The sequence below is a fragment of the Polaribacter sp. WD7 genome, from assembly GCF_003335085.1.
Lineage (GTDB): Bacteria > Bacteroidota > Bacteroidia > Flavobacteriales > Flavobacteriaceae > Polaribacter.
This window is the reverse complement of record NZ_QPEJ01000017.1, coordinates 403,700-519,042: the sequence shown is the minus strand read 5'-3', so window position 1 is coordinate 519,042 and position 115,343 is coordinate 403,700. Positions and strand designations below refer to the sequence as shown.

Here is a 115,343-nt window from a genome sequence, read left to right as displayed (position 1 = left end):
CGAATGGGATGATGTTTTAACCACTTCTTGGAAAAACATAGCCTTTAAAGCCAACCAATTTAGTACTGAAGAAAACATAACTCCTTATCAGTACAAAATGATACGTAGTGCAGATTTTTATAGTAAGATTTGGAAACAAATTGAAAATAAAAAAAACATCACTTTCTTAAAAGAAAAAGTATATAATATAGCTCAAGAACAAGACAGAGCTAAGGTTACCACAACCACTAAAATATTTTTTTCAGATGTTGTTATCAATAGTATCTTGTTTGATGATGGGTATTTAAAGCAAGAAAAATATCCTGTATTGCAGCAACATTTTGTCGGTTTTTTCGTAAAGACAAAAGATGTTTTTTTTGATGATGAAACTGCCACTTTTATGGATTTTACTGTAGATCAAAAACAGCAAACTCGCTTTATGTATGTGTTACCCTATAGTAAAAAAGAGGCACTTTTTGAGTATACACTATTTACTTCTAAATTACTACCATATGAAGAATATAAGGGTGAGATAGAAAAATATCTTATACATAAAGGAATTACGGAATATGAAATTGTAGAACAAGAACAAGGAGCTATACCAATGACATGTTATGAATTTTGGAAAAATAACTCAGAAAACATTATTCACATAGGTACTGCAGGAGGATGGAGTAAGGCAAGTACAGGTTTTACGTTTAAAAATATTAATAAGAATTCAATACGATTAGTTAATTATTTAAAACAAAAGAAAGCCTTACAAAACTTTCATAAAAAAAATAAATTCTGGTTTTATGATTTGCTATTGCTAGATATTTTACATGAAAAAAATCATCTAGGTTCATTTATTTTTAGTGAAATGTTTCAAAAAATACCAGCACATAAAATTTTAAAATTTTTAGATGATGAAACTTCTATTCGAGAAGATTTGCAGATCATTTCAAAAATGTCTCCTTTTCCTTTTGTTAAAGCACTTTTAAAGAGAGTTTTTTTAAACTAGAAGTATATTTGTACCATCTTTCGCCAATAATAGGCTTTGTGAGCTCTTTCATCCCATTCAAAAAGTTGGTGAGATATTCCCTTTTCATTAAAAATATCTGATAAAATATAATTGCTTTTTAAAAAAGGATCTTCTTTTCCAATTGTTAAAATAATATCTATATTATCAATTTGCTGAATCAAATTAGGGTCTTCTAAATTTTTTAAATATTGATTAGGCATATTAAAATACACAAAATCATTATGAAATCCACTTAGTAAATCTTTAAAATAACCTTTAGATTTAGTCAAATCGTAACGCCCACTCATGCCTACAACCTTACAAAATAGGTTTGGATGACGCATAGCTACGTTGACAGCATGATATGCTCCTAAACTGCAACCTGCAGAAATTACATTAGGATTTGTATTAATTTTGTTAGCAAGAGGTAATACTTCTTCTAAAACATATTTTTCATATTGAATGTGTCTGTAAATCCTGTAACCAGGATGACTGAAACTGTTGTAAAAAGATTCTAGATCAACGCTATCTACACAAAAAACTTGCAAATCTCCATTTGTAATTTTTTCTTCAAGAGCCTTAATTACTTTCCAATCTTCATAATCATAAAAACGTCCCATCCTAGGTGGAAAAAATAACACTTTAGCACCAGAATGCCCAAATACTAATAGTTCCATCTCTTTTTCAAGATTAGGACTATACCATTTGTGATATTCTCGTTTCATGATTTTTTAATAGATATAACTTTTATCTTAGATATTTTGAAAAATGTTTTCAGGAAAAATATGTTTGTTTTTTTGAAGCGCTTCAGTTAATATTTCATATCCTTTAGTATTAAAATGTAAACCATCATCTTCAAAATATTGATTGTCAGCATTTCCATTATTATCTAAAAGGTTTTCAAAAATATCAACAAAAAATAAATAATCATCTTTCTCTGTTAATGTTTGAACACATTTATTTGTGTAATGAATACTACCTTGTATATTTTTACGAGCAATACTGGGTTTTATAGCTATAAAACTACATTTTATATTGCCATATTTTTCTCTAATTTTATATACTAAATTTTCAAAAAATAAAACAACTTCTTCAGGATGTCTGCCTTCTCCTAAATCGTTGTCTCCTGCATAGATTACCAAAGATTCAATAGCTGTAATATCTTTAAATATTCTATTAAAAAACCAAGTACATGAGGCTAATGTAGAGCCGCCAAAACCTAAATTTAGTGCGTTTTGATCTTTAAATATTTTCTCAACATCACTCCAAAGTGTAAATGTAGAACTTCCAAAAAACACAGTTTTTGGAGTGAATTTAGTTTCTCTAACTTTCTTTTCTAAGCGTTCTAACTCATCATGGTACCAAAACATATATCACTTTTTAAGACTATAAAAATAGGGGTTAGCCCCGAATTAAAATGTTAATTTTCTGGAAACTTAGCTTTAATTCTATCTAATCCAAGATTATGAATACTTCCTAAATGCGAATGTTGTTTTCCTAAGTCTGGTTTATAAGCACCTGCTTGTACTTGTCCACCAATTTTTTGATAAGCCTCTCTAAAAGACATGCCTTCTACCACTAAATTATTAATACTATCAACAGTAAATAAATATTGATATTTTTCATCATTCAAATCAATATCTTTTACAATAACTTGTTGAATAGCATAATTAAAGATGTCTAAAATATCTTTTACATCTTCAAAAGCAGCAATAATATTCTCTTTTAACAATTGAAAATCTCTATGATACCCTGTGGGTAAGTTGTTTGTTATCAATAACATTTCAGCATGTAAAGCTTGAATTTTATTACATTTTCCACGAATCAATTCAAAAACATCTGGATTTTTCTTATGTGGCATAATGCTACTTCCTGTAGTTAACTCGTCAGGAAAAGTTATAAAACCAAAATTCTGACTCATATACAAACAAACATCCATCGCAAAACGAGCCATAGTATTACACAATCCGCCCAAAGCAGATGCAATAGAACGTTCACTTTTTCCTCTACTTAATTGTGCGGCAACAACGTTATATTTTAAAGTTGAAAACTCCAATTCTTTGGTGGTTAACTCCCTGTCAATAGGAAAAGAGCTACCATAGCCAGCAGCTGAACCCAAAGGATTTTGATCTACAACTTTAGAGACTGCATTTAGCATGTAAACATCATCAACTAACAATTCTGCATAAGCAGAAAACCACAAACCAAATGATGATGGCATTGCTACTTGCAAGTGTGTATAACCGGGTAATAAAGAGTTTTTATGAGTATCAGCTAAATTAAGTAATGTATCAAATAATGTTTTTACTTTGTCATTTACAATAGCTAAATTTTCTTTGTAATACAATTGTAAAGCAACTAATACTTGATCGTTTCTTGAACGTGCTGTATGAATTTTTTTACCAACATCTCCAAGCTTATTGGTCAACTCCCATTCAATTTTAGAGTGTACATCTTCAAAAGATTCTTCAATAATAAAGTCTCCATTTTCGATATCAGTAGCTAATTCTTGTAATCCTTTTTTTAAGTCAGTTAATTCATCAGCAGAAATAATTCCTATAGATGCTAACATTATGGCATGTGCTAAAGAAGCTTGTACATCATATTTAGCAATATGAATATCTATTTCTCTATCATTACCAACAGTAAAATTTTCTATTTGTTTGTCTATTGAAAATCCTTTATCCCAAAGTTTCATGTTTTTTCTTAGTTTTTGGTTTTTGGTTTTTAGTTTTTAGTTGAAGAGATTTTTGCCAACAACCAATAACTATAAACCAGCAACTATTATATAATTACTCTATTTAAGAGGTCAATGTAAATTTGTATCCCTTCCTCAATTTCTGCAATATAAATAAATTCATCTGCAGAATGAGAACGAGTACTATCTCCAGGGCCTAATTTTAGTGATTGACAAGTTAAACAAGCTTGGTCAGATAAAGTTGGTGAGCCATAGGTTTTTCTTCCCATAGCAATTCCTGCTTTTACCAAATCATGATTAGGATTTATAGAAGACGAGTTTAAACGTAAACTTCTTGGTGTTATTTTACTACAAGGTGATTTTTTCTGTAAAATACTTGCAATTTCTTGGTTAGTGTAAGCATCGTTTACACGAACATCAACAACTAAATCTACATGAGCGGGTACGACATTGTGTTGTGAACCAGCATTAATTTGAGTTACGGTTAGTTTTACATCACCCAAAGCATCGGAACCTTTTTCAAATTTAAAATCTTTAAACCATTGTAAGACTTCTATAGCGTTGTAAATTGAATTGTTTTCATTTGGATGCGCTGCATGACTTGGGGTGCCTGCTACCACAGCATCAAAAACAACCAAACCTTTTTCGGCAATTGCTAAATTCATTAAAGTGGGTTCTCCAACAATTGCCACGTCTATGTGCGGAATGATAGGTAACATACTATTTAATCCATTTGGCCCACTACTTTCTTCTTCAGCGGAAGCTACAATTACCAAATTGTATTTTAAATTTTCTTGATCGTAAAAATACGTAAATGTTGCTATTAAAGATACCAAACAACCACCAGCATCATTGCTACCTAAACCATATAATTTACCATCTTTTACGATAGCTTTAAAAGGGTCATTTGTATAAGCTGAATTTGGTTTTACAGTATCATGATGAGAATTTAACAACAACGTTGGTTTGCCTTCTGTAAAATGTTTGTTTGTTGCCCAAATGTTATTTTTTGTTCTTTTAAAAGGGATATTAAACTCAATAAACCAAGCTTCTATTAAAGCTGCAGTTTGTTCTTCTTCGGATGAAAAAGATTGTGTTTCAATTAAACTTTTTAAAAGTGAAATTGCTTTTTGTGTTAGTTTTTCTTGAGTCATTTTATAACGTTAAGGTTGTAAAATTATCATTTTCTTTAGTTAACATAGCTGTATTACCTATGTGAACTTTTTGTACCCCGTTAAGTAATGCATCAAAACAATTGTCTATTTTAGGAATCATACCATCAGCAATAATACCTTTAGCAAGTAATACTTTATAAGTTGTTGTATTGATATTTTTTATAACTGAACTTTTATCATTGATATCTTGCAAAACACCATTTAATTCAAAACAATAATAAATAGATGTTTCATAAAGATTACTCATGCCAACTGCAACTTGAGAAGCAATCGTATCTGCGTTTGTGTTTAATAATTGTCCGTTTTTATCGTGAGTAATGGCGCAAAATACAGGAGTAAATTCGGCTTTAATCAATTTATTTATTCCGTTGTGATTAACCTTTTTAACATCACCAACAAAACCAAAATCGATTGCTGCAACAGGTCTTTTATCAGATTGGATAGCATTAATATCTGCACCAGTTAAACCGATAGCATTAATATGATTTGCCTGCAATTTTGCAACGATATTCTTATTGACTAAACCACCATAAACCATGGTAATTACTTCTAAGGTTTCTGCATCAGTTATTCTTCTACCGTTAATCATTTTAGATGTAATACCCAATTTAGAAGCAATATGAGTGGCACGTTTACCACCACCGTGAACTAGAATTTTATGCCCTTCAATTTTCGAAAACAACGTCAAAAATTCTTGCAAAGCATTTTCATCTTCTATAATGTTTCCGCCAATTTTTACGATGGATAGTTTTTTCATATGCCCCTTTTAATTTCCCCAAAGGGGAAAAATTATACTTGATATTATATTTATGTAGATCTTTCAGGTTTTTAAAACCTGAAAGGTCTTTTTAAAAATCTATTTATGTCATTATAAGAATGAAAATAAAATAATCTGTTTTATATAATAGAATTGTTTTACTTTGTTTGTTTGAAACCTCATAAGTTTTCGAAACCAGAGAGGTTGTAACTGTTTTAAAAATCTTCTAATATCTTTTTTAACACCAATTGCGCAGCATAAGTTCTGTTGTTTGCTTGCTGAATAACAATGGAATTATCACTATCTAAAACAGCATCTTCTACAATAACATTTCTTCTTACAGGCAAACAGTGCATAAATTTAGCATTTCCAATTTTCTCTTTAGTAATCATCCAATTAGGATCTGTATTTATTACTTTTCCATAGTCTTCATAAGAACTCCAATTTTTGGTGTATACAAAATCTGCATTCTTAAAAGCTTCCTCTTGATTGTGATAAATAGGAGTGTCTTTTGTTATTTCTGGATTTAAATTATATCCTTCTGGATTTGTAATGACAAACTCAACATCCATTTTTTGCATCACTTGTGTAAAACTATTGGCAACAGCATGAGGCAATGCCTTAATGTGAGGTGCCCAACTTAAGACTACTTTCGGTTTCTTTTTAGTTGTGTTCTCTACAATTGTAATTGCATCAGTTAACCCTTGTAAAGGGTGGCCAGTAGCACTTTCCATATTTACAATAGGAACAGAAGCAAACTCGATAAAAGAATTTAAAATGTGTTCAGACTCATCTTTTTCTTTGTCAGTTAAACCAGGAAAAGCTCTTACCGCGATTACATCACAATATTGAGAAACTACAGCTGCCGCTTCTTTAATGTGCTCTGCGGTGTTGCCATTCATTATAGTTCCGTCTCCAAATTCTATACCCCACGCATCACCAGAAACATTCATTACAATTGGATTCATGCCTAAATTCAATGCTGCTTTTTGAGTGCTTAAACGCGTACGTAAACTAGAATTGAAAAATAACAATCCTAACGTTTTGTTTTTGCCTAAATCAATATTCGCCAAAGGGTTTTCTTTTAGAGCTTTGGCTTCTTCAATCCAAGTATTGATGTTATTTATGTCGTTTATGGAAGTATAGTGTTTCATATTGTGAAATTCTATTGTGATATTTATGCTTTTGCAAGAATGAAATTCTTAGTTAATTTATTTTTGTAAAATTGATATTGTTTTCAAACGCATCCAAAATAAAATTATCTTGTAAACCATTCACAATCCAAGTTTCTATGTTGGCTTTTTTTGCAACTTTTGCAGCTTCAATTTTAGATTGCATACCACCACTACCATGAGAAGATTTAGAATTAACTACTTCGCTAGTTAAATAGTCAAAATCGGTTACCTCTTTTATGGTTTCTGGAGTACCATTTTTAATAGAAGCTTTGGTGTAAATTCCGTTTGTATTTGTCGCGATTATCAACAAATCTACGTCTAATAAAGAAGCTGTTAAAGCCGCTAATTTATCATTATCTCCAAACTTAATTTCGTCAGTAGCAACGGTATCATTTTCATTAATAATAGGAATGTAGTTGTTGTTAACTAAAACGTTTATGGTGTTGGTAATATTAGTTTTGCTTTCATCTTTTTCAAAATCGGAATAGGAGAGTAGGCACTGTGAACTTAACAAACCATATTCTCTAAAAATTTCTTGATAAATACGAATTAAGTGTGGTTGACCAATAGAAGCCAAAGCTTGTTTTACAAAGACTTCACTTTGCAAACTTTCTAATTTTACAAATTGTTTTGCAACAGCAATAGCACCAGAACTTACAATAATAAATTCGCAAGAGTCTTTCAGTTTTGCAATTTGATTAGCAATGTCTTCAATTTTTCCTCTGGAAATATTATCGGTTTCTTTGGTTAACGTATTGGAACCAATTTTTAATAATATGCGTTTCTTTTTACTCAAAAACTTCGTTTTTTTAGTTGTCAGTTATCGGTTATCAGTTATCAGGAATAAATTTTTAAAATATAAAGTTCAAACCATCAACTAAAAACAAACAACCAAAAACCATTAATTCCTTATCTGTCCACTTCCGTGAATATACCATTTATTTGTTACTAGGTGCTGTAAACCAATTGGTCCGCGTTGGTGTAATTTATCTGTACTAATTGCTAGCTCTCCACCTAAACCTAATTGACCACCATCTGTAAAACGAGTAGACGCATTATGATAAACAGCGGCACAATCTATATTTTGCATAAATAATTGTGCTGTATTTTCATTTTTTGTGATGATAGCTGCTGAATGCCCACCAGAATACTTGTTAATTTTTTCAATAGCAGCTTTGTTAGACGAAATTTGACCAACGACAATCTTGTAATCTAAAAACTCTTCGTACCAAACAGCATCAGATTCAATAGTTTCTAAAGTATGATTTTTAGCTACAATTTCATCACCTAAAATAGTAATATTAGCATCTTTTAATTTACCTATGAGTTGATTTATAAAATGTTCTTTGTTTGCCAAATTTTCATCAACCAAAATTTTATCAATAGCATTACAAGCAGAAATTTTAGATTTTCCGTTTAAGATGATATCTAAAGCTATCTGAATATCTGCTTCCTTTTCTACAAATACAAAATTATTTCCCCTACCACTAATAATTACTGGGCATGTAGCGTGTTGTTTTACAAAAGCAATCAAACGCTCGCCACCTCTAGGTACAATCAAATCTACTTTTTGAGTTGGCTTTTCTAAAAAAGCTTGTGTTTCTGTTCTATTAAATTGTAAATATTCTACCCAATCTGTAGCAGCTCCATGTTGTTGTAACGCTTGGTGCCATAATTCTACAATTTTTAAGTTAGAACGTAACGATTCTTTTCCGCCTTTTAATAATATTTTGTTACCCGATTTAAATGCAATTCCAGCAGCTTCAACAGTAACATCTGGTCTAGATTCGTAAATAATTAGAACAGTACCAAATGATGCTGTTTTGTTGTATACTTTCATCCCATTGTCGTGTAAAAAAGAAAAACGTTCTATACCAACAGGATCTTCTTGAGAAGCCAAATGTTTTGCTGCAGCAATCATTTCATCAACTTTTGCATCGTTAACCTTTAAACGATCAAACATAGATATATCATCACCCGTATAAGCCTCACAATCTTTTGTGTTGATATTAATAATTTCTGCTCTATGTTGTTCTAAAAGTTCTGCCATAGTTAGCAATACTGCATTTCTTGTTTCTATAGATAATAACGTATTCATTTTTCTAGTCTTCTAATACCCTTTTAAAGATAAAGTGTTGTGTTAATTTTCTAAAGCATCCACTAAGGCCTCAAAAAAGTGGTTAATATGATCTTTTCTAATAGTTAGCGGAGGTAAAATTCTCAACACTTTTTTATTAGAAGCTCCTCCTGTAAAAATGTGATAGTCGTATATTAATTTTTTGCGTAATTCTGCAACTTCAAAATCAAATTCTAGTCCAAGCATTAAACCTCTACCTTTTATATTTTTAACTTGAGGGATGGTTTTGGCTATTTTCACAAAATATTCTGAGATTGTCTTAACGTTTTCTATTAAGTTCTCTTGTTCTATTACTTTTAAAACAGACAAACCCGCAGCACATGCCAAATGATTTCCTCCAAAAGTAGTGCCTAACATACCAAATTTTGCTTCAATATCTGGGTGAATTAAAATTCCGCCTATAGGAAAACCATTACCCATTCCTTTTGCTATAGAGATGATATCTGGTGTAACGTTATAGTGTTGAAAAGCAAAAAACTTACCTGACCTACCATAACCAGACTGTACTTCATCTGCAATAAACATGGTATTGTTTTGCTTGCACAAAGCATAAACTTGCTCAAAGAAGTCTTGATTACCTTGATCTAAACCACCTACACCTTGAATAAATTCTACTATAACTGCGCAAACATCTCCTTTTTCTAATTCTGCTTTTACACCTATAACATCATTTAATTCTAAAAAAGTGACTTTTTGTTGTGCGTTAATAGGAGCCACCACATTTGGGTTATCAGTTGCGGCAACAGCAGCAGAGGTTCTTCCATGAAAACCATTTTTAAATGCAATTATTCTGGATTTACCCGTTTTAAAAGAGGCAAGTTTCAAAGCATTTTCATTAGCTTCAGCACCAGAATTACATAAAAATAGTTCGTAATTTTTACAGTCAGATAATGACTCCAATTTATCAGCCAATTCTTTTTGTAATGGATTTTGAATAGCATTAGAGTAAAACCCTAATTTATCAACTTGTTTTGTTATTGCTTTTACGTATTTAGGATGCGCATGACCAATAGAAATAACAGCATGACCTCCATATAAATCTAGGTATTCTGTCTTGTTTTCATCATAAACGTAAACTCCTTTAGCAGAAACAGGTGTTACATCATAAAGTGGATAAACATTAAATAAAGGCATAATTCTTAGTTTTTGAAGGAATTTAAATCCTTAGTATTAATTTTTTTTCAATTGATTTATTTTTTCAAAAGAAGCTACAACTCCTTGAATTAAAGCAGAACTCAAACCTTGATGCTCCATTTCATTCAAACCTTCTATAGTACAACCACTAGGTGTGGTAACTCTGTCTATTTCTTGTTCCGGATGTCTGCCAGATTCTTTTAATAAACTAGCAGAACTAAAACACGTTTGTACCGCCAATTCATGCGCTTGTTCTGCCTCAAAACCAAGTTGTATGGCAGCTTGAGTGGTAGCGCGAATCAAACGCATCCAAAAAGCAATTCCGCTTCCGCAGATTACGGTAGCCGCTTGCATTAAATCTTCAGAAATTACCATGGTAGTTCCTAATTGATTAAAAATTTCTTCTGCCAAAGCAATTTTATCTTTTCCAGTAGTATTCGCCGCAATACAGGTCATCGATTTATTTATAGAAATCGCCGTATTTGGCATTATTCGAATCACGTTTTTATCACTACCAACAATGTTTTCTATTCTGTCAATTCCAACACCAGCAGCAACAGACATTACAATATGATCCGCAGAAATTTTTGATGCTACATTTGTTAAAACCCCATCTATGTGTTTAGGCTGTAACGCAAAAATGATAATATCAGAATTTTCTACCGCCAAAGCATTATCACTAGTAATAAAAACATTGTCTAGCGTTTCAAAACTTTGTACAGCTTTAGTATTTCTATCACTCAAATATAAAGAAGTAAACGATTCGTTTTTAATCAATCCTTTTGCGATTGAACTTCCTAAATTTCCTGTTCCTATAATTGCTATTTTCATTTGTTTAGTTTCAAAAGCCCATCCTAACCTTCCCAAAAGGAAGGAGTGCTGAGCGGATATTCTTATTTTTTTAATTGCATGAATACATTTCGTTGCTGTTTCCCCTCTTTTGGAGGGGTTAGGGGAGGCCTTTAAAAATAATTCGCTTTTAAATTTAAACCTAACGTTTCTTCAAATCCGTACATTAAATTCATATTTTGAATAGCTTGTCCTGAGGCTCCTTTTAATAAATTGTCAATTACACTGGTAATTAATAATTTATTACCATGTTTTTCAACACCAACAATACACTTGTTAGTATTTACTACCTGTTTCATATGAACTGCTTCGTCTGAAACAAATGTAAATTTGGCATCTTTATAAAACTCTTTATACAATGCAATTCCTTCTTCAACAGTTCCTTCAAAAGTAGTGTATGCTGTAGCAAAAATTCCTCTTGAAAAATTCCCACGATTCGGCATAAAAAAGACCTTACTTTCACAACCAGATTGCAATTGCTGAATGGTTTGATTGATTTCTCCTAAATGTTGATGATTAAATGCTTTGTAATGCGAAAAATTATTATCTCTCCACGTAAAATGCGTGGTTTTAGATAATGAAGTTCCTGCGCCAGTAGCTCCAGTAACGGCATTGATATGTATATCATCTTTTAACAAACCGTTAGCAGCTAGAGGCAAAATAGCCAATTGTAATGCTGTTGCAAAACAACCAGGATTTGCAATATAATTAGCCGTTACAATTTTTTCTTTTTGAAGTTCAGGTAAACCATAAACAAAAGTTTTGTTATCTAAAGTTTCATCAGCTTTTAATCTAAAATCGTTACTTAAATCGATGATTTTAGTAGTATTAGAAAATTCGTTTTTTTCTAAAAAAGCTGTTGAATTTCCATGACCTAAACATAAAAATAACACATCAACATTAGGGTTAATAGTATCTGTAAAAGATAACTCTGTTGTTCCTATTAAATCTTGATGAATTTTATAGACTTTATTACCTGCATTAGATGTACTGAATATAAAATTTATGTTTGTATTTGGATGATTTAATAACAATCTAATCAATTCACCAGCTGTGTATCCTGCACCACCTATAATTCCGACTTCTAGTTTCATTTTTTGTTTTAATGTTTTAAAGTTGAAAGTTTGTAAAGTTGAGGATTCTAAAAAAAAGTAATTTAGAGGTAACCTTAAAACTTTTTACTTTTATACTTTATAAACTACTTATTTACTTGCTGGTAAATTTTATTTTGATTCCCTATTATTTTAATAAATCCTTTTGCATCATCTGCAGTCCAAGCTTTGTTTTCTTCACCATAAGTACTGAATTTGCTAGACATTAAATCATGTTTAGAAACAATACCATCTAAAGAAAAATGATACGGTTTTAACGTTACAGTTACATCACCAGAAACCATTTTTTGAGAACTTTGTAAAAAGGCTTCAGTATCTCTCATTACAGGGTCTAAATATTGACCTTCGTGCAAATGCATTCCGTAAAAACTAGATAAATATTCTTTGTGTTGCAGTTGCCATTTTGTTAAGGTATGTTTTTCTAATAAATGGTGTGCTTTTACTGTAATTAAAGCAGCAGCAGCCTCAAAACCAACTCTACCTTTGGTACCTACAATAGTATCTCCTACATGAATATCTCTACCAATTGCATAAGCAGATGCAATATCGTTTAACTTTTCTATGTTCACTTCAGGAGCATTTTCTTCTCCATTTAATGCAATAAACTCACCATTTTTAAAAGTTAACGTTACTTTCTCTTCGCCTTCTTTTTCTAGTTGAGAAGGGTATGCTTCACTAGGTAATGGTTTTTCTGATTTTAGTGTTTCTACACCACCAACACTAGTACCCCAAAGGCCTTTGTTTACAGAGTATTTAGATTTTTCCCAAGGCATATCAATTCCTTCAGATTTTAAATAATCTATTTCTTCTTGTCTCGCTAATTTTTTATCTCTAATAGGAGTAATGATTTTAATGCCAGGAGCAAGGGTTTGAAAAATCATATCAAATCTAACTTGATCATTTCCTGCACCAGTACTACCATGGGCAATATATTCAGCCCCAATGCTTTTAGCATATTCTATAATTTCTATAGCTTGAATAATTCTTTCTGCACTTACAGATAAAGGGTATGTTGCATTTTTTAAAACGTTTCCAAAAATTAAATATTTAACAACTTTGTTGTAAAAAGTAGCTACAGCATCAATATTTTTATATGTAGAAACACCCATTTTGTAGGCATTACTTTCTATATGTTTTATTTCTTCATTTGTAAAACCACCAGTATTTACACTTACTGCATGTACATCATATTCTTTTGATAAACTTACTGCACAGTAAGAAGTATCTAAACCACCACTGTAAGCAATCACTAATTTTTTCATCTTTTTTATTGTTTAAGGAATATATTTTTAACCTCCTTTAATTGTTTTATTTCTTTTTTAAACTTTTCGTTTACAAAGTATTTGTAATTTAATTCGTCTCTTAATTTTCCTAGTTTTTCTAATTCATCTACAAATAAAGCAGACATATTTGCTAGTTTAACGTGTGTCATTTCTAAAAGTTCGTTATAATGATGCACTTTTGGTGTTTGTGCTATAGAAATTAAAAAACTATCGGCATATAATTTGGTCATTTTAGACATTAATAATAACCCTAAATTGTAGTTTCTATACTCTCTATTTACCCATAAAGAAGAACGCTCAAAAACAGAATGTCCTTTTACGTGGTGCTCGTGGGCAAAAATATGACCACAAATTTCATCACCTTTAACTAATATAAAGCACCCGTTTTTTAACCTTCTTTTTATCAATTTTTCATTGACAAAGTATAAACTTGGTAATGCTGCAGAACGATCTGAAATTGTCGAAATCAATTCGTCAGACATATCATAAACCAATTGCAGTTTAATACCTTCTGAAGCACAGTAGTCTTCGGCATTTTTTATAATTTCCTGAATATTTGTATTCAATAGTACGTTCATTTTTTTATGTTTTAAAAACATAAGTATCAATCTAATTTTAATTGATAGTTAAAAAATTGTGTTCTTTGTATTAGAACGAAAAAATAAAAACGAAAATCGAAAGGGAATGACCTTTCTTAAACAGAATAGCCCACTAGGGGCGTGTTTTAGGAAAACGCACAACAGCAGTTTTAGTACTTTTTACTAAAACAAAAGAGATAAAAGATATGTTGTTTTCTGTTTTCACTGAATAACTACGTAAATTATTAACTCTAAATCGTCGGCGTTAGCCCCTTTCGTTAATATTGCGGGCAAATGTAAAATATATTATTAGATAAACAATATATATTTTATCAAAATTATGATTATTTATGAAATTATCAATTATTTATGCCTTCCAGAACTATAAACTACAGTTCATCCTAAAAAAAATACAGTTGGGTATTCTATACTTTTTAAAAATAGACATCAATTGCATATTTGTATCATAATTAATCATTAAAACTAAAAATTATGAAATTTATTACAGCTCTTTTAACCGTATTAGTATTAAGTGTTACAAATTCTTTAACAGCACAAAACAAAACAATTACAGCAACCGTAGTTAATGTAACTTCTAATGATGGTAAAGTAGGTTTTGCTTTGTATAACAAAGCTACTTTTATGAAAAAACCATTGCAAGCTAAAAATGCTAAAATAATTGAAGGAAAAAGTACTGTTACTTTTGAAAACTTATCTGACGGTGAATATGCAATTATCTGTTACCATGACAAAAATGATAATAATAGAATGGATTTTGAATCTAATGGAATGCCAAAAGAAGATTACGGAACTTCTAACAATGTGATGAGTTTTGGTCCACCACAATTTAATGATGCTAAATTTTTATTAACTACTAAAAATATCTCATTAGATATTAGATTTTAGTAAATTGGTCAATCAATACAGAATTTAACGCATCAAATTATGAATAACCAAGAGGTATATACTATTAGAAGCATAAAAAAAGGAGCCTTATTGTGCTTAAAAATAACCATCATATTTGGGATTTTATTTGGGGTTGTTTTTGGGCAACGCACCTTAGAAGGTATCGTATGGTCTTTTATCATCTCTGGTATGTATTCTTTTGGTCTAGGTTTTGGTAACGGAATAATTAATAATTATTTATCTAAAAAATGGAATTGGATTACGCAAACAAATCAGCGTGTTTGGGCAGGAATTATTGGAACCATTCTTTATACCGTACCTGTTGTTTTAGCAATAGATTATATAGTTTTTATTATCATAAATGATAATGATCCTAATATATTTTTTAGAGGCAATTTTATTTGGGTGCATTTGTTTTATACCATTCTTTCTCTGGGAATCTCTACGTTTTTGCATGCTAGAGGTTTTATGATAAACTGGAAATCTGCAATGACCAAAGAAACTACCAAACAAGAAATTGTAGCCAAAACAGAGACCGCAAAATTTGAATCGTTAAAAAACCAATTAGACCCACACTTTTTATTTAATAGTTTAAATGTACTGACTAGTTTAATTGGAGAAAACCCAAATCAGGCAGAAAAATTTACAACTAAATTGTCTAAAGTTTACAGGTATGTTTTAGAACAAAGAAATAAAGATTTAGTACCTATTCAAGAAGAATTAAAATTTGCAAGAACGTATATGCAGCTTTTAGGAATGCGTTTTGAAGATGCTATAGAATTTAACATTCCTGATACAATCAAAGATAATGAACTAAAAATGGTACCACTTTCTTTACAATTATTGCTAGAAAACGCAGTAAAGCACAATGTAGTTTCTTCTTCTAAACCATTAGTTGTATCTATTTACGAAGAAAATAACCATTTAATAGTAGAAAACAATATAAATCCTAAAGAGGCAATAGGTAAAAGTACAAAGGTAGGTTTACAAAATATTGCAGACAGATACGGATTGATAACAGACAAACCTGTTAAAATAGAAAACAATAACACAACATTTAAGGTGAGCTTGCCTCTCTTATATAAAATGAATAATATTATGTACACAGAAGATTTAGAAAATAGCAAATATGTAAAAGCAGTAGAAAAAGTAGAAAAACTAAAAGAATTTTATCAAAACCTAGCTTCTTTTTGTTTGGTAATTCCGTTTTTAATATTTATTAACTTACGATTTTCACCTCAGTTTTACTGGTTTTGGTTTCCAATTTTCGGGTGGGGAATTGGGTTGACATTTCACTTTTTAGAAGTAAACAATTACAACGTGTTTTTGGGTAGAAACTGGGAAGATAGAAAAGTAAAAGAATTGATGGATAAAGAAAATAAACAAAATAGATTATAGTTATGGAAACAAAATTTACTAAAGAACAAAAATATATTTTAGCTCGTAAAAGAGTAGAAAAGATGAGCAAATTTTACAAGCATTTAGCCATTTATATAATTGTAAATATCTTTTTAAGCGCAATTTTTATAGTTGGAGACATTAATGATGGAGATACCTTTAATGAAGCATTTACAGATTATCATAATTATAAAATTTGGTTGTTTTGGGGAATTGGTATTGTTTTTCAAGCCTTAAATACTTTTGGGATAAACATCTTACTGAGTAAAGATTGGGAAGAGCAAAAAGTAAAAGAGTATATGGCAAACCAAGATAAAATTAGATAAAATGGAAGGAATTACAATAGATTATCACTTAAACCTAATTGCTAAAAAACAAATAAAAGATATAAGAGGGTTTTACACACATGTTATAGCCTCTTTTTTAATTCTACCGTTTATAATTTATATAAATTTACAAATTGTACCACAATTTCATTGGTTTTGGTTTGTAATAGGGGCATGGTGTATTGGGTTATTAATTCATTGGATAAGCGTATTTGCTTTTTCAAAAATGAGTTTAAAAAAAATGCAAAAAATAACAAGATCACAAAGAAAGTTGATTAAAAAAGAACCATCATATACTTTAAAGTACAGTAAAGAAGAGCAATATATAAATGCAAAAAAACAAACTGAAACTATAAAGAATTTTTACCTACATCTACTAATAACTATTTTTTCTTTTCCTGTTATTGTATTTGTTAATTTAGAATTTGTACCAAGGTTTCACTTCTTTTGGCTTGCCTTTGGAGGGATGTTTATTGGCCTGTTTTTTCATTGGTTAGAAGTCTTTGGATTTGAGTTTTTAGGATTAGGAAAATACTGGGAAAATAAAAAAATAGAAGAAATTTTAAAAAATTACAGATAAAATGCAACAAGATTTTAGACAAGAACAGCAATATTTAAAAGCAAAAAAAAGAGTAAAAGATATTAAAGGGTTTTACATTCATTTAACAGTTTATGTTATTATCAATGTTTTTATAAGTTGTGTAATTATATATGGTTTAACAGTTAGTGGAGATACATTTACAGAAGCTCTTTCAAACTTTGGTGTTTTTTCTACTTGGATTTTTTGGGGAATAGGAATCTTTTTTCATTGGTTGGGAGTTTTTGGGTTTCGATTTCTTGGATTTGGAAAAGAATGGGAGGAGAGAAAGATTAAAGAAATGATGGAAAAGCAAGATTGATAACAACAAAAAATGTTATACTTTTAAAAGCAATTTTAGTGTGTACTAGCCACAACCACTTTTCAACAGCTTTTACATGACCTGTCTATATTAATAAAAGAGCAAACAGATAATATGAAAGTACTTATTATTGAAGACGAAAAACCAGCAGCAAGAAGACTGTATAGAATGCTAGCAGAATTGAATATTGATGTTGAACAAATGTTACATTCTGTAAAAGAATCTCTTAATTGGTTACAAAATAATACGCATCCAGACTTAATATTTTTAGATATTCAACTCTCAGATGGGTTGTCATTTGAAATTTTTGAAGAAATAGAAGTAAAATCTGCCATTATATTTACAACTGCTTATGATGAGTATGCATTAAAGGCTTTTAAATTAAACAGTATAGATTATTTGTTAAAACCAATTGATGATGACGAGTTAGAAGCTGCTGTAAATCAATTTAAAATGCAACAGCCACAACAGTCTGATGTTCAGGTAAATTTAGAAGATATAAGAAAATTATTGGTAAATCCAGTAGACAGGAAATTTAAAAAGCGTTTGTCTATAAAGGTTGGGCAACATATTAAAATTATTCATATTGATGAGGTTGAGTGTTTTTATAGTGAAAATAAGTCTACTTACATTCATACAAAAGAAAATAGAAATTATTTGCTAGACAACTCTCTAGAAAACTGGCAAGAACAACTAGATCCAGAACACTTTTTTAGAGCAAATAGAACTTTTATAGTGCATATAAATGCTATTAAAGATATTATTGCTTACTCTAATTCTCGGTTAAAACTGATTTTACACTCCTACAAAGAACAAGAAATTATTGTAAGTAGAGAGCGTGTAAAAGATTTTAAAAATTGGATAGATTAAAATACTTTTAACCCGTTGTGCATTTTGGCGCAGAAACTAGATAAATGTCAGTTCGAGTGATTTTGAGGAATGAAAAATTGTATAGAGAACTATTTATAAGCTAAAAATTCTTATTCTCGATACAAATTTTACTCATTTCAATCATAAAATCCACTCGAATTGACAGAGTTTTTCAAAATGGACAACAGATACTTTTATTCTTTAACAAGCTTTAAGTTTTTATAAGGGGTCTTAAGGATATATATACCACTATTTAGTGCAGAAATATCAATATTTTTATCTGTACCTTTTAAAAGTTGTATACCACGTATAGAATATACAGTCCATTCAGTATCATACGTTAGCGTATAAATACCATTTTTATTAGGGTTAGGATAGGCTGTAAATAAAGGCTCTTTAAAAATATTAGTAGTACTTAACGATTTGGTTTTTGCAAACTCAAACCAATCTAGATTAAATCCAGTTTTTTTTATATAAAAACGAATTATATGTTTTCCTTCCGTAAAATAATAGCTTCCTAAATTAGTAGTTTTGTAACTAGACCATCCACCTGTATTTGGCATCCTAAAATCATCAACCAAAATAATACCTTCATCATACAAAGAAACAGACAAAGAAGCTCCAGGAGTAGGTTTGCCAGAAGAGTAATTTACGCTAAGATCATAAAAACCTTCTGCCTCAGCATTAACAGTATATTCTAACCATTCTGTAGTTGCTAAAAAGCCTATTGTAAAACCGGACCCTCCACTCCCAATGTCTACACCATCATTTCTATAATCATTAGTTTGATTTATGTCATCAATATCATAATACGCAATATCTTTACCTCCTAAATCGTAATTTTCTGCTTCAAATTTCCCAGGAATGGTAAAAGAACTTGTGTAGGGTAATTGTGTAGATAAATTTTTACTATTGATGTTAATGACGCTTTTTACTTCTTTATCATCAAAATTGGTAGCCACTAATTTTAAACTGTAATTTCCAGATGATAAATTAGACAAAAATGCTTCATCCAAAGAACCTTCACCCCACGTAAAAGGCGCGTTGGTAATGGTTCTAACTAGTTGGTTATTGATAAATAATGTAACATTTTGGGTAGTATTTCCTGCTTCAGCTTGTACTATCAAGTTGGTGTTTTTATCAATTGTTTCTCCATTGATAGGAGTTGTGAATTTTACATAATTTGTAGATTTTTTTTGACCATTAGCTATAACATGCCAAGTACCTTCATTGAGTTCAAACCAAATATACTTTTCATTTTCACCTTTTTTACCAATATTAGCTATAGATTCTATAAAGTTACCATTTTTCCAAATTAAAGTTTCATTTAGTTTTATTTCTGAAGTAATGATATTTGTTTTTGGGATACCTACCACAGCTATACTATTTTTTGGAGAGGTAAGGTTTAGTTGATATGAGTTTTCTGTTAATTGAATAGCAACAGCTATATTTCCTTTCACCGTAGAAAAAGTTTGTGTTACTCTAGTTAAATCTACTAAATTAGGCAACACATGATATTTACTCCATCCTATTTCTAGTGGAGCAATACCAGCAATGTATTTTGTAAGTATGGTATTTGGAGCATTCCAAGCATGATTATCTGTACCCCTACCAATGGTAAAGTATTCATTTAAAGTAGTGGTGTTTTCATTGTTTGCCTGTTCTAAATATCTAGCTTTCATTCTAAACAATGCTTCTCTACTGTTACCAGCTATACACATGGCTTCTTCTATCATCCATTCATAATGTGGACTACAGTAATAGTTTGGTATCAGTATGTTTTTTACAATTTCTTCATGTTTATCAGAATCTGCAAGCCCAGTAATTATGGCCAAAGCATTAGTTCTATCATCTTTAAAACTATTTGTATTACTAGAGTAAAAACCATCTTTCCAAAAATTAGCATCAAACCCTTTTTTTATTTTTTGAATACGATTGTCATACCAATCTATATCACTTTGAGGTTTTTTAAGAGTTTCTGCCATTAATTTGGTGCTGCGTAATGCGTAATAATAAAGGGCGTTAAAAACAGGAATTCTATCTATGGTATTTCCAGAATCCCAATCAATCCAATTCCAACATAAATCACCAGAACAGGGTCTCATGTTTATTAAATTTGTGTTGTTATTTATATTCCAGAGGGCCAAATAGTTCTTTATATAATCGTAACTAAAGGCTAAGGTTTCAATATCACCTGTATTGAGATAGTATTGCCAAATAGCTTGAGATATAAATTGTAAACTTTGACTAGGTAATTCTTTACCACCTCCAGGAACTTGTCCTCTAATAATATTTCCATCTAAACTAAAAAGCATTGTCATTTTAATAGCTTTTTTTAATAAATCTCTACCATTTTTATCCATAGTATAAAAAAGATAACTGGCTTGGTCTGCCACATCTCCAATCCATAGAGATCTTTCTCTATCTGGGCAATCCATAAAATTATCTCTAGCGTTCACAAACAAAGTATTTTTACCCATCCACCAAAGTCTTTCAAAAAAAGGATCATCAGATGTAAAACTGCCAACTTCTTCACCAACGGTTAACCACCTGTATTTTAAATCATTTACGGTAACTCCTGATGGAATCTGATAACGAACAACATTTCCGCTCATCCAAGAAAAAGCTTCAAATTTTTGATCTCCAGTTTTGGTTTTGTATTTTGCAGTAATGGTATTTAGTAGATTATTTGTAGAAATATTAATTTGTTGATTCGCAACAGAATTGATGCTTAAATATGGTGTTATTTGTTTGTTGAAAGGAATTTTAGCATCTATTGTAAGTGTAGTTCCTGTATTATTTGTATATGGTAAATTAACAATTGTATTGCCTATTTGTAATGTTTCATAATTAGACAATCCATGATTTTTTAAAGTAACGTCACTTTTTTCTAAATTTCCCCATGGTAAACTTGGTGGTATTCCTTTTTCAGTAGCATTTTTCCATAATTTGTCATCATAATTACTAGTGTACCAAGCATTAGAACTCCAGTCTCCGAGACTTTTAGTAGCATCATAATCTACGTTAAAAGGGACAATACGGTTATTACCACCACCACTTTTAGTATTGTAGGCAGAATGTGTTTTTACTTTCCATGTATTATCAGAAATTACACTAAAATCTTCAAAATCTGCTTGAAAAACCAAACCACCTTTACCGCTATCTATGTGCGTACCTTTAAAAGTTTCTCTACCCCAGTACCAAGCTAATATGGCAAAAGTGTTTTTTCCGCTATGTAAATAGGGTGTAATATTTATCTCTTCGTACCATGTGTTTCCAGGAGAAGGTCCTCTAGCAGAACCTCCTTCAAATTTAACCAATTGACCATTAATATATAACCAATATTTACTGTCAACAGCTATGTTTGCTATAACTTTTTGAGGTACAGAAGAGACCACAACTTCTTTTCTAAACGCTACCCATGTATTTTCTAAACCATCACTTTCTTGCCAAATCCATTCTGCAGTCCAATTTTGACTGTAATTTTGTGGTGTTGCCATAAAAGTAACCAATACAATTACGAGTATTCGTTTAGAAAACATGATATTAGAAAATACTTTCATACTTTTATGTTATTAATCTCTTAATATTACGACTTTTAAAGTTACTAAAGCGTTTTTTATTTAAAAACCAGATTTTATTACGGAATCGCTCTGGATTTAGGACTTTTAAAATTGTTGGGTTAAAAGAAAAATTTAATATATTCTTTTAAACTCTTGTTCGTTTTGATGAAATTTTGTCAATTTGAGTGAATTTTATGATTAGAGTGAGTAAAATTGCAGAAAGCATAAAAATTAAAACTTCTTAAGAAGCCTTTAATAAAAAAAATCACTCAAACTAACACTTTAAAACTATTTTACATTATAATGCTCAACAGGTTATTTTTAATAAATAAGTACAGATTTACTATTTAAATACTATGAAAGGTTTTGTTTTAATGTTGTTATGCTTACTCTTTACATCATCTTTGTTTACACAATCTTTGCACGTAAATTTTGGATTTTTAGTAAAAGCTAAAATTCAGCTAGGTAACCAAAATCAAGCACTTAAGGTAAGTGCAAATACATTAATTGTTGGGCAATACAAGAATGTTTCTTTAGAAAGTGGCTTGTCTTTTTTTTCTGGTTATCTTTTTAAAAAGCATAATATAAAAACTAAAGGGTTTCATTATGGTTATGATGTTTTTCTATTGTCTGGAATAGGAAATAACAATAATTTATTAGGATCATCTTTTTTTGAAGATCCAATTTTATTGGGAAAATCTAAAGAAAATCAACGCTTTTACGGATTGGGATTTGGATTTGAAAAAGAGTTTTTACCGCAAGATGTGTCTGATTTTAATCAGCGCTTAGGAAAATTTTTGATACGTTTAAGTCAAAGAAATCAATCTTTTAACGTACAATTTAAAAACGATTTTAGAGCAGGTAAAATTTTTAACGGACAAGGCACAGATTTTGGCGCAACAGGTAGTTTAACAATTAGTTATAGTAACATAGAAAACCTTTTGAATGCGTATTATTTAGGTGTAGGTCTTTCTTTATTTACACCACTACAAGATTATAGTAAAACACCAAATAACCCCATAAATTCTGACGATGGAAGCAAAAATGTATGGCATTTACAAGAACCACATACCAATACCTTTTACGCAAATGCTTTTGTGTTTGGGGGTTTTGTTACTTCTCATTTTTCTAGTGCATTAAAAGTAGGGGTAAACTCTAAAAAAATAGGAGCTTATGTTCAAAATAAACTGCATGATAGTTTTGGTTTAAATCCACGTTTTCCATGGGATGTAGCAGCAAAAGACAAATTGTTTATAGAGTGGAGTGCTTTAACCTTTAGTACATTACAAACAAATGATTAAGCAGTTCTTTTTTCTTGTAATTTTAGTTTTGTTTCAAGGTTGTAAAACCTACAAACGTTCTTTTGGCATTACTCACACTAATGTGTTGCAAAACAATGTTTGTAAAACATATCGTTTAGATCTCTCTAATCAAAATTTGAATGAAGTCCCCAAAGGTTTTTATGAGTTGCAAGCACTAAAAATGTTGAACATTTCAGGAAATAAAAAACTGAATTTAGAAACAGTTTTTCAACAAATACAACGTCCAGAAAAGTTAGAGGTTTTAATTTTAGATAGTTTAGATATAAAAGAACTCCCTAAAAATATTCAACGTTTTGTTAATTTAAAACACTTGTCTTTAAATAACAACCCATTACTAGATTTAGAAAAGACTTTTGAGCTTGTAAAGTTTTTACCTATCAGTTTTTTAAATTTACAACACAATAATTTAACTACAATTACAACACAAATTACAAAACTTTCATCTCTTAAAGCAATAAACTTATCTCATAATCAAATAACATCAGTAGAAACCTATCAAAATTTAGGAAAACTATCGTCTTTAAAATCGTTATGGTTAAATTATAGTCAGCTCCAAAATCTTCCCAATGAAATTGGAGAAATTAGCTCTTTAAAAAACTTATATTTAGAACATAATTTTTTAAAAGATCTTCCTAAAACTATAAAAAAATTACTAAAATTAAATGTTTTTCATGTCGGGCACAATAATTTTGATGCGTTACCCATTCAGCTCATCCACATGCCAAAACTTATTTTATTACACATAAATAATTGTAAAATTAAAACAATTTCTAACGACTTTGCTACTTCAAAAATCTCTATTAAAGGTATTGTTTTAAACAACAACCAATTATCTAGTAGAGAGCAAGAAAAATGGAAAAAAGAGTTCAGCGCATTTTTTATTGCATCATTTTAATATCCTTATTATATAACAAAAGCAATAAATAATTTCTTTAATCTTAAACTTTGATTATTTTTATGCTCATCAATCCAAATCTATTTTTGGGTTTTTTAGAATTAAAAATAATGAGTCAACAAGAAGAGTTTTATAAGTATATTACTGAGGGTTATCAAGCTAAAGGTGATTCAATTAACTTAGGTGCAGCCATGTTGGGAGAACAAACTATTACCAATGCCATTGTAAAAGTTCCTTTAAAAACATTAAATAGACATGGGTTAATAGCAGGTGCAACAGGTACCGGAAAAACAAAAACACTACAGGTATTAGCAGAAAATTTATCAGAAAAAGGAATTCCTGTATTGTTGATGGACATTAAAGGAGATTTATCTGGGTTGGCACAACCAAGTACTGGTCATCCAAAGATAGATGAACGTCATGCCAAAATAGGATTTTCTTTTGAAGCTAAAAAATTTCCTATAGAAGTACTTACAATATCAGAACAAAACGGAACAAGAATGAGAGCTACAGTCTCAGAATTTGGTCCTGTTTTGCTATCAAGAATTTTAGATTTAACCGAAACGCAAAGCGGAATTGTAGCTATTATTTTTAAATATTGTGATGATCATAAATTACCATTATTAGATATAAAAGACTTTAAGAAATTGTTACAATTTGTAACTAATGAAGGTAAAGAAGAGATACAAAATGAATACGGTAGAATATCTACTGCAAGTACAGGAGCAATTTTAAGAAAAATTATAGCTATAGAACAACAAGGTGGCGATTTGTTTTTTGGCGAAAAATCTTTTGATGTAGAAGATTTAGTTAGAATAGATGAAAACGGAAGAGGTATTATTTCTGTCTTACGGTTAACAGATATTCAAGACAAACCTCAATTGTTCTCTACGTTTATGTTGCAATTGTTGGCAGAGGTGTATGAAACTTTTCCAGAACAAGGAGATGCTGGTAGACCAGAACTCATTATCTTTATAGATGAAGCACATTTAGTGTTTGATCAAGCATCTAAAGCCTTATTAAATCAAATAGAAAGTATTGTAAAGTTAATACGATCTAAAGGTATAGGCTTGTATTTTGTAACCCAAAATCCTAAAGATGTTCCAGAAGATATTTTAGCACAATTAGGTTTAAAAGTACAACACGCTTTAAGGGCATTTACGGCAAAAGATAGAAAAGCCATTAAGCTAGCAGCAGAAAATTATCCAGATTCTGCATATTATGACACCAAAGAAGTATTAACTCAATTAGGAATTGGAGAAGCATTTGTTTCTGTCTTAAATGAAAAAGGAATTCCAACACCATTAGCAAGAACCATGTTACGCGCGCCAATGAGCAGAATGGATGTGCTAACAAGCAAAGAGTTACAACAAGTTATAGACAACTCTAGATTATATCATAAGTACAATCAAAATTTAGATAGAGAAAGTGCGTATGAAATGTTAAATCAAAAAATAGAGCAAATCAACAAAGAAGAAGAAAAAGAAATCAAAGATGCAGCTGCAAAAAAAGAAAGAGAGCGTAAAGCTAAAGAAGAAGCAAGACGCACAACTTCAAGATCAAACTCTCGTAGAACAAGCACAAGACAAAACCCAATAGTAAAAGTACTAACTAGCGCTACATTTATAAGAAGCGTGTTTGGTATTTTAAAAAAAGTAATGAAATAACAAAAGGAAAAAGAACGTTAATACAAAGAATACAAAATTAAAATGAACAAAAAAAATATCTTAAGTACCATCATTGTTTTTACATCATTACTTATAATTAGTTGTAGCAATAATGACAAATTTGAAATAGAAAAAGGTAAAGTTGGCAAGCTAACTACAACAACTAAAATAGACCAATTAGATGCTATTTTTAAAAACGATTCTATCGTAAAAAACCTAAGCGAAGGTGCTCAGGGTAATAATTATTTTCAAGAAGATGATGAATATTTGATTTATGAAAAAGGAGGGAAGTTACTGTTAACCATTATGCCAAAAGAGCAGTTAGATTCTACTTCTACCATAAAAAGTATCGAAATTCATGACCCACGTTTTATCACAAATTCTGGTGTTAATTTAAACGCTAGTTTTTCAGAGATCAATTCAAATAATACCATTAATAGAATAGAGCGTACATTTTCTTCTGCAACACTTTTTATAGACGATTTTAATGCAACAATAACTATAGATAATGAAGAGTTAGGCTTAAAAGATTTCAATACTCAAAAGGTAACCTTAGCTCAAATTCCAGATTTAGCTAAAATGAAATCTTTTACAGTTTGGTTTCATTAGGGCGTATTTTGCTATAATGCAAAACCGCGCTTTCGTTACTCGCTTTTTTAAGGTTTTTTCAAACCTCTAAAAAGAGCTCAAACACGCCACTCAATCGCTTACGCAAATAGTTACCCAGTATGAAAAAAAAATATACCCTTCAAAAATCACCTTTTATAGTCCCTACAACAGACGGCAAACTCATAGAAGAACATTTTGGAAACGCAACAGATAAAAATACTCAAGTTAGTATTGCACATATGGTAGCTTCTCCAGGTTGGAGTGAACCTTTTCAAACCCCAGAGTTTGATGAATATACCTACATCATAAAAGGTAAAAAACAGTTTACTATAGAAGAAGAAATTGTAATTTTAGAAGCAGGACAATCTATTAAAATAGAAAAAAATACTAGAATACAATATGCTAACCCATTTGAAGAAGAATGTGAATACCTTGCCATTTGTTTACCCGCTTTTTCTATAGATTTGGTACATAGAGAAACCATGTAGTGCAGATGCTGAAATCTTTTTTCATATGCATTAAACATAATATGCAAAGCGTTCATATAAATATATTTTTAACTTACTTTGCATAAAATTTATAATATGAAAGATATTATTGCCCCCAAAACCATTAGACAAGTATTTGTACTTCTATTAATTCTCTTTATAAGTATTTTAATATTTAGAGAATTATTGCCTTACCTATCAGGTGTTCTAGGAGCAATTACTATTTATGTATTGCTAAGAAAATGGATGGTGTTTCTCGTTAAAAAAAAATGGAACCCAGATTTAGCGGCATTTACCTTAATGTTGTTTTCTTTTGTCTGCATTTTATTACCCGTAACAGGTGTTATTTTAATGCTAGGAAGTAAAATTACAGATGCAGTTACAAATTCAGAACAATTAGTTACCGTTTTAAGAGAAAGGATTTTAAAGATAGAAAACAAGTTTGATTTTGAAATCTCTTCAAAAATAGATACTTCTCAAATTTCATTTTGGATTACAGAAAATTTAGAAGGCTTTGCAGGCGGTACTTTTAATGCGTTTTTAGCAATTGCGCTTATGTATTTTTTATTATACTATATGCTAACAAATAGAGCAGAACTTAGAAATTCTTTGTATGAATACATTCCTATTAGTGAAAAAAACTTAAAAATTATTGGTGCAGAATCTCAAGCTATGGTGCGTTCTAATGCCATAGGAATTCCATTAGTAGCTGTTGCACAGGGTATAGTAGCACTTATTGGTTTTTTAATTTTTGGTATAGACAATCCTTTTTTCTGGTTTGTTATAACAATAGTAGGTTCTATGATTCCGTTTGTAGGTACCTTGGTAGGTATTTTACCTGTTTTTATTTTAACCTTAGCATCAGGAAATAACTTTTCTGCTTGGGGTATTCTAATTTACGGCTTTGTAGTGGTAGGGTCTACAGATAATTTAATACGATTGTTAGTGCTAAAAAAATTAGACAATGTTCACCCATTAATTACACTAATAGGCGTTATTGTAGGTGTACCTTTATTTGGGTTTATAGGGCTTATTTTTGGTCCCTTATTAATTAGTTTATTTTTGGTAATTGTAAGAATTTATAAAAAAGAATTTGGGCAACAAGAAGAAAACAAAACACAATTGTAGTTTTTTTGTAATCTAAGAAGTTGTTGGTAATTTTCTGTTTTTCTTTTTGTCTATATAGTGTCTTAATACACCACCTTTAACTGTATTTACATCAAATTCAACTATAAAAGCATTTTCGTCTATTCCTTCTACAATTTTATACATTTTTTTAATATCAATTCTATTTACTATAGAATGTATAATATCAAAATCTTGTGTTTTGCCCTTATATCCGTAACCAGAAGCACCTTTGTAAATGGTTAAACCAACTCCAAGTTCTTCTAGTATTGCTTTTTTTATTACTGCATTTTTCTGAGATACTATGGTAACTCCAATGAAATCTTCAAAGCCCTCAATTACCGTATCTGTTACTTTTGCAGCAATAATGTAGGTTAAAATGGAATATAACGCAATTTCTATAGATTCTACAAAAGCTGTAACACCAAATAGAATAATATTAAAAAGCATTACAATTTTACCAATACTTAAGCCAAATTTATCGTTTAAATATATACCAAGAATTTCAGACCCGTCTAATACAGATCCGTTTCTAATTGCAATTCCAATTCCAGAGCCTACTAGTAATCCTCCAAAAATAGAAATCAACAATTTATCGTTTGTAATGGTTTGAAAGTTTTCAAAATGAATAAATAGTGCTACTCCCAAAATACTGATAATAGATTTTATGACAATACGCTTTGCTACCGTAAAATACCCGAGAATTAAAAACGGAATACTAAATATAATTAGCAAATAAGACATGTTAATGTCTACTTGAGTTCTAACCAATAAAGCTATACCTGTTACACCTCCATCTAAAAACTTATTGGGTAGTAAAAATGCTTTTAAGCCTAAACTTGTCAATACTATACCTATAAATATTTGAAAATACTCAGAGAAATATGTAATGACTTTATTTTTGCTCATCTAGTTAACGTTATGATTTCTTTGGCGAGCCAATAAGGTGTTTTTTAGCAGCATTGCAATCGTCATAGGACCAACACCACCAGGAACAGGTGTAATATATTCAGATTTTTTGGCTACTTCATCAAAAGCAACATCACCCACCAATCTAAAACCGTTCTTTTTAGAAGAATCTGCAATACGAGTAATACCAACATCAACAACAGTAACATTATCTTTTACCATGTCTGCTTTTAAAAACTCAGGTATTCCAATAGCAGCTACAACAATATCTGCTTGTAATATAATTTCTTTTAAGTTTTTAGTTCTACTATGGCACATGGTAACTGTGGCATTACCTACTTTTCTTTTTTGCGAAAGTAAAATACTCATTGGGCTACCTACAATATGACTTCTACCTAGAACAACAACGTGTTTACCAGATGTTTCAACATTATACCGGTCTAATAATTCTAAAATTCCAAAAGGAGTAGCAGAGATAAAAGTGGGTAAGTTCAAAGCCATTTTTCCAACATTTGTTGGATGAAAACCATCAACATCTTTATCAGGATCAACAGCCATTAAAACTTTTTGTTCATCTATGTGTATAGGTAACGGAAGCTGAACAATAAAACCGTCAATATCTTTATCTACATTTAAAATAGCGATTTCATTTAGCAAATCATCTTCTGTAGTCTCTTCTGGTAGTCTAATTAAAGTAGATTCAAAGCCAACTCGTTCGCAAGCTTTTACTTTTGCATTTACGTATGTTATACTAGCGCCATCATTACCAACAATAATTGCTGCTAAGTGAGGTGTTTTAGCTCCTTTATTTTTTAAATCTCTAACTTCTAAAGCAATTTCTTCTTTTATGTCTGCAGCTGTTTTTTTACCGTCTAATAGTATCATAGTTCTTAGTGTTCTGTTTTTGTTATGTAGAATAATTAAAACAAGATTATCGCATTCCTTTCATCATTTGCATCATTTTTCTGCCACCACCACCTTGCATCATCTTCATCATTTTACTCATTTGATTGAATTGTTTCATCAATTGATTTACTTCTTGAATAGAAGTTCCAGAACCTTTAGCAATACGTTTTTTCCTACTGGCATTTATGCTAGAAGGTGTGCTTCTTTCTGAAGGAGTCATAGAATGAATAATTGCTTCAATTCCTTTAAAAGCATCATCATCTATATCTACATCTTTCATAGCTTTTCCTGCGCCAGGAATCATTCCTACCAAATCTTTCATGCTTCCCATCTTTTTGATTTGTTGAATTTGACTTAAAAAGTCATCGAAACCAAACTGATTTTTAGCAATTTTTTTCTGAAGTTTTCTTGCCTCTTCTTCATCGTATTGATCTTGTGCTCTTTCTACCAAAGAAATCACATCTCCCATACCTAAAATACGATCTGCCATACGATCTGGATGAAAAATATCAATAGCATCCATTTTTTCTCCAGTACCAATAAATTTGATGGGTTTGTCTACAACAGATTTTATAGATAATGCAGCACCACCTCTGGTATCTCCATCTAATTTGGTTAGAACAACTCCGTCAAAGTTTAGAATATCGTTAAAAGCTTTTGCAGTATTTACAGCGTCTTGACCCGTCATAGAATCTACAACAAATAAAGTTTCTTGAGGTTGAATAGCTTTATGAATATTAGAGATTTCTGTCATCATTTCTTCATCAACCGCTAAACGACCTGCTGTATCAATTATCACAACATTTTTACCGTTTGCTTTGGCATGCGCTATTGCATTTTTAGAAATTTCTACAGGATTTTGGTTACCTACTTCTGCATAAACTTCAACCCCAATTTGTTCTCCAACAACTTGTAATTGATTTATTGCTGCAGGTCTATATACATCACAACCAACTAATAGTACTTGTTTGGTTTTTTTAGTCTTTAAAAAGTTAGCTAATTTTCCTGAAAAAGTAGTTTTACCAGAACCTTGTAATCCAGACATTAAAATTATAGTTGGAGATCCTCCTAAATTTACACCAACGGTTTCTCCTCCCATTAATTCAGTTAGTTCATCTTTAACTAACTTTACCATTAACTGCCCAGGATTTAACGTTGTTAGTACATCTTGACCAATAGCTTTAGTTTGAACTTTTTTTGTAAACTCTTTAGCAATTTTAAAGTTAACATCAGCATCTAATAAGGCTCTTCTTACTTCTTTTAAAGTTTCTGCTACATTTACCTCAGTAATTTTTCCATGCCCTTTAAGGGTGTGTAAGGCTTTATCTAATTTATCGCTTAAATTATTAAACATAATTTGTGTTCTTTTTTAGGAAGCACAAATATAAGGATTCAGAAGGATTTCTATAAGTATTGTAGGTAGTTTTTTGCTTATTCAGACTTTAAAAATATGCTAATCAAAAAGTTGATAATGTGAATTATGATAGAAAAAAAGAATATTAAAAATGATAATAGAATAATGAGTTTACTATTTTCATTTGTTAAATCTATCTCTAAGTTAGATGCCCCCAGAATCCAGTTCCAACGGTTGCTGGTAAAAACAAGAATTAAGGAAACGGTTTGTAAAACTAAATGTATTATAGTTAACCACTTTTTTGGTGGTCTGTTAGCCCAATGTAATGCATAATAATTAATACCAATCATACAGAAAAAAATGGCTGAAAGAAGATAAAATTGATTGTTACTAACAACAAAGTAACTATCATGAATATTTAAAACAATATCTCTTTTAGTGTAAGTGAGTGCAATAATTATAAAAATAGGAACCAGCCAAAAGAAAAAAAGAAATGGTTTAGCAATTATTTTTTGAAACATTTACATGTATAAATAGTAGTAATACTTGGTAGAATTCATATAGTGAATTTAATAAAACTAATTAAAACATAGCTATTTTACTTGTATTTAATTCAAATTTAATAATTCTTATTTTGTTTTATCTTTAGGTACAAACTCTAACGCAACTCCATTGATACAATGGCGCTCGCCTGTAGTTTCTCTAGGTCCATCATTAAAGGAATGCCCTAAATGCCCACCACAAGTATTGCATTTTAGTTCTGTTCTAGCATATCCAATTTTATAGTCTATATCTAACTCTACACTACCTTTTATAGCCCTATCAAAAGAAGGCCAACCTGTACCAGAATTAAATTTATGTTCTGATTTATACAAAGGTGTTTTACATGCCGCACAAACATACGTTCCTGTTTTTTTATTAGCATTTAATGGACTTGTAAAAGCTCTTTCAGTCCCAGCTTCTCTTAAAACATAAAATTGTTGAGGTGTCAATTGCTGTTTCCATTCATTCTCAGTTTTTGTAATTTTATATTCTTTTTTATCTTTTTTGTCTTCTTGAGCACTTGTTATACAACTCGTCAAAAAAACAGCAATAAGTATCAAAAATAAGTTTTTCATAATAGTGTTTTATTTAAAGTTTAAGTCCCATTTTAAGTTTATACCTTACATTTATTATCTTAATTAAATACGTTATTTAAAAAATTAATAGAGCACATTTTTAGTTTATAAATTTATAAATTGCCATCGATATAATTATAAAACTTAAATGATGAAAAATTTAGTCATACTCTTTTTAATGATTTTTTTATTTACAGAATGTAGCACTGTACCTATAACGGGTAGAAAAAGAATAAATATTGTAAGTGATTCTCAAGTGTTACCCGCTAGTTTTGCTCAATACAATAGTTTTTTGGCAGAAAATAAAGTGTCAACAAATGCACAAAAAAACAATCAGATAAAAGTTGTTGGTAAAAACATAGCAGGTGCTGTAGATCGTTTTATGCGTGCCAATGGTATGGTAGAAGAAGCAAATTCTTACAAATGGGAGTTTAACTTAATAGAAGATGAAACTGTAAATGCTTGGTGTATGCCTGGAGGTAAAGTTGTTTTTTATACAGGAATACTACCAATCTGTGCAAATGAAGACGGAATAGCTGCGGTTATGGGGCATGAAGTGGCGCATGCTTTTGCAAAACATGGGCAAGAAAGAATGTCTCAAGGACAATTACAACAAATAGGAGGTTTAGCTGTTGCATTAGGAACATCTGGTAAAAGTGCTGAATCACAACAAATATGGAATACTGCTTTTGGTATAGGTTCTGGTTTGGGAATGTTAAAATTTAGTAGAACGCATGAACAAGAAGCAGATAGATTAGGTTTGGTGTTTATGATTATGGCAGGTTACGATGGAAGAGAGGCTGCAGAAGTTTGGGTAAGAATGAGCCAAAGATCAGGTGGAAGTTCACAACCAGAAATTTTAAGTACTCACCCGTCTAACGCATCCAGAATAAATGACTTAAGAACATATTTGCCAACAGCTAAACAATTAGCAGCTAAATATAATCAGTAGATAAATACAAATTATAGATTAACAAAATAGAATTACTATATTGTAACCGTTCAATGTTTATTTGAGCGGTTTTGTTGTAAAATAACCTGTTGTGTATTACAATGAAATATTGTGAATTTGAGTGAAATTTATACCTGCCTTTGTGGACAAACAGGTCAATAATAAAAATTTTATCTTTAAAAATAGTTCTTGGGACGATTTTTTTATCAAAAAGTCACTCGGACTGAGATATATTGAAACTATTTAAATCATGGTACCTAACTGTTTAAACTTTATTTTATGCTAAAAATAGGTGATAAAAAATTAATTAATGCTTGGGCTTTTTATGACTGGGCTAATTCTGTATACTCACTAGTAATTAGCACTGCAGTTTTTCCGCTCTTTTATGATGCTATTACAGAAGATAAAACTGTAAATTTTCTGTGGATAGAATGGAAGCATCCAGATACTTTATATAGTTATGCATTATCTTTTTCTTTTTTGATGGTTGCTTTTATGTCTCCTATTTTATCTGCTATTGCAGATTACACAGGAAACAAGCTAAAATTTATGAAGTTTTTTTGTTGGTTTGGTGGGCTATCTGTCATTTTTATGTACTTTTTTAAAGATATAAATACTGTATGGATTGGTATAATTTGTACCATTTTTGCAAGCATTGGTTTTTGGTCTAGTATTGTTTTTTACAACTCGTATTTACCCGAAGTTGCACATCCAGCACAACAAGATGCAGCAAGTGCAAAAGGGTTTATATATGGTTATATTGGTTCTATCATTTTATTGGCTGTTAGTTTGTATTTAATTATGTCTCAAGAAGACGGAGAAATGAAGTTAACTATGATGCGTTATTCTTTTGTAATGGTTGGTCTATGGTGGATTGGTTTTGCGCAAATAACATTTAAAAAACTACCTAAAAATATCCATCATAAAAAACCAGAAAAAGATTATATATGGAAAGGTTTTAAGGGATTAAAAACAGTATGGTTATCACTAAAAAATTATACTACATTACGTAATTTTTTAATTGCGTTTTTTTTGTTAAGTGTTGGTGTACAAACAATTATTTTATTAGCTACTATATTTGGTTCTTCAGAATTAGGTTTGGGTACTTTAAATTTAATTATAACCGTTTTATTAATTCAAATAGTAGCTATTTTAGGGGCATGGTTTTTTTCGAGGTTATCATCTAAAATAGGTAATGTTAAGGCAATAAAAACTACTATTTTAATATGGGTTCTAGTTTGTTTTAGTGCTTTTATGTTAGAGAAAGATTTACCAAATGTAGATTTATATTTTTATGCTTTAGGTGGTTTGTTAGGGCTGGTTTTAGGAGCTATACAATCTTTAACAAGATCTACCTACTCTAAATTGCTGCCAGATACAACAGACCATGCAACATATTTTAGTTTTTATGACGTTACAGAAAAGATTGCAATTGTTTTAGGAACATTTGTTTTTGGTTTCTTAATTTATCTTACAGAATCTATGCAATATAGTGTTTTGTGTTTGGCATTGTTTTTTGTTGCTTCTTTTGTGGTGCTAAGCACTTTGAAAAAGACAGAACATGTATATTAATTGATGTGAGTTTTAAGTAATAAATTTATATTATTCACATTAATTTTTGTCCGTTTCATTTCTAAAAAATACTCAATTTAACAGTTTTTTAGCATTGTGTTTTAAATTAAGTTCATGTTTGCTAGTAAAAAAGTTTTCGAATAGCAATAAAAACAAAGATTAGACTAGAGTAACCAATAAAAAAAGGAATGATTAGATTCTTTAATCCTAGTATTAAAAACAGGCTTATTATTAATAATTGAAAACCTAAACCAAAAGTAGAAATTAAAGTCATTAACCAATTGGGTAAAGGTTTTCCGGTAGAAGCGCTTTTGTCTAAATTATAGATAATTTTATCAAAAACACCATAAAGTAGCTTGTAAATAAAAAAGAGCACATTTACATTTTTTTGTTTTTCTCCAGGTAATGCAGTAGGGGCAGTGTCTTCAAAAACTCTACTAGTAGTATCTCCATTAAAACGGTTTCTAAGAATTACATAGTAGTAATTATAGAGTGTACCTTGCAGTTGTAGCCCACAAAAAGATAATATTGTTGCCACTACAGTACTATCTGTTAAATACCAAAGTGTTAGAAAAATAAAGAAATTTAAAATGATATCTGAAACAGAATCTAAAAAACGACCTGTATAGGAGGGGGTTTCTTTTATTCGTGCCAACTCTCCATCTGCAGCGTCTAAAATAGATTTAAAAATTAAAAAGAATGCAGCATACCAGTAATAACCTTTTATGATACAATAAACTGCTATACAACCAGAAATTACAAATGCAAGTGTTACATCTATAGGAGTAAAAGAGGTTGATTGTAAGTTCTTTGCAATAATTTTTGCGATAGGTCTTCCATAATCTGAAAGATCTAAAAAGCGATGTTTTTTGGGTAATTTAGACATAAAATGCTTTGGTAATGAGCATTTTTATCACTTTTATGTAAGTTTTAAAACAGCACAATTAATTATCAAAAATATAAAAAGAATTAAACATATTACATAAAAAAAAGCGTTACATTAAATGCAACGCTTTTTTTGTCTAGATTAATATTTTATTGAACTGAAACTTCAAAAGTAACTTCTACATCTGTACTACCTCCTGCATCTGCAGAATTATTATTATTTGGTTTTGTTGGCTCATGTTTAAGTACAATTGTAATAGTTCCTGTACCAGCATCTCCAGTAACTAATGAAGTAGCTATACCTACAGGATTACCATCTTCATCAACATCTGTTTTTTCAATGCTTAGACCAGCAACTGTTGTAGTGTAGAAAAATTCGTGTTCATCGTCTTCTTCAGCTACTTCTTCTGTAATGTCTTCTGCAGGAGTTTCACTTTCATTTAACAACTCTATGCTACCTGTGTAAGTAGTGTTTGCAGCTAGAGGACCAGAAACTTCTATGGTACCTTCTTCACCACCTTCACCATCTAAGTCTTGAAAAACGAATGTTACAACATTATTACCATTGGTTAGCGTATAGGTAACTGTTGTAATTAATTCTTCTTCGTTTTCAAATTCATCTTCTTTATCATTACAAGATGTAAATGTTATAGATACTACAAATAAAATAGCTAATAGTTGAATTGTTTTAAGAGTGTTTAATTTTCTCATTTTTTTTAAATTTTAATAATTAAGTTTAATTTTTATGTTTACATTTCTTCCTAACTCATCAGCAAAGAATCGGAATCTATTTAAATAATTTCTGTAAGACACGTTAAAGAGATTGTTTACATTAGCTTCAATTTTTAAATCATTCTTTTTGAATGCAGAAAAAACTGCAGAGGTTTGCAAACTAAATAATGTAAACCCATTTGGTGGTGTACTTATATCTACAAAAACGTCTTGTCTTGTTACAGGGTTAAAGGTTAAAAAATTATAATCTGGAAATTGATTTTGTCTTAAATGGGTAGTTTGTTTTAAAGCAATAATTAACTCGTTTAAGTCTTTATTTGTGTACGAAATACTATTACTAAAATTAGCCGCAGGTATATTAATCAAAGAAATATTTTCCGTTAAATTGTCTCCTTTTATTAAGCTAAGGCTCCCGTTATAATCCCATTGGGTGTCTATTTTTTTATTGATGTCTACATCAACTCCAAAAATTTGCGCATTTACTTGATTGTATTCCCAAACAGGAAATGCTCCTCTAATAGTAGTTGTTATTCCTGTAGGAATCAACTGAATAAAATTATCTATCTTTTTGTAAAAAGGGTTGATACTAAATCCAAAATTCGCGTTATTTCTCTCTAAAGAAAGGATAAATTTATTGGCAACTTCTTTGTCTATGGTAAGCATTCCTATTTCTATTCTAGCGGCGCTGTGGTGTAAACCATCGCTAAACAATTCAGACGGATTAGGCACTCTGCTTGCTAAACCGTAGTTGAATACTAATGCTACGTCATTTTGAAATTGTTTTGCTAGCCCTAAACTTGCAGATACATTATGAAATGTAAATTCAGGATTTGTGGCAATTTGGGTAGCATTACTAACTCCTGTTTCAAACTGCGGAAATAGTTCGTCGTAATTAAAAGTGGTATTCCAATCTGCTTTTAAATAGTTTTTTTGGGCATTGATATATGAAAAATCATAACGTACACCCGCATTTAACTCTAAATTTTCGTTAAGACTATAATTACCAATGGTATAAAAACCTGCATCATATTTTTCAAAATCAGGAATCAAAGGTCTTACTCCAGTACTTATGGCATCATTTTGTTGATAACGCAATAAAATACCTGTATTCAGTTTTAGATTGTCAAAAGAGTCAACTTGCAAATCAGATTGAATACTTGTGGTTATCAAACTCAAATCTATAACAGGAGTGTTTCTTAAATTTCCACGTCTTATGTCAAATTCTTTTCTTCTATTAGATTGAAAGTCATACTGTAATGATAACTTTCCGAAATCTTTAAAACGTTTGTAGAAATCTACTTTTGCCAAATGATGCGTGATTTCTTGTCTTGGTGCTATAATCTTAAAAGAAAAATCATCTTGAATTAAAGGTTCATCACTTTGTATTGCATTAACTAAATCGCCAACGTTTCCAATATGAGAAGCTCGTAAAATACCAAGTTTGTTATTCACAAAACTGTAATAGGTATTAAACCCTTTTTCAAATCCGTTTTTACCAAAAGCAAAAGATGCATTAAGACTCTCTAAACCAGTATTATTTAAAAAATAATTGGGTGCTTTAAAGTCTCCAGAATGTCTATTGTTTATTTGAAGTTTTGAATAATAACCAGCATCATAAGTTTTTACAATTTCTGAATTTAAACTTCTGCCTAAACCATTAGAGTTTAATGAGATTAATGTACTACCAAAAATACTGTCTTTGGCTGCATATTTTTTAGGCTTAATTAAAATTAACCCGCCAATAGCATCACTACCGTATTTTAAGGTGTTAGAACCTTTAATAACATCAATTTTGCCAGAAGCGTTTAAATCTACATTAGGTGCATGTTCATCTCCCCATTCTTGGTCATACAAACGTACATTGTTGTTTATAATTAACAATCTACTACTATGCAAACCATGAATCATAGGTTTTACAATAGTATTTCCAGTATTTAGAGAAGAAACACCACTAATGGTATTTAAGGCGTCTCCTAAAGAACCATCTGTAAAGTGATCTATCGTGTTTTGTTTGATAGATTGCTCTATACTAGTTACTGCTGTTTTAGTATTAGAGGTTACCACAACTTCATTTAATTCTTCTAAGTGATGTTCTAGATAAAATTCTCTGGTTACATTTTTTTGCAAATTCAAAGAAATTCTTTTGGTTTCACAAGCAAGATGCTTGATTTCTATAACAATTTCACCTGTACACAAATTCTTAAACTCAAAAACTCCATCCCAATCAGATGTGGTGTATTTGTTTGATGTTAAGATGTGCACAGATGCTCCAATAATTGGAGAACTGTCATGAAAATCAGAGACTTTACCTTTAAAAGTAAGGTTACAATCTTGTGCTGCTATAGTGAATTGATTACACAATATAGCAATACACAAAAACACTATTTTTTGCATTTGTTATTATCTACGTTCAATAAAAAAATCTTTTTTTATACTTGAACATATAGAGGCGGCCCTCTTAAAGAAAACGATAATTGCTGATGTTGTTTTAAAAAATGTAAGGTAAGACTAGTTTGATTATCAATGTTACTAGGGTTAGATAGTTGATACGCTAAACTCTCAAAATGAAATGTTTTATGTTGTAATAGGTGTAATTGACAATCTACATCTTTTTGATGAATGTGTTGTTCTGTTTTTGAATGACAAACGGTATGCTCATGATCTGCAAAAGAGTGCAAACCGAGTAATACCATTGGTATCATAAAGATTACCAATAATAATAAACTAAAACTATGTTTGTTATTTTTTATCAATCTTAATTTTCTTTTTTACCTTTAAATTAAGAAGTTCTACCCCTAATGAAAAAGCGATCGCAAAGTACAAATATCCTTTAGGAATAACGCCTACAGATTTGTTAAAAATTTTGGTATTTGATAAATGTGCACCTTCAGCAATAAGCATAAAACCAACTAAAATTAAAAATGAAAGTGCTAACATTTGTATTGTAGGGTTTTTATTGACAAATTTATTGATAGGTTGAGAAAAAATCATCATTATGATAATAGAAACTATTACTGCAATTACCATTATAATTAATGCACCATCAACACCATTTGTCATGCCTACTGCAGTTAAAATACTATCAAAAGAAAAAACAATATCTATTAGAATAATTTGTGTAATAACAGCGCTAAAAGAAATTACTTTTGGTGTTTTAGTAAGATTTTTTTCTTCGGTATTTTCTACTTTATGACGAATCTCTTTTGTGCTTTTATACAATAAAAATAACCCTCCAATAAATAAAATAATGCTTTGACCCGTTATATCTGAAGTAAACCAACTCCATCTAACGTTTACAAACGGATCTTTTAGCGCTATTAAATAAGATACGCTAAATAATAGCAAAATACGTGTTACCATAGCCAAACCCAAACCTAAAAGAGTAGCTTTTTTAACCTTGTTTTCGGGTAATTTATTAGCAGATATAGAAATGAAAATAACATTATCTATCCCTAAAACAATTTCTAAAAATGTTAATGTTATTAGAGCAACCCAAGCATCAGCGTGCGCAAAAATTTCCATTTATTTTACTTTATAGATTGTTCCGTCTGTTTTGTATTTGCTGAAACCAATTTTAGCAGAAAAGTCATAAGAATTTTCTTTTAATTTGGTAATTTGTACAAAAATAGGGTCTTTGTCTAATTTCTTTTTGGGTGATTTCATACGCAAAGTATAAAAGAAATTATTTTTCCATTTGATGTATAAGGTATCTATATGCTTGATTCTTTTTTCAGTAAAAGAACTATCTTTAGAAATACTTACAATTTTTTCATATTCTTCAATTTGAATACTATCTTTTCTTGTGATGATAGTTTTGCTGTATCCATTACCTGCAGGAATTTCAAAAACACCCTGTTTAAAATAATCAGAATTGTCTTTAAGGTCTGATTTACAGGAAAAAAAGAAAAAAGAACAAAGCAAAAAGAGTATAGTAAAAAGATGCAATAAAGAAAATTTATTTCTAACTACACTATTTTTACTTGTTAAGCGGTTTCCTTTACTCTTAAAATCTAATTCTTTCATTTATATTCCCGTATAATTAGCTGGTGTAATAGCTTTTAATTCGTTTTTGATATCTGCAGAAACCTCTAAAGTATCAATAAAATTAGCTATAGAATCTTGATTGATTTTAGCATTGGTTCTCGTAAGCCCCTTAAGCGCTTCATACGGATTTGGATAAGCTTCTCGTCTTAAAATTGTTTGAATAGCTTCTGCAACTACTACCCAGTTGTTTTCTAAATCTTGTTCAAATTTTTCTTTGTTTAGCAATAATTTATTCAATCCTTTTAAAGTAGAGGTAAAGCCTATAATAGTATGTCCAAAAGGAACCCCTACATTACGTAAAACAGTACTATCTGTCAAATCGCGTTGCAAACGAGAAATTGGTAATTTAGCAGATAAGTGCTCAAAAATAGCATTTGCAATTCCTAAGTTTCCTTCAGAATTTTCAAAATCGATAGGGTTTACTTTATGTGGCATTGCAGAAGAGCCAACTTCTCCTTTTTTTATCTTCTGCTTAAAATAATCCATAGAAACGTATGTCCAAAAATCTCTATCTAAATCAATAATGATCGTATTGATTCGCTTAAGCGTATCAAAAAGAGCAGCCATATGGTCATAATGTTCTATTTGAGTGGTAGGAAAAGAATGGTGTAAACCTAACTTTTCTTGTACAAATTCGTTTCCAAAAGCTTTCCAGTCAATAGAAGGATACGCCACTTTATGGGCATTGTAATTACCAGTAGCACCTCCAAATTTTGCAGCGCTTGGTATATCATTTAACAAATTAAATTGTTCTTTTAAACGGGTAACAAACACATCAATTTCTTTACCTAATCTAGTTGGAGAAGCAGGTTGCCCATGAGTTCTTGCTAACATAGAAATATCTTTCCATTCGATAACCAATTCTTGTAGTTTTTCTAAAACTTGAAGATAATTTGGTACAAAAACATCATTCATAGCTTCTTTAATAGAAAGCGGAATAGCAGTATTATTTATATCTTGAGAAGTTAATCCAAAATGGATGAATTCTTTGTCTTTTTGTAGTCCTAAAGCATCAAATTTTTCCTTTATAAAATACTCAACCGCTTTTACATCATGGTTGGTAATTTTCTCTATGTCTTTAATTTTTTGAGCATCAACAGCAGTAAAATTGGTATAAATCTTACGTAAATCGTCAAATAAATTCTTATCAAAATCTACCAATTGAGGCAAAGGAATTTCACAAAGCGCAATAAAATATTCTATTTCTACACGGACTCTATATTTTATAAGAGCTTCTTCTGAAAAATAATTAGACAATTGGTTTATTTTACCTCTATAACGACCATCTATAGGAGAGATGGCATTTAATTGTGTGATGTTCATTTTTTGTTCTGTTATGAACTGCAAAAATAGTGATTTAAAGAGATTTATAAACGGCTTTTTTGATGTTTTTCTATCAACTTTAAAATGTATTTTCCTCGGGCTTTTGTACCTTTACTTTCATTAATGATTTTTGTTTCAATTAAGTGTTTAAGTTCTGGATGAATCCAATCAATAATTAGCCCAAAAAGATATAAGGTATTCATAGAGTAAGCTCTTACCGCTATTTTTTGCGGTGTAATTAACCAATCAAAACCAGTAGCAACTATTTTTTCAACATGAAGGTCTGTGAGTTTTTTTTGAATTAGATTTTCATTTTTAGAGAAATAAGCTTCTGCTAAATGCTCACAAATTTTGGCACAAGGTCTAATTGCACTATCAAAGGTTAATTCTGCAATTTTTTCTGAAAACTCATCCAAATGAGGTGTCATCCAATCCAATCCATGATGCGTGCAGATCCACTCTAAAATCCAAGCTGCTCGTATAGATGTTTTATCTTTTACCTGAAAAGTAATTGTAATTAAATCTTTGAATAATTTAGGACTTTCTAATACAATATTTGCTGCTCTTTGTCTATTTTCTTTTTTGGCATTCTCAATATTTTGGAGCTGTTCAGTTAAAAAAAGTATGCTCATTTTGGTACGATTAATGTATATTTACTCAAAAATTTCTTATCAATGATAAATATAAAAAGACTCTTTTTTGTTTCTTCTTTTTTATATTGTTTTTTTCTAACTGCCAGCGGTTTTTCGCAAAACATAAATAGGCTTGATGAAAATGGTAAACGAACAGGTGTTTGGAAAAAATACTATCCAAATAAGAGAATTCGTTACACAGGTCAATTTCAAAACGGAAAAGAAGTAGGTGTATTTAAGTTTTATGATATTACAGATTCTAGTCGTCCTGTTGTTATAAAAACGTTTTTTCCTGGTTCAGATTCTCTTTTTGTACAGTTTTATAGGTTAAACGGAAGTATACAAACCGAAGGTGTTTTAAATAGGAAGAAAAGAGTTGGTAATTGGAAATATTTTTATCCAGACGGTACATTAATGTCTGAAGAGAATTACAAAGACGGGAAATTAGATGGAGAACAGCTTGTTTACTATCCAGACGGACAAGTTACAGAGTTTGCAGTGTATGCAAATGGTTTGCTAGATGGTGTGGTTAGTAAGTATTCTGACCAAGGAATTTTAATTGAAGAAGTTACTTACAAAAATGGTAGACCCAATGGTTTGGCAAAGTATTTTGAGTTGAATGGAGATTTAAAAGAAACAGGTAATTATAAGGAAGGAAAAAGAATAGGCAAGTGGGAGTATTATTTAGATGGTGAACTTGCTAACGATAAAGATAAAAAGAAAGAAAATTCGTACATTAAACAAGGAAAGAATTAAATTTTCAATAACTTTTTTATTAATTTTTTTCTGTTTTTAAAATATCATTTTAATTAGGCTATACTGGCAAATATCAATTTATAAATCAACAACAAAGTTGTAACTTTGTATTTTGAAAAAAATAAAAATGAAACGAGTAGTTGTTGGTCTTTCTGGAGGTGTAGATAGTAGTGTTACCGCATATTTACTTAAAGAACAAGGGTATGAAGTTATTGGCTTGTTTATGAAAAACTGGCATGATGATTCTGTTACCATTTCTAATGAATGCCCTTGGTTAGAAGATAGCAACGATGCTATGATTGTTGCAGAAAAATTAGGGGTTCCTTTTCAAGTTGTAGATTTAAGTGAACAGTATAAAGAACGTATTGTAGATTATATGTTTGATGAGTATTCTAAAGGAAGAACTCCTAACCCAGATGTATTGTGTAACCGAGAAATAAAGTTTGATGTCTTTATGGATATAGCTTTACAATTAGGTGCAGATTATGTGGCTACAGGTCATTATTGTAGAAAATCTGAAGAGGAAATTGATGGTAAAATGATTTATAAATTATTGGCAGGTAAAGATAATAATAAAGATCAATCTTATTTTCTATGTCAATTATCTCAACAACAATTGGCAAAAGCTTTATTTCCAATTGGAGAATTGACAAAACCAGAAGTAAGAGAAATTGCAAAAAAGGCAGATTTAATTACTGCAGAAAAGAAAGACTCTCAAGGTTTATGTTTTATTGGTAAAGTACGGTTACCAGAGTTTTTGCAACAAAAACTTCAACCTAAAGATGGTGAAATTGTTACAATTCCATCAAACTTTGTGCAATACACAAAACCAGTTCCAAAATTTAAAAATAAAGAAGCAGCACTCAATTATTTTTCTACCAAGTTTACTTATCAAAAAGAAGATGGAAAAATAGTAGGGAAACATCAAGGTGCACATTATTTTACCAAAGGGCAACGTAAAGGTTTAAATGTTGGCGGAACAAAAGAGGCATTGTATGTTATTGAAACAGACGTAAAAGAGAATATTATTTACACCGGAGAAGGTAAAAATCATGCAGGATTATATAGAAATGTATTGTTTGTTACCAATGAAGAAATACATTGGATACGCGAAGATTTGGCTTTAATTTCAGGAGAAATTATGCAAGTTGAAGCAAGAATTAGGTATCGTCAACAACTAGAAAAAGCAATGTTATACAAAGTAGAAAGTGGTTTGTATGTAGAATTTGAAAACAAACAATCAGCAATACAAGAAGGTCAATTTGTGGCTTGGTATAAAAATGAAGAATTAATAGGCTCTGGTGTAATAGCTTAAAAAGTTTTTTTTGAGGATTTTAAATCCTTATTTTTATAGTTTAAAAATATACTATGAAAAAAATAATTTTCCTTTACATCATATTCTTTTCAACACAAATCTCTTCGCAAGAAACTATTGAAGATGCGTGGATTTTTCTCAAAGATAAACCCAATGCTACTACTTTTTTAAACAATCCTTTAACTATGGTTTCTCAAAGAGCAATTTATAGAAGAGAAACTCAAGGAATTGCTTTTGATGAAAAAGATGTTCCTATTCATACTGGTTACTATAATCAAATAAGAAATGAAGAAAATCTTACTATTTTAGGTAAATCTAAGTGGTTGAATGCTATTCATGTTCAGGCAACAGTATCTAAGATTAAGACGCTATCATCTAAATATAATTTTATTAAAGCTATTGAGTATGCTAATAAATCCTTAAATTTTAAAGGAAAAAGAATATCAAAAAATGGAGTTCAAAATCATGTAAATAAATTTTCCAATACGTTGTCTGATTTCAATTACGGCGATGCAGAAAATCAGATAAAAATATTAAAAGGAAATGAGCTACATAAAGCAGGTTTAACAGGGAAAAGGCAAATTATAGCAGTAATAGATGCTGGTTTTCCTAATGTAAATACTTTAGAAGCGTTTAAAAGAATAAGAGATAACAATCAAATTTTAGGAGGGTATAATTTTGCTGATAGAAATGATAATTTTTATACGAGAAATAGTCATGGTACACACGTTTTGTCTACTATGGCAGGATATTTAGAAGGAAAATTTGTGGGTACAGCACCTGATGCTAGTTTTTATCTTTTTATAACTGAAAAAGCGGAATCTGAAACGGTCTTAGAAGAAACTTTATGGGTAGAAGCTGCAGAAAAAGCCGATAGTTTAGGGGTTGATGTAATAAATACTTCCTTAGGGTATACAATTTTTGATAATCCTAATCATAGTTATTCGTATGCTGATATGGATGGTAAAACAACTTTTATTTCTAGAGGAGCAGAAATAGCAAATTCTAGAGGAATACTAGTGGTAAATGCAGTTGGAAATAGCGGTAATAGTGGTTGGAAATACCTAGCAGCCCCTGCAGATGCTGCATCTGTAATTTCGGTAGGAGCTGTTGATGCTGTGGGTGAAATAGCTCCTTTTAGTTCTTTTGGACCTACATCTGATAATAGAATTAAACCAGAAATTTTAGCCCAAGGATTAGGAGTTACGGTTATAAATTTTTCTTCCGGTCAAGTTTCATTGTCTAACGGAACATCATTTTCATCGCCAATTGTGGCAGGTTTAATTGCTTGTTTAAATGATAATGAAGGTTTTATATTAAAATCTGTAAATAAAAGAAATAAAAATCTAAATGATTTTTTAAAAGAAGAACTTTATAAATCGGCTGATAGATATAACAATCCTACAAATCAACACGGTTATGGAATACCTGATTTTGAAAAAGCTTTTAATAATTATATTTCCGTTTTCTCTGTTAATGAAATTCTTTTAAATGATATAAAAGTTATTCCAAACCCAGTTACAACATCTTTTTATATAAAGAATTTACAAAGAGATTTAAAAGATTATCAAATTACATTATTTGATATTTTAGGAAAGAAAGTTTCAAACTATCAATTAAATAATCAATCTATAGATATTTCAGAGCTTCAAAAGGGAGTCTATTTTTTAAAACTAGATAAAGCCAATACATCAGCGACTGTTAAAATTCTTAAGCAGTGACAAACAATAAAATTAAAGATTTATTTTCTATTAAATTCCCAATAATTCAAGGAGGTATGGTTTGGGTTTCTGGTTGGAAACTAGCTTCGGCAGTTTCCAATGCTGGCGGTTTAGGATTAATTGGTGCAGGTTCTATGTACCCTGAAGTTTTACGAGAACATATACAGAAATGTAAAAATGCAACAGACAAACCTTTTGGTGTTAATGTACCTATGTTGTATCCTCAAATTGAGGAAATCATGAAAATTATTGTTGATGAAGGAATTAAAATAGTTTTTACGTCTGCAGGAAATCCTAAAATATGGACTCCTTTTTTAAAAGAAAAAGGAATTACAGTTGTACATGTTGTGAGCTCTGTAAAATTTGCTTTAAAAGCTGAAGCTGCAGGTGTAGACGCTATAGTTTGCGAGGGGGTTGAAGCAGGAGGGCATAATGGAAGAGAAGAAACCACAACATTTACGTTAATACCTATGGTTAAAGAAGCTGTACAAATACCTGTAATTGCTGCAGGAGGTATTGCAACAGGAAGAGGAATGCTTGCGGCTATGGTTTTAGGAGCAGATGGAGTACAAATAGGTAGCAGATTTGCCGCAACTATAGAATCTTCTGCACATCAAAAATTTAAAGAGTCTATTGTAAATGCAAAAGATGGAGATACTCAACTAACGTTGAAAGAATTGGCTCCTGTACGTTTAATAAAAAATAAATTTTATGATGAAGTACAGCTTTTGTATCAGCAAAATCCATCTCTTAAAGAATTACAAAAATTGTTGGGAAGAGCTAGAGCTAAAAAAGGGATTTTTGAAGGAGATTTAGAAAACGGAGAATTAGAAATTGGTCAAATTGCAGGTTTAATTCATCAAATAAAATCAGCAAAAGAAGTTATAGAAGCTATTATGAAAGAGTTTGAAACAGTAAAACAAAACATAAATTCACTGTAATATTATGATTGACGCAAGACAACGTAAAAATATAAAAGAAGATTTGTTTGTAGAGATTGTTCAAAAACATCACCAACAATCAGGAGAATTAACCCGTGGTATTGTTTCTAAAATATTGACAAACTCAACAAGACATCCTCACGGAATAAAAGTACAATTAAAGTCGGGTTTGATAGGAAGAGTAAAAAATATTATCGAATAAATTATTTTATAGGAATTTTAATTTCATACAGTTTACGGCTCTTATTATTTAACTTGTTTTCTCTTAACCAAGGGTTGTATAGTTTTAGTTCTTTGTAATTAGTTCCAAATTTCTTTGCAAAAGAGGCAATATTGGTAATTGCAGTATCTACTTTTACTATTTTTGTTTCTGTAAGTGTATACAAATCTGATTCATCAAATACAAAACCATATTTTTTAGGATTAGAAATAACTTCTTTTAAGGCAATAATTCTAAAAATATATCGCTCTGTTTCGTCAGGTAATAATGCATCATAATAACTGGTAACCTGTTGTGTTTCTAATCTTTTAGAAACTCCATAGTTACCAGCATTGTAAGCTGCAGCAGCTAATGTCCAAGAGCCTAATTTTTCTTTAGATTTTTTTAAGTATTCTGCAGCTACCTTTGTAGCTTTTTCAATATGGTAACGTTCATCAACATTACTATTTATTTCTAAACCAAATTCTTTTCCTGTAGATTTTAAAAAATGCCACATGCCAGCAGCCCCAGCTGTAGATGTTTCATCTATAAAACCACTTTCAGCAAGTGCTAAAAACTTAAAATCGTCTGGCAAACCATATTTTTTTAATAAAGGTTCTAAAACAGGAAAATATTTATTTGCTCTTTTTATAAGTAACAAACCGTTAGACTGCCAATATGTATTTACTAACAACTCCCTATCCATTCTTTCTTTAATATCTGTTTTTTCTAAAGGTACACGTTCTCCAGCTAGATTTAAGTTTTTAGGAAGTTTTAAAGCTTTTATTTTGTAACTCTCATGCGTATTTATGGGGTCATTTTCTTTTTGAAAAGAAATAGTATTTTTTGTATTGATAGCGTTGATAAAAACAACAGTTATTAAAACCACACTTAAAAGTGACAGTAAACGTAAAGGCTTGCTCATAAAAATAATTTAACAGTATAAAAATAATGAAAGGAATGTGTTTTAAAAAGTTAAAACGTCATCAATTAATTTTGATATTTTTTTAGCTTTGGTTAATATCATTACATGAGAACCTCCTTTTATTTCTATACAATCAGAAATATTTTTAATAGGAAAAACATGGTCTTTTGTTCCGTGAATATGTATTAAATTTTCAAGAGCTTTGTCTTGCTGCCAATTGACTACCTGTGCAATAGACCAATTTAAATACGTTTTGCTTCTTACAGAAAGATACTTTTTGTAAATTTTTGCTCTCTTTTTTAAAGATTTTCCTAAAAAATAGCGAGCGTAATCTTCAAAATTAGAGACAACTTTGGTTGGAAAAAACTTATAGACCTTAGTAAATTTAGCAAGTTGAAATTTCTTTGGCAACTCGCTATTTTGTTTAACACTAGAAATTATAATAACTTTTTTAGTTTTTATAAATTTACTCATTTCTTGTACCATAATTCCTCCAAATGAAACACCAACAAGTACAGGGTTTTCACTCTTAACTTCTTCACACAAACGCATCGCATAATTAGCAATAGATTCTTCTGCTGCTAGGGGTTTAATCCATTTTAAATAGTGTAATTCATATTTATCTACATTAAATTCTAAGTTTTCAAAAATCTCAGGACCAGCCGCCAAACCAGGCATAAAATAGATAGGAGTTTTTTTCATATTCTTTTAATTTTAAATTTTTTATTCTATTTGGTTTGGGGGAATAAACGTATTAAAATATAGCAATATGTATACCAAAAAGGTAAGTCTAAATTTTGTTATTTAGACTGTAATCGTTTTTTTAATAAAAGTAAACCTAACGAGACCATCATCATCAATTTCTGTTAATGTAATGGTATGTAATGTATTTACTAATGATGGATTCCAAGGGGTTTTTACTTTTACATAGTTTTCTGTAAAACCATTGATATAGCCTTCTTTGTTTTCATTTTCAAATAATACTGTTACGGTATTTCCTAATTGACTTTCATAAAAAGCTCTTCTTTTTTTTGCAGATAAGCCGCGTAACATTTTACTTCTTTTTGCACGTGTTTTTTTAGGAACAACACCTTCTAAATCTACAGCTTCAGTATTAGCTCTTTCAGAATAGGTAAATACATGTAAGTAAGAAATATCTAAGTTGTTTAGATAATTATAAGTTTCTAAAAAAAGTTCATCTGTTTCTCCTGGAAAACCCACAATAACATCAACGCCTATACAGGCATTGGGCATTACTTCTTTAATCTTAGCAACTCTGTTAGTGTAGGTATTACGCAAATACCTACGTTTCATTTTTTTTAATAATTCATCACTTCCAGATTGGAGCGGAATATGAAAATGAGGAACAAAAGAATTGGATTTAGATACAAAATCAATTGTTTCATCTTTAAGTAAATTAGGTTCTATAGATGATATTCTTAAACGATGAATTCCGTCAACCTTATCTAACTCTTTTACTAAATCAAGAAACGTATGTTCATGCTTCTTATTACCAAACTCACCTTTTCCGTAATCACCAATATTTACACCTGTCAACACAATTTCTTTAATCCCTTTTGCAGAAATTTCTTTTGCATTATTAATAACATTTGTAAGTGTATCACTTCTAGAGATACCTCTGGCTAAAGGTATTGTGCAATAAGTACATTTATAATCGCAACCGTCTTGTACTTTTAAAAAAGCTCTAGTTCTATCTCCAATAGAATAGGAGCCAACATAGAAATCTGCATCAGAAATTTCACAAGAGTGAATTTTTCCAACGTTGTTTTTTGTAAGATCGTTGATATAACTAGTAACATTAAATTTTTCAGTAGCACCCAATACCAAATCTACACCATCTACAGCAGCCAATTCTTCGGGTTTTAATTGTGCATAACAACCTACAGCAATCAAAAAAGCTTCGTCATTTTTTTTTAAGGCATTCTTAACAATAGATTTAAAACGTTTATCTGCATTATCGGTTACAGAACAGGTATTAATTACATAAATATCTGCTTTGTCATCAAACTCAACACGTTTGAAACCTTCATTTACAAAATTTCTTGCAATTGTTGAGGTTTCAGAAAAATTAAGTTTACAACCTAAGGTATAAAAAGCGACTCTTTTGTCTGAAATCATTCCTGTATATTTAAAGAATGCAAATTTACAATAATATTGACGATTTTTTTAAGTAGACAAGTCAATTATTACCATGTTGATTGTTTGTGGTGTAAGTACTTAAAAGAATACGAATAACAAAAAAAGACAAACATAATTTGGTGTAATATTCACAATTTAATTGAGAATAACTTCATGAAATTTTAGAAAAATTTATGAGTTAGGCTAGTTTATAAATGTTACTCTAATCTATTAGTAACATGCAGAATTTTTTTTGGAAAATAACAATAGTTTCTATCTATTTATTCAATGAAGAAGTTCTTACAGTTTAACAAATAGATAGAAATTATGCTTATTATATTCTGCAAAAAAACCACATTTTTCATGTTTGTATTATTCAATGTTTTAGATAAAAACCAATTGTTTGAGTAAATTACTATTATTTAAATTTAATAGAGTAGCTAGATAATTATTAGTAGATTTTATTTTTTAGGTAAGATAAAATCTAACAACCTATAAAACATGTAAAAATATAAGTCTTAATGGATATTATAGAAATAAGAAAAGCAAATAAAAGGATTACTTATATTGTAATTTCGAAATGAGTCATATCGTAGACAAGCAACCTTGTTTACCTAAAGAAAGAATACAACAAAGAAATTTTTTAAAAAATCTTCTCGCTAATTTTCGCTTTTAATTTTTCAGAAATATTTTTTGGAAAAGCTCTGTCACCGTGCAAAACATCTACCATAATATCATTAAAAACTTGACCATATTTGTTTAATAAATAGACTCTTAATGGGTTGTTATGATAAAAGAATTTTGCCAAAAGTGCACCAGACTTAAGTTCATATAATAACTTTATGTCAAGTTTTTCTAAATAAAGTTTTTTTGCAACGTCTTGTTGTAATTTACTTTCTACCAGAGCTTCAGCAACATATTTACCGCTTAAAATAGCGTTGGAAATTCCTTCTGCAGTAATCGGTTCTGCGAAACCAGCAGCATCACCAATTAAAAACACATTATTTTTCACAAAGCCATCGGTTCTTGGTTTTACAGGTATTTGAAATCCGTGAGCATCTTCATTAACAACCTCTTTGATATCAAGTGTTTTTAAATATTTTGTGTAATATTCTTTTAAATTAATTTTTCCTTTTTTGGTAGTTAATACACCTAATGATAAGTGATTTTTCTTTGGAAAACACCAAGCATAACCGTAAGGAACAGCATCGATATCAAAACGAGCGCTTTTAGAAAGGCGTTCAAAATCTTGTTTAGAAACTTCCACCTCATATTCTAAAGCAGGTATTAGTTTTCTAGTATCTTTTTGCCATCCAGCCATTTTTGCTGTTGGACTTAATACACCATCTGCAGCAATTACAAAATCAGCAGAAATTTCTCCTTGAGAAGTTTTTAAAATAGCTTTTTTATCTACAAAAGTTATCTCTAAAAGTTTATGATTTTCTAATAAAGTAACACCAAATTCTTTTGCTTTTTTAACAATTAAATTGTCAAAAGCATCACGCATTATCATAGTAATGATAGGCTTTTTTTTAATAGAATTATAGCATTTATTGTGATTGTTAAAGTACGTATCAACCTTACAAAACTCACGTTCTATAACTTCTGAAATATCAAAGGGCATTTCTTTTTTGCCTCTATTTACAAAACCACCACCACAAGTTTTATACCTCGGTAAAGTTTCTTTTTCTATAATTACTGTTTGAATTCCTTGTTTGCCTAAATAAAAAGCAGTTGAAGCACCAGAAGGCCCACTACCAATAATTGCTACAGTAAAATGTTTCATTGAATAATCTTTTTGCGAATATAAAGGTTTACCAGTTTATTTTAGCCTGAATAGGGAAGTGGTCAGAATATTTTTCAGAAAAGTTTTTAAATTGATTTACAGTTGCAGTAGCATCAGTCAAAATAAAATCTATACGCATAGGAAACCAATAGTTAAATGTTTTACCAAAACCTTTTCCTGCTTCTATAAAGGCATCTTTTTTATTTTTAGAAATTTGATTGTAAACCCAAGAATACGCAGTATTGTTAAAGTCGCCACAAATAACTTTTTTGCCTTTCCATGTTTTTTCATGTTCAAGAAATAATGCTACTTGTTCTGCTTGCTGCGTAAACTTCTCTTTTAAATTTTGTATAAGTTTTTGAGAATTTTCTTCCCCAAAATTTTCTTTTTCCGGTGATATTTTTAAAGATTGTAGATGAAAATTATAAATCCTAATAGTATCTTTTTTTTTCAAGATATCAGCAAAAATTATTTCATTAGACGTATTTTTAAATTCGATATAGCCTTCATTAACAATTGGATATTTAGAATAAATAGCAGCTCCAAATCTGCCTCTTTTGTATTTTTTTTTGATATAATTATATTTAAAATCCAATTCATATTCTTTAACAGAAATATTCTCTTGAATGGCGATAACATCAGCATCATTTTCTGCTATAAATTTTTTTATTTTAGCAGGTATATTTTTTTCTTTTGTCCATTTCCAGTGATTAAACATCCTTACATTATAACTCATCAATTTTAAATCATTGTTAGAAGCATCATTTTTAGACGTTATCTTATAAAAAGGAGATATAAAAAACCAACCAATAATTAAAATAACAAGAGATGTTAAAAACTGTTTTTTTAACTTAACTATCCAGTACACCAAGAATCCAATATTAATAATCAATAAAAAAGGTACAAAAAGACTTAATATGGCAAAAGTAGCAACAACGTTAGGGGAAACATAAGGTAATAAATAAGAAAATAACAATAATACAGCTACAATAGAATTGGCAACATAGAGTATTTTATTAAACAACGTTAGTTTTTTCATGCTATTTTTTACCTTGTTTAAATAAAAATTCTTTTTCAGATTTTGTCAAACTATCGTATCCAGATTTGCTTATTTTATCTAGTATTCCGTCTATTTGCTGCTGTGTTAAATCAGTGTTTTTAGATTTAGGCGCAGTCTTTTTAGAAGATTTATAAACTGTATGTAAAGGTTTTTTACGAGATGTAAATATTCCCGAAAGTTTATCCCAAATATTTAGCTTTGTATTCGCTGCTTGATTTACATACAAAAAACCAAATAATGCTCCGCCTAGATGCGAAAAATGTCCTCCAGCATTACTGCCAACAAGTCCTATTACGTCCAAACCAATCCAAATAGCGGCTAAATGCCATAATTTGACAAATCCTATAAAGCGTATTTGTAATTGATAATTAGGCATATACGTAGTAAGTCCTATAAAAATAGCAGAAATACCAGCAGAAGCTCCAACTAAGTGTGGTCTAGTTCCTTCAAAAAGAGGAAAATAACTATTACTTAACATAAATAAAAGTCCCCCAAAAAAGGTGCCTAATACATAAAATTGAACTAGTTGCTTTTGTGTAAAGTACTGAATAAATAAATTACCTATATAATAAAGCGCTATCATATTGAATAGAATATGAATAAACCCAGCATGTAAGAAGCCATAAGAAATAATGGACCATGGTTTGGTAATTAAAGTAGAGAAATTATGCTCTAAAGCAAACCAATTGAATATGAAATCGCCATTAGTTTTGTAAAGACCAAAGATCACCTTAAATAGAAGAGATGCAATAAATACTCCTATATTTATAAAAATAAATTTTTCAACAATATTACCTGTTTTATACCGCAATTTGATATCTTCTATAAAGCCCATTAGTAATGTGTTTTGAATTGATTTTTTTTCCAATACCAAGCTATTAAAAAGCCAATGAGTGCTCCACCAACATGAGCAAAATGAGCAATATTACCCACAGAATATTTAGTCATTCCAAAAAAGAGGTCTCCTAAAATCATTACAGGAATAAAATATTTGGCGGCTATAGGAACAGGGAAGAATATCAGCGCCAATTTAGCGTCTTTAAAGTACATTCCAAAAGCCACTAAAACTCCATAAACAGCACCTGAAGCACCTACTGCAGGCGTCTCATACAAGCCAATAATTTTATTAAATTGTTCTTGAGATACCGCTTGTACAACTCTTTGGTCATTGGTGGTGCCTGCATCCAATATAGCTATAATTTCAGACTTAGTTAAACCAGCTTGAATAAACAGATCATAAATTCCGTTAAATTGATAATAATTTACCAAAGTATAAATAATCGCAGCTCCTAAACCCGCAGAAAAATAAAAGAAAATAAATTTATTTTTACCCCACATTTGCTCTAAAGGTGTTCCAAAGGCCCATAAACCGTACATATTGAAAAGAATGTGCGCAAAACTACCATGCATAAACATATGAGAAACATATTGCCAAATTCCGAAATTTTCATTCATTGGAAAATGTAGGGCTAATACATTGGTAAAATCTAATTGTAAAAGTTGAGGAGCAACAAAGACAATTACATTTATAATAATTAAGTGTTTTATAGCGTCTGTGAGTCTATTCATTTTTAACTAGTAAATAAATTATCAATTTCGTTTAACGTTAATGTTTTAAAAGTAGCTTTACCAAAAGGCGAAATAGAGGGCTCTTTACAAGAAAATAAATCGTTAACTAATGCTTCTTGTTCTTTTTCAGAGAGTTGCGTTCCTGTTTTAATAGACAAGGTTTTTGCAAATGATTTTGCCATTACATCAAAATGACTAAAACTAGCATCGGGTACTTCTAAATCTATATCGCTAAGTAACTCTTCTAAAATAATTGTAATTTTACTTTCTGTAACCGAAACAGGTATGCCTTTAATGGTAACGCTATCTTTTGTAAACTCATCAAAATAGAATCCTGCATTTTCCAATTCAGTTTTTATCGTGTAAATCATTTCAATTTCTTTTGATGAAAAGGAAATTTTAACAGGAAACAATAATTGTTGGCTATTGGCTTCTTTAACAGTAATACTTTCTAAAAAATCTTCATACAAAATACGTTGGTGTGCTAAAGATTGATGAATTAAAACAACGCCAGATTTTATGGAACTTAATACATATTTCCGTTGAATTTGAAACGTTTTTTTGGTGTCTATTTCTTGCTGATTATCAAATAAAACTTCTTGTTTTTCAAATGTGTCAACAGCTAAAGAAGTATATAAAGATTCCCAGCTTTCAGTTTGTTTCTGAGGTTTATAATTTGATTGGGAAGCAGTATTTTTCTCTTCTTTAAAAGGATTAAAATTAGGGTCTACTATAATTTTAGGTGCTTTTGCGGCACTTGCTGTAGCGTTAAAATGATAAGGGGTATCTAAGTTAGCATCTCTATTAAAATCTAATACGGGTGCCACATTGTATTGTCCTAAACTGTGCTTCACAGTGGCCCTAAGCATTGCGTACAAGGCTTTTTCGTTATCAAATTTGATTTCAGTTTTAGTAGGATGAATATTGATGTCTATAGTATTTGCAGGTACTGTTAAATATAAAAAGTAAGAGGGATGCGCACCTTGCTCTAACAAACCGTCAAAAGCATTTACAACAGCATGATTTAAATACGAACTCTTTATAAATCGATTATTTACAAAAAAGAACTGTTCACCTCTTTTTCTTTTCGCAAATTCTGGTTTGGCAACAAAACCTTCAATATTTAAAATGTCTGTTTGTTCATCAATAGGAACTAATTTTTCATTCATTTTAATTCCGAAAATTGATACAATACGTTTTCTAAGATTACAACTTTTTAAATGATAAACCTCGTTGTCATTATGGTGTAATAAAAAAGCAATATTTGGATGTGCTAGTGCGACCCTTTGAAATTCATCTATAACGTGACGTGTTTCAACTGTATCTGATTTTAAGAAATTTCTTCTAGCAGGAATATTATAAAACAAATTTTTTACGGAAATACTTGTACCTTTTCCGGTAGAAATAAAGTCTTGAGAAATTATGTTACTGCCCTCTATTTTTAGGCATGTGCCCAGTTCTTCTTGTGCTTGTTTAGTCTTTAATTCTACATGAGCAATTGCGGCAATAGAGGCTAAGGCTTCACCACGAAAGCCTTTAGTGCATAAGTTGAATAAATCTTCTGCTTTTTGAATTTTTGATGTAGCATGCCGCTCAAAAGACATTCTAGCATCTGTAACACTCATTCCCTTGCCATCATCAATTACCTGAATTAAAGTTTTACCCGCATCTTTTAACAAAAGTTTAATGTTGGTAGCCCCCGCATCAATAGCATTTTCTAGCAATTCTTTTACTACAGAAGCAGGACGCTGAACGACTTCTCCGGCAGCAATTTGATTGGCTACATGGTCTGGTAAAAGTTGAATAATATCAGGCATTATTTTTTAGTAAAGATTGATAAATCAAAATCAATAATAAATAAAAATAGCAGTACTAATAGAGCTATTATTATTAAAATAGTTTTGTTTACACCGTTTGCTCTCATATCCTTTAATTCATCAAAGGCATCTACAAATTTTGTTTTAATACCTTTTTTTCTACCTACAGTTTTTCTAAATTGATCTAATTTGTGTTCAATCTTATACGGGTTTCCTTCACCCTTATAATACCTAGGTTGATAATCGAATTGTTTGTGTGTACGTTTTAAAAATCCCATAATTTACATTTAATTGGCGTTTGTTTCAAGTGAAGAAATCAATGATTGTACCAATTTAAAGGATTTCAAATTTAAAGAATTAAAAGGAATGCATCAAGAAATGATGTTAAAAGTATTCTTAAATAAACTTAAAAAAGTTTACAAAATATAATGGTTGTAGATGGTAATCTATTTTTTTAAAAACACTAAAAACCAATACTATCAGAAGGTCTGTCGCTATTTTTCAAAGCAGCCATTTTTATGGCCGCTACAGCACATTCTACGCCTTTGTTACCATGTTTGCCTCCAGATCTGTCTAAAGATTGTTGTTTGGTATTATCTGTAAGCACACAGAAAATAACAGGCACATCATATTTTATGTTTAGGTCTACGATACCTTGTGTAACACCTTCACAAACAAAATCAAAGTGTTTGGTTTCTCCTTGTATTACATTACCAATAGCTATAATGGCATCTAATTGTTGGGTTTGAATCATTTTTTTACAGCCGTATACCAATTCAAAACTACCAGGAACTTCCCAAGAAATAATATTTTCTTGCATTGCACCACAGTCAAGCAAGGTATCTATTGCTCCTTGATGCAAGTTTTGTGTAATTTCTGGATTCCACTCAGAAACAACAATCCCAAATCGAAAAGACTTCGCATTTGGGATTGTTGTTCTATTGTATACTGATAAATCTGTTGTTGCCATATTTTGATTTTCTGTTGTCTGTTTTTAGTTGTTGGACTTTAGTTTTAAGAAGAAGCCAACAACAAACAACTAATTAACGTATTTAGCCGCTGCTATAAACTTATCGATATTTCTACCTTGATCAGATTTAGGATAGTTCTCTTTTATTTTAGAAAATAATTCCTCAGCCTTATCATAATCTTTCAACAGCATTGCTGTTTGCCCTGCTTTGTATAAAAACAAAGGAGTAGAAAATTCGTTATTTTGTTTGTTTGCAGCTTTTTCATAATATTCTAAAGCATCTTCTAATTGATTTATATCAGCAAAAGCATCTCCAATAGCACCTAAAGCTACTGGCCCTAGCATTTCATCATCAGAATTAAATTTGCTTAAATATGCTATAGCTTTATCGTATTGTTTTAGCTGTAAGTAAGAAACACCAGCATAATAATTTGCCAAATTTCCAGCATCTGTGCCGTTGTAAGTGTCAGCAATATCTAAAAAGCCATACTTATTATCAGCACCTTCTAATGCTAAATTTAAAAGAGAATCTACTCCTGAACCTGCTGTAGCAGCCTCATCAAAATATTTTCTAGGAAAAGCCAATTCATTAGAAGCCTCAGTTTCATTTGGTTCTACAATGTATTTGTTATACCCTAAATAAGCTAAGAAAATAACAACGATACCTATCAAGGCATAGAATAAGGGCTTGCTATTTTTTTCAATCCACTGCTCAGATTTAGAAGCAGTTTCGTCTAATGTGTTAAAAACTTCAGCAGTTGTGCTATCTATTTGTTCTACTTGTTGCTCTTCTTGTTTATTTTTTGGTTTGTATCCTCTCTTCTTGTATGTTGCCATCTGTCATGTAAAATTAGTGCGGACAAAAATAGTTTTTTTAATTGGATTTTAAAAGGGCTTATTTTGTAAAATTTTCAATAATTTGCGTAGGATTTCCAAGACCCATTTTTGCACATGTATTTAGAAAAAATATCTTTAGTCAACTTTAAAAATATAGCATCTCAAACGTTTGATTTTCAGGAGAAAATAAATTGTTTTGTAGGTAATAATGGTGTGGGTAAAACAAATATTTTAGACGCTATTTATTATTTATCTTTTGCTAAAAGTTACTTTAATTCTGTAGCGGTGCAAAACATTAAGCACGGAGAAGGTTTTTTTATGATAGAGGGTGATTACTTGTTAAATGATAGAAAAGAAAAGATTTTATGCAGTCTTAAAAAAGGGCAAAAAAAAATACTAAAACGAAACGGAAAAAATTACGAAAAATTCTCTGAGCATATAGGACAGATACCATTAGTAATTATTTCTCCAGCAGACAGAGATTTGGTTACAGAAGGCAGTGATACTAGAAGAAAATTTATAGATGGTGTAATTTCTCAACAAAACAAAAGCTATTTAAGACAGTTACTAGCTTATAATAAAGTTTTAAGTCAACGTAATGCTTTATTAAAATATTTTGCTGCAAATAGAACTTTTGATGCTTTAAACTTAAGTGTTTACGATGAACAATTAGCAGATTATGGAAGCAAAATATACGAAATTAGAAAGGAGTTTTTAGAGGAGTTTATCCCTATTTTTAATGAGAAGTATCAAGTCATCTCAGGAGATAAAGAGCATGTAAATCTAGAATATAAAAGTCAGATGCATAATTTCTCTATGGAAGATTTACTTAAAAAATCTTTAGAAAAAGATAAGATTTTACAATATACATCTTCAGGAATTCATAAAGATGATTTAAATTTTCAGATAGGTGATTATCCTATCAAAAAATTTGGTTCTCAAGGGCAACAAAAGTCATATTTAATTGCTTTAAAATTAGCTCAATTTCAATTTATAAAACAGCAGTCTCAACTCACACCCATTTTATTGTTAGATGATATTTTTGATAAATTAGACGAAAATAGGGTGCAGCAAATTATAGATTTGGTAGATAATGAAGAATTTGGTCAAATATTTATAACAGACACACATTCAGAAAGAACTGAAGACATTATAAGACAGAGTAATTCTCCTTATCAAATTTTTAGATTGTAGTATCAAAAAAAACTAATTAGCCATAGTACATAAAAAATAATTTAAACGAAAATGCCCAAAAGAGAAAACGATTCTTTTTCGATTCAAGATTTGATGAAATCCTTTATTGAAGAAAATAATTTGAGTAAAGGAATGCAAAAAATAAAAGTAGAAGAAACCTGGATGCAAATGATGGGGCCAGGGGTTGCTACACATACCACTTCTGTAAAATTACAAAACAAAACATTAATTATTCAACTCTCATCTTCAGTATTAAGAGAAGAATTGAGTTATGGAAAAGACAAGATAATTAAAATGATGAATGAAGAGATGGGAGACGAAGTAATTCAGAAATTGATGTTGGTTTAATAATGTATTTTAGAAATCACAAAAAAAACTTGTAGATTTCTCTACAAGTTTTTAACAAATATAGTTTAGACTAAGAATTTCTATAATTCTTATTAAAATTGCTCTCTTCCAGAGAAGTGAAAATTACCTTCAATTTCTGCATTTTCATCAGAGTCAGAACCGTGTACAGCATTTTCTCCCATAGAAGTAGCATACAATTTTCTTATGGTTCCTTCTGCGGCATCAGCAGGATTTGTAGCTCCAATTAAAGCTCTAAAATCTTCTACAGCATTATCTTTTTCTAAGATAGCAGCAACAATTGGCCCACGAGTCATAAAAGTTACCAATTCACCAAAAAACGGACGCTCATTATGCACAGCATAAAAAGTTTCTGCATCAGTTTTTGTCATTTGAGTTTTTTTTAACGCTACGATTCTAAAACCTGCAGCGTTAATCTTTTCTAAAATAGCACCAGTATGTCCGTTTTCTACAGCATCTGGTTTAATCATTGTAAATGTTCTATTTGTTGCCATTAAATTGACTTTTATAGTTCTTAAATGTTATTGTGAAACTCTTCACAAATTCGGCGCGAAATTACACAATTTTTTTAATTAAATTGTATATTCGCCACTTATGATTTTAAAAGGATTTGAAGCGTTACAGCAGTTTTTAGAAAAACCAAGAAACATAGTGGTTGTTGGTCACAGAAACCCAGATGGAGATGCAATGGGATCTACTTTAGCGTTAAAACACTATTTAGATAAAAAGGGACACAAGGCAACCGTTGTTGTGCCTAATGAGTATCCAGAGTTTTTACATTGGTTACCAGGTTCAGAAACAACTTACAGATTCGATTGGCAAAATACACAATCTCAAAAAGCAATAAAAACGTCTGACATTATTTTCTTGTCAGACTTTAATGCACTGCACAGAGTAGGTTCTGATATGCAAAATACTTTAGAAAACTATCCAAATGATTTTGCAATGATAGACCATCATCAACAGCCAGATGATGTTACCTATATGTATTCTGATGTAAACATCTGCTCTACATGTCAAATGGTATATCAATTCATAGAGATGAATCATGATTTAGATTTAATAAATAAAGAGATTGCAACTTGTTTGTACACTGGTATTATGACAGATACAGGTTCTTTTAGGTTTAGATCTACAACCAGTAAAACACATAGAATTATTGCAGATTTGATTGATAGAGGTGCAGAAAATGATAAAATACACAATAAGGTATACGATACAAACTCATATAATAGATTATTACTCTTAGGACAGGCACTGAGTAATTTACAAATTTTACCATCTTATAAAACAGCCTATATTACCCTTACCGATGCAGAAAAGAAGCGTTTTGATTTTCAGAAAGGAGATACAGAAGGTGTTGTAAATTATGCACTATCTTTAAAAGGAATTATTTTTGCGGCAATTTTTATTGAAGATAAAGAACAAGGAATTATAAAAATATCGTTTCGATCTAAAGGAAGTTTTTCTGTAAATAAATTTGCTAGAACTTATTTTAATGGTGGAGGACATGACAATGCTGCAGGAGGAAAATCTGATTTGGAAATGGCTAAAACCGTAACCAAATTTACTTCACTACTACCAGAATATCAAAAAGACTTAGAAATTTCTTATGAAAATTAGAGTTTTATTTTTTTTGAGTATACTTTGTTTTTCGTGTTCTAAAATAACACCTAGAAGACCAATTCAGCCCAAACCATCAACAACTATTTTAAAAGAAACAATAAAAGAGTCTAAACGTTTGAATGCCCTAGAAAATCAAAAAATAATTGATGTAATTCGTAGAGATTCTACGACCAATTATTTAGTTTCGCCAAACGGATTTTGGTACACATACGCGAACAAAATAACCAAAGATAGTCCCATACCACAACCTGGAGATGTTGTTACTCTTGCCTATAATATTCAAGATTTAGAAGGAAATATTATCTATTCTAAAGAAGAGTTAAAGACAAAAACTTATACGGTAGACAAAGAAGATTTTATTGCTGCATTACAATACGGAATAAAGTTGATGAAAATTGGAGAAACTATTACATTTGTCATTCCGTCTTACAATGCCTATGGAGTTGTTGGTGATGGAAAAAAAATAGGAATAAATAAATCTATAAAAAGTACAGTAACATTAATAAATATTAAACAATAACTTATGAAAATTATCAAAACAATTTTAACGCTAGCTATTGTAGCATCTATGATATCATGTGGAGGAAACCAATTTAAAGAAGTAAAATCTTTAGAAACAGAAATAGACTCAGCAAGTTATGCTTTAGGTTTAGATATGGCTTTTAAGGTTAAAGCTAATTTTGAAAAGGCAGACAGAGATCTTTTTTTACAAGGGTATAAAAATGGAATAGACTCTACTAATCTTTTGATAAATCCAAAAGACTTAAATTTATTTTTAAGTAAATTTTTTCAAAAATTACAAGTAGAAAAAAGAAAAGAAATGGAAGCTAAAGCGGCGAAAGAAGCAGAAGCTAAATTTGGAGATAATAAAAAAGCTGGTGAAGACTTTTTAGCCGAAAATAAAAACAAAGATGGTATTAAAACTACAGAAAGTGGTTTGCAATATATGGTTATTAAAGAAGGTACAGGAGACACACCTAAAGCTACATCTAGAGTAAAAGTACATTACCATGGTACGAATTTAGAAGGAGAAGTTTTTGATAGCTCTGTAGAACGTAAGAAACCATCAGAATTTGGATTAAACCAAGTTATTAAAGGTTGGACAGAAGGAATTCAATTGATGAAAGAAGGCGCTAAATATAAATTCTTTATCCCACAAGAATTGGCATATGGCGTTCAATCTAGGGGAGATAAAATTAAACCTTTTTCTCTTTTAGTTTTTGAAGTAGAATTAATAGAGATTTTAGACAAAAAATAATGCGTAAGATTTCTGTAATCTTAACACTACTATTCATAATTTCTGCATGTAAACCCGTAAAATATTCTGATTTAGATGAGGGTTTATATGCAGAAATTATTACCAATAAAGGGGCAATTTTAGTAGAATTATATGCCAATAAAGTTCCAATGACTGTGGCTAACTTTGTTTCTTTGGCAGAAGGAGAGCATCCCAAGTTGTTAGATTCTTTAAAAGGTAAAAACTTTTACAAAAATATCATTTTTCATAGGGTTGTCAATAATTTTGTAATTCAAGCAGGAGGCTATGATACTCAAGGAAGAAAACCTACAGGATATACTTTTGGAGACGAATTTCCTAAAAATGAAAATGGCCAATTACTATACAAGCATAATGATGCTGGAATTTTATCTATGGCAAATGGAGGTGTGGCAACCAACAATAGTCAATTTTTTATCACACATAGGCCAATTCCGCATTTGGATGACAAACATTCTGTCTTTGGAAAAACAATAGTAAATCCCAATCAATTAAAAGAATTAAAGTTACAATATAAAGATTCTTTAAAATTACAAAATGCGATAGATTCTACAAGAATGGCTGTAGTAAAATCCATAACTCAAAATGATACTATTTTATCTTTAGACATTATAAGAATAGGTCAAGAAGCTACTAATTTTAATGCCGCTAATGTTTTTGAAAAAGAGGATATCGCTTATAACAATTCAATAACAGAACAAAAAAAAGCTAAAGAAGAATTAGAAGAAAAAAGATATACCAATTATTTGATAGAGAAAGAAAAATTTTATACTAAAATGGGCGTCTCTAAAGCTACAAAAACAAGTTCAGGACTTCAGATTCTTAAGTTGAAGAAAACCAAAGGAAAAAAAGTCTCAGCCAATGAACCTGTTACTGCAAATTACATTCTTTATGTAGCAGATGGTAAAAAAATACAATCTTCTTATGATGTAAATGGTAAACCATTAACTTTTAGGTTAGATGATCAACAAAGACCTATGATTGCTGGGTTTGAAGAAGGTGTTTTAACAATGAGGGAAGGAGAGAAATCTCGCCTCTTCATACCTTATTACATTGGTTATGGAGAAGATGCTTTTGGACCCTTTCCTGCAAAAGCGGATTTGGTTTTTGAAGTTGAAATTTTAAAAGTGGGTAAATAACATGTTTAATGACATTATAACAGCAGATAAAAATCTTCTTATTTTTTTAAACAATTTAGGTAGCGAACAATGGGATATATTATGGCTAACCATAACAAATCAATTAAGTTGGATACCTCTTTTTATTTTTATAATTGTTTATGTAATTAAAACTTTTGGATGGAAAAGAGGAGGATTTGCGATACTAGCAATGATAATTTTGGTTGCTTTCTCAGATCAATTTACAAATCTTATTAAAAACTCCGTACAACGTTTACGTCCCAACAATGATCCAGAAATTAATCATTTGCTTAGAATAGTTAAGAAAGTTGGCGGCTATAGTTTTATGTCTGGTCATGCAACAACATCTTCATTCTTTTCAATCTTTGTAATTCATTTGCTCAAAGATCACATAAAATATATTTATCTAATTTTAATCTTCCCAATACTGTTTGCGTACAGCAGATTGTATTTAGGGGTTCATTTTCCAATAGATATTTTAGTAGGCTTAACTATAGGTACCGTTTTTGCAAAACTTTACTATCTACTTTATAAAAAAATAGATTCTAAAATTTTTAAATAATTTTCTATAGCAAATAGTCAAACCAAATTGCAAAACAATATTTTACATTTTTCATACTACTTTTTAAAGACAAAGTAAGGTACAATTTACTTTTGTTTTATAGGATGATTTTAAAAAACAGCGTAAGATGTTTTTTATTGAAGTTGCATTTTTTTAAAATGAAAAAGGCCGATAAAAACTAGATTTTAAGTAAATTTGCCACTAAACAAACCCGAATAATAAGATGAAAATATCATACAGTTGGTTGCAACAATTTTTACAGGTTGATTTAGAGCCAGAGAAAGCAGGAGAGTTGTTGACTGATTTAGGTTTAGAAGTAGAAGGTATAGAAACTAAAGAATCTATAAAAGGAAGTTTAGAAGGTGTAGTTGTTGGTAAAGTCATAACTTGCAGCCAACACCCCAATGCAGATCGTTTAAAAGTAACCACTGTAGATTTAGGTTTAAAAGATACGGTACAAATTGTTTGTGGTGCACCTAATGTTGCAGCAGGTCAAAAAGTACCAGTTGCCACAGTTGGTACTACATTATATGATGATAAAGGTGAAGGCTTCAAAATAAAAAAAGGCAAGATAAGAGGAGAGGTAAGTTTAGGAATGATTTGTGCAGAAGACGAACTAGGCTTAGGCTCTGGACATGATGGTATTATGGTACTAGACGAATCTTTAAAAGTAGGAACTCCGGCTGCAGAAGTCTTCAACATTACCACAGATTATGTTTTTGAAATAGGTCTAACTCCTAATAGATCTGATGCAATGAGTCACTTTGGAGTAGCTAGAGATTTAAGAGCAGGATTGATGCAACAAGATATTAAATTAGAATTGATATCTCCATCAGTTAGTGATTTTCATGTTGATGAAAGAACATTACGCTTTGACGTAGAGGTTGATGATAAAGAATTAGCACCTCGTTACTGCGGAATCACAATTACAGACATTGAAGTTAAAGATTCCCCAGAATGGATTCAGAATAGGTTAAAAGCAATAGGTTTAACACCTAAAAATAACGTTGTAGATATTACAAATTATGTAATGCACGAGTTAGGGCAACCGTTACATGCTTTTGATGCTCAAAAAATAAAAGGCAATAAAATTTTAGTAAAAACTTTAGAAGAAGGAACCAAGTTTACTACGTTAGACGAAGTAGAAAGAGAGTTGTCTTCTGAAGATATTATGATTTGTGATGCAGATGCAAACCCACTTTGCATAGGCGGTGTTTTTGGAGGGGTAAAGTCTGGTGTTACAGAGCATACTACGTCAATTTTTCTAGAAAGCGCCTATTTTAATCCTGTATCTATCCGAAAAACGGCAAAAAGACATGGTTTAAATACAGATGCTTCTTTCCGTTTTGAACGTGGTATAGATATCAATTTAACAAAATATGCTTTAAAAAGAGCAGCTTTATTGATTGAAGAATTTGGAGGAGGAAAAATGGCTTCAGATATTTCTGATTTTTATCCAGAAAAAATAGAAGACTTTCAAGTATTTTTATCTTATGAAAATGCATATAGGCTTATTGGTCAAGAGATTCCTAAGGAAACGATAAAGAATATTTTAGCTTCTTTAGAAATAAAGATTAATAGCGAAACTGCTGGTGGGTTAGGCCTAACAATTCCTTCCTATAGAACAGATGTACAACGTGAAGCAGACATTATTGAAGAGATTTTACGTGTTTATGGGTATAATAATATCAAATTTTCTCACAAGCTAAATACGTCTATTTCTTTTGATTCTAATAAAGAAACGAAAGTAGAAAATATTATAGCCAATCAATTGAGCGCTTTAGGTTTTAATGAAACCATGGCGAATTCTTTAACAAAGCCAGAGTATGCTGCTTTATCAGAAAATATTAATGAAGACGCAAACGTTGAAATGTTAAATCCGTTAAGTAACGATTTAAAAGTAATGCGTCAATCTCTTTTATTTAGTGGCTTAGAATCTATAGGCTATAATATCAATAGAAAAAACAGCGCATTGCAATTTTTTGAGTTTGGAAAAACATATCATAAGTTTGGAGAAAAATACGAGGAGTACAAACATTTAACACTTTTTGTAACAGGAAATAGAACACAAGAAAGCTGGAATGTTGCCACTAAAGTATCTGATTTTTTCTATTTGAAAGGTGTAGTTTCTTCATTATTAGAAAGATTAAATTTGTCTAATGTAAAAACATCACCATCAAAGCAAGATATTTTTTCTGAAGGAATATCTTTTAATTTGGGTAAAACAAAGTTGGTTGATTTTGGAGTTCTAAAGCGTCCAATTTTAAAAGATTTTGGAATTAAACAAGAAGTTTTGTTTGCAGATTTTAATTGGGGTGAGATTTTGAAACTTGCAGGTAACAAAAAAGTTAAAGTATTAGATTTACCTAAATTTCCCTCTGTTAAAAGAGATTTAGCACTGTTATTAGATAACAAAACTGAATTCAAAGAAATTTATAATTTGGCCTTTCAATCAGAACGAAAACTTTTAAAGGATGTAGCTCTTTTTGATGTTTATCAAGGAAATAAGTTACCTGATGGAAAAAAATCTTATGCAGTAAGTTTTTTGTTACAAGATGAAACCAAAACCTTAGCAGATAAACAAATTGACAAAATAATGCAAAAGCTACAGCAAACTTTTGAAAAAAGTTTGAATGCCGTATTAAGATAACTACAAAAAAGCTCCTTTACGGAGCTTTTTTATTTCAACTAAAATGCCATGAAATTAAAATCTTTAGCAATACTATTTGTATTTATATTTTGTTCTTGCCTTAGTGAAAAAGAGAAAAATGATACACTAAAAATAAAAAGGACAGAAGTAGAAAAAATTGCTTCAGAATTACAATATGGTTTTGTAAATGATAATATTATTGCTATTAATAGTATCTATGATGCAGACGCACTTGCCAAACGTTTTATTAGAAGTACTTCAAAAAAAAGAATCTTAGAATTTAATAACAGTTTTTATATTGGCTTTATAAGACAATTTAATTTTGGCGAAATTTTAATTCAAGAAAAAAGTAATGGTGCCAAATATGATTTTCTAAGAATTTACCAAGATACATTAAAAGACTACCATATTATATTTCGTTTTTTTAGTAAAAATGGTATTAATTATCACGATCATTTAGTGAAAAAAATAAAAGATGAACCTAAAATAGCAGATACCTATATATATACCTCAGGCGAGAGTTTAAGTGATACGTACAGAACTATTTATAAAAAAGCACTATACGGTGGTAATTTTTTAACAGGTGATTTTACCAGTAGTCTGTTTATGAGGGATATGAAAAAACTAGAAAAAATTAGAACTTTAAACAAAAATGGCAATTTTGAAAAATCAAATAAAATATACCAAACCATAAGTAGTTCTTTTAAAAATGAAAAAATTTTTAAGTTGACCAACATAGCTACAACAGCTAACTTGTCTAATAAGATGTATGTAAAAGCTGTAAAAGACTACGAATCAAAATACCCCAATGATCCTAGTTTATACTTATTGTCTATTGATAGGTTTATTTTAAAGAAAGATTTTCAAAAGGCAATAGAAGCTATAGACAAATTAGACAAGCACGTAAAAGGAGATTCTTTTTTAAATTTTATGAGAGCCAATATTTATACTTATCAAAATAGATATCAAGATGCGGTGCAAAAACTTAAATTAGTTACTGCTGATTACCCTGAGTTTTTAGAGGCTTATGATGGACTTTTAGCAATTTATATCGAGACAGATCAAAAAGAAGAAGCGATAAAGATTTTAGATACTTTTGTAACGAAATTTAATGTAAATAAGAAAGAATTGAGCTTAAGTATAAAAGAAAGTTTTCCTAAGTTTACAACTACAAAAGAGTTTGCAATCTGGAATAAAAAAAATCCATCTTAATAAAGACGGATTTCTTTTAATCAACTAATTCAAATAATTTACACAATGAAAACAGTTTACAACGTTGTTTTCATTTATTGAAAAATCAAAATCTGTGCCAAAAATTATTTGAAACCATATTTTTTTATTTACAATCGTTATTTTGCATGTTTATGCGCTTTATACGAAGATCTTACCAAAGCACCGCTTTCTACATACATAAATCCCATTTCTAAGCCTAAGGTTTCGTATTTTTTAAATTGATCTGGTGTGATAAACTCTTTTACCGGTAAATGATTTTTTGTGGGCTGTAAATATTGTCCAATAGTAATAATATCACAATTTACTGTTCGTAAATCTTTCATAGTTTGTATTACTTCTTCTTCTGTTTCACCTAAACCAAGCATTAAACCAGTTTTAGTTCGCATTCCATTTTCTTTTAAGTATTTTAAAACACCTAAACTTCTATCATATTTTGCCTGAATACGAACTTCTCTTGTTAATCTTCTCACCGTTTCCATATTATGAGAAACTACCTCAGGAGCTACTTCAATAATTCTATCAATTTGTTTAGTGTTCCCTTGAAAATCAGGAATTAAGGTTTCCAACGTTGTATTAGGATTTGCTCTTCTGATTGCATCTACGGTTTCTGCCCAAATAATAGAGCCACCATCTTTTAAATCATCTCTATCTACAGAAGTAATTACAGCATGTTTAATATCCATAATTTTTATAGAACGTGCTACTTTTTCAGGTTCATCCCATTCTACAGTTTCAGGTCTTCCTGTTTTTACACCACAAAAACCGCAAGAACGTGTACAAATGTTTCCTAAAATCATAAAAGTCGCAGTTCCTTCTCCCCAACATTCCCCCATATTAGGACAACTACCACTAGTACAAATTGTATTTAATTTGTACTTATCTACTAAACCTCTAAGTTCTGTGTATTTTTTACCAACGGGTAATTTTACACGTAACCATTTTGGTTTTTTAGGTTTTTCAGGAATAATAACAGAATCTATTGCCATTTTCTATCAATTTAGTTGTACAAAGATACAAAGGAAAGATTTAAATACTTGTTAAAAACCAAATACTAAATCCTATTAAAAATACAATACCAATGATACTTAAAATTCTTAAAAGTATACCTGGTTGATGTTCTTTAGGAGTGTGTTTTCCTGTAATAAGTTTGTAGTTAAGGATAGCGTAAAAGGGGGCTGTTAAGAAAGATAAAATAGTAGCTATTTTAACCAAAATGCCCATATTATCCATAAAGTAATTTAAAATTAAAAAAGTACCAATAAATAAGAAAAGTATCCAGAACCAATATCCACGTTTAAAATTTTTATTCCATATTAATTTAGAAGTTCTGTGCATAGCTCTAGGAGAAGCATCCATGGTAGTTATGGTTGTGCTAAACATAGTGGTAAACGCAGCAATTGCAATAAAAATATAAGAAAAATCGCCTAAATTTTTAGTGTATAATTTTATGAGTTGAGAGGCAAAAACACCTCCTTTATTAGAAAACGTTTCTCCTGAGTTATACATTACCAAAGCCCCTAAAAGAACAAAGCATAAACCCAAAAAAAGAGTACCCAAGTAACCTACGTTAAAATCAAAAATAGCATCTTTTGGTTTGGTTTTTATAACTGTAGTCTTATCTTTTTCTACAGACCATATAGAGTGCCAAATAGAAACGTCCATAGGTGCAGGCATCCAACCTAAAAATGCGATTAAAAATGTAAGTTCTACGGCACCAGACGGAATTATTTGTGCAACATCAAACGCTTCTTTTGTGCTAAATAAGGCTACAGATACCGCTATTATTGTACTTATTGTTAGAATTAAAATGATGTATTTCATCAAATTATCTAACAAACTGTATTTCCCTATCAATAAGATGATTAAACTGATAAACATTAGTATGCTAGACCATAAAACTAAATTTTCTTCGCCTCCAAAAGAACCAAAAAGCTGAGAAGCTAAACCTGCTGTAACTATGGTTACTGCGGCTTGAATGGTAAACATTGTAGCAAAGTTTAAAACGTAATATGCAATTAAAACTCCTTTACCTAATTTTTGGTAGCCATCTAATAATGTTTCGCCAGTTGCGGCTGCGTAACGTGGCCCAAATTGGAAAAAAGGATATTTAAATAGATGCACTAATAATAGTGCCCAAATTAAACCAAAACCAAATTCTGCACCAGCTCTAGTAGATTGTACCAGATGAGATACTCCAATAGCAGCGCCTGCAAATAATAATCCTGGACCAAGAGATTGCAAGAACGATTTTTTCATGTTTAAGATTTCTTAATTATTGCTGCTAACAATTTCTTAGCTCGTAATAATGTTACCTTTACGTTATTCATTGGTTCATTCATCTTTTCTGAAATCTCTTTGTAACTCAATTCTTGAAAATAACGTAATTGAATTACTGCTTGGTATTTAGGCTTTAATTGCTTTATATCTCTTAATAATTTGGCTAAATTTTGCTCTGTAATAATTCTATCTTCTGGTGTTGGATTTTCGTCAGCAACCAAGTAGGCTTTTTTTTCTTGTTCTTCAGAAGTATCAGCACTAATAGAAATGTTTTTCTTTCTTAATAAATCAATATGCAAGTTTTTTGAAATGGTAATTAACCATGTCTTAAATACATATTTATCATCATAAAATGCAATTTTATCAAAAGCCTTAGAAAATGTTCTAATAGTAATGTCTTCTGCATCATTTTCATTCTGAGTTCGTTTTAATTGATAATTGTAGACGTCTAACCAAAATGTATCTAGCAATAAACTAAATGCAGATTGGTTTCCGCTCTTAGCTTTTACTATGGTTATATCAAGTTGCTTTTTGTCTAATTCCAATGCTTGGGTTTTGACCACAAATTAGTGATAAATATTGAAAATTGAAATACCATTAACCCTATTTCTAAAAAAGGTAGAAAATACACTATTTGTTTTTCTTTTAGTTTTTTTGCAGCTACTGATATTAATACATAATTTATTGTAAAATAAGCTAATAAAGGTAACAATAATAATTTCCAAGAAACAAAAAAGAACAAAGTTATGGCTAATGCGTAAAAGCATATTTTTGAAATATAAAATAAACCTAAAAAGAATTGGTGTTTAAATTTGTAATGATTTGCAGTAGAAATATGCCTTCTTTTTTGACGAAACCAAGCCGTAAAAGATGATGGAGCTATAGATTCTGTGAAACTTTTTGCTGATGTACAAATACAAGTATTATCTTTTAAAGCTGCATCTTGTATAAACAAATCATCATCACCAGATTTTATATGTATATGATTGATAAAGCCTTTAACGTTAAAAAATTCGTCTTTATGATAAGCTAAATTTCTTCCAACAGCCATGTATGGCGAACCTAATTTGGCATAACTAAAATATTGAATAGCAGTTAACAAGGTTTCGTAACGCACAAGTAAATTTACTAAAGATTTTTCTCTTTTATACTTACCATAACCCAAAATAATGGTTTTTTCTTTTGAAAAATGTTGAACCATTTCTGAAATCCAATTTTTAGAAACAGGTTTACAATCTGCATCAGTAAAAAGTAAATGATTGTATTTTGACGCTTTTATACCCAAAGTAAGGGCATATTTTTTATTTCCCCAAAAAGCCTCAATATTTTCTACATCAATAATCTTAATAGTATCATGTTTTGCTTTAAACTCTTCCATAACTGAAGCAGTTTTGTCAGATGAAGCATCATTAATAAGTACTATTTCATAATCATCATAATGTTGGTTAATTATAGTAGGTAAAAATTTCTTTAAGTTTTTAGCTTCATTTTTAGCACATATAATGATAGAAACAGGAGGGAGTTTTTTGTGTTTTTTCTTTTTCTTTTGTTCTAAAAGAAAAGAAAAAAAAGCAAGGTAATATATAGTTTGTATGACTGTAAATGCTACAAATACGTAGAAAAGTACAGATAATATCATCTACAGCAATAAGATTTATTGATGCTGAGGCTCAGCGCAAGTATCAAACTGATCTGGAGTTTTTCCACAGAAACCACAAGCTTCTCCATCTTTATTTAGCATTGGGTTTTGACTAGCGCAAGTTCCTGCAAATTTACCATCTTTTTTAGCCCAAATTTTTATAGCAATACCAGCAACACCAAGAGCTAACAATCCTAAAGTTAAAAATAATAATTTCATAAAATAATTTATATTACAAAGATACATATTCTTGGTGTTAACTTAAAAAAGTTGACTAAATATTAACGATGTGACTTTTTTAAAATAGTGTGTCTAACAACTTGATGTTCATTTCAAAAGTATAATAAACAAAACAAATAGTACACTATAGCAAAGTTTATTACATACAATTTTAGTTAAGGGTAAGATATTTAAGTCCCTATATCAATTAGAGAGACCAGATAAGTTAATTTTATCTGGTTTTTCGTATATTTATTTTTTTACAAACCCAACACTTGAACGATGAAAATTTTTGAAAGAGTTAAAAGTAGGGAATCAAAATGTATTTGATTTACTTCTGTATAATTATCAACAAAAAATTTTCAGAACCTGCATTTCTTTTATTCCTAATAAAGAAGATTTAGAAGATGCACCACAAGAAGTTTTTTTATAGGTATTTAAATTGATTAAAAATTTTGAAAGCAATTCAAAATTATCTACTTGGATTTATCGAACTGCAATAAATAAGTCTTTAGAGTTTATACGAAAAAGTATATAAAAAACGCTTTGCATTTATGTAAAGTATATTAGGTGTAGATATTGATGTAAATAAAACAAAATATTTATAGAATTGAATCACCCAGGAATTTTGTAGATAATAAATAAAAATCAGAATTTTTTTTAAACATATAAGTGTATTACCTGAGAATTAGTGTATAATTTTTACACTGGCTAAAATAGACGGAAAAAAGTTATTAATAAATAGTTGAAATTACTAGAAAAAGTTTGTCGTAATATATAATCGGTAATGTTTAGAGCTAATAAAAATTTAAAACCCGAGATTTTCTATACAATTACATTAACCTCAATTTCAAGTGAAATTCCGAATTTTGCTAAAATGGTATCTTGAATTTTTTGTGCTAGTTGATAAATTTGTTCACCAGTAGCATTCCCATAATTTACTAATACTAAAGCTTGTTTGTTATGAACACCACAATCTCCAAAACGTTTTCCTTTAAAACCAGCTTGTTCTATTAACCATCCAGCAGGTATCTTAATTTCAGTTCTAGAAACAGTATAACTAGGTATTGACGGATATTTTTTTTGAAGTTCTAAAAATGTATGTGTAGAAATAACAGGATTTTTAAAAAAACTACCACTATTACCAATTTTGTTTGGGTCTGGAAGCTTAGATTTTCTAATAGCAATTACTGCGTCAGAAATATTTTTTAAAGTAGCATTAAAAATTCCTTTAGAGTTAAGTTCTTTTTCAATAGCGCCATAAGAGGTATTTAATTTATGATTGTTTTTTGTCAACCGAAAACAGACTGCAGTAATTACATATTTACTTTTTACCTTGTTTTTAAAAATAGAATTTCTGTATCCAAAATTACACTCGGTATTAGAAAATTCTACAAATTTACCTGAGTTAATATCAATAGCTTCAACTTTAGTAATCGTGTCTTTAACTTCTACACCATAAGCACCTATATTTTGTATGGGGCAAGTACCAACGTTTCCAGGGATTAAAGACAGGTTTTCAAGTCCACCATAATTTTGTGATACACACCAGAGTACAAAATCGTTCCAGTTTTCACCAGCATTTACAGTTAAGTAAACAAAATTATCATCTTCTTTGTCTATAGAAATTCCTTTTATATTAATGTGTACGACTAATTTATCAATATCTTTAGTAAGTAGCATATTGCTTCCTCCAGAAATTAAAAAAACATCTTTATTTAGCTTTAAAAGCTGTTGTAATTTATAAACCGAATCTACAGCTACAAATTGTTTTGCAACTACATTTATACCAAAAGTATTGTAGTGTTTTAAAGATTTATTCTCTTGAATGTTCAAAATTTGCGTAGTTACTTAGTAAAAAAAATTAGTATTTATTAAGAATTATAGACTTTTAAAGCTTCTCTTAAAATTTTTACAGCACTAATTAAATCTTCTTTTTTTAATACATAGGCAATTCTAACTTGATTTTTACCTTCTTGTTCGGTAGAATAAAAACCGCTAGCAGGAGCCATCATAATTGTTTCATTATTATAATTAAATTTTTCTAAAATCCACTGTGCAAAATCATCAGTATCTTTTACAGGTAACTCAACTACACAATAAAAAGCACCTTTAGGTTTGGTAACTTTAACGCCTTCAATTTTTTGCAATTCATTAATTAATGTATTTCTACGAGTTACATATTCTGCTTTTACATCATCAAAATAAATTTGAGGTGTATCTAAAGCAGCTTCACTAGCTAACAAAGCATATGTTGGTGGACTAAGTCTCGCTTGCGCAAATTTAATACTAGTTTCTATAAATGATGTATTTTTAGAAACAATACAACCTATTCTTGCACCACACATACTATAGCGTTTAGAGACAGAGTCTATAACAATTGCGTGTTCTTCTAAACCATTTAAAGATAAAATAGAAGTATGCTCTAGGTCGTCATATATAAATTCACGATACACTTCATCTGCAATCAAAAACAAATCATGTTTTATAACTATTTTCTTTAATTTTTCTAATTCTTCTTTAGAATATAGATATCCAGTAGGGTTTCCTGGGTTACAAATTAAGATTGCTTTTGTTTTCTTAGTAATTAGTTTTTCAAAATCTTCAATTTTTGGTAAAGCAAAATTATCTTCAATTTTAGAAATCACGGGTATAACCTTTACGCCAGAAGCGACAGAGAAACCATTGTAGTTAGCATAAAAAGGCTCTGGTATGATAATTTCATCACCCGGATCTGTAATACTACCAATAGTAAATAGCAAAGCCTCAGAACCACCTGTGGTTACTACAATATCTTCTTTAGTAACCTCAATTTGGTGTTTTTTATAGTAGTGTGTAAGTTTTTTTCTATATTCTTCAGAACCTTCAGAGCGTGCATATGACAAAGTTTTAATAGTATTGTTTTTAACTGCATCCAGTGCTATTTGAGGTGTCTTAATATCTGGCTGACCAATATTTAAATGAAAAACGTTAACCCCTCTTTTTTTTGCACTTTCTGCAAAAGGTACCAATTTTCTTATTGGAGAAGAAGGCATCTGTATTCCTTTGTTAGATATTAATGGCATAATAAAATATTAAGTATTTGTAGATGCAAATTTCCGAAATATATTTTATTTAACACGTTTTATTGAGAAAAGTTTAAAGGTTAAATATTTACTAAAAAAGAAAATAAAAGCATCTTAATCTTTATTTTTGATACATAAAAGTATGAAGTTGAGCCTAAAGTTTTTTATTCCAATTGTATTTTTTTCTTATTTTTTTCAAGTTAGTGCGCAAACAGGATTTCATTTTGTAAATTCAGATCAAAAGAAACAAAAAGTAAATTTTCAGCTGATTAACAACCTTATTGTAATTCCGGTTGAAGTTAACGGAAATATACTTTCTTTTATTTTAGATACAGGAGTTAACAAAACAATACTTTTTGATTTGACTAAAAATGATAGTTTATCATTACAAAATACTACTAATATCAAACTAAAGGGCTTAGGAGAAGGTAAAGGAGTAGGGGCAATTTTATCGAAGAGAAATACGCTTTCTATAAAAAACATTAAAAGTTATGATGAAACTATTTATCTTATTTTAAAAGATTATTTTGATTTATCTAGCAGAATGGGGATAACTATACATGGTATTATAGGTTATAATTTATTAAAAGATTTAATTGTAAATATTAATTATAACTCTAAGAAAATCACTTTTTACAACCCGAAAATCTTTAGATACAAAAAGTGTAAAAAATGCCAAACAATACCCTTTAAGTTTTACAGAAAAAAACCTTATATAAATGCAAAGTTAAGTTTAGATACTATTAACAATACATTTACCAATGTTAAGTTGTTGGTTGATTCTGGTGGTAGTGATGCCATTTGGTTATTTGAAAACTCTAAAGAAGAAATCAAAACACCAAAACGTTTTTTCTATGATATTTTAGGAGAGGGCTTAAACGGAACGATATATGGCAACAGAAGTCGTATTCCAAAATTTAAACTAGGTCAATTTGAAATTGATAATCCTACAGTGTCTTTTCTAGACACAACGGCTACACATTCAGCTAGAATTTTTAGAGATAGAAATGGTAGTATAGGTGGTAATATTTTAAAAAGATTTAAGATTTGGATAGATTATCCTAATAAAAAATTCACACTTAAAAAAACAAGCTCATTTAAAAACGGATTTCATTATAATATGAGTGGTTTAGATGTTATATATCATGGTAAACAACTTGTTAAACAGGAGGATAAGAAAAAATTTAATGGTTTTTATAGTAATACTGAAACTGAAGGTACAGATACTTTTTCATTTGTAACTACTTACTCTTTTGTTTTCAAGCCTTCGTTTAAAGTAAAAAGTGTTACTAAAAATAGTCCTGCATATATTGCAGGAGTATTAAAAGATGATATTATCTTAGAAATTAATGGAACTCCCACTCACGAATTAACAATAAATGATATTATTTATAAATTTCGTGAAAAACCAGGAAAAAAAATAAAGATAAAAGTAGATAGAAATGGTGAAAAAATAGATTTTAAATTCAGGTTAGAAAGAAAAATCTAACTATCAGACAGTAAACTTTTTTTCTTGTCTAAAGAAATTGCTTTTTCTACGTACCCTTTTATTTTAATAACTTTTCTTGAATTTTTTGCATTAGAAAAAATAGTAATTGCTTTTGAAAAACCACCTATTCTTGTAGTATCATAAGAAACTTTAATTTCTCCCTTTTCACCAGGCATAATAGGCTGTTCTGGTTTTTTAGGAACCGTACAACCACACGATGATTGTATATTCTTAATAATTAAAGGCTGATTACCAGTATTTGTGAAGATAAATATTCTTTCACCATTATCTCCTTTAGCTATTTTCCCATAATCTATAATTTCTTTTTCAAAATTAAATTCTTGTGCTTGTAAAGAAAACGATAAGAAAAACATAACCACTATGCTTGCAAAAACTTTCATAAAAATAGATTTAGTTAGTAAAATTAAAACTAATATTTTATTCTAAAAAATCAATAGCTAATTTTCTCCTGAAATTAGATAATTGTATTTTTGCCAACTATATTTCAAAAATTATTCCAAAGTATGGCTATTCCATCAAAATATGATGCAACAAAAGTAGAAGGTAAATGGTATGAGTACTGGATTCAACACAATTACTTTCATTCTACACCAGATGAAAGAGAACCTTACACTATTGTAATTCCTCCTCCAAACGTAACTGGAGTTTTACATATGGGGCATATGTTGAATAATACCATTCAAGATGTGCTAATTCGTCGTGCACGATTATTAGGTAAAAATGCATGTTGGGTTCCTGGTACAGATCATGCATCAATTGCTACTGAAGCAAAAGTGGTGGCTAAATTAAAAGAACAAGGAATTCGTAAAAGCGATTTAACTAGAGAAGAGTTTTTACAACATGCGTTTGATTGGAAAAATGAATATGGGGGAATTATTCTAGAGCAATTAAAAAAACTAGGCGCTTCTTGCGATTGGGAGAGAACCGCTTTTACCATGGATCCAGAAATGTCTGAATCTGTAATTAAAGTTTTTGTTGATTTGTATAACAAAGGTTTAATTTATAGAGGATACAGAATGGTAAACTGGGATCCTGAAGCAAAAACAACCCTTTCTGATGAAGAGGTAATTTATGAAGAAAAACAAGGTAATTTATATTACTTACAATATAAAATTGAGGGTTCTAACGATACATTAACGATAGCAACAACAAGACCAGAAACCATTTTTGGAGATACTGCAATTTGTATTAACCCTAATGACGAGCGTTTTACACACTTAAAAGGTAAAAAGGCTATTGTACCTTTATGTAATAGAGTGATACCAATTATTGAAGATGAATACGTAGATGTAGAGTTTGGTACAGGTTGTTTGAAAGTAACACCTGCTCATGACGAAAATGATAAAGTTTTAGGAGATAAGCACAATTTAGAAGTTATTGATATTTTTAATGAAGATGCTTCTTTAAATTCTTTTGGATTGCATTATCAAGGCAAAGACAGGTTTGTTGCTAGAAAAGCAGTTGCTAAAGAATTAGAAGAAAAAGGAATTTTGATTAAAAAGGAAGTGCATACCAATAAAGTTGGTACTTCAGAAAGAACCAAAGCAGTTATAGAACCAAGGTTGTCAGATCAATGGTTTTTAAAAATGACAGATTTAGTAAAGCCAGCTATTGCTGCTGTTTTGGGTGATGATACCGATATTAATTTGGTGCCAAAAAAGTTTGAAAACACCTATCGTCATTGGATGGAGAATATTCGAGATTGGAATATCTCTCGTCAATTATGGTGGGGACAACAAATTCCTGCTTATTATTTTGGTGATGGAAAAGAAGATTTTGTTGTAGCTGAAAATATTGATGAAGCTTTAGCTTTAGCAATACAAAAAACCAATAACCAACAACTAACAACTAAAGATTTACGTCAAGATGAAGATGCATTAGATACATGGTTTTCTTCTTGGTTATGGCCAATGTCTGTTTTTGACGGAATCAGAAATCCCGAAAACAAAGAAATCAACTATTATTACCCTACTAACGATTTAGTTACGGGACCAGATATTTTATTCTTTTGGGTAGCTAGAATGATAATAGCTGGATATGAGTATAAAGATGAAAAACCTTTTAAAAATGTGTATTTAACAGGTTTAGTACGTGATAAACAACGTCGAAAAATGTCCAAGTCTTTAGGGAATTCGCCAGATGCATTAAAATTGATAGAAGAGTTTGGTGCAGATGGTGTACGTGTTGGGTTATTATTGAGTGCGCCAGCAGGAAATGATATTTTATTTGATGAAGATTTATGCCAACAAGGAAAAGGGTTTGCTAATAAAATTTGGAATGCTTTCCGTTTGATAAAAGGTTGGGAAGTAGACGCTAGTTTATCACAGCCAGAAACCGCAAAAATTGGTTTGGCTTGGTACGAAGCAAAATTTCAAAAAGCTTTAGCAGAAATTGAAGATCATTTCTCTAAATACAGATTATCAGACGCTTTAATGTCTATTTACAAACTAATTATGGATGATTTTTCATCTTGGTTATTAGAAATTGTAAAACCTGCATATCAGCAACCTATAGACAAGATTACCTTTGACGCTATTATTAAAGTTTTAGAGAATAACTTAAAGGTATTGCATCCATTTATGCCATTTTTAACAGAAGAAATTTGGCAATTTATAGCAGAAAGAACTCCAGATAAAGCTTTAATTATTGCTAAATACCCAGAACAAAAAACATTTGACACACAAATTATTACTGACTTTGATTTTGCAACAGGAGTAGTCTCAGGAATAAGAACTATCAGAAAAGAAAAAAATATTCCTTTTAAAGAAGCTATTGAGTTGTTTGTAGTAGATAATGAAAATCAATCTAAAAACTTTGACACAATTATTCAAAAGTTAACAAATACATCTTTAGTAAATTATGTTTCTGAAAAAGTAGATGGTGCATCTTTTAGAGTAAAATCTAACGAATACTTTGTACCTATTTCTACAGCAAATATTGATGTAGAGGCAGAGACAAAGAAATTAAATGCAGAATTAAAAAGGGCAGAAGGTTTCTTATTTGGTATTCAAAAGAAATTATCTAATGAACGTTTCGTTTCAAATGCTCCAGAAAAAGTTATTGAATTAGAACGTAAAAAAGAAAGCGATACTTTAGCTAAAATAGAAACGATTAAAAATAGTTTAAAGAATTTAGAATAAATATTTCGCTATTTTTTGTAAAACAAAGCCCAAAATCTGAATTAAGATTTTGGGCTTTGTTAATTTATAACTTTTACTATGACTTATGCAGGTTGTTTACTTGTGCTAACCCTTTTTTTATCGTGATTTTTATAAAACTGCATAATTACAAATGAGCCGATTACAGAAGATGCCATACCTTCTATTAATAATGTAAATGTAATTTCTGCCAAAGATAAATTACCGCCAATTAAAAATGAGCTATTCATAATTGATAAAAATTCTGGATTGATAAGTTCTATATAACCAATAACTCCTAATATAGACACTATAACTGCTAAAGCAGATGTTTGTATACCTATACCCAAGTTAGTGGTGTATTGAGTTTCATTATTCCTAAAAATATTAGTTTTTATAGCTCTTCTTACCCCAAACACAACAAAAAATAAATTCATGAATCGTAGATAAGGACTATCCTCTAAACCAAAGAATTTGCATAAGAAAAAAAAGCCTCCAATTAAAGCTGTAATTAATAGTGCATGTTTAATAATTATTTTTGTCTGATTCATTTTGTTTATTTTTTAATTAATATTGTTAAACAAATTTAAGAATATTTATAAAAAAACTATCTTAAAGAAATTCTAAAACTTATTCATAAAGTTTAAGATTTTCAAAAACTAATAAATTTACTCTAAAATAAAATAACAAGAAAAATTACAGTAAAGCTTCTTTTAAAATTGTAATTGGATGTTTTGCAATACGTTTAGTTCCATCGTAAATTTGATGACGACAACTAGTTCCTGCAGCAGCAATTTCAGTTTTTGTACTACAGTTTCTTATTTTAGGGAACAGTGTATCTTCTCCTACTTGCATACTTACTTTATAATGCTCTTTTTCATAACCAAAAGAACCTGCCATTCCACAACAACCTGTATTCATAATAGTTACTGTATAATTTGCTGGAAGATTTAAAATCTGAAAACTAGCATTTGTGCCAGATAAAGCTTTCTGATGACAGTGTCCATGAATTTTCAAGGTCTTTTTTTCAGAGGTAAACAAGCTTTTATCAATATTGTCTTTTTTAATTTCTTTGGCTAAAAACTCTTCAAAAGTATAGGTGTGTTTTGCTATCTTTTCTGCAGCTGTTTTATTACTAGCTAATCTAATATATTCATCTCTAAAGGTTAAAATTGCAGATGGTTCTATACCTATTAAAGGAGTTTCTTCTGAAATGATATTTTTAAAAATGGCAATATTTTTATTACAAACTATTTTAGCTTCTTTTAAAAAACCTTTAGAAATGTAGCTTCTAGCACTTTCTTCATGATTTATAATAATTACTTTATAACCTAGTTTTTCTAGAAGAAAAACTGCGTCTTTACCGATTTCTACATCATAAAAATTAGTGAATTCATCATTAAAAAGGTAGATTTCCTTTTTAAATTTCTCAGTTTTATTAAAAGGAGTATTACGCTGCTTATACCAATTGTTTAGTGTTTTTTTTGCCAATTTAGGCACGTTTCTCTCTATGGCAACGCCCATCGCTTTCTTTGCAAAAGGTGTATTTAAAACAGCATTGGATAGTGCAGGAGTAAGGCTACCTAATTTATTTAGTTTTGCATTATTAGCAAATAATTTACTTCTAAAAGAATACCCGTTAGTTTCTTGATATTGATATAAAAACTCTGCTTTCATTGTAGCAATATCTACATTACTTGGACATTCTGAGGCACATGCTTTACAGCTTAAACATAAATCTAAAACTTGCTTTAATGCTTTTGAATCAAATTTATTAGCAGCCGTATTGTTTGTTAAAACATCTCTTAAAACATTTGCTCTTGCACGGGTGGTTTCCTTTTCATTTTTGGTAGCTCTATAGCTTGGGCACATGGTTCCGCCAGCTTCAACAGGTTTTCTACAATCTCCAGAGCCATTGCATTTTTCTGCTAATTTTAAAATACCTTCACTATCAGAAAAATCTTGAATAGTTTCAATTTTTGGTTCATCTCTATCTATTTCGTAACGCAAACTTTGATCCATAGGAAAAGCATCAGTAATTTTTCCTTGATTAAAAACATTATGAGGATCAAAAGCTCTTTTTATACGTCTTAATAATTGATAATTATTCTCGCCAATCATTAGTGGGATAAATTCTGCACGTACAATTCCATCTCCATGTTCACCAGAAAAAGAACCTTGATATTTTTTTACCAGTTCAGCTGTTTCGGTAGTTATTTTACGAAACAAAACAACATCCGCTTTTTTCTTTAAGTTTAAAATAGGACGTAAGTGTAATTCTCCTGCTCCAGCATGTGCGTAATAAATGGCATCTTGCTGATATTTGTCCATGATTTTTGTAAACTCTTCAATATAGTCAGGTAGGTCTTCTAAAGCCACAGCGGTATCTTCTATACAAGCCACAGCTTTCATGTCACCCACCATGTTTCCTAATGCACCTAAACCAGCTTTTCTTAAATAATGAACTTTAGCAATGTCTGCTCCATATACCTTTGGATGATGATAACCAAAATTATTTTTTTCTAGGTCAGCAATTAAAGTATCAGCTAAAACTTCTGCTTCAGCAATTGAGTTTGCCGCAACTTCTAACATTAAAACAGCTTCTGGATCTCCTTTTAAAAAGAATCTGTTTTTTACTAATTCTCTATTGTTTTTTGTACAATCTAAAATGGCTTTATCCATCAATTCACAATTGTACAACTTGTGATTCATTGCTGTTAATGTGGCTTTTAAACTCTCATTAATACTTGTAAAATGAGTACAAACCATGATGCTTTCTTTTGGAGGAATAGCATCTAATTGAATGGTAATGGCTGTAGAAAATGCTAAAGTACCTTCGCTACCCGCTAATAGTTTAGCTATGTTTATTGTAGATTCTGTTCCTCCAAACAAATCTGATTTTAAGAATTCATCTACAGCATAACCTGTACATCTTCTATGTATATTTTCTTTAGGAAACTCTGTTTTGATTTCTTGTTGTATCGTTTTAACAGACAATTCATCAAAAATTGATTTATAGATTTTTCCTTCTAACGTATTTTGTTTGGTTTTCTTTACAAATTCCTCTGATGATATTTCTTGAAAAGTAGCCGAAGTTCCATCACTCAAAATAGCATCAATAGCTAAAACCTTATCGCGCGTAACTCCATAACGAATAGAGGTGCTTCCAGACGAATTGTTACCTACCATTCCTCCAATCATACATCTGTTTGAGGTGGATGTATTTGGACCAAAAAATAAACCAAAAGGTTTTAAATACACATTTAACGAATCTCTAACAATACCGGGTTGTAATTTTATAGTTTTAGCTTGCTCATCAAAAGAAATAATATTGGTAAAATGTTTAGCAACGTCTACCACAATACCGTCTCCCACACATTGTCCTGCTAAAGAGGTACCTGCTGTTCTTGGTATTAGCGTAACATTTTCTTTGTTGGCAAAATCTATTAAAATTTTAATATCATTTTCATTTTTAGGAAAAGCAACAGCCAAAGGAATTTTACGATATACAGAAGCATCTGTAGCGTACAAAGTTTTGTGCAATTGGTCATACAACACATCACCAGAAAGAGCTTTGTGTAAATTTTCTAAACTAGAGTTTTTTACCATTATTTACGAATGAGAATACGTGTTTTTTGCAAATATCTGAATAATATTTGCAAAAGTAAATGACTATTGAAAACGAATCTCTATTTTTATTGAATTATTAAAAACTTATAGTTTCTATTGAGTAATTGCAATTTATATTTTGTGTCTTAACCAAAAAAAACCTCAATTTGCTTAAATTGAGGTTTGTAAATTGTATTTATAAAGTTGCTAACGCTCTCTACGTTTTCTTCCAAAACCACTGGGTTTTCTGTCGCTAGAATTTCTAGATTTATTGTCTGATCTTCTATCTGAAGATCTACTTCTGCGGTCATCGTCATTCCTGCGACCTCCACCTTCAGAATTTCTACGTCTACCAAAACCACCCTCTTTTTTACCAAATGGTTTTTTGCCTCTTCTTTTTGAGCCTCCTCCAGAACGATCTTTTTTAGTAATTTCTACATTTACAGAACGACCATCAAAATCGGGTTGATTTGAAGTAAAGGCTTCTAACGTTTTTTCTTCAAAAGCTTTATCAACCTCAAAGAAAGAGAACGTGTCTAAAATATCTATGGCTCCAATTTCAATCTTGTCACCTATGTTTTGATCATTAATTAAGCCAATTAATTTTGCAGGGTTTAACTTATCTTTTCTTCCAATATTGATAAAGAAACGACTCATGTTTTCGCTAGAAGACCTTCCTCTTGAATTGTCTCTTGACGATAAATCATTTAAATCTTTAGCATTTTCATAGTAAGATAAGAAGGTGTTAAACTCTAAAGAAACAAATTTTTGAATTAGTTCTTCTCTAGTTAAACCTTCTAATTTTTCATAAATACTAGGTAAAAATTCTTCTATTTGAGACTTATTAACTTCAATATTTTGCACTTTATCTATTAAGTGCATCAATTGATTTTGACAAATTTCTTTACCAGAAGGTACTTTTGTTTCTACAAATTTTTTCTTTATAATTCGCTCTATAGGGCGTAATTTTCCTTTTTCTTTATTGTTAACCAATACAATAGAAATTCCTTTGTTTCCTGCTCTACCAGTTCTACCGCTTCTATGGTTGTAGTTTTCTATTTGATCTGGTAATTTATGATTGATTACATGTGTTAAATTATCTACATCCAAGCCACGTGCAGCAACATCTGTAGCCACTAACAATTGAACCGTTTTTTTTCTAAATTTACCCATTACAGAATCACGTTGTGCTTGAGATAAATCTCCGTGAAGCGAATCTGCATTATAACCATCTCTAATTAAGTTATCGGCAACTTCTTGTGTTTCTCTACGAGTTCTACAAAAAATGATTCCGTATATATCAGGATTTAAATCTGCAATACGTTTTAAAGCTGGGTAACGTGTTCTTTCTGTGACGCCATAATACTCATGACTAACATTGTCAGAACCTTGATTTTTTTCGCCAGAGGTAACCTCAACAGGTTTTGTCATATAATTTCTAGCAATAGCCTCTACTTCTCTAGGAAAAGTTGCAGAAAATAACAACGTTTGCTTAGTTTCTGGTGTAACTTCTAAAATATTATCAAGTTCTTCTTTAAAGCCCATGTTAAGCATTTCATCAGCTTCATCTAAAACGACCCACTCTATATTTCCTAATTTTAAGGCTCTTCTATTAATTAAATCTACAGTTCTACCAGGAGTACCTACTACAATTTGAGCTCCTCTTTTAAGGGCTCTCATTTGCTCTTCTATGTTTGCACCACCGTAAACGGTAACTACTTTCATATTGGGCAAATATTTAGAAAAATCTTTAATATTATTACCAATTTGAACGGCTAATTCTCTTGTTGGAGATAAAATAATGGCTTGTGTATTTTTATTATCAGCATCTGCCAATTGTAAAATAGGCAAACTAAAAGCTGCAGTTTTTCCTGTTCCTGTTTGTGCAAATGCTTTTAAATCGTCTGTAGATGATATAATTTGCGGAATTGCTTTTTCTTGAATAACAGTTGGTTTTTGATAGCCTAAATCTGTTAATGCTTTGTTTATAGGTTCTTTTAAACCTAAATCTGTAAATGTCGACATTTCTGTGTTTTTTTTGGATTCACAGAACGCCCACCTGCAAACCCGTTTATAATTCGGACTGATTTTTAATGAGTTAAGCTCAAAATAAAAATCGTGCAAATGTACATTAAATTTTACAGAAACTACTTGTTTGTCAATTCTTTTAATTGACTTACTACTTTAGAAGAGCTTATAGAGGCATATCCGTTTTCTACAATACCGTTTTTGTTAATAATTATAGAACGTGGCATTTTGCTAGACAAGAAATTATTAGCTTCACTTTTAGCATCAATGTAGTATTGATTTTTAATATCTAATTTGTGAATTTTTTTAGTGTTTTTCCCGTCAATCCTAACCTGAATAAATTGAATTTCTGGAAATTTATTTGAAAAATAATTCATTCTAGAAGCTATATACATAGGAGATACATATTCAGGATTCCAAAAAAATAAAAAGGTATTCTTTCTTTTTATAATCTCTTGTATATTGTGTTTTGCACTTGTATAATCGTACAAATTAAAATCTAGTAACTTTTTTCCTTTTAAAATAGCGTTGTTGTCTATTAACATTTTTCTGACTAAATCTATATCGTCTTGGTCAGAACTTAAGTCAAAATACGTATCAAAAGCACCTTTATTAATTTCGCAACTAGATTTTCTATAAAAGTGAGTAATTACAGTTTGCTTTAAAAAAGCATTTTTTGATTTTTTAGGTGAAATATTCTTATCTATAATTTTAAGTAAGTCTTCTGTAAATGCAGAAGAATACTCATTATTCATAGGTTCATAACCTAAAGCATATGTTAAATTATAGAGATAATTTCTAATATACTGTGCGTATGCAGGATAGTACATTAAAGAATCTGTATCCATAGAAATACCCTTTCTATGATTGTAAAAATCGCTTCCTAAATTTTGTTCGTGTTTCGTTTCAGAATATTTAGAATGTGCTATTGGATACCTTTCAATTCTAGAATAAATAGGGTATTTTAGAGCTATATTAAGAATATTATGAAATCCACTGGTTTCATTTGGGTGTTCTTTAAGATATCGCTCATAAGTATTTGTTTTAAACTCTAGTATAGAATCTATTTTCTTTTTGAAATCATTAGGTTTTAAACGATTCAATTTATAAAAAGCCTTATGATTCTTTTCATTTTCTAAAAAACAATCAATTAAAATATTATTTCTATCAGCACCTCTACCTGAAAAACCTAAAGATTCATCAAAATCCCATGTATTTAGGCGCAACATTAAACTATCATTAGGTTCTAAATAAATGTACTGATTTTCTACACCATGGTTAAAATAATACAATCCTTCTTTTACGGGAGTAACTTTTCCGATAAACTTATTTTCATCGTCTAAAAAGAAAGTATCAATAGCCTTTTCCATAGCATATAAGATGACATGGTCAGATTTAGGGTTGATAATTTTACCTCCAAAGTAAATTGAATCGTCTTTAGGAGAATTACATCCTAAAACCGCAAACAAAGAAAGAAAAACAGCTAAGTGTTTAAACATATTAATTTATAATTTCCTAACGAACAAATTTATTGATTCATGTAAACCATTGCTGTTAATTAGCTGTTAAAATACTTCTAATAAAAGTGATAAATATTTTATAAAAAACCGTTAAAAATCTAACTGTAAAAGACAAATCAAATTTGTACTTTTGCTGCAAATTTAAAAAATATTATGTTATCAGTTTCTAATCTATCAGTACAGTTCGGAAAGCGAGTGTTGTTTGATGAAGTAAATACCAAATTTCAAAATGGAAATTGTTATGGAATTATTGGCGCAAATGGGGCAGGAAAATCTACATTTTTAAAAATCCTTTCAGGAAAACAAGATCCAACATCTGGTCATGTACATCTAGAACCAGGCAAAAGAATGTCTGTTTTAACGCAAAACCATAATGAGTTTGATGATTTTCCTGTTTTAGAAACTGTTGTTAAAGGAAACAAAGAACTGTTTGCCATTAAAAAGGAAATTGATGCACTGTATGCAGATTATACAGATGAAAATGCAGAAAAAATTGGAGAACTTCAGGTAACATTTGAAGAAATGAATGGTTGGAACGCAGATTCTGAAGCTGCTGCTTTATTATCTAATTTAGGTATTTCTGAAGAGTTACATTATTCATTAATGAAAGATTTGGATGGTAAACAAAAAGTGAGAGTACTATTAGCTCAAGCACTTTTTGGGAATCCAGATGTTTTAATTATGGATGAGCCTACCAATGATTTGGATTTTGAAACTATTGGATGGTTAGAGAATTTCTTAGCTAATTACGATAATTGTGTAATTGTAGTTTCTCATGATAGACACTTTTTAGATGCTGTTTGTACACATATTTCTGATATTGATTTTGGAAAAATTAATCACTATTCAGGAAATTATACATTTTGGTACGAGTCTTCTCAATTAGCTGCAAAACAAAGAGCACAACAAAACAAAAAAGCAGAAGATAAAAAGAAGGAATTAGAAGAGTTTATCCGTCGTTTTTCAGCCAATGTTGCCAAATCTAAACAGGCGACTTCTCGTAAAAAAATGATTGAAAAATTAAATGTAGAAGATATCAAACCTTCTAGTAGACGTTATCCTGCAATTATTTATAAAAGTGATAGAGAGGCAGGAGATCAAATACTAAATGTAGAAGGTCTTACCAAAAATTTTGAAGGTGAAAAATTATTTTCTAAAGTAGATATTAACCTACAAAAAGGAGATAAAGTAGCTGTGATTTCTAAAAACTCTAGAGCCGTTACTGCTTTTTACGAAATTTTAATGGGTAATGAAAAACCAGATGACGGTAAATTTTCTTGGGGGGTTACAACAACTCAGTCTTATTTACCGCTAGATAATTCACGTTTTTTTCAAAATGGAGATTTAAATCTTGTAGATTGGCTAAGACAGTATGCACAAACGGAAGAAGAGCGTGAAGAGGTGTTTCTAAGAGGGTTTTTAGGAAAGATGATTTTTTCTGGAGAAGAAGCTTTAAAGAAAAGCAATGTGCTTTCTGGTGGAGAAAAAGTACGTTGTATGTTGTCTAGAATGATGATGAAAAGAGCTAATATTTTGGTTCTAGATGAGCCTACAAACCACTTAGATTTAGAGTCTATTCAGGCTTTAAATAATTCTTTAATCAACTTTAAAGGTAATGTTTTGTTTACTACTCACGATCATGAATTTGCCCAAACAGTAGCAAATAGAGTTATAGAATTAACACCAAATGGAGCCATAGATAGATTAGGTACTTTTGATGAGTATCTGTCTGATAAGAAAGTTAAGGAGTTACGTGAAAAAATGTATTCTTAATAAAGTATTTTATAAAAAAAAGGAAGCTATTTAGCTTCCTTTTTTTACAGGTAACTTTTAATTTTTTTGCAAAGGACTTATAATTTTTACATCAGAAAAAGAGATAGCTCCTCTTACAACACCATCAATAGTTTTCTTTAAAGCTTCTATTAATTGCATTTTTAATTGAGATTTATGATAAATTAAACTAACCTCTCTTGCGGGTGGCGGACTTTTAAATTCGCGTAAATTTTGCTTGTCATTTTCACTTAAATCTAAAGTATGTAAATAAGGTAAAAGTGTCATACCTAACCCTTCTTTAGATAGTTTTATAAGCGTATCAAAACTTCCGCTTTCTAGCTGAAATCCTTTTTTATTATCAATTTTATGATTTCTACATAAGTTGATAATGCTATCTTTAAAACAATGTCCGTCTTCCAATAACAAAATATCTTCCATCTCTAACTCATCAGCATCAATATTTTTATTGTTAAAAAGTCTATGATTTTCAGGAATTAAGCCTACAAACGGTTCATAATATAAAGGTCTTTCTTTAATGGCTTCATTTTCTAAAGGAGTAGCTGCTATTGCAGCATCTATATGGCCATCAGTTAATTTTCGTATAATTTCTTCAGTAGTTAATTCCTCTATAATCAATTTAACTTTAGGATATGTTTTTGTAAAATTATTTAAAAACATTGGTAATAAGGTAGGCATAATTGTAGGAATAATTCCTAGCTTAAATTCACCTCCAATAAAACCTTTTTGTTGGTGTACAATGTCTAAAATTCTATTACTCTCATCTACAATTACTTTAGCTTGTTCTACTATTTTTTTACCAATATCAGTAAGTTCAATAGGTTTTTTAGATCGGTTAAATATTTGTACATCAAGCTCGTCTTCTAATTTTTGAATTTGCATACTTAACGTAGGTTGAGTAACAAAACTGTGTTCTGCAGCAACGGTAAAATTTTGATATTCTGCAACAGATAAAACATACTTTAATTGTGTGATTGTCATTTTTGATAATAAATTTTGATAAAGATATTAAAACTATCGACAATAGTTATGGTTTATGATTTTTTTTTTTGAATAAATTTGGCTTATATAAAAACAAAGATATAATGAACAAAACAATATTAGGCTTAGACAAACAAGATTCTGCTAATTTAGTTGATAATTTAAATGATTTGTTAGCTAACTTTCAAATTTTTTATCAAAATTTAAGAGGTTTACATTGGAATATTAAAGGGAAAAGTTTTTTTGAACTCCATATTAAATTTGAAGAATTTTATACTGATTCTCAAGTTAAAATTGATGACATTGCAGAACGTATTCTTACCTTACAAGGTACGCCTTTACACACCTTTTCTGACTATATTGCCCAAGCTTCTGTACCCGTAGGTAAAAATATTTCTAACGATGTAGAAGGTGTAGAATTGGTTGTAAATTCTCTTTCTGAATTGTTAAAAATTGAAAGAATAATTTTAGAATTGTCTGATAAAGCAGAAGACGAGGGTACAAACTCAATGATGAGTGATTTTATAGCCGAACAAGAAAAAACAATTTGGATGTTGAATTCTTGGTTAAGTAACTAAAAAATGAAATAACTTTACTTACAACAAACCTCTTTTAGATAAAATAGAGGAGGTTTGTTGTTTATATCTCAAAAGAGTAGCCTATGTCAATGCCTAAAATGTTATAACCATCATTGGGTTTTTGAAAATCTAGGTTAGACACATGACCAAAGTTTGTACCTAAATAAATAAATGATTTTTTAAAGACATTATAAGAAAAACCTAAAGAAAAATTTTCTGTAAAAGTAAATCCTTTGGCAAGTCTTTCTGTTCTTGTATCTATATAGTTAAAACCTAAACTGATACCTCCTTGTATGTCAAGTTTAGAAATGAGTTTCTTTTTTACAACAAAACCAAACTCTACACCATATAAGTTCATCTTTTTAGGTTGTGTAAATTCAGCTATTTTTTCTTGAACATTATCTTGGTCTGGTGTTACAAACCACTTGTTTAATAATTGATGATTTAAAAACTGAATTTGAGGTTGCACAATCAACTCAAAATTTAACTTTTTCCAATTTGCCAATTCATAAAAAGCTTGAGCTTTTATGGTCTTTGTAGTATATGTATAATCAGGATCATCAAAAATAAAATTTTCATTAGCTCCATAATTGTACAAAACACCAATTTTAGCAGGTTTTAGTTTATTTGTTTTACTTTGACAAACTATAGTTGCAGAAATAAATAATAAAATAATAAGTAAAAATCTGTATTTCATCTAAGGTTTTCAGTTTAAAAAACTAACTAAAAAGTGTTGCTACTTTTTCAGCTTTTCTGCTTTCACTATAGTCATAAAAACCTTCGCCAGATTTTACCCCTAATTTTCCTGCCGTAACCATATTTACCAATAATGGGCACGGAGCATATTTAGGGTTTTTAAATCCATCATACATTACATTTAAAATAGACAAACAAACATCCAATCCAATAAAATCTGCAAGTTGTAAGGGCCCCATAGGATGTGCCATACCAAGTTTCATAACAGTATCAATTTCTAAAACTCCGGCCACACCATTATACAACGTTTCTATAGATTCGTTAATCATAGGCATCAAAATTCTATTGGCAACAAAACCAGGATAATCATTTACCGCTACAGGTATTTTATGAATTTTTTTAGAAAGCGCAACAATAGTTTGCATCACAGTATCCGAAGTATTGTAACCTCTAATAATTTCTACTAATTTCATAACGGGTACAGGATTCATAAAATGCATCCCAATCACCTTTTCAGGTCTGCTTGTAGCTGCTGCAATTTGTGTAATAGAAATAGATGAAGTATTTGTTGCTAAAATGGTTTTTTCAGTACAAAAAGTATCTAGCTCTTTAAAAATTTTTATTTTTAAAATCTCATTTTCTGTAGCAGCCTCAATAACAAGATCAACATCAACAACTCCCTTTTTAATAGCAGTAAATGTTGTAATATTTTGTAAAGTTTGTATTTTATCGGCCTCAGAAATTTTCTCTTTAGCAACCATCCTGTCTAGATTTCTAGAAATAGTTTGCATACCTTTTTCTAAAGAGCTTTCAGAAATATCTATTAAATTTACAGTATAATTAAACTGAGCAAAGGTGTGCGCAATTCCGTTTCCCATGGTTCCGGCACCAATAACAGCAATATTTTTCATCAATAGTAAATTATTAGAATTATTATTTTGAGCGTTACCTAAAGGTCGGGCTTTTCGTTTCAATCTTTTGTAGTTGCTCTTAAAAGTTTTGCTCATAACTTCGCAAAAAGTTTTTCAACCAACATAAAAAAGGATTTCCACTGCTATCCCTAACGCCTCTTGTTTATAAACTTTGTTCTTAAAAACAATCAATTATCATTTGTGCAATCCTAAGTGCTTCTGCTCCTTGGCTTAACGTTACAATAGGGGTAGTATTGGTGTTAATTGCATCTGCAAAAGTTTCTAACTCATCTAAGATAGCATTGTTATCTTCAACCTCTGGGTTTTCAAAATAAATTTGTTTTTTTATTCCCTCTGCATTTTGTAAAATCATTGCAAATTCATCAGGATTTTCAGGTACATCTTTCATTCTAACCAATTCAGATTCTTTACTTAAAAAATTTACAGAAATGTAAGCATCTTTTTGAAAGAAACGAGATTTACGCATATTTTTCATAGAAATTCTACTTGCGGTTAAATTAGCAACACAACCGTTTTCAAACGCTATTCTAGCATTGGCAATATCTGGAGTTTCAGAAATTACAGCAACACCACTTGCATGTACATTTTTTACTTTAGACTGTACAACAGAAAGAATAATATCTATATCATGAATCATTAAATCTAAAACCACAGGTACATCTGTACCTCTTGGGTTAAATTCTGCCAACCTATGTGCTTCTATAAACATAGGGTTGTCTATTTTATCTTTAACAGCTAAAAACGCAGGGTTAAAACGCTCTACATGACCAACTTGACCTTTAACGTGGTATTGGCTTGCTAGTGTTTTTATAGCCTCTGCTTCTAAAATAGTATTGGTAATTGGTTTTTCTATAAAAATATGACAACCTTTTTCTATAGCTTGTTTAGCACATTCAAAATGCGAAAGAGTAGGAGTAACAATATCTACAACATCTACAGCATTTATTAACTCTTCTATAGAATTGAATGCTTTATAACCAAACTCATCAGCTACATTTTTAGCATTTTCTTTAGAAGGGTCATAAAAACCAACTAAATCATATTTGGTAGATTGTTGTAATAAACGTAAATGAATTTTACCTAGATGACCCGCACCTAAAACTCCTGCTTTTAGCATAAATAAAAATTTTTATAAGTTTACCGATTTCAAAAAATCGACTGTTAACAAAGATACAATTTTATGCCTATTTATATAGATTTATTACTATTTTTAGAGCTTATAAATTTATAAAATTTGAAAGATACTGCTAAACATCAAGGGCTTAGAAATCAATTAGCTAATGTATTACTAGCAAAAGGAATTACAGATCAAAACGTACTAAATGCTATAAAAAAAATACCGAGGCATTTATTTATAGATAGTAGTTTTGAGTCTCATGCTTACCAAGATAAAGCGTTTCCAATAGCAGCAGAACAAACCATATCTCAACCTTATACTGTGGCTTTTCAATCGCAAACATTGGCTGTTAAAAATGGAGAAAAAGTACTTGAAATAGGTACAGGTTCAGGCTATCAAACAGCAGTTTTGCTAGAGTTAAAGGCAGAAGTATATTCTATAGAAAGACAACATGAATTGTTTAAAAAGACATCTAATTTTTTACCCAAATTAGGGTACAAACCCAAACGATTTGTTTTTGGAGACGGTTACAAAGGCTTACCAGCACAAGCTCCTTTTGATAAAATTATAGTTACTGCAGGAGCTCCTTTTGTACCCAAGCCTTTATTATCTCAATTAAAAGTAGGAGGTATGCTACTAATTCCAGTTGGAGACAAAACACAAATAATGACTTTATTTGTTAGAAAATCTGCAACACAATTTGAGAAACACGAATTGGGTGACTTTGCGTTTGTGCCTATGTTAGAAGAAAAAAACTAACCTAACAGCTATTCATTTCATGGTATCAATTAACTTTTAGCTCTAGTCCAATATTTTGTTTTTCCTAATAAAGAAAAACCAATAAAACCTCTTAATTTTAATTTATTAGGTTTTACTAATTTTATATAACATTTGTAGACGTTACCATTTCTAGGATCTAAAATTTCTCCACCAGACCATTCATCATCATCTTTTTCTAAGCCAGTTAAAATTTCTAAACCTAAAATAGGTTTGTTTTTGTTGGTACCTTCACACTTTTTACAAACAGCGGTTTGCCTGTTTGGGTCTTTTATTTCTATAACTCTGGCATAAGCTTTTCCATCTTTCTCATACATTTCTATTACAGAATCTATTTCTCCAGTCTCATCATTGGTAGACAACCATTTTCCAAAAATAGTTTGTGAGTTAATACTTATAGTTAGTAAAAGAAATACAAAAGTTAAAATTGTTTTATTCATAATTTATTAAAATTTTAAATGTTTGTCAATTTAAAGCAACTCATAAATATAATTATATATATTTTAAATTTATAAAGTGGCATCAAAATAATTGTCCCATTTCCTTTGCACTTTTAAAACTTGCTCTATAACATCTCTAACACATCCTTCTCCGCCTTTGTAGTCAGAAATATATCTTGCTGCTTTTTGAACTTCTGGTACAGCATCGTTGGGGCAAGAGGGTAAACCAACTTTTTGCATCACAGGTACGTCTGGAATATCATCTCCCATATATAAAACGTTATCAGGTTTTAACTTGTATTTTTCAATGATTTCTGTGTACTGAACTATTTTATTATGAGCCCCTAAATAAATATCAGAAATACCCAAAGCGGCTAATCTGCTTTTTACAGCTTGATTGGTGCCGCCAGAAATAATACAGACTCTAAACCCTTTATTTAAAGCAGTTTTCATAGCGTATCCATCTTTTACGTTCATATGTCTTACCAGTTCGCCATCAGGCATTATGGTTAACATACCGTTTGTTAGTACTCCGTCAACATCAAAAATAAATGTTGAAATATTGGCTAATAATTGTTTGTAACTAATCTCCATTTTGGATTGATTTTGTTAAGATTTGATAGATTTCTTGCTGTTTTTTAGTCAATAAATCTAAATGATTTTGTATTGTTTTTTGATCTCCTCTAATAGCAGGTCCTGTTTGTGCTTTTTCTGGTGTTAGGGTTTCTATTTTTAAAGCGGTTTCTTTAATTAAAGGTTTTAAAATATCAAAAGAAAGGTTGTGTTTATGGCAAATATCATTCCCAATTTTGTAAAGGTAATTGCTAAAATTATTTACAAAAACGGCAGCAACATGCAACGCTTTTCGTTGTTCAGAATTTACTTTGTAAACTTTTTTGCCTATAGCTATAGCAAGTTTTTCAAGGACTTTAAAATCTTTATAGTTATGCGCTTCTAAACAGAAAGGAATTTCTGAAAAATCAATTATTTTTTCTTTAGAAAAACTTTGTAACATGTAAAACACACCTTTTCTAGTAGTGTTTTGTAGTTCGTCAATAGCACATCCACCAGAAGTATGAACTACAAAAGAGTTCTTAATTTGAGCAGAAACTTTTGCTATAGCATCATCAGATACGGCAATTATGGTAACGTCTGCATTGGGTATGTTTTGTAACTTTCTAGAATTGATTTGACTAACATCTATTTCGTCAACTTTTAAGAAAGCATTGTATAAATGAAAAGCTACATTTCCTTTACCAACAAGTAGAACAGATATCATACTACGAAGATATCGTTTTTTTAAGAAAAGATAATTTAAGATTTGTTAATTTAGCCCTAAGAAACAAATGAAATGAAAGAATCTAATAAATTAGGATTAAACACAACTTGTGTACATGTTGGAGAGGTAAAGGACGAACAGTTTAAAGGAGCGGTTTCTCCTATTTACACCTCTACTTCTTATGCTTTTGATGGGGTAGATGTTAAACGATATCCACGTTATTTTAATACGCCAAATCAACAAATGTTACATAAAAAAATTGCAGCCTTAGAACATGCTGAAGATGCATTAATTTTTACTTCAGGAATGGCTGCAATTTCTGCTGCGTTAATGACTTTTTTACAAAAAGGAGATCATGTAGTTGTACAACAAGTAATATATGGGGGAACGTATAATTTTATTGTTTCTGAATTTGATAAATACGGTATAGAATATTCGTTTACTGAGTCTGATAATATTGAAGACTTTAAAACATTGATTAAAGAAAATACTAAGATATTGTATATAGAAACACCTTCTAATCCTCTTTTAGGAATTACAGATATGAAAGCAGTAACTACCTTGGCAAAAAAACATGATATTATAACCATGATAGATAATACGTTTGCTTCACCTATCAATCAAAACCCAATAGATTTTGGTATTGATATTATTTTACATTCTGCTACAAAATACATGGGTGGTCATTCAGATATTTCTGCAGGAGCAATTGCGGCATCTAAAAAGCATATAGAAGAAATTTGGAAAACAGCTATAAACTTTGGTGGTAACTTAAGTGATCAAACGGTTTGGTTGCTAGAAAGAAGTTTAAAAACATTAAATCTTAGAGTTTCTGCGCAAACAGAAAATGCCCAGAAAATGGCAGAATATCTAGAAAAAAACACAAACATAGATAAGGTGTATTACCCTGGTTTAAAGAGTCATCCGAAATATGAATTGGCAAAAAAACAAATGAAAGGGTTTGGAGCAATGTTGTCTTTTGAATTGAAAGATGGTATAGATACTATGGCCTTTCAAAATAATTTACAATTGATTAAGCCTTCAATGAGTTTAGCAGGTTTAGAAAGTACAACAGTAAGTCCTACTCAGACTACCCATGCATTATTAAGTGAAGAAGAACGATTAGAAAGAGGTATAAAAGACGGTTTAATTCGTTTTTCTGTTGGTATAGAAGAGCCTGAAGATTTAATAGCAGACATAGAACAAGCTATATGTAAAGTAAAGATGTAACTTTTTTACAAAGTTTAATCAAATTTAGTTTAATAAAAGAGTTATTTAGAAATTAGAAAGTAATGAAATTAGATATATTAGTATTTGGAGCTCATCCTGATGATGTAGAATTGGGTTGTGGAGCAACAATAGCCAAAGAAGTAGCCTCAGGAAAAAAGGTAGGAATTATAGACTTAACAAGAGGTGAGTTAGGTACACGTGGTTCAGCTGAATTGAGAGCTAAAGAAGCGGCAACATCTGCTAAAATTTTAGGTGTTTCTGTGCGCGAAAATTTAGCTTTTGCAGATGGTTTTTTTACCAATGATAAAGAACATCAATTAAAAATAATAGAAAAGATTAGAAAATACCAACCAGAAATAGTTTTGTGTAACGCAGTTGATGATAGACATATAGATCATCCTAAAGGAAGTAAATTGGTTTCTGATGCTTGTTTTTTAAGTGGTTTATTAAAGATTGAAACAAAAATTGAAGGTTTAGTACAAGAAAAATGGAGACCCAAACAAGTGTATCATTATATACAATGGAAAAATATAGAACCACATTTTGTAATTGATGTAACAGGTTTTATAGATAAAAAGGTGGCTTCAGTTTTAGCATACGGTTCTCAATTTTTTGATCCAAATAGTAAAGAACCTCAAACACCAATTTCTAGTAAAAACTTTACTGATAGTGTAACTTACAGAGCTAGAGACTTAGGGAGGTTAATAGGTGTAGAGCATGCAGAAGGTTTTACTTCAGAGCGTTACGTAGCTGTACAAAATTTAAGTAAATTAATTTAATTTTTTCTTTTCACAGAAATGAAAATAAATTATATTTGCATCCGCTAACAGCAAATGGTGATTGTAGCTCAGCTGGTTAGAGCGCCGGATTGTGGTTCCGGAGGTCGCCGGTTCGAAACCGGTCTTTCACCCAAAATAACAAAACCTACTTTTTAAGTAGGTTTTTTTTGTGAATTATGTTTACTAAAAAGTAGTTATAAAAAACTATGTGTTTGATTTACAGGTTTAAAAACAAAGAAAAGGTAATGAGTTTGTGATTTTTACGTATATTTGTAAAGATTGAGAATTAATCATTTAGAAGCATCAATCAAATATTGAGAGTCTTTTGACAAATGATTATCTTAATTAGGGGATGACAATCATTAAGAGTTGTGATATTATTATTCTGTGGGGAATACTAATTAGATTGGTTCACAGACTCTTCAATATTTGATATTCTCTGAAGAATATTGCTAGATAATTCTTCAAACTGCTTCTTGACTATGCTTTTGATCTGAAATTCTATAGGGGATCGAACTTCGCTTAGGGGTGCATAGTTATTATTATATTTTCCTCGTCCAGTTAATAACCACATAGGGTCTATGTCTGGTATGTTATCGATGATAGCAAACAAAATAGTTTCATTAGGTTTTTTAGTATAGTTGACAACTGCGCTAATAAGCTGTTGAGAAACTCCGATTAATTCTGAAAATTGTCTTTGATTCAATCTACTATCTTTAAAAACCTTAATTATTCTATCTGATCGTTGTCTATCCTCACTCTTCATTTTAATTAATTACTCCAAATGTAGTAAAATTTCACTACAAAACAAGTTTTTTTAAATAAATTTTTTTAGAAGGAATCTAAAATACGTAAAACTTCTGCTCTTTTTCTTACAGAAACAGGGATGTTAGATCCATCTTTTAATATCAAATATCCTCCATCAGATTTTACAAATTCTTTGATAAAAAGGGTGTTTATTAAATGACTTTGGTGAACTCTAATAAAATTATACTCTTTTAATATGTCTGCGTAATATTTAAGTGTTTTAGAAACTAATATTTTTGTTTTATCTAAAAAATAAAAAGTTGTGTAATTGTTATCTGATTGACAACGCACAATATTGGTAATATCTACTACTATTATTTTCTCTTGCGTATGTAAGGATAGTTTTTGTAATTTTTTTGTAGGCTCTGTAACTGCTTGTTTTAGAATTGTTAATTGTTCTTTTTGAGGAGATAACTGCTGTTTTACTTTATGAAAAGACTGTATTAAATCTGAAATTGAATATGGTTTTAAAATATAGTCTATTGCTGCAAATTTAAATGCTCTAATGGCATATGCATCACTAGCTGTAATAAAAATGATTTTGGATGTCAAATTTGGAAATATTTCTAGAATGTCAAATCCTGTACCGTCACTTAACATAATATCTAAAAAGAGAATATCAGGTTGTTTTTGCTGCAATAGTTTTGCGGCTTCAACAACACTAGTTGCTGTATTTAATACAGAAACTTCTGTAAGATGCATGTTAATATCATTTACTAACATTTCTAAAGCTAGTAAATTATCTTCTACCACAAATGATGTAAATTCATTCATATTTTGATGTTAATAATCTGTTTTTAGTGGAATTTTAAAAGCTACTTTAGTACCTTTTACTGATTCATTTTTCAAAATAGTACCGATATGAAAACCATGATTAGGTGTTATATTTTGAATTCTTTCTTCAGTGATTTCTAAAGCAGCAGATTTGTGTTTTTTGTCTCTTTTTTCCTTTATTTTTCTAAAACCTATACCGTTATCTAAAATTGTAATATGAAGGTTCTGATGTTTTACTTCAAAAATGACCTCAATTTTAGCCTTTGTGTTAGTGTTACTAAAAGCGTGCCTTACAGAGTTTTCTACAAATGGTTGTATTAACATAGGTGGAATTAAGATTTCTTCTGTATCTATAGCCTTTAAATTTAGTTGTATTGAATAATCAAAATGAAATGTATGCATCTTTTGTTCTAAAGCTAAATAACTTTCTAGGGTCTGTATTTCATCTAATAGAGTAATTTCATCTGTTCTAGAATTATTTAAAATACTGCGTAGTAAAATTGAAAATTGCGTAATGGTTTTGTTAAGTTCTTTTAAATTGCCAGCATTACCCAAAGCTTTAATTCCATTTAGTACATTGAAAATAAAATGAGGATTCATTTGAAGTTGTAGCGCTTTTTGTTCTAAACTCATCAAATAGTTTTGAGTGGTTAACTGTACTACTTTTTGCTGATTTTTCTTTTTTATTTTTTTTATTCTAAGTTCAATAACAGCAGCTAGACCTAAACAGAATAATGAAGTAATCAAAATATAAAACCAAGTTTGTTTGTAAAAAGGATCTGCAATGGTAAAGGAGTAAGATATTTTACCACTTAATTGATTGTTGCTTTTAGATTGAGCTGTAAACACATATGATCCTGATTGTAAACTTGCAAATGTTACCTGACTTTGTATACTCCAAGGAGATGTATTTTTATTAAGTTGGTAACGGTATTGTGTTTTGTGAGGGTTTTTGAAATCTACAGTTTTATAAGAAAATGTGATATTATTCTCTGATGATGGTAAGTTTTGTTTTTTGTTTTCAAGGTGATTAACCTCTTTGTAATTCACCAAAACCTTTTCAAAATGTATTTTTGGTACAACTGATTTTGAGGTGTTACTATCGTACTGGTAAATGTATCCGTTGTTGCTTCCAACCCAAAGGAAATTTGTTGTATCTACAAAAAGTGATGTAAGTGTATTACTAATTTTAGCATTGTATTTGTTAACCTTTCTAATAAAACTGAACGTATGGGCATTGATAACTTCAATTCCGTTTGAAGTTGTAGAAATCCAAATTTCGTCATTTAATTGTTTAAGAGAATGGATGTCTTTTAATTCATACACCTTCTGAATTGTTGCATTTTTATCTATTGTAAAGATTTCGAGATTGTTGGCTACAGTAACCATATAATTTTTTGTCGCCAAAAACTGTTTAAAAGTTAAATTAGAAATTTTTTTTATTTTTTGTGGTGTAATTAAATTATCTGTACTCCATAACCCCTTGTTAGTTGCTATATAAAATTGATTATTTGCATTAACTATATTGTAAACAATAGAAGAATTTATTATAGAATTAAAAAATAAAGGAACTATTTGATTTTTTCTAAAAATGCAAATACCTTTAGCTGTGGCTAAGAAAATACTATTTTTAAAGACCGATATTTTGTAAACTTCATTAGAGTTGAAGTGTTCTTTCTTATTTTGATAACAAGTGGTAAGTCCATTGGTATGTGCTATATATATCGTGTTTTGGTTTTTTAAAACGTAGTTTGAACTTTTAGTGGATACATTTTGAGCCCTAATACCATCAAATTTATAAACGCCATTATCACTAGCAATCCATAAATAACCAATTTTATCTTGAGTAATGTGATTTATGGTAGCTTCTGTAAAATCATCAACTATAGAAAAACGCGATAATTTATTTTCCTGTGCATAGTTACTATAAATAGCAAAGATAAAAATGATGAAAAGTATTTTTTTGTGCATGTGAATAAACGTGGTACTAGTTTTTTAAGTAGTTAAATATAAAAGTATTCTTGTATTATTTACAGGTAAACACCATTACTTTATTTTAAATAAGAGCAATGGTGTTTTAAGCATACAATTTCTATTCCATAATTATTTCATCGCGTATAGGCGTTTGTTGTTGGTGTCTGGTTTTACATGTTGCAAATCTCCGTAAGGTTTTATTAAAGGTTTTAGAATTAAAATACCTGTTGTTCTGCCTCTAATTACAAAAGTGCTGTTTTTTGAACTCCAGTTCCATCTATATTTTTCAATAGCAATATTGTTTTTGTTTAGTTCAACCATCAACTCATCGTGTAGAGAAATCCAATCCATAATTTCTTCTTTAGTGGTAAAGGTTGGCATTTTTTCATCTGTATTATGAAAATCAAACTCCCATTTAATCGGTATAGAAAATGTAGTATAGTATGCGTCACCAATAAATCTTTCGTTATTATTATGCAAAGCGTCAAACCAATCTATATCTTTTTCTTCTGGATATTTTCTTGCCAATTCTTTAGAGAGGTCTATTTTTCCTGGAGAGTTTGCTGTAGGATAAAACACATAGTAAGGTTGTGCTAAAGAATGATCTGAAAACTTACCTCCAAAAATAGTATGGTATGGAGATGCTACAACTTTTGGTAAATTTTTTGCTGAAAAAGCAGTTTTTAAGGTTTTGAGTAGCTCTTTATTTTCCATTAAACCAGATGCGTGAAATACAATTTTAGTATTTTGGTTTACCACATCTTTTAATGAAGGCAAAGTACCTTGATTAATAGTTCTTTGTAATGTTTCTGATGTAATTTTTTCGCCTCTAATAGTGGTTTCTAAATTCATACCCTTGTAAGGATTGCTTTGGTTTACAATATGTACCTCTCCGTATGGGTTTTTGGTAGCATTGGTATTTAACCAGGTAATAATTTCTTCAAGAGAATATTGACCATCAACTACTTTTAAACCTTTTTCTTGAAAATAGGTTCTAGCATTTGTATAAAAGGTTTCATTGCCTTTATCAAAACCTGCAATAAAAACAATAGGCGCTCTAGATGTTGTTGCTTTTACAGTTTCTTTATTTGAAATGCTGTTTTTGGCTACAATAGTTTTTGTGTTTTGTTTTTCAATTTTCTGATTGTTACAGCTAACTAAAAAAATACTTACTACTAATAAGCTTATTACGGACACTGTTTTTTTTAAGATTTTCTTCATGATTTCTATTTTTTATGATTAATACATCTTAAAAATAGGGTAGAAGTAAACCTAAACTTTAGGGAGATGAGAATTCGTTAAAGATGAATTAGAATTCGTAAAAAATTACACGACTAATCATATTCGTGATTATAAATAACCAATTCCGTCAATTCTTTTTTAGAAGGATCATCTGCAAAAGAGCGTAAATAATCATCCATAAATAAGATTATCCTTTCTTCAGGATAAAATAAGACCTTGTTATCGTACTGAGCCCATTCATTCATATTAATATACGTTTTACCGTTTTTAAAACGAAAAAAGTCTTGAATGTGTTCAGGAAGTTTTTCTTCTAGCTCTTCATTAACAAAAACATTGTAGTAATTTAAATCTGCTGTAAAAAAATGAAAAGACAGTAAGCTATCATAAAACCCTGTTTGATTATTAGCAAAAGGTAAGCAAACTGTAAAAATTAACATTGCTACTTTTTGTTTATTAAAGTATTTCAAGAAAAATTCAAGAGGGTTGTAAGTTTTTAAGGTCCAAAATATAATGATGACAGAAAACATGTTTTGAATATTCCAAGGCACAACATTGTATCCATAACCTAAATAAAACAATAAAAAGGTAATAACACAATGCATAGAAAGTATAAAGAGTACACCAATTTTTCTGGTTGTATTAAATAATAATAAAATGCCCATAGATGCTTCTAGCCAAGGTACTGCGTAGGTAAACATTTCTAAAAACCATTGAGGCAAACAAATTAGCGCATTTGCAGAAGTGTCTACACAACTAAAATGTTTATTTAAAGCACTTAACCATTGAATGTAAAAATCATAATTTACTTTTTGAATTCCACTCCAAAAATACGTTGCAAAAAAAACTAAAATAACAGCATAGAGTACCTTTCTTTGATGTGCTCTTTTTCTAAAAATTTCTATAGCAAAAATGGTTAAAAAACTCTGATAAAAATAAGGCTGTAGTCTATTTTGATCTACAAAGGCCAAATACAAATAAAGCAACACTATAAGAATACCTTGCCACCGTTTATTTTGAAAAATATAAATTATTTGAATTACAAAAAAGAAGCCGCCTAAAATATAATCTACAGGAGACGTTGGTGTTGGTAACCAATCAAATAAAGGAACAATTGGAAAAGTTTTGGTAGATATCCATAGTTTTGGAGCGTAAACCATGAGTACTAAAACCGCTAAAATTGCAATAATTCTAACCCAATTGACTTTTTGTTTGTCCGTTAAATCTGTAAGTTTTGCCCAAATTTTTTCCATGTATAAAAGTTTAAAACTTCAACTTATCTTTTAAATATTTAGCAGTATAGGATTTCTTGTTTCTAGCCAAATCTTCTGGGGTACCTTCAAAAATTAGCTGTCCGCCTTTTTTACCCCCTTCAAGACCTAAATCTACTATATAATCTGCACACTTTATCAATTCAATATTATGCTCTATCACAATTATAGAATGTCCGCGTTCAATCAAGGCATTAAAACTAGCCAATAATTTTTTAATATCATGAAAATGTAAACCCGTTGTGGGTTCATCAAAAATAAATAAGGCTTTATCTTTTGTGTTACCTTTTACTAAAAAAGAAGCAAGTTTTATTCTCTGCGCTTCTCCACCAGAAAGTGTTGATGACGATTGCCCTAAAGTAACATAGCCTAAACCTACATCTTGGAGTGGTTTTAGTTTGTTGGCTATTTTAGGAACTAAGTTCTCAGAGAAAAAAGCAACAGCATCATCAATGGTTAAGTTTAGTATATCATCAATAGACTTTTCATCAAACTTAACTTCCAATACTTCTTTTTTAAATCGTTTTCCGTTACAAGTCTCACATTCTAAATGCACATCTGCCATAAATTGCATCTCTATAGTAACTTCACCTTCACCCTTACATACCTCACAGCGTCCGCCTTCTACATTAAAAGAAAAATGTTTGGGTTTGTAGTTTCTTATTTTTGATAACTTTTGATTTGAAAACAACGCACGAATATCATCATAGGCTTTAATATAGGTAACAGGGTTAGAACGAGAAGAACGTCCAATAGGGTTTTGATCAATAAATTCTACATGTTTTAAGGTGTCAAAACTACCTTTAACAGCCGTATGCTGACCAATTTTATCTCCATAACCCAATAATTTTTTTTGCATTGATGGATACAATATTTTTTTAACTAAAGTGCTTTTTCCAGAACCAGAAACTCCTGTAATTACAGACAAACAATGTAAAGGAAAATGTACATCTATATTTTTGAGATTGTGTTCTCTAGCGCCAATTATTTGAATACTATTTTTAGATGACCTGCGTTTTGTAGGTACTTCAATTTTTAATTCTTCGTTTAAATATTTAGCTGTTAAAGAGTCTGAATCTAAAATCTCTTTATAGGTTCCTTCAGCAACCACGTTTCCTCCATAAGTTCCTGCTTCAGGTCCAATATCTATGATGTAGTCTGCTTCTTTCATGATATCTTCATCATGCTCTACAACCACAACAGTGTTGCCTAAATCTCTAAGATTTTTAAGAACTCCAATCAACCGTTCAGAGTCTTTTGGATGCAACCCAATACTAGGCTCATCTAAAATATACATAGAGCCAACTAAAGAACTTCCTAAAGAAGTTGCTAAGTTAATTCGCTGACTTTCACCCCCTGAAAGTGTATTAGATGTTCTGTTTAATGTTAAATAAGATAAACCTACATCATTTAAAAATTGCAATCTATTATTAATTTCTGTCAATAATCTTTTGCCTATTTTTTCTTCGTATTGGTTTAGTTTTATGTTTTTAAAGAAAAGAGTTAGTTCATCTAAGGGTTGTGTTACCAAATCTGAAATGGTCTTTCTATTGATCTTTACATAATTGGTTTCTTCACGTAAACGTTTGCCATTACAGGTGGTACATTTTGTTTTTCCTCGATATCGAGAAAGCATTACGCGGTTTTGTATTTTGTAACTTTTTTCTTCTAAAGCATTAAAAAAATGATGTATTCCATTGAAAGCTTTATTGCCGTTCCAGACCAACTCTTGTTGTTTTTCTGTCAATTCAAACCAAGGTTTATGAATGGGGATATCATATTTATAGGCTACAGCAATTAAATCTTCTTTATAATGAATATAAGATGGTGTTTTGAAGGGAAAAATACAATCTTCAAAAATAGACAAACCTGTATTTGGTATTACTAAATCTTCATCAATACCAATTACATTTCCATAACCTTCGCAGGTAGGGCAAGCACCATAAGGATTGTTAAAACTAAACAAATGTGTGTTGGGTTCTAAAAATGAAATACCATCCAATTCAAATTTATTACTAAACTCAGTAACTTTATTATGTTCTAAATCTTGAATGAAACAAACTCCTTTACCTTCAAAAAAAGCAGTTTGAATGGCGTCTGCTAATCTATTGTAAAAATCTTCCTCGTTTTTTGTAATAACCCTGTCAACTACTAAAAACAACGCTTCATTGCTGTAATCTTCTTGAGGAAAATCATTGAGCCTGTATATGGTTTCTTTCCATTTTAAACGAGCGTATCCTTGTTGTTCTAAAACTTGTAGAACAGTCTTTAAGTCTCTATTTTCATCAATTGTAATTGGAGCTAGCAATAAAAGTTTTGACCGTTCTTTAAATTTTTTAACAAAATTTACTACATCAGAAACGGTATCTTTTTTTACTTCTTTACCAGAAATAGGAGAGTAGGTTTTTCCTATTCTTGCAAATAACAACTTTATATAATCATAAATTTCTGTAGAAGTACCCACTGTAGAACGAGGGTTTGTAGAGTTTACTTTTTGTTCTATAGCTATAGCAGGTGCAATACCTTTAATATAATCTACTTTTGGTTTGTTAAGTTTCCCTAAAAATTGACGCGCATAAGAAGATAGACTTTCTACATAACGTCTTTGTCCTTCTGCATATAAGGTGTCAAAAGCTAAAGACGACTTTCCTGAGCCAGAAAGCCCTGTAATAACTACAAGTTTATTTCTTGGAATTACAACATCTATGTTTTTTAAATTGTGGAGTTTAGCTCCTTTAATTATAATGTTTTCTTTGGGGTTTACAGTAGTAATATCAGTCTTCATTCACAAAAAATATAAGTTTTAAAAATACTGCTTTTTTTAAGGACCTGAAAAAGTAATAAACGTAAAATTTGTTAAAATATTTGTGAAATTAAAAAATAATAATCATATTTGATGTATATAAACACTACAATACAAGACGCTTATAGTAAAAAACTACTTTAAACATTATTAAAAAATAATATATAAAAGAACCACTAGTTCTTTAAAAAGTAGTTATGATGCGTAAAAATATAATCACAGACAGTACTTTAATAAGTACGTATATACAAGGAAAAGAGTCTTCTTTAGAGATTTTAATAAAGAGACATCAACAGAGATTGTTCAGCTTTATTTATAGTAAAGTACAAGATAAAGATATTACAGAAGATATTTTTCAAGAGACTTTTATTAAGGTAATTAGAACTCTTAAAAAAGGAAATTATAATGAAGAAGGTAAGTTTTTGCCCTGGGTTATGCGCATTGCTCATAATTTGGTAATCGATTATTTTAGAAAAACTAATAGAATGCCTTCTTTTAAAACTACTGATGATTTTGATATTTTTTCAGTTTTAAGTGATGGAAATTTAAATGCAGAAAAACAGATTATAAAAGAACAGATTTATACAGACGTTAGAGAATTGGTAGAAGAGTTGCCTCAAGAGCAAAAAGAAGTACTAATTATGCGTATGTATAAAGATATGAGTTTTAAAGAGATTAGTGAAAATACTGGAGTGAGCATTAATACTGCATTAGGCAGAATGCGTTATGCTTTAATTAATATGCGTAAATTAATAGAGAAACATAAAATTATTTTAGTAAATTAACAATAAAGTAAAAAAAACATCGTTAAAAGTTTATAACCAATAGATTAAACAAACTATATGATGCAACTTTACTCAAGAAAGTCGTCTGAAATTCAGATGCAACCAAAACAAGAAACAGTTCAACTTTTGATTGATTTTTCCAAATCGCTAACTATTGTAAAAACCAAATCAGAAGATTTCATTGAATTGAATTTGAATTAAGAGTGGAAAAAGCTTCAACATATGTTGAGGCTTTTTTTATGTTATATCTTTTTCTTATACTACGCACATATTATAATCAAAAATTTCAAACGGATTAATCTCTCTATCATTTCAGCTAATTAAATTTATTAGTACAGCTTACATTTGAGCATGGAAAAAATATTAATAGCAGGTGCAAATGGCACAACAGGTAAGAAAATAGTAGATTTATTAGCAACTTCACAGTACTTTACTCCAGTTGCTATGGTTAGAAAGGAAGAACAAATTAAGCAATTTGAGGAAAAGAAAATTGAGACAGTGCTCGCAGATTTAGAACAAGATGTATCTCATGCTTTTTCAGCAATTGATAAAGTTATTTTTGCAGCAGGTTCTGGTGGAAAAAAAGTAAAAGAAGTAGATCAAGAAGGGGCAAAAAAGCTAATTAAGGAAAGTGAGAAAAATAATATTAAAAAGTTTGTAATGTTAAGTTCTATGGGGGCAGATGCACCAGAGCAAGCAGAGGATTTACAAGAATATTTAAAAGCAAAACAGAATGCTGATGAGTATTTGAAAAAAAGTAACATACCTTTTTCTATTGTAAGGCCAGGATCTTTGACTAATAATGAAGCAAAAGGTAAAATTAAATTGAGTAAAAAATTACAAGAAAGAGGTGAAATTAGTAGAGCTGATGTAGCCCAGACCTTAGTAAGAGTTTTGCACGATAGCGCTCAAATAAACAAAACTTTTGAGATTATTGAAGGAGATACTTTAATTGGTAAAGCTATACCTAACTAAAAAGATAATTATAGAATAAAAAAAGCGTTTAATTACGCTTTTTTTGTTTTGTAATAATCGTTCAAAACAGTCTTTCTGCCAATAGTTTTTGTGATGATATCTTTGTCTATATCCCAACCTCTTGCAGGAGAATATTCCCTTCCATACCAAATAATTTGCAAATGTAAATCATTCCATAATTCTCTGGGAAATAATCGCTTTGCATCTTTTTCAGTTTGAGCAACACTTTTGCCGTTAGATAAATTCCAACGATACAATAATCTATGAATATGCGTATCTACAGGAAAAGCAGGCACACCAAAAGCTTGACTCATAACCACACTTGCGGTTTTATGACCAACTGCGGGTAGTTCTTCTAAACCTTCAAAAGATTGAGGCACTTTTCCATCGTATTTTTCAATTAAAATTTTAGACAAACCGTAAATTCCTTTACTTTTCATAGGAGACAAACCACAAGGTCTAATAATTTCTTTAATTTCATCAACAGACATTTTTACCATATCAAAAGGATTATCCGCTTTAGCGAATAAAACAGGTGTAATTTGATTTACTCTAACATCTGTACATTGAGCAGACAATAAAACAGCCACCAGTAGGGTAAAGGGGTCTTTATGATCTAAAGGAATTGGAATTTCTGGATACAATTTTTGAAGTGTATCTACCACAAATTGCACCTTTTCTTGTTTATTCATCTATAATGTTAATTAAATAACAAAAATAACAATCTAATTTCATTAAAATATTCATTATTGTATTTTTGTTTAGTAATTATTTAAATAAATATAACAAAATGACATCACTACAAAAAGGAGATAAGGCTCCACAATTTGAAGCTAAAGATCAAGAAGGTAATACCATACGATTATCAGATTATGCAGGTAAAAAATTAGTTTTATTCTTTTACCCAAAGGCAAGCACACCTGGTTGTACGGCTGAAGCTTGTAATTTGAGTGATAATTACGCCTCATTTTTGTCTAAAGGGTATGATGTTTTAGGGGTGAGTGCAGACTCTGCTAAAAGACAACAAAATTTCAAAAATAAATATGAGTTGCCTTATCCGCTTTTAGCGGATGAAGATAAAACCGTCATTGAAGCGTTTCATGTTTGGGGTCCAAAAAAGTTTATGGGACGCGAATATGATGGAATTCATAGAACTACTTTTATTATTGACGAAAATGGCGTAATAGAGGATGTGATTACCAAAGTAAAAACAAAAGATCACGCGGCACAAATTTTATAGGAACGCCAAAAATAATTTGATAAAGAATAGAAACGAGTCACTTTTTAAGTGGACTCGTTTTTTTATAGCTTCATAGCTAATTTAAAGTTTAAAATTCTACCTGTTAAAAAGTTAGGAATACCAAATTGTCTTTTAGAAAAAGAATCTCTTACCCAAGTATTGGTAATTGCATTTTGGATATCAAACATATTAAATAATTCTAAACCAGCACTTAATTCTCTAAATTTAGATAAGAAACCTGTTTTATATTGCTTATTTACATCTGTAAATATGTATGATACACCAATATCTGCTCTTCTATAATCTCTAAGTCTGTTTTGAAAATCATAAACATCTGCATATGCAGGAGAGCCTCCAGGAACACCAGAGTTATAAACCAAATTTAAATACGCTTTAAGATTTGGCAAATTTGGTACATAGTCTTGAAACAAAATAGCAAACTTAAAACGCTGATCTGTGGGTCTAGAAATATTACCTCTATTGTCTTGGTTTTCTTCTGTTTTTAAGTAGCCAATACTTACCCAACTATCACTACCCGGAACAAACTCTCCGTTTAAACGAACGTCAATTCCGTTTGCATAAGCGGTAGCATTATTATTAGCTCTATATCTAATTCTTACATTATCTACAGTGTATGTATTTACGTTAGAAAGATCTTTGTAATAGGCTTCTGCAGTGAGCTTAAATGGTCTGCCCCACATTTCAAAACTATAGTCCATACCAAGTACTAAATGAATAGATCTTTGTGCTTTAAGATCTACATTAATATTACCATCAAAATCTCTTAGTTCTCTATAAGAAGGAGGCTGAGAATACCAACCACCAGAAGCCCTAAAAAGCATGTCTTTATGCCAATTTGGTTTTATAGCAAATTGAGCTCTAGGACTAATAATTGTTTGACTTTTAGAGTTTAGACCGTTTCCGCTTACTCTCCAATTATGAGCTCTAACTCCTACATTATACCAAACCTCATTATCTCCCCAAAATAGTCTTTCATTAAATTGAGCAAAACCAGAAATTCTGTTAATTTGAATGTTATTTTCTGTTCTAATATTTTGAAACGGAACAATGGGACCTGCAAAAGGTTCAAAAGGTTGGTTGTTAGTAGCAAAACCTGGAGGTCTTGTAGAAAACCCCAATGAGTCTATGATTTCCCACTCCCTTATACGATCTCTTATATCTTCTTTTTGAAGTTTAGCTCCAAATTCAAACTGTAATCTATTAGATTTGTATTTTCCTCTTATCTCAGCATTTGTAATAAGCGCATCAAGATCATTACGTGCATGATTTAGTTGAGAACCTATTCCTTGAGAAAACTCTACATCACCAAAGTTTTCAGAACCTATATTGGTATCTACCTCACCAAGATTATAGGTAGCTCCAATATCAAAATGTTCTTCTTCTTGTGTGTTGTATCTAGATACTGTTCCTGTAAGTATGAGTTTATCATTAACTTCAAACTCTGTAGAAAATGCTCCAAATAAGGTTAAATAATTATCTTCTTCTTGTCCTGTATAAAATACAGTTAACTCTAAAGGGTTGGCAACAGTACCAAACCTAGTTCTTCTAGAGATTGGTTGAAAATTATAACTGTTTATAGAAAAGTTACTTAGTAAATTGAACCTTAAACGGTCTGAAGCATTGTATGATAAAAAGGTTTGAAAATCTATAAAAGTGGGTCTAAAATTGGTTTCTATCTGCTTGCTATTTACAAATAAACTATTGTCTCTGTATCTAAAACTACTTATAGCAGTAAGTTTGTCTTCTATAATGGGTGCTTCAAACGTAATACTTCCACCTAAAAGGCTACCTTCAATGCTTGTAGCAACCTCTTTTGGTTTTCTATAAGTAATATCTAGTACAGATGACAATCTATCTCCATATTTAGCTTGAAAACCTCCTGCAGAAAAGTTAATATTCTGTACCATATTAGGATTTATAAAACTTAAGCCTTCTTGCTGTCCTGATCGTATTAAAAAAGGTCTGTATACTTGAATTCCGTTTACGTAAACCAAATTTTCATCAAAATTACCACCTCTTACATTGTATTGAGTACTTAGCTCGTTGTTATTACTTACTCCAGGCAAGGTCATTAAAACATTTTCTACACCAGCATTTGCACCCACTGTATTTTTTACTGTTTTTATATTGATGTTTTGTAACCCTTGAGCTTCTTTTTTTCTATCTCTAACAATAATTTCTTCTAATTCTTCTGTTTTTGAAATTAAGGTTACACTCAATCGGATACCATTTCTGCTTTTTGCAGTAATGTTTCTAGTTGTTGTTCTGTATGATATATGACTAAATTTTAATGATATTTCTTCTTTAAACGGAATACGTAATTGGTATCTTCCATTTTCATCTGAAGTAGTTCCAGATTGTTTATAACTTATAGAAACACCTTCTATAGGTTCATTGTTTTTATTTTTTACGCTTCCTTTTAAAAGTGTTGTTTTTTGAGAAAATATAAATAGGGGAAAAAAGATAAATAGTAATAAGAGTTTTTTCACGTAAATTAGTTTACTTGTTTCTTAAAGAACGTTGTAGAAAGCATATTCGTATTTCCAACATTGTCCGAGACTACAATTTTAAAGATATGTTTGCTACCAACCAATTTTTTATCACTAAAATTATAAGTAAGTATCCCTTTTTTATGATTGTATTGCATTAAAACCCACTCACCATCTATAGTAGCTCGCCAATTCTTAATTCCAGAACCTATATCATTAATTTTAACTTTTAGTGTAGTAAATTTACTTATCCATTGGTTGTCTTTAAAATACAAGGTTTTAATAGTAGGTTTTATACTGTCTTTTAATAGCCCATAATTGCCTAAGGTTTTAGAAGTTGTATAAAAAGTGCTATCTTTTTTTCTGGTATTTTGATATCTTGGATATTTAGAATATTCTAGATTTGCAATGTAAAGTTGTTGTTTTTCAGATTCAGAAAATTTAGAAACATCAAAAGTAAGTGTAAAACTTTTATTTAGTGGAATTGTAGGTTGATGAACTTTAGCGATACCGTTTTCTACCTTAAAATCTAAGTATACATCTTCATAAAAAGTATTTTTCGGAAAAGCAATAGAAATCCCATCTTTAGAAAATCTATGAAATTTTTTAGCTATAATTTTATATTCGGTTGTGTCTTTTTGTTTTTGAAATAAAGAGTTACTCTCTTTTCCAGTAATTGGTATTTTTACACTACTTTTATTACCAGCATAATCTTTAGCAATAATTTCAACAGAATAACTCAATCCATTTTGAATATCTATTTTTCCATCATTAGTTATTTCTTTGTAAGTAGAAAGTTTATTGGGTTTTACTCTAAATAATTTTTGATATTTTTTACGGTACTTTTTGTAATGTTGATAATCTATATGAAGATTTATAAACTTAGTTTCAGAAAAAGAAAAAGTTTCTACGTTATGATAAAAATAACGTTTCCCATTTACCAACATCTCTAAACTGTAAATACCGTTTTTGTTAGGAGCAAGATCTAACCTATCAAAAGTATTAATTGCAAAACCAATGCTTCCGGCAGCAAAAATTCTGTTAGCACTATATTTTCCTTCTGCAATTTTTTTTATAGGTAAAATAAAGTTTTTATTTTTATTGTCAATTCTAGAGTTTTTGGTTAAGGTGTATGCCTTTATAGATTCTAAAACAGGAGGTTTAGAATCTATAGGGTTAATACCAAAAAAAAGAGGATTTATAATATTTGCTGTTTTACTATCTCTTACTTCGTAATGTAGATGAGGTGCTCCAGAGCTACCAGTATCACCAGTAAAACCAATAATATCTCCCTTGTTAACAGGAAATTTATCTTCTTTAAAAAATAAATTTCCAGTAGCATAGTTTTCTTTTTTGTATTGAATAAATTTAACATATTCTTCAATTTTGGGAGCAAATTTTTTTAAATGAGCATATACTGTGGTGTATCCATTAGGATGCGTTATGTATAATGCTTTACCAAAACCAAATTGGGCAACTTTAATTCTTGAAACATAGCCGTCTGCAGGAGCATAAATTTTTAAACCTTCTTTTCTTTGTGTTTTTATATCTACACCAGAGTGAAAATGATTGCTTCTTAGTTCTCCAAACGTACCCGATAAAACCGTGGGTATGTCTAATGGATTAGTAAAGTAATTTTTTGGATATTTTTTTTGACAATACCCTTTGAGAGCAAGAAATAAAATAGAAATAAAAAATAGACGTTTCAAATTGCAATTATTTTGGACAAAAATACTAAAAAACATTTTTTAGAGTAAATAACTGTATAATAAGAGGTTAGTAAAAAAGTGATAAAATGTTGCTATATTAGAAACAGAATGTTAACTTTGTAAAGATAGTTTTATTTAAAAGGTTAGATGAGCAATACTATTGAAGCAATTCATTTATTGGAAGTTAAATTACAAAACCTCCTATCTAATTATGAGTTTTTAAAAAAAGAAAACGATATTTTGCTTCGAGAAACAACTAGTTTGCGACATCAGCTTTTAGAAAAAGAGCAGCTTTTAAGCAATCAAAAAAAAGAATATGATTTGTTAAAAATTGCAAAAACTATAGAAGGCAGTAGTACAAATACAAGAGAAACAAAACTCAAAATAAACACTTTAATTCGAGAGATAGACAAGTGTATCATTCAGTTAAATGAATAAGTTCTTTACAGTGTGGAAAAATTAAAAATTAATATTGTTATAGCAGGAAGAACCTATCCTTTAAGTGTTAATAACACTAGAGAAGAAGAAGGAATGCGAAAAGCGGCAAACTCTATAAATAAATTAATTTCTATGTATGAGCAAAATTATGCAGTTAGTGATAAGCAAGACGTGTTAGCTATGTGTGCTTTACAATTTGCATCTAAATTAGAAATTTCTGCATTACAACAAAACTCCACCACTAAAGAAGCAACAAAAAAAATAAATGAATTGACAAAATTAGTGAATTCACATTTAGAATAAGTTCTTTAAAATAACATTAACACACACTGCCTACGTTAGTAAATTGTTTGATAAACTCAACGAGATATCTATTATAAAGGATAAGTCTTGGTTGCTAAAGCGTGCCGTCTTAGAACGGATACTTGATCAGCTAGTTAGTCCTAAACCTGTAATAATGGAGTTTATATAAGCCACACTAGCGTAGGTTTTTTTTATATATTAAATTAAAATTATGGATGGTATGGTACTTCCCTTATTGGGAGTCTTAATAGGAATTGCAGTAGGTTTTATTATTGCAAAAGCTATAGAAAAATCAAAAGGCACAAAGTTGCTTAATGAAACAAAAAAAGAAGCAGCAACACTACTAAAAGAGGCAAAGATTGATGCAGACTCAATAAAAAAAGATAAAATACTTCAAGCAAAAGAAAAATTTATTGAATTAAAAGCAGAGCATGAGAAAGTGATTTTATCTCGAGAAA

At 30.1% G+C, this 115,343-nt stretch carries 110 protein-coding genes, 1 tRNA gene and 1 other RNA gene (2 of these 112 running past the window's edge); 45 read left to right on the top strand and 67 right to left on the bottom strand.

The window, feature by feature from the left end; all coding sequences use genetic code 11:
- Positions 1 to 979, top strand: the 3' portion of a protein-coding gene (locus DUT90_RS08720) for a lycopene cyclase family protein (RefSeq protein WP_114426767.1). The gene continues 167 nt to the left of window position 1, outside the view; 979 of the gene's 1,146 nt are visible here — the last part of the coding sequence; its start codon lies off the left edge, out of view; the stop codon is at positions 977 to 979.
- Here the strand turns inward: DUT90_RS08720 and DUT90_RS08715 are convergent.
- The 13 genes from DUT90_RS08715 to DUT90_RS08655 all read right to left on the bottom strand — a co-directional run bounded on the left by DUT90_RS08715 (position 976) and on the right by DUT90_RS08655 (position 13,877).
- Entirely contained in the window at positions 976 to 1,704 is a 729-nt protein-coding gene (locus tag DUT90_RS08715; protein WP_114426766.1) for an esterase family protein, read from the bottom strand. The genes DUT90_RS08720 and DUT90_RS08715 overlap by 4 nt on opposite strands.
- Before the next feature lie 27 nt (positions 1,705 to 1,731).
- Entirely contained in the window at positions 1,732 to 2,349 is a 618-nt protein-coding gene (locus DUT90_RS08710; RefSeq protein WP_114426765.1) for a GDSL-type esterase/lipase family protein, read from the bottom strand.
- 50 nt (positions 2,350 to 2,399) lie between these two features.
- The gene (argH, locus tag DUT90_RS08705; protein ID WP_114426764.1) at positions 2,400 to 3,677 is read right to left on the bottom strand and encodes an argininosuccinate lyase; all 1,278 of its coding nucleotides are present in this window, start codon (positions 3,675 to 3,677) and stop codon (positions 2,400 to 2,402) included.
- An 86-nt stretch (positions 3,678 to 3,763) separates the two neighbouring features.
- Positions 3,764 to 4,831, bottom strand: coding sequence for a M20 family metallo-hydrolase (locus tag DUT90_RS08700; protein ID WP_114426763.1), 1,068 nt, complete (start codon positions 4,829 to 4,831; stop codon positions 3,764 to 3,766).
- Position 4,832: 1 nt separating this feature from the next.
- Positions 4,833 to 5,609 (bottom strand): acetylglutamate kinase, encoded by a 777-nt coding sequence (argB, locus tag DUT90_RS08695; RefSeq protein WP_114426762.1) that lies wholly within the window; start codon positions 5,607 to 5,609, stop codon positions 4,833 to 4,835.
- Between the two features lie 215 nt (positions 5,610 to 5,824).
- On the bottom strand, positions 5,825 to 6,763 hold the full coding sequence (locus DUT90_RS08690) for an N-acetylornithine carbamoyltransferase (RefSeq protein WP_114426761.1): 939 nt from the start codon (positions 6,761 to 6,763) through the stop codon (positions 5,825 to 5,827).
- Between the two features lie 52 nt (positions 6,764 to 6,815).
- Positions 6,816 to 7,580: a glutamate 5-kinase gene (proB, locus tag DUT90_RS08685; protein ID WP_114426760.1), complete on the bottom strand. Its 765-nt coding sequence runs from the start codon at positions 7,578 to 7,580 to the stop codon at positions 6,816 to 6,818.
- 105 nt (positions 7,581 to 7,685) lie between these two features.
- Complete coding sequence (locus tag DUT90_RS08680) at positions 7,686 to 8,882, bottom strand: glutamate-5-semialdehyde dehydrogenase (protein ID WP_114426759.1); 1,197 nt, start codon at positions 8,880 to 8,882, stop codon at positions 7,686 to 7,688.
- A gap of 42 nt (positions 8,883 to 8,924) precedes the next feature.
- Entirely contained in the window at positions 8,925 to 10,055 is a 1,131-nt protein-coding gene (locus DUT90_RS08675; protein ID WP_114426758.1) for an aspartate aminotransferase family protein, read from the bottom strand.
- A 36-nt stretch (positions 10,056 to 10,091) separates the two neighbouring features.
- Positions 10,092 to 10,886, bottom strand: a complete 795-nt coding sequence (gene proC / locus DUT90_RS08670; protein WP_114426757.1) for a pyrroline-5-carboxylate reductase — start codon at positions 10,884 to 10,886, stop codon at positions 10,092 to 10,094.
- Positions 10,887 to 11,017: 131 nt separating this feature from the next.
- Positions 11,018 to 11,998: an N-acetyl-gamma-glutamyl-phosphate reductase gene (gene argC / locus DUT90_RS08665; protein ID WP_114426756.1), complete on the bottom strand. Its 981-nt coding sequence runs from the start codon at positions 11,996 to 11,998 to the stop codon at positions 11,018 to 11,020.
- A gap of 104 nt (positions 11,999 to 12,102) precedes the next feature.
- Entirely contained in the window at positions 12,103 to 13,278 is a 1,176-nt protein-coding gene (locus tag DUT90_RS08660) for an argininosuccinate synthase (RefSeq protein ID WP_114426755.1), read from the bottom strand.
- A 5-nt stretch (positions 13,279 to 13,283) separates the two neighbouring features.
- A complete protein-coding gene (locus DUT90_RS08655) occupies positions 13,284 to 13,877 on the bottom strand; it encodes a hypothetical protein (RefSeq protein WP_147266204.1) in 594 nt (197 codons plus the stop codon).
- Between the two features lie 492 nt (positions 13,878 to 14,369).
- Here DUT90_RS08655 and DUT90_RS08650 point away from each other — a divergent pair, with 492 nt between their 5' ends.
- The 6 genes from DUT90_RS08650 to DUT90_RS08625 all read left to right on the top strand — a co-directional run bounded on the left by DUT90_RS08650 (position 14,370) and on the right by DUT90_RS08625 (position 18,276).
- A complete protein-coding gene (locus DUT90_RS08650) occupies positions 14,370 to 14,783 on the top strand; it encodes a DUF2141 domain-containing protein (protein WP_114426753.1) in 414 nt (137 codons plus the stop codon).
- 39 nt (positions 14,784 to 14,822) lie between these two features.
- A complete protein-coding gene (locus DUT90_RS08645) occupies positions 14,823 to 16,181 on the top strand; it encodes a 2TM domain-containing protein (protein WP_114426752.1) in 1,359 nt (452 codons plus the stop codon).
- 2 nt (positions 16,182 to 16,183) lie between these two features.
- Positions 16,184 to 16,507, top strand: coding sequence for a 2TM domain-containing protein (locus DUT90_RS08640; protein WP_114426751.1), 324 nt, complete (start codon positions 16,184 to 16,186; stop codon positions 16,505 to 16,507).
- A gap of 1 nt (position 16,508) precedes the next feature.
- Entirely contained in the window at positions 16,509 to 17,087 is a 579-nt protein-coding gene (locus DUT90_RS13355) for a 2TM domain-containing protein (protein ID WP_181858170.1), read from the top strand.
- A 1-nt stretch (position 17,088) separates the two neighbouring features.
- On the top strand, positions 17,089 to 17,406 hold the full coding sequence (locus DUT90_RS08630; protein ID WP_114426750.1) for a 2TM domain-containing protein: 318 nt from the start codon (positions 17,089 to 17,091) through the stop codon (positions 17,404 to 17,406).
- Positions 17,407 to 17,520: 114 nt separating this feature from the next.
- Positions 17,521 to 18,276: a LytTR family DNA-binding domain-containing protein gene (locus DUT90_RS08625; RefSeq protein WP_114426749.1), complete on the top strand. Its 756-nt coding sequence runs from the start codon at positions 17,521 to 17,523 to the stop codon at positions 18,274 to 18,276.
- Between the two features lie 194 nt (positions 18,277 to 18,470).
- Here DUT90_RS08625 and DUT90_RS08620 read toward each other — a convergent pair whose 3' ends face one another.
- Positions 18,471 to 21,839, bottom strand: coding sequence for a carbohydrate-binding protein (locus DUT90_RS08620; protein WP_114426748.1), 3,369 nt, complete (start codon positions 21,837 to 21,839; stop codon positions 18,471 to 18,473).
- 356 nt (positions 21,840 to 22,195) lie between these two features.
- On the opposite strand from DUT90_RS08620, the gene DUT90_RS08615 reads away from it, so the two are divergent.
- The 6 genes from DUT90_RS08615 to DUT90_RS08590 all read left to right on the top strand — a co-directional run bounded on the left by DUT90_RS08615 (position 22,196) and on the right by DUT90_RS08590 (position 27,948).
- On the top strand, positions 22,196 to 23,140 hold the full coding sequence (locus DUT90_RS08615; protein ID WP_114426747.1) for a hypothetical protein: 945 nt from the start codon (positions 22,196 to 22,198) through the stop codon (positions 23,138 to 23,140).
- Entirely contained in the window at positions 23,133 to 24,056 is a 924-nt protein-coding gene (locus tag DUT90_RS08610; RefSeq protein ID WP_114426746.1) for a leucine-rich repeat domain-containing protein, read from the top strand. The genes DUT90_RS08615 and DUT90_RS08610 overlap by 8 nt, the downstream gene beginning before the upstream one ends.
- A 110-nt stretch (positions 24,057 to 24,166) precedes the next feature.
- The gene (locus DUT90_RS08605; protein WP_114426884.1) at positions 24,167 to 25,723 is read left to right on the top strand and encodes a helicase HerA-like domain-containing protein; all 1,557 of its coding nucleotides are present in this window, start codon (positions 24,167 to 24,169) and stop codon (positions 25,721 to 25,723) included.
- Positions 25,724 to 25,765: 42 nt separating this feature from the next.
- Complete coding sequence (locus tag DUT90_RS08600; protein WP_114426745.1) at positions 25,766 to 26,332, top strand: hypothetical protein; 567 nt, start codon at positions 25,766 to 25,768, stop codon at positions 26,330 to 26,332.
- A 119-nt stretch (positions 26,333 to 26,451) separates the two neighbouring features.
- The gene (locus DUT90_RS08595; protein WP_114426744.1) at positions 26,452 to 26,820 is read left to right on the top strand and encodes a cupin domain-containing protein; all 369 of its coding nucleotides are present in this window, start codon (positions 26,452 to 26,454) and stop codon (positions 26,818 to 26,820) included.
- A gap of 96 nt (positions 26,821 to 26,916) precedes the next feature.
- Entirely contained in the window at positions 26,917 to 27,948 is a 1,032-nt protein-coding gene (locus tag DUT90_RS08590) for an AI-2E family transporter (protein WP_114426743.1), read from the top strand.
- A 12-nt stretch (positions 27,949 to 27,960) separates the two neighbouring features.
- Here DUT90_RS08590 and DUT90_RS08585 read toward each other — a convergent pair whose 3' ends face one another.
- From DUT90_RS08585 to msrB, 5 genes are all read right to left on the bottom strand, one after another.
- Positions 27,961 to 28,854: a YitT family protein gene (locus DUT90_RS08585; protein ID WP_114426742.1), complete on the bottom strand. Its 894-nt coding sequence runs from the start codon at positions 28,852 to 28,854 to the stop codon at positions 27,961 to 27,963.
- On the bottom strand, positions 28,855 to 29,739 hold the full coding sequence (folD, locus tag DUT90_RS08580) for a bifunctional methylenetetrahydrofolate dehydrogenase/methenyltetrahydrofolate cyclohydrolase FolD (RefSeq protein ID WP_114426741.1): 885 nt from the start codon (positions 29,737 to 29,739) through the stop codon (positions 28,855 to 28,857).
- A gap of 46 nt (positions 29,740 to 29,785) precedes the next feature.
- Complete coding sequence (gene ffh / locus DUT90_RS08575; RefSeq protein ID WP_114426740.1) at positions 29,786 to 31,114, bottom strand: signal recognition particle protein; 1,329 nt, start codon at positions 31,112 to 31,114, stop codon at positions 29,786 to 29,788.
- A gap of 77 nt (positions 31,115 to 31,191) precedes the next feature.
- Entirely contained in the window at positions 31,192 to 31,635 is a 444-nt protein-coding gene (locus DUT90_RS08570; RefSeq protein WP_114426739.1) for a hypothetical protein, read from the bottom strand.
- A gap of 108 nt (positions 31,636 to 31,743) precedes the next feature.
- Positions 31,744 to 32,232, bottom strand: coding sequence for a peptide-methionine (R)-S-oxide reductase MsrB (msrB, locus tag DUT90_RS08565; RefSeq protein WP_114426738.1), 489 nt, complete (start codon positions 32,230 to 32,232; stop codon positions 31,744 to 31,746).
- 151 nt (positions 32,233 to 32,383) lie between these two features.
- Here msrB and DUT90_RS08560 point away from each other — a divergent pair, with 151 nt between their 5' ends.
- A complete protein-coding gene (locus DUT90_RS08560) occupies positions 32,384 to 33,184 on the top strand; it encodes a M48 family metallopeptidase (protein WP_114426737.1) in 801 nt (266 codons plus the stop codon).
- 279 nt (positions 33,185 to 33,463) lie between these two features.
- Positions 33,464 to 34,756: an MFS transporter gene (locus tag DUT90_RS08555; RefSeq protein ID WP_114426736.1), complete on the top strand. Its 1,293-nt coding sequence runs from the start codon at positions 33,464 to 33,466 to the stop codon at positions 34,754 to 34,756.
- A 121-nt stretch (positions 34,757 to 34,877) separates the two neighbouring features.
- On the opposite strand, the gene DUT90_RS08550 is transcribed toward DUT90_RS08555, so the two are convergent.
- From DUT90_RS08550 to DUT90_RS08515, 8 genes are all read right to left on the bottom strand, one after another.
- A complete protein-coding gene (locus DUT90_RS08550) occupies positions 34,878 to 35,642 on the bottom strand; it encodes a CDP-alcohol phosphatidyltransferase family protein (RefSeq protein WP_114426735.1) in 765 nt (254 codons plus the stop codon).
- 149 nt (positions 35,643 to 35,791) lie between these two features.
- Positions 35,792 to 36,352 (bottom strand): type 1 periplasmic binding fold superfamily protein, encoded by a 561-nt coding sequence (locus tag DUT90_RS08545; protein ID WP_114426734.1) that lies wholly within the window; start codon positions 36,350 to 36,352, stop codon positions 35,792 to 35,794.
- A 12-nt stretch (positions 36,353 to 36,364) separates the two neighbouring features.
- Positions 36,365 to 38,767: a TonB-dependent receptor domain-containing protein gene (locus DUT90_RS08540; protein ID WP_114426733.1), complete on the bottom strand. Its 2,403-nt coding sequence runs from the start codon at positions 38,765 to 38,767 to the stop codon at positions 36,365 to 36,367.
- A gap of 35 nt (positions 38,768 to 38,802) precedes the next feature.
- Complete coding sequence (locus DUT90_RS08535; RefSeq protein WP_147266203.1) at positions 38,803 to 39,066, bottom strand: hypothetical protein; 264 nt, start codon at positions 39,064 to 39,066, stop codon at positions 38,803 to 38,805.
- A 46-nt stretch (positions 39,067 to 39,112) separates the two neighbouring features.
- On the bottom strand, positions 39,113 to 39,895 hold the full coding sequence (locus DUT90_RS08530) for a TerC family protein (RefSeq protein WP_114426731.1): 783 nt from the start codon (positions 39,893 to 39,895) through the stop codon (positions 39,113 to 39,115).
- Entirely contained in the window at positions 39,896 to 40,396 is a 501-nt protein-coding gene (locus DUT90_RS08525) for a hypothetical protein (RefSeq protein ID WP_258848530.1), read from the bottom strand. It abuts the gene before it with no gap.
- Positions 40,397 to 41,740 carry an adenylosuccinate lyase gene (gene purB / locus DUT90_RS08520; RefSeq protein WP_114426730.1) on the bottom strand — a complete coding sequence of 448 codons (1,344 nt, stop codon included), beginning with the start codon at positions 41,738 to 41,740 and terminating at the stop codon, positions 40,397 to 40,399.
- 44 nt (positions 41,741 to 41,784) lie between these two features.
- Positions 41,785 to 42,372: an adenylosuccinate lyase gene (locus tag DUT90_RS08515; protein ID WP_114426729.1), complete on the bottom strand. Its 588-nt coding sequence runs from the start codon at positions 42,370 to 42,372 to the stop codon at positions 41,785 to 41,787.
- Between the two features lie 42 nt (positions 42,373 to 42,414).
- On the opposite strand from DUT90_RS08515, the gene DUT90_RS08510 reads away from it, so the two are divergent.
- The 5 genes from DUT90_RS08510 to DUT90_RS08490 all read left to right on the top strand — a co-directional run bounded on the left by DUT90_RS08510 (position 42,415) and on the right by DUT90_RS08490 (position 47,307).
- Positions 42,415 to 43,128: a toxin-antitoxin system YwqK family antitoxin gene (locus tag DUT90_RS08510; RefSeq protein ID WP_114426728.1), complete on the top strand. Its 714-nt coding sequence runs from the start codon at positions 42,415 to 42,417 to the stop codon at positions 43,126 to 43,128.
- 127 nt (positions 43,129 to 43,255) lie between these two features.
- Positions 43,256 to 44,443 (top strand): tRNA 2-thiouridine(34) synthase MnmA, encoded by a 1,188-nt coding sequence (mnmA, locus tag DUT90_RS08505; protein ID WP_114426727.1) that lies wholly within the window; start codon positions 43,256 to 43,258, stop codon positions 44,441 to 44,443.
- A gap of 53 nt (positions 44,444 to 44,496) precedes the next feature.
- A complete protein-coding gene (locus tag DUT90_RS08500) occupies positions 44,497 to 46,164 on the top strand; it encodes a S8 family serine peptidase (protein WP_114426726.1) in 1,668 nt (555 codons plus the stop codon).
- Positions 46,161 to 47,105 (top strand): nitronate monooxygenase family protein, encoded by a 945-nt coding sequence (locus DUT90_RS08495; protein ID WP_181858169.1) that lies wholly within the window; start codon positions 46,161 to 46,163, stop codon positions 47,103 to 47,105. Before DUT90_RS08500 ends, DUT90_RS08495 begins: the two co-directional genes overlap by 4 nt.
- Positions 47,106 to 47,109: 4 nt before the next feature.
- Positions 47,110 to 47,307, top strand: a complete 198-nt coding sequence (locus DUT90_RS08490; RefSeq protein ID WP_114426725.1) for a YwbE family protein — start codon at positions 47,110 to 47,112, stop codon at positions 47,305 to 47,307.
- 1 nt (position 47,308) lies between these two features.
- Here the strand turns inward: DUT90_RS08490 and DUT90_RS08485 are convergent, their stop codons facing one another.
- The 11 genes from DUT90_RS08485 to DUT90_RS08435 all read right to left on the bottom strand — a co-directional run bounded on the left by DUT90_RS08485 (position 47,309) and on the right by DUT90_RS08435 (position 58,407).
- Positions 47,309 to 48,229 carry a lytic transglycosylase domain-containing protein gene (locus DUT90_RS08485; protein WP_114426724.1) on the bottom strand — a complete coding sequence of 307 codons (921 nt, stop codon included), beginning with the start codon at positions 48,227 to 48,229 and terminating at the stop codon, positions 47,309 to 47,311.
- Positions 48,230 to 48,271: 42 nt separating this feature from the next.
- Positions 48,272 to 48,931 carry an alpha/beta hydrolase gene (locus DUT90_RS08480; protein WP_114426723.1) on the bottom strand — a complete coding sequence of 220 codons (660 nt, stop codon included), beginning with the start codon at positions 48,929 to 48,931 and terminating at the stop codon, positions 48,272 to 48,274.
- Between the two features lie 102 nt (positions 48,932 to 49,033).
- The gene (mtaB, locus tag DUT90_RS08475; protein WP_114426722.1) at positions 49,034 to 50,368 is read right to left on the bottom strand and encodes a tRNA (N(6)-L-threonylcarbamoyladenosine(37)-C(2))-methylthiotransferase MtaB; all 1,335 of its coding nucleotides are present in this window, start codon (positions 50,366 to 50,368) and stop codon (positions 49,034 to 49,036) included.
- A gap of 643 nt (positions 50,369 to 51,011) precedes the next feature.
- On the bottom strand, positions 51,012 to 52,154 hold the full coding sequence (locus DUT90_RS08470) for a geranylgeranyl reductase family protein (protein WP_114426721.1): 1,143 nt from the start codon (positions 52,152 to 52,154) through the stop codon (positions 51,012 to 51,014).
- A gap of 28 nt (positions 52,155 to 52,182) precedes the next feature.
- The gene (locus DUT90_RS08465; RefSeq protein WP_114426720.1) at positions 52,183 to 53,193 is read right to left on the bottom strand and encodes an endonuclease/exonuclease/phosphatase family protein; all 1,011 of its coding nucleotides are present in this window, start codon (positions 53,191 to 53,193) and stop codon (positions 52,183 to 52,185) included.
- Between the two features lies 1 nt (position 53,194).
- On the bottom strand, positions 53,195 to 54,082 hold the full coding sequence (locus DUT90_RS08460; protein ID WP_258848529.1) for a rhomboid family intramembrane serine protease: 888 nt from the start codon (positions 54,080 to 54,082) through the stop codon (positions 53,195 to 53,197).
- Positions 54,049 to 54,783, bottom strand: coding sequence for a rhomboid family intramembrane serine protease (locus tag DUT90_RS08455; RefSeq protein ID WP_114426719.1), 735 nt, complete (start codon positions 54,781 to 54,783; stop codon positions 54,049 to 54,051). The genes DUT90_RS08460 and DUT90_RS08455 overlap by 34 nt, the downstream gene beginning before the upstream one ends.
- A gap of 2 nt (positions 54,784 to 54,785) precedes the next feature.
- Positions 54,786 to 56,600 carry a DNA mismatch repair endonuclease MutL gene (mutL, locus tag DUT90_RS08450; RefSeq protein WP_114426718.1) on the bottom strand — a complete coding sequence of 605 codons (1,815 nt, stop codon included), beginning with the start codon at positions 56,598 to 56,600 and terminating at the stop codon, positions 54,786 to 54,788.
- On the bottom strand, positions 56,600 to 56,878 hold the full coding sequence (locus DUT90_RS08445) for a riboflavin synthase subunit beta (RefSeq protein WP_114426717.1): 279 nt from the start codon (positions 56,876 to 56,878) through the stop codon (positions 56,600 to 56,602). The genes mutL and DUT90_RS08445 overlap by 1 nt, the downstream gene beginning before the upstream one ends.
- A 185-nt stretch (positions 56,879 to 57,063) precedes the next feature.
- Positions 57,064 to 57,570: a 6,7-dimethyl-8-ribityllumazine synthase gene (gene ribH / locus DUT90_RS08440; RefSeq protein ID WP_114426716.1), complete on the bottom strand. Its 507-nt coding sequence runs from the start codon at positions 57,568 to 57,570 to the stop codon at positions 57,064 to 57,066.
- Between the two features lie 69 nt (positions 57,571 to 57,639).
- The gene (locus tag DUT90_RS08435; protein ID WP_114426715.1) at positions 57,640 to 58,407 is read right to left on the bottom strand and encodes a tetratricopeptide repeat protein; all 768 of its coding nucleotides are present in this window, start codon (positions 58,405 to 58,407) and stop codon (positions 57,640 to 57,642) included.
- 114 nt (positions 58,408 to 58,521) lie between these two features.
- Here DUT90_RS08435 and recF point away from each other — a divergent pair, with 114 nt between their 5' ends.
- Together recF and DUT90_RS08425 are read left to right on the top strand one after the other, a co-directional pair.
- On the top strand, positions 58,522 to 59,601 hold the full coding sequence (gene recF / locus DUT90_RS08430; RefSeq protein ID WP_114426714.1) for a DNA replication/repair protein RecF: 1,080 nt from the start codon (positions 58,522 to 58,524) through the stop codon (positions 59,599 to 59,601).
- Between the two features lie 51 nt (positions 59,602 to 59,652).
- Positions 59,653 to 59,949 carry a DUF721 domain-containing protein gene (locus DUT90_RS08425; RefSeq protein WP_114426713.1) on the top strand — a complete coding sequence of 99 codons (297 nt, stop codon included), beginning with the start codon at positions 59,653 to 59,655 and terminating at the stop codon, positions 59,947 to 59,949.
- Positions 59,950 to 60,041: 92 nt separating this feature from the next.
- On the opposite strand, the gene DUT90_RS08420 is transcribed toward DUT90_RS08425, so the two are convergent.
- Positions 60,042 to 60,461 carry a nucleoside-diphosphate kinase gene (locus DUT90_RS08420; protein ID WP_114426712.1) on the bottom strand — a complete coding sequence of 140 codons (420 nt, stop codon included), beginning with the start codon at positions 60,459 to 60,461 and terminating at the stop codon, positions 60,042 to 60,044.
- A 100-nt stretch (positions 60,462 to 60,561) separates the two neighbouring features.
- Between DUT90_RS08420 and DUT90_RS08415 the strand changes: the two genes are divergently transcribed.
- From DUT90_RS08415 to DUT90_RS08385, 7 genes are all read left to right on the top strand, one after another.
- Entirely contained in the window at positions 60,562 to 61,590 is a 1,029-nt protein-coding gene (locus DUT90_RS08415) for a bifunctional oligoribonuclease/PAP phosphatase NrnA (protein WP_114426711.1), read from the top strand.
- Positions 61,580 to 62,113, top strand: coding sequence for a gliding motility-associated peptidyl-prolyl isomerase GldI (gldI, locus tag DUT90_RS08410; protein WP_114426710.1), 534 nt, complete (start codon positions 61,580 to 61,582; stop codon positions 62,111 to 62,113). The genes DUT90_RS08415 and gldI overlap by 11 nt, the downstream gene beginning before the upstream one ends.
- Before the next feature lie 3 nt (positions 62,114 to 62,116).
- The gene (locus DUT90_RS08405) at positions 62,117 to 62,851 is read left to right on the top strand and encodes an FKBP-type peptidyl-prolyl cis-trans isomerase (RefSeq protein ID WP_114426709.1); all 735 of its coding nucleotides are present in this window, start codon (positions 62,117 to 62,119) and stop codon (positions 62,849 to 62,851) included.
- Positions 62,851 to 64,008 carry a peptidylprolyl isomerase gene (locus DUT90_RS08400; protein ID WP_114426708.1) on the top strand — a complete coding sequence of 386 codons (1,158 nt, stop codon included), beginning with the start codon at positions 62,851 to 62,853 and terminating at the stop codon, positions 64,006 to 64,008. Before DUT90_RS08405 ends, DUT90_RS08400 begins: the two co-directional genes overlap by 1 nt.
- Before the next feature lies 1 nt (position 64,009).
- Complete coding sequence (locus DUT90_RS08395; protein WP_114426707.1) at positions 64,010 to 64,570, top strand: phosphatase PAP2 family protein; 561 nt, start codon at positions 64,010 to 64,012, stop codon at positions 64,568 to 64,570.
- 223 nt (positions 64,571 to 64,793) lie between these two features.
- A complete protein-coding gene (gene pheT, locus DUT90_RS08390) occupies positions 64,794 to 67,220 on the top strand; it encodes a phenylalanine--tRNA ligase subunit beta (protein WP_114426706.1) in 2,427 nt (808 codons plus the stop codon).
- Between the two features lie 48 nt (positions 67,221 to 67,268).
- Positions 67,269 to 68,432 carry a lipopolysaccharide assembly protein LapB gene (locus tag DUT90_RS08385; RefSeq protein WP_114426705.1) on the top strand — a complete coding sequence of 388 codons (1,164 nt, stop codon included), beginning with the start codon at positions 67,269 to 67,271 and terminating at the stop codon, positions 68,430 to 68,432.
- A 137-nt stretch (positions 68,433 to 68,569) separates the two neighbouring features.
- Here DUT90_RS08385 and lipA read toward each other — a convergent pair whose 3' ends face one another.
- From lipA to DUT90_RS08360, 5 genes are read right to left on the bottom strand one after another with little or no spacing between them, the layout of a single operon-like run.
- On the bottom strand, positions 68,570 to 69,439 hold the full coding sequence (gene lipA, locus DUT90_RS08380; protein ID WP_114426704.1) for a lipoyl synthase: 870 nt from the start codon (positions 69,437 to 69,439) through the stop codon (positions 68,570 to 68,572).
- A 40-nt stretch (positions 69,440 to 69,479) separates the two neighbouring features.
- The gene (locus DUT90_RS08375) at positions 69,480 to 70,709 is read right to left on the bottom strand and encodes an NRAMP family divalent metal transporter (RefSeq protein WP_114426703.1); all 1,230 of its coding nucleotides are present in this window, start codon (positions 70,707 to 70,709) and stop codon (positions 69,480 to 69,482) included.
- Between the two features lie 2 nt (positions 70,710 to 70,711).
- Complete coding sequence (locus tag DUT90_RS08370) at positions 70,712 to 71,275, bottom strand: RNA polymerase sigma factor (RefSeq protein WP_114426702.1); 564 nt, start codon at positions 71,273 to 71,275, stop codon at positions 70,712 to 70,714.
- Positions 71,266 to 72,369 (bottom strand): glycosyltransferase, encoded by a 1,104-nt coding sequence (locus DUT90_RS08365; RefSeq protein WP_181858168.1) that lies wholly within the window; start codon positions 72,367 to 72,369, stop codon positions 71,266 to 71,268. Before DUT90_RS08365 ends, DUT90_RS08370 begins: the two co-directional genes overlap by 10 nt.
- Positions 72,370 to 72,384: 15 nt before the next feature.
- The gene (locus tag DUT90_RS08360) at positions 72,385 to 72,588 is read right to left on the bottom strand and encodes a membrane or secreted protein (RefSeq protein ID WP_114426701.1); all 204 of its coding nucleotides are present in this window, start codon (positions 72,586 to 72,588) and stop codon (positions 72,385 to 72,387) included.
- Positions 72,589 to 72,880: 292 nt separating this feature from the next.
- Here DUT90_RS08360 and DUT90_RS13520 point away from each other — a divergent pair, with 292 nt between their 5' ends.
- Positions 72,881 to 73,021, top strand: a complete 141-nt coding sequence (locus DUT90_RS13520; protein WP_258848528.1) for a hypothetical protein — start codon at positions 72,881 to 72,883, stop codon at positions 73,019 to 73,021.
- 392 nt (positions 73,022 to 73,413) lie between these two features.
- Here DUT90_RS13520 and murB read toward each other — a convergent pair whose 3' ends face one another.
- Positions 73,414 to 74,424 carry a UDP-N-acetylmuramate dehydrogenase gene (gene murB / locus DUT90_RS08350; RefSeq protein ID WP_114426700.1) on the bottom strand — a complete coding sequence of 337 codons (1,011 nt, stop codon included), beginning with the start codon at positions 74,422 to 74,424 and terminating at the stop codon, positions 73,414 to 73,416.
- 38 nt (positions 74,425 to 74,462) lie between these two features.
- Positions 74,463 to 75,653 (bottom strand): pyridoxal phosphate-dependent aminotransferase, encoded by a 1,191-nt coding sequence (locus tag DUT90_RS08345; RefSeq protein WP_114426699.1) that lies wholly within the window; start codon positions 75,651 to 75,653, stop codon positions 74,463 to 74,465.
- Between the two features lie 142 nt (positions 75,654 to 75,795).
- Here DUT90_RS08345 and DUT90_RS08340 point away from each other — a divergent pair, with 142 nt between their 5' ends.
- Positions 75,796 to 77,142 carry an aspartyl protease family protein gene (locus tag DUT90_RS08340; RefSeq protein ID WP_114426698.1) on the top strand — a complete coding sequence of 449 codons (1,347 nt, stop codon included), beginning with the start codon at positions 75,796 to 75,798 and terminating at the stop codon, positions 77,140 to 77,142.
- Here the strand turns inward: DUT90_RS08340 and DUT90_RS08335 are convergent.
- Positions 77,139 to 77,543 carry a DUF1573 domain-containing protein gene (locus DUT90_RS08335; protein ID WP_114426697.1) on the bottom strand — a complete coding sequence of 135 codons (405 nt, stop codon included), beginning with the start codon at positions 77,541 to 77,543 and terminating at the stop codon, positions 77,139 to 77,141. The genes DUT90_RS08340 and DUT90_RS08335 overlap by 4 nt on opposite strands.
- 123 nt (positions 77,544 to 77,666) lie before the next feature.
- Here DUT90_RS08335 and DUT90_RS08330 point away from each other — a divergent pair, with 123 nt between their 5' ends.
- Positions 77,667 to 80,303 carry a valine--tRNA ligase gene (locus DUT90_RS08330; RefSeq protein ID WP_114426696.1) on the top strand — a complete coding sequence of 879 codons (2,637 nt, stop codon included), beginning with the start codon at positions 77,667 to 77,669 and terminating at the stop codon, positions 80,301 to 80,303.
- An 83-nt stretch (positions 80,304 to 80,386) separates the two neighbouring features.
- Here the strand turns inward: DUT90_RS08330 and DUT90_RS08325 are convergent, their stop codons facing one another.
- The 4 genes from DUT90_RS08325 to DUT90_RS08310 all read right to left on the bottom strand — a co-directional run bounded on the left by DUT90_RS08325 (position 80,387) and on the right by DUT90_RS08310 (position 87,436).
- Complete coding sequence (locus tag DUT90_RS08325; RefSeq protein WP_114426695.1) at positions 80,387 to 80,851, bottom strand: hypothetical protein; 465 nt, start codon at positions 80,849 to 80,851, stop codon at positions 80,387 to 80,389.
- A gap of 145 nt (positions 80,852 to 80,996) precedes the next feature.
- Positions 80,997 to 83,909: an FAD-binding and (Fe-S)-binding domain-containing protein gene (locus DUT90_RS08320; protein WP_114426694.1), complete on the bottom strand. Its 2,913-nt coding sequence runs from the start codon at positions 83,907 to 83,909 to the stop codon at positions 80,997 to 80,999.
- Positions 83,910 to 84,116: 207 nt separating this feature from the next.
- Complete coding sequence (locus DUT90_RS08315) at positions 84,117 to 85,934, bottom strand: DEAD/DEAH box helicase (RefSeq protein WP_114426693.1); 1,818 nt, start codon at positions 85,932 to 85,934, stop codon at positions 84,117 to 84,119.
- 122 nt (positions 85,935 to 86,056) lie between these two features.
- Positions 86,057 to 87,436, bottom strand: a complete 1,380-nt coding sequence (locus tag DUT90_RS08310) for a hypothetical protein (RefSeq protein WP_114426692.1) — start codon at positions 87,434 to 87,436, stop codon at positions 86,057 to 86,059.
- Positions 87,437 to 87,610: 174 nt separating this feature from the next.
- Between DUT90_RS08310 and DUT90_RS08305 the strand changes: the two genes are divergently transcribed.
- Positions 87,611 to 89,230, top strand: a complete 1,620-nt coding sequence (locus tag DUT90_RS08305) for an ABC-F family ATP-binding cassette domain-containing protein (protein WP_114426691.1) — start codon at positions 87,611 to 87,613, stop codon at positions 89,228 to 89,230.
- A 57-nt stretch (positions 89,231 to 89,287) separates the two neighbouring features.
- Here the strand turns inward: DUT90_RS08305 and DUT90_RS08300 are convergent, their stop codons facing one another.
- Positions 89,288 to 90,229, bottom strand: coding sequence for a hydrogen peroxide-inducible genes activator (locus DUT90_RS08300; protein WP_114426690.1), 942 nt, complete (start codon positions 90,227 to 90,229; stop codon positions 89,288 to 89,290).
- A gap of 104 nt (positions 90,230 to 90,333) precedes the next feature.
- Here DUT90_RS08300 and DUT90_RS08295 point away from each other — a divergent pair, with 104 nt between their 5' ends.
- Positions 90,334 to 90,807, top strand: a complete 474-nt coding sequence (locus tag DUT90_RS08295; RefSeq protein ID WP_114426689.1) for a Dps family protein — start codon at positions 90,334 to 90,336, stop codon at positions 90,805 to 90,807.
- 61 nt (positions 90,808 to 90,868) lie between these two features.
- Here DUT90_RS08295 and DUT90_RS13510 read toward each other — a convergent pair whose 3' ends face one another.
- From DUT90_RS13510 to DUT90_RS08275, 3 genes are all read right to left on the bottom strand, one after another.
- Positions 90,869 to 91,504 (bottom strand): acyloxyacyl hydrolase, encoded by a 636-nt coding sequence (locus DUT90_RS13510; protein WP_258848526.1) that lies wholly within the window; start codon positions 91,502 to 91,504, stop codon positions 90,869 to 90,871.
- Between the two features lie 22 nt (positions 91,505 to 91,526).
- Positions 91,527 to 92,414, bottom strand: coding sequence for a 3-hydroxyacyl-CoA dehydrogenase family protein (locus DUT90_RS08280; protein ID WP_114426878.1), 888 nt, complete (start codon positions 92,412 to 92,414; stop codon positions 91,527 to 91,529).
- A 178-nt stretch (positions 92,415 to 92,592) separates the two neighbouring features.
- A complete protein-coding gene (locus DUT90_RS08275; protein ID WP_114426688.1) occupies positions 92,593 to 93,552 on the bottom strand; it encodes a Gfo/Idh/MocA family protein in 960 nt (319 codons plus the stop codon).
- A 117-nt stretch (positions 93,553 to 93,669) separates the two neighbouring features.
- Here DUT90_RS08275 and DUT90_RS08270 point away from each other — a divergent pair, with 117 nt between their 5' ends.
- Positions 93,670 to 94,311 (top strand): protein-L-isoaspartate(D-aspartate) O-methyltransferase, encoded by a 642-nt coding sequence (locus DUT90_RS08270; RefSeq protein WP_114426687.1) that lies wholly within the window; start codon positions 93,670 to 93,672, stop codon positions 94,309 to 94,311.
- A gap of 29 nt (positions 94,312 to 94,340) precedes the next feature.
- Here DUT90_RS08270 and DUT90_RS08265 read toward each other — a convergent pair whose 3' ends face one another.
- The 3 genes from DUT90_RS08265 to DUT90_RS08255 form a co-directional block, all read right to left on the bottom strand.
- Positions 94,341 to 94,769 carry a DUF2147 domain-containing protein gene (locus DUT90_RS08265; protein WP_114426686.1) on the bottom strand — a complete coding sequence of 143 codons (429 nt, stop codon included), beginning with the start codon at positions 94,767 to 94,769 and terminating at the stop codon, positions 94,341 to 94,343.
- A gap of 69 nt (positions 94,770 to 94,838) precedes the next feature.
- Positions 94,839 to 95,363 carry an HAD family hydrolase gene (locus DUT90_RS08260; protein ID WP_114426685.1) on the bottom strand — a complete coding sequence of 175 codons (525 nt, stop codon included), beginning with the start codon at positions 95,361 to 95,363 and terminating at the stop codon, positions 94,839 to 94,841.
- Positions 95,353 to 96,048: a Rossmann-like and DUF2520 domain-containing protein gene (locus DUT90_RS08255; RefSeq protein WP_114426684.1), complete on the bottom strand. Its 696-nt coding sequence runs from the start codon at positions 96,046 to 96,048 to the stop codon at positions 95,353 to 95,355. The genes DUT90_RS08260 and DUT90_RS08255 overlap by 11 nt, the downstream gene beginning before the upstream one ends.
- A gap of 72 nt (positions 96,049 to 96,120) precedes the next feature.
- Here DUT90_RS08255 and DUT90_RS08250 point away from each other — a divergent pair, with 72 nt between their 5' ends.
- From DUT90_RS08250 to DUT90_RS08240, 3 genes are all read left to right on the top strand, one after another.
- A complete protein-coding gene (locus DUT90_RS08250; protein ID WP_114426683.1) occupies positions 96,121 to 97,278 on the top strand; it encodes a PLP-dependent aspartate aminotransferase family protein in 1,158 nt (385 codons plus the stop codon).
- Between the two features lie 62 nt (positions 97,279 to 97,340).
- Positions 97,341 to 98,057 carry a bacillithiol biosynthesis deacetylase BshB1 gene (gene bshB1 / locus DUT90_RS08245; RefSeq protein ID WP_114426682.1) on the top strand — a complete coding sequence of 239 codons (717 nt, stop codon included), beginning with the start codon at positions 97,341 to 97,343 and terminating at the stop codon, positions 98,055 to 98,057.
- 56 nt (positions 98,058 to 98,113) lie between these two features.
- Positions 98,114 to 98,189, top strand: a tRNA-His gene (locus tag DUT90_RS08240).
- Positions 98,190 to 98,454: 265 nt separating this feature from the next.
- Here the strand turns inward: DUT90_RS08240 and DUT90_RS13350 are convergent.
- From DUT90_RS13350 to uvrA, 6 genes are all read right to left on the bottom strand, one after another.
- Positions 98,455 to 98,763: a helix-turn-helix transcriptional regulator gene (locus tag DUT90_RS13350; protein ID WP_181858167.1), complete on the bottom strand. Its 309-nt coding sequence runs from the start codon at positions 98,761 to 98,763 to the stop codon at positions 98,455 to 98,457.
- Positions 98,764 to 98,888: 125 nt separating this feature from the next.
- Positions 98,889 to 99,638 carry a LytTR family DNA-binding domain-containing protein gene (locus DUT90_RS08230; protein ID WP_114426680.1) on the bottom strand — a complete coding sequence of 250 codons (750 nt, stop codon included), beginning with the start codon at positions 99,636 to 99,638 and terminating at the stop codon, positions 98,889 to 98,891.
- Between the two features lie 9 nt (positions 99,639 to 99,647).
- Complete coding sequence (locus DUT90_RS08225; RefSeq protein ID WP_114426679.1) at positions 99,648 to 101,609, bottom strand: histidine kinase; 1,962 nt, start codon at positions 101,607 to 101,609, stop codon at positions 99,648 to 99,650.
- A 132-nt stretch (positions 101,610 to 101,741) separates the two neighbouring features.
- Positions 101,742 to 102,833: a hypothetical protein gene (locus DUT90_RS08220; protein ID WP_114426678.1), complete on the bottom strand. Its 1,092-nt coding sequence runs from the start codon at positions 102,831 to 102,833 to the stop codon at positions 101,742 to 101,744.
- A gap of 113 nt (positions 102,834 to 102,946) precedes the next feature.
- The gene (locus DUT90_RS08215; RefSeq protein WP_114426677.1) at positions 102,947 to 104,104 is read right to left on the bottom strand and encodes a MauE/DoxX family redox-associated membrane protein; all 1,158 of its coding nucleotides are present in this window, start codon (positions 104,102 to 104,104) and stop codon (positions 102,947 to 102,949) included.
- A 10-nt stretch (positions 104,105 to 104,114) separates the two neighbouring features.
- Positions 104,115 to 106,907, bottom strand: coding sequence for an excinuclease ABC subunit UvrA (uvrA, locus tag DUT90_RS08210; protein ID WP_114426676.1), 2,793 nt, complete (start codon positions 106,905 to 106,907; stop codon positions 104,115 to 104,117).
- A gap of 218 nt (positions 106,908 to 107,125) precedes the next feature.
- On the opposite strand from uvrA, the gene DUT90_RS08205 reads away from it, so the two are divergent.
- Both DUT90_RS08205 and DUT90_RS08200 read left to right on the top strand, forming a co-directional pair.
- Complete coding sequence (locus tag DUT90_RS08205; protein WP_181858166.1) at positions 107,126 to 107,710, top strand: RNA polymerase sigma factor; 585 nt, start codon at positions 107,126 to 107,128, stop codon at positions 107,708 to 107,710.
- Between the two features lie 351 nt (positions 107,711 to 108,061).
- Positions 108,062 to 108,685: an SDR family oxidoreductase gene (locus DUT90_RS08200; RefSeq protein WP_114426674.1), complete on the top strand. Its 624-nt coding sequence runs from the start codon at positions 108,062 to 108,064 to the stop codon at positions 108,683 to 108,685.
- Positions 108,686 to 108,717: 32 nt separating this feature from the next.
- On the opposite strand, the gene nth is transcribed toward DUT90_RS08200, so the two are convergent.
- Complete coding sequence (gene nth / locus DUT90_RS08195) at positions 108,718 to 109,377, bottom strand: endonuclease III (protein WP_114426673.1); 660 nt, start codon at positions 109,375 to 109,377, stop codon at positions 108,718 to 108,720.
- A 98-nt stretch (positions 109,378 to 109,475) separates the two neighbouring features.
- Between nth and bcp the strand changes: the two genes are divergently transcribed.
- The gene (bcp, locus tag DUT90_RS08190) at positions 109,476 to 109,925 is read left to right on the top strand and encodes a thioredoxin-dependent thiol peroxidase (protein WP_114426672.1); all 450 of its coding nucleotides are present in this window, start codon (positions 109,476 to 109,478) and stop codon (positions 109,923 to 109,925) included.
- Between the two features lie 62 nt (positions 109,926 to 109,987).
- Here the strand turns inward: bcp and DUT90_RS08185 are convergent, their stop codons facing one another.
- Positions 109,988 to 112,435: a TonB-dependent receptor gene (locus tag DUT90_RS08185; protein ID WP_114426671.1), complete on the bottom strand. Its 2,448-nt coding sequence runs from the start codon at positions 112,433 to 112,435 to the stop codon at positions 109,988 to 109,990.
- 5 nt (positions 112,436 to 112,440) lie between these two features.
- On the bottom strand, positions 112,441 to 114,144 hold the full coding sequence (locus DUT90_RS08180; protein ID WP_114426877.1) for a M23 family metallopeptidase: 1,704 nt from the start codon (positions 114,142 to 114,144) through the stop codon (positions 112,441 to 112,443).
- A gap of 147 nt (positions 114,145 to 114,291) precedes the next feature.
- On the opposite strand from DUT90_RS08180, the gene DUT90_RS08175 reads away from it, so the two are divergent.
- The 4 genes from DUT90_RS08175 to rny form a co-directional block, all read left to right on the top strand.
- On the top strand, positions 114,292 to 114,582 hold the full coding sequence (locus tag DUT90_RS08175) for a hypothetical protein (protein ID WP_114426670.1): 291 nt from the start codon (positions 114,292 to 114,294) through the stop codon (positions 114,580 to 114,582).
- 12 nt (positions 114,583 to 114,594) lie between these two features.
- The gene (locus tag DUT90_RS08170) at positions 114,595 to 114,885 is read left to right on the top strand and encodes a cell division protein ZapA (RefSeq protein ID WP_114426669.1); all 291 of its coding nucleotides are present in this window, start codon (positions 114,595 to 114,597) and stop codon (positions 114,883 to 114,885) included.
- Positions 114,886 to 114,939: 54 nt separating this feature from the next.
- Positions 114,940 to 115,048: non-coding RNA, 6S RNA (ssrS, locus tag DUT90_RS08165), on the top strand.
- A 48-nt stretch (positions 115,049 to 115,096) separates the two neighbouring features.
- On the top strand, positions 115,097 to 115,343 hold the 5' portion of the coding sequence (gene rny / locus DUT90_RS08160; RefSeq protein WP_114426668.1) for a ribonuclease Y. Its footprint extends 1,319 nt past the window's final position; only the first 247 of its 1,566 coding nucleotides appear in the window; its start codon is at positions 115,097 to 115,099; its stop codon lies off the right edge, out of view.

Bases quoted from the DNA above. Each gene is read 5' to 3' on its own strand.
- DUT90_RS08715 (WP_114426766.1), bottom strand. From the start codon at position 1,704: ATGAAACGAGAATATCACAAATGGTATAGTCCTAATCTTGAAAAAGAG.
- DUT90_RS08710 (WP_114426765.1), bottom strand. From the start codon at position 2,349: ATGTTTTGGTACCATGATGAGTTAGAACGCTTAGAAAAGAAAGTTAGA.
- argH (WP_114426764.1), bottom strand. From the start codon at position 3,677: ATGAAACTTTGGGATAAAGGATTTTCAATAGACAAACAAATAGAAAAT.
- DUT90_RS08700 (WP_114426763.1), bottom strand. From the start codon at position 4,831: ATGACTCAAGAAAAACTAACACAAAAAGCAATTTCACTTTTAAAAAGT.
- argB (WP_114426762.1), bottom strand. From the start codon at position 5,609: ATGAAAAAACTATCCATCGTAAAAATTGGCGGAAACATTATAGAAGAT.
- DUT90_RS08690 (WP_114426761.1), bottom strand. From the start codon at position 6,763: ATGAAACACTATACTTCCATAAACGACATAAATAACATCAATACTTGG.
- DUT90_RS08680 (WP_114426759.1), bottom strand. From the start codon at position 8,882: ATGAATACGTTATTATCTATAGAAACAAGAAATGCAGTATTGCTAACT.
- DUT90_RS08675 (WP_114426758.1), bottom strand. From the start codon at position 10,055: ATGCCTTTATTTAATGTTTATCCACTTTATGATGTAACACCTGTTTCT.
- proC (WP_114426757.1), bottom strand. From the start codon at position 10,886: ATGAAAATAGCAATTATAGGAACAGGAAATTTAGGAAGTTCAATCGCA.
- argC (WP_114426756.1), bottom strand. From the start codon at position 11,998: ATGAAACTAGAAGTCGGAATTATAGGTGGTGCAGGATACACAGCTGGT.
- DUT90_RS08660 (WP_114426755.1), bottom strand. From the start codon at position 13,278: ATGAAAAAATTAGTGATTGCTTACAGTGGTGGTTTAGATACTTCTTAC.
- DUT90_RS08655 (WP_147266204.1), bottom strand. From the start codon at position 13,877: ATGAACGTACTATTGAATACAAATATTCAGGAAATTATAAAAAATGCC.
- DUT90_RS08650 (WP_114426753.1), top strand. From the start codon at position 14,370: ATGAAATTTATTACAGCTCTTTTAACCGTATTAGTATTAAGTGTTACA.
- DUT90_RS08645 (WP_114426752.1), top strand. From the start codon at position 14,823: ATGAATAACCAAGAGGTATATACTATTAGAAGCATAAAAAAAGGAGCC.
- DUT90_RS08640 (WP_114426751.1), top strand. From the start codon at position 16,184: ATGGAAACAAAATTTACTAAAGAACAAAAATATATTTTAGCTCGTAAA.
- DUT90_RS13355 (WP_181858170.1), top strand. From the start codon at position 16,509: ATGGAAGGAATTACAATAGATTATCACTTAAACCTAATTGCTAAAAAA.
- DUT90_RS08630 (WP_114426750.1), top strand. From the start codon at position 17,089: ATGCAACAAGATTTTAGACAAGAACAGCAATATTTAAAAGCAAAAAAA.
- DUT90_RS08625 (WP_114426749.1), top strand. From the start codon at position 17,521: ATGAAAGTACTTATTATTGAAGACGAAAAACCAGCAGCAAGAAGACTG.
- DUT90_RS08620 (WP_114426748.1), bottom strand. From the start codon at position 21,839: ATGAAAGTATTTTCTAATATCATGTTTTCTAAACGAATACTCGTAATT.
- DUT90_RS08615 (WP_114426747.1), top strand. From the start codon at position 22,196: ATGAAAGGTTTTGTTTTAATGTTGTTATGCTTACTCTTTACATCATCT.
- DUT90_RS08610 (WP_114426746.1), top strand. From the start codon at position 23,133: ATGATTAAGCAGTTCTTTTTTCTTGTAATTTTAGTTTTGTTTCAAGGT.
- DUT90_RS08605 (WP_114426884.1), top strand. From the start codon at position 24,167: ATGAGTCAACAAGAAGAGTTTTATAAGTATATTACTGAGGGTTATCAA.
- DUT90_RS08600 (WP_114426745.1), top strand. From the start codon at position 25,766: ATGAACAAAAAAAATATCTTAAGTACCATCATTGTTTTTACATCATTA.
- DUT90_RS08595 (WP_114426744.1), top strand. From the start codon at position 26,452: ATGAAAAAAAAATATACCCTTCAAAAATCACCTTTTATAGTCCCTACA.
- DUT90_RS08590 (WP_114426743.1), top strand. From the start codon at position 26,917: ATGAAAGATATTATTGCCCCCAAAACCATTAGACAAGTATTTGTACTT.
- DUT90_RS08585 (WP_114426742.1), bottom strand. From the start codon at position 28,854: ATGAGCAAAAATAAAGTCATTACATATTTCTCTGAGTATTTTCAAATA.
- folD (WP_114426741.1), bottom strand. From the start codon at position 29,739: ATGATACTATTAGACGGTAAAAAAACAGCTGCAGACATAAAAGAAGAA.
- ffh (WP_114426740.1), bottom strand. From the start codon at position 31,114: ATGTTTAATAATTTAAGCGATAAATTAGATAAAGCCTTACACACCCTT.
- DUT90_RS08570 (WP_114426739.1), bottom strand. From the start codon at position 31,635: ATGTTTCAAAAAATAATTGCTAAACCATTTCTTTTTTTCTTTTGGCTG.
- msrB (WP_114426738.1), bottom strand. From the start codon at position 32,232: ATGAAAAACTTATTTTTGATACTTATTGCTGTTTTTTTGACGAGTTGT.
- DUT90_RS08560 (WP_114426737.1), top strand. From the start codon at position 32,384: ATGAAAAATTTAGTCATACTCTTTTTAATGATTTTTTTATTTACAGAA.
- DUT90_RS08555 (WP_114426736.1), top strand. From the start codon at position 33,464: ATGCTAAAAATAGGTGATAAAAAATTAATTAATGCTTGGGCTTTTTAT.
- DUT90_RS08550 (WP_114426735.1), bottom strand. From the start codon at position 35,642: ATGTCTAAATTACCCAAAAAACATCGCTTTTTAGATCTTTCAGATTAT.
- DUT90_RS08545 (WP_114426734.1), bottom strand. From the start codon at position 36,352: ATGAGAAAATTAAACACTCTTAAAACAATTCAACTATTAGCTATTTTA.
- DUT90_RS08540 (WP_114426733.1), bottom strand. From the start codon at position 38,767: ATGCAAAAAATAGTGTTTTTGTGTATTGCTATATTGTGTAATCAATTC.
- DUT90_RS08535 (WP_147266203.1), bottom strand. From the start codon at position 39,066: ATGGTATTACTCGGTTTGCACTCTTTTGCAGATCATGAGCATACCGTT.
- DUT90_RS08530 (WP_114426731.1), bottom strand. From the start codon at position 39,895: ATGGAAATTTTTGCGCACGCTGATGCTTGGGTTGCTCTAATAACATTA.
- DUT90_RS08525 (WP_258848530.1), bottom strand. From the start codon at position 40,396: ATGAAAGAATTAGATTTTAAGAGTAAAGGAAACCGCTTAACAAGTAAA.
- purB (WP_114426730.1), bottom strand. From the start codon at position 41,740: ATGAACATCACACAATTAAATGCCATCTCTCCTATAGATGGTCGTTAT.
- DUT90_RS08515 (WP_114426729.1), bottom strand. From the start codon at position 42,372: ATGAGCATACTTTTTTTAACTGAACAGCTCCAAAATATTGAGAATGCC.
- DUT90_RS08510 (WP_114426728.1), top strand. From the start codon at position 42,415: ATGATAAATATAAAAAGACTCTTTTTTGTTTCTTCTTTTTTATATTGT.
- mnmA (WP_114426727.1), top strand. From the start codon at position 43,256: ATGAAACGAGTAGTTGTTGGTCTTTCTGGAGGTGTAGATAGTAGTGTT.
- DUT90_RS08500 (WP_114426726.1), top strand. From the start codon at position 44,497: ATGAAAAAAATAATTTTCCTTTACATCATATTCTTTTCAACACAAATC.
- DUT90_RS08490 (WP_114426725.1), top strand. From the start codon at position 47,110: ATGATTGACGCAAGACAACGTAAAAATATAAAAGAAGATTTGTTTGTA.
- DUT90_RS08485 (WP_114426724.1), bottom strand. From the start codon at position 48,229: ATGAGCAAGCCTTTACGTTTACTGTCACTTTTAAGTGTGGTTTTAATA.
- DUT90_RS08480 (WP_114426723.1), bottom strand. From the start codon at position 48,931: ATGAAAAAAACTCCTATCTATTTTATGCCTGGTTTGGCGGCTGGTCCT.
- mtaB (WP_114426722.1), bottom strand. From the start codon at position 50,368: ATGATTTCAGACAAAAGAGTCGCTTTTTATACCTTAGGTTGTAAACTT.
- DUT90_RS08470 (WP_114426721.1), bottom strand. From the start codon at position 52,154: ATGAAACATTTTACTGTAGCAATTATTGGTAGTGGGCCTTCTGGTGCT.
- DUT90_RS08465 (WP_114426720.1), bottom strand. From the start codon at position 53,193: ATGAAAAAACTAACGTTGTTTAATAAAATACTCTATGTTGCCAATTCT.
- DUT90_RS08455 (WP_114426719.1), bottom strand. From the start codon at position 54,783: ATGAATAGACTCACAGACGCTATAAAACACTTAATTATTATAAATGTA.
- mutL (WP_114426718.1), bottom strand. From the start codon at position 56,600: ATGCCTGATATTATTCAACTTTTACCAGACCATGTAGCCAATCAAATT.
- DUT90_RS08445 (WP_114426717.1), bottom strand. From the start codon at position 56,878: ATGGGATTTTTAAAACGTACACACAAACAATTCGATTATCAACCTAGG.
- ribH (WP_114426716.1), bottom strand. From the start codon at position 57,570: ATGGCAACAACAGATTTATCAGTATACAATAGAACAACAATCCCAAAT.
- DUT90_RS08435 (WP_114426715.1), bottom strand. From the start codon at position 58,407: ATGGCAACATACAAGAAGAGAGGATACAAACCAAAAAATAAACAAGAA.
- recF (WP_114426714.1), top strand. From the start codon at position 58,522: ATGTATTTAGAAAAAATATCTTTAGTCAACTTTAAAAATATAGCATCT.
- DUT90_RS08425 (WP_114426713.1), top strand. From the start codon at position 59,653: ATGCCCAAAAGAGAAAACGATTCTTTTTCGATTCAAGATTTGATGAAA.
- DUT90_RS08420 (WP_114426712.1), bottom strand. From the start codon at position 60,461: ATGGCAACAAATAGAACATTTACAATGATTAAACCAGATGCTGTAGAA.
- DUT90_RS08415 (WP_114426711.1), top strand. From the start codon at position 60,562: ATGATTTTAAAAGGATTTGAAGCGTTACAGCAGTTTTTAGAAAAACCA.
- gldI (WP_114426710.1), top strand. From the start codon at position 61,580: ATGAAAATTAGAGTTTTATTTTTTTTGAGTATACTTTGTTTTTCGTGT.
- DUT90_RS08405 (WP_114426709.1), top strand. From the start codon at position 62,117: ATGAAAATTATCAAAACAATTTTAACGCTAGCTATTGTAGCATCTATG.
- DUT90_RS08400 (WP_114426708.1), top strand. From the start codon at position 62,851: ATGCGTAAGATTTCTGTAATCTTAACACTACTATTCATAATTTCTGCA.
- DUT90_RS08395 (WP_114426707.1), top strand. From the start codon at position 64,010: ATGTTTAATGACATTATAACAGCAGATAAAAATCTTCTTATTTTTTTA.
- pheT (WP_114426706.1), top strand. From the start codon at position 64,794: ATGAAAATATCATACAGTTGGTTGCAACAATTTTTACAGGTTGATTTA.
- DUT90_RS08385 (WP_114426705.1), top strand. From the start codon at position 67,269: ATGAAATTAAAATCTTTAGCAATACTATTTGTATTTATATTTTGTTCT.
- lipA (WP_114426704.1), bottom strand. From the start codon at position 69,439: ATGGCAATAGATTCTGTTATTATTCCTGAAAAACCTAAAAAACCAAAA.
- DUT90_RS08375 (WP_114426703.1), bottom strand. From the start codon at position 70,709: ATGAAAAAATCGTTCTTGCAATCTCTTGGTCCAGGATTATTATTTGCA.
- DUT90_RS08365 (WP_181858168.1), bottom strand. From the start codon at position 72,369: ATGATATTATCTGTACTTTTCTACGTATTTGTAGCATTTACAGTCATA.
- DUT90_RS08360 (WP_114426701.1), bottom strand. From the start codon at position 72,588: ATGAAATTATTATTTTTAACTTTAGGATTGTTAGCTCTTGGTGTTGCT.
- DUT90_RS08345 (WP_114426699.1), bottom strand. From the start codon at position 75,653: ATGCCATTAATATCTAACAAAGGAATACAGATGCCTTCTTCTCCAATA.
- DUT90_RS08340 (WP_114426698.1), top strand. From the start codon at position 75,796: ATGAAGTTGAGCCTAAAGTTTTTTATTCCAATTGTATTTTTTTCTTAT.
- DUT90_RS08335 (WP_114426697.1), bottom strand. From the start codon at position 77,543: ATGAAAGTTTTTGCAAGCATAGTGGTTATGTTTTTCTTATCGTTTTCT.
- DUT90_RS08330 (WP_114426696.1), top strand. From the start codon at position 77,667: ATGGCTATTCCATCAAAATATGATGCAACAAAAGTAGAAGGTAAATGG.
- DUT90_RS08325 (WP_114426695.1), bottom strand. From the start codon at position 80,851: ATGAATCAGACAAAAATAATTATTAAACATGCACTATTAATTACAGCT.
- DUT90_RS08320 (WP_114426694.1), bottom strand. From the start codon at position 83,909: ATGGTAAAAAACTCTAGTTTAGAAAATTTACACAAAGCTCTTTCTGGT.
- DUT90_RS08315 (WP_114426693.1), bottom strand. From the start codon at position 85,934: ATGTCGACATTTACAGATTTAGGTTTAAAAGAACCTATAAACAAAGCA.
- DUT90_RS08310 (WP_114426692.1), bottom strand. From the start codon at position 87,436: ATGTTTAAACACTTAGCTGTTTTTCTTTCTTTGTTTGCGGTTTTAGGA.
- DUT90_RS08305 (WP_114426691.1), top strand. From the start codon at position 87,611: ATGTTATCAGTTTCTAATCTATCAGTACAGTTCGGAAAGCGAGTGTTG.
- DUT90_RS08300 (WP_114426690.1), bottom strand. From the start codon at position 90,229: ATGACAATCACACAATTAAAGTATGTTTTATCTGTTGCAGAATATCAA.
- DUT90_RS08295 (WP_114426689.1), top strand. From the start codon at position 90,334: ATGAACAAAACAATATTAGGCTTAGACAAACAAGATTCTGCTAATTTA.
- DUT90_RS13510 (WP_258848526.1), bottom strand. From the start codon at position 91,504: ATGAAATACAGATTTTTACTTATTATTTTATTATTTATTTCTGCAACT.
- DUT90_RS08280 (WP_114426878.1), bottom strand. From the start codon at position 92,414: ATGAAAAATATTGCTGTTATTGGTGCCGGAACCATGGGAAACGGAATT.
- DUT90_RS08275 (WP_114426688.1), bottom strand. From the start codon at position 93,552: ATGCTAAAAGCAGGAGTTTTAGGTGCGGGTCATCTAGGTAAAATTCAT.
- DUT90_RS08265 (WP_114426686.1), bottom strand. From the start codon at position 94,769: ATGAATAAAACAATTTTAACTTTTGTATTTCTTTTACTAACTATAAGT.
- DUT90_RS08260 (WP_114426685.1), bottom strand. From the start codon at position 95,363: ATGGAGATTAGTTACAAACAATTATTAGCCAATATTTCAACATTTATT.
- DUT90_RS08255 (WP_114426684.1), bottom strand. From the start codon at position 96,048: ATGATATCTGTTCTACTTGTTGGTAAAGGAAATGTAGCTTTTCATTTA.
- DUT90_RS08250 (WP_114426683.1), top strand. From the start codon at position 96,121: ATGAAAGAATCTAATAAATTAGGATTAAACACAACTTGTGTACATGTT.
- bshB1 (WP_114426682.1), top strand. From the start codon at position 97,341: ATGAAATTAGATATATTAGTATTTGGAGCTCATCCTGATGATGTAGAA.
- DUT90_RS08230 (WP_114426680.1), bottom strand. From the start codon at position 99,638: ATGAATGAATTTACATCATTTGTGGTAGAAGATAATTTACTAGCTTTA.
- DUT90_RS08225 (WP_114426679.1), bottom strand. From the start codon at position 101,609: ATGCACAAAAAAATACTTTTCATCATTTTTATCTTTGCTATTTATAGT.
- DUT90_RS08220 (WP_114426678.1), bottom strand. From the start codon at position 102,833: ATGAAGAAAATCTTAAAAAAAACAGTGTCCGTAATAAGCTTATTAGTA.
- DUT90_RS08215 (WP_114426677.1), bottom strand. From the start codon at position 104,104: ATGGAAAAAATTTGGGCAAAACTTACAGATTTAACGGACAAACAAAAA.
- uvrA (WP_114426676.1), bottom strand. From the start codon at position 106,907: ATGAAGACTGATATTACTACTGTAAACCCCAAAGAAAACATTATAATT.
- DUT90_RS08205 (WP_181858166.1), top strand. From the start codon at position 107,126: ATGCGTAAAAATATAATCACAGACAGTACTTTAATAAGTACGTATATA.
- DUT90_RS08200 (WP_114426674.1), top strand. From the start codon at position 108,062: ATGGAAAAAATATTAATAGCAGGTGCAAATGGCACAACAGGTAAGAAA.
- nth (WP_114426673.1), bottom strand. From the start codon at position 109,377: ATGAATAAACAAGAAAAGGTGCAATTTGTGGTAGATACACTTCAAAAA.
- bcp (WP_114426672.1), top strand. From the start codon at position 109,476: ATGACATCACTACAAAAAGGAGATAAGGCTCCACAATTTGAAGCTAAA.
- DUT90_RS08175 (WP_114426670.1), top strand. From the start codon at position 114,292: ATGAGCAATACTATTGAAGCAATTCATTTATTGGAAGTTAAATTACAA.